93 protein-coding genes and 2 tRNA genes (2 of these 95 only partly in view) are annotated in these 115,343 nt (G+C 67.9%); 41 read left to right on the top strand and 54 right to left on the bottom strand.

Annotated features, from left to right (window positions below; all coding sequences use genetic code 11):
* Nucleotides 1-415: the beginning of an Ig-like domain-containing protein gene (locus CAP40_RS07670; RefSeq protein ID WP_086128800.1), read on the bottom strand. 6,953 nt of this gene lie to the left of the window's left edge; 415 of the gene's 7,368 nt are visible here — the first part of the coding sequence; its start codon is at nt 413-415; its stop codon lies off the left edge, out of view.
* Between the two features lie 347 nt (nt 416-762).
* Here CAP40_RS07670 and CAP40_RS07665 point away from each other — a divergent pair, with 347 nt between their 5' ends.
* A complete protein-coding gene (locus CAP40_RS07665; protein WP_086128799.1) occupies nt 763-1,398 on the top strand; it encodes a phage tail protein in 636 nt (211 codons plus the stop codon).
* A gap of 95 nt (nt 1,399-1,493) precedes the next feature.
* Here CAP40_RS07665 and CAP40_RS07660 read toward each other — a convergent pair whose 3' ends face one another.
* Nucleotides 1,494-1,778 carry a hypothetical protein gene (locus tag CAP40_RS07660; RefSeq protein WP_256924070.1) on the bottom strand — a complete coding sequence of 95 codons (285 nt, stop codon included), beginning with the start codon at nt 1,776-1,778 and terminating at the stop codon, nt 1,494-1,496.
* A 143-nt stretch (nt 1,779-1,921) separates the two neighbouring features.
* On the opposite strand from CAP40_RS07660, the gene CAP40_RS07655 reads away from it, so the two are divergent.
* Nucleotides 1,922-2,455, top strand: coding sequence for a GNAT family N-acetyltransferase (locus CAP40_RS07655; RefSeq protein ID WP_086128797.1), 534 nt, complete (start codon nt 1,922-1,924; stop codon nt 2,453-2,455).
* Between the two features lie 5 nt (nt 2,456-2,460).
* On the opposite strand, the gene glmS is transcribed toward CAP40_RS07655, so the two are convergent.
* From glmS to glmU, 3 genes are read right to left on the bottom strand one after another with little or no spacing between them, the layout of a single operon-like run.
* Nucleotides 2,461-4,284 carry a glutamine--fructose-6-phosphate transaminase (isomerizing) gene (glmS, locus tag CAP40_RS07650; protein ID WP_086128796.1) on the bottom strand — a complete coding sequence of 608 codons (1,824 nt, stop codon included), beginning with the start codon at nt 4,282-4,284 and terminating at the stop codon, nt 2,461-2,463.
* A 32-nt stretch (nt 4,285-4,316) separates the two neighbouring features.
* A complete protein-coding gene (locus tag CAP40_RS07645) occupies nt 4,317-4,724 on the bottom strand; it encodes a hypothetical protein (protein WP_144034271.1) in 408 nt (135 codons plus the stop codon).
* Nucleotides 4,724-6,082: a bifunctional UDP-N-acetylglucosamine diphosphorylase/glucosamine-1-phosphate N-acetyltransferase GlmU gene (gene glmU / locus CAP40_RS07640; RefSeq protein WP_086128794.1), complete on the bottom strand. Its 1,359-nt coding sequence runs from the start codon at nt 6,080-6,082 to the stop codon at nt 4,724-4,726. The genes CAP40_RS07645 and glmU overlap by 1 nt, the downstream gene beginning before the upstream one ends.
* A gap of 74 nt (nt 6,083-6,156) precedes the next feature.
* Here glmU and CAP40_RS07635 point away from each other — a divergent pair, with 74 nt between their 5' ends.
* Nucleotides 6,157-6,867, top strand: a complete 711-nt coding sequence (locus CAP40_RS07635) for an HAD hydrolase-like protein (protein WP_086128793.1) — start codon at nt 6,157-6,159, stop codon at nt 6,865-6,867.
* 22 nt (nt 6,868-6,889) lie between these two features.
* On the opposite strand, the gene CAP40_RS07630 is transcribed toward CAP40_RS07635, so the two are convergent.
* From CAP40_RS07630 to CAP40_RS07610, 5 genes are all read right to left on the bottom strand, one after another.
* A complete protein-coding gene (locus CAP40_RS07630; protein ID WP_086128792.1) occupies nt 6,890-7,255 on the bottom strand; it encodes a VOC family protein in 366 nt (121 codons plus the stop codon).
* Between the two features lie 87 nt (nt 7,256-7,342).
* Nucleotides 7,343-8,353, bottom strand: a complete 1,011-nt coding sequence (locus tag CAP40_RS07625) for a nucleotidyltransferase family protein (protein ID WP_086128791.1) — start codon at nt 8,351-8,353, stop codon at nt 7,343-7,345.
* Complete coding sequence (locus CAP40_RS07620) at nt 8,350-9,195, bottom strand: HprK-related kinase A (RefSeq protein ID WP_086128790.1); 846 nt, start codon at nt 9,193-9,195, stop codon at nt 8,350-8,352. The genes CAP40_RS07625 and CAP40_RS07620 overlap by 4 nt, the downstream gene beginning before the upstream one ends.
* Entirely contained in the window at nt 9,192-9,461 is a 270-nt protein-coding gene (locus tag CAP40_RS07615; protein WP_086128789.1) for an HPr-rel-A system PqqD family peptide chaperone, read from the bottom strand. The genes CAP40_RS07620 and CAP40_RS07615 overlap by 4 nt, the downstream gene beginning before the upstream one ends.
* Before the next feature lie 277 nt (nt 9,462-9,738).
* A complete protein-coding gene (locus tag CAP40_RS07610; RefSeq protein WP_086128788.1) occupies nt 9,739-10,125 on the bottom strand; it encodes a hypothetical protein in 387 nt (128 codons plus the stop codon).
* Between the two features lie 129 nt (nt 10,126-10,254).
* Between CAP40_RS07610 and CAP40_RS07605 the strand changes: the two genes are divergently transcribed.
* From CAP40_RS07605 to CAP40_RS07555, 11 genes are all read left to right on the top strand, one after another.
* Nucleotides 10,255-11,451, top strand: coding sequence for an ATP-binding protein (locus CAP40_RS07605; protein WP_086128787.1), 1,197 nt, complete (start codon nt 10,255-10,257; stop codon nt 11,449-11,451).
* A gap of 93 nt (nt 11,452-11,544) precedes the next feature.
* Nucleotides 11,545-12,576: a substrate-binding domain-containing protein gene (locus CAP40_RS07600; RefSeq protein ID WP_086128786.1), complete on the top strand. Its 1,032-nt coding sequence runs from the start codon at nt 11,545-11,547 to the stop codon at nt 12,574-12,576.
* Nucleotides 12,577-12,629: 53 nt separating this feature from the next.
* Nucleotides 12,630-14,006 (top strand): phosphate ABC transporter permease subunit PstC, encoded by a 1,377-nt coding sequence (gene pstC, locus CAP40_RS07595; RefSeq protein ID WP_086128785.1) that lies wholly within the window; start codon nt 12,630-12,632, stop codon nt 14,004-14,006.
* Complete coding sequence (gene pstA / locus CAP40_RS07590) at nt 13,999-15,297, top strand: phosphate ABC transporter permease PstA (protein WP_256924069.1); 1,299 nt, start codon at nt 13,999-14,001, stop codon at nt 15,295-15,297. Before pstC ends, pstA begins: the two co-directional genes overlap by 8 nt.
* Nucleotides 15,297-16,091, top strand: coding sequence for a phosphate ABC transporter ATP-binding protein PstB (pstB, locus tag CAP40_RS07585; protein ID WP_086128784.1), 795 nt, complete (start codon nt 15,297-15,299; stop codon nt 16,089-16,091). Before pstA ends, pstB begins: the two co-directional genes overlap by 1 nt.
* A 10-nt stretch (nt 16,092-16,101) precedes the next feature.
* The gene (phoU, locus tag CAP40_RS07580; protein WP_086128783.1) at nt 16,102-16,806 is read left to right on the top strand and encodes a phosphate signaling complex protein PhoU; all 705 of its coding nucleotides are present in this window, start codon (nt 16,102-16,104) and stop codon (nt 16,804-16,806) included.
* A gap of 19 nt (nt 16,807-16,825) precedes the next feature.
* Nucleotides 16,826-17,518 carry a phosphate regulon transcriptional regulator PhoB gene (phoB, locus tag CAP40_RS07575; RefSeq protein ID WP_086128782.1) on the top strand — a complete coding sequence of 231 codons (693 nt, stop codon included), beginning with the start codon at nt 16,826-16,828 and terminating at the stop codon, nt 17,516-17,518.
* A gap of 476 nt (nt 17,519-17,994) precedes the next feature.
* Nucleotides 17,995-18,285, top strand: a complete 291-nt coding sequence (locus tag CAP40_RS07570) for a hypothetical protein (RefSeq protein ID WP_086128781.1) — start codon at nt 17,995-17,997, stop codon at nt 18,283-18,285.
* A 108-nt stretch (nt 18,286-18,393) separates the two neighbouring features.
* Nucleotides 18,394-18,771, top strand: coding sequence for a hypothetical protein (locus CAP40_RS07565; RefSeq protein ID WP_086128780.1), 378 nt, complete (start codon nt 18,394-18,396; stop codon nt 18,769-18,771).
* A gap of 164 nt (nt 18,772-18,935) precedes the next feature.
* On the top strand, nt 18,936-19,829 hold the full coding sequence (locus CAP40_RS07560) for an SDR family NAD(P)-dependent oxidoreductase (RefSeq protein WP_086128779.1): 894 nt from the start codon (nt 18,936-18,938) through the stop codon (nt 19,827-19,829).
* Nucleotides 19,830-19,925: 96 nt separating this feature from the next.
* On the top strand, nt 19,926-21,035 hold the full coding sequence (locus CAP40_RS07555) for a hypothetical protein (protein ID WP_086128778.1): 1,110 nt from the start codon (nt 19,926-19,928) through the stop codon (nt 21,033-21,035).
* Between the two features lie 96 nt (nt 21,036-21,131).
* Here the strand turns inward: CAP40_RS07555 and CAP40_RS07550 are convergent, their stop codons facing one another.
* On the bottom strand, nt 21,132-22,022 hold the full coding sequence (locus CAP40_RS07550; protein WP_086128777.1) for an EamA family transporter: 891 nt from the start codon (nt 22,020-22,022) through the stop codon (nt 21,132-21,134).
* Nucleotides 22,023-22,137: 115 nt separating this feature from the next.
* On the opposite strand from CAP40_RS07550, the gene CAP40_RS07545 reads away from it, so the two are divergent.
* Complete coding sequence (locus CAP40_RS07545; RefSeq protein ID WP_086128776.1) at nt 22,138-22,620, top strand: Lrp/AsnC family transcriptional regulator; 483 nt, start codon at nt 22,138-22,140, stop codon at nt 22,618-22,620.
* Nucleotides 22,621-22,648: 28 nt separating this feature from the next.
* Here CAP40_RS07545 and CAP40_RS07540 read toward each other — a convergent pair whose 3' ends face one another.
* The 3 genes from CAP40_RS07540 to epsC (CAP40_RS07530) form a co-directional block, all read right to left on the bottom strand.
* Nucleotides 22,649-23,077 carry a GFA family protein gene (locus tag CAP40_RS07540; protein ID WP_256924068.1) on the bottom strand — a complete coding sequence of 143 codons (429 nt, stop codon included), beginning with the start codon at nt 23,075-23,077 and terminating at the stop codon, nt 22,649-22,651.
* A gap of 127 nt (nt 23,078-23,204) precedes the next feature.
* Nucleotides 23,205-23,543, bottom strand: coding sequence for a DUF2794 domain-containing protein (locus CAP40_RS07535; RefSeq protein ID WP_086128775.1), 339 nt, complete (start codon nt 23,541-23,543; stop codon nt 23,205-23,207).
* Entirely contained in the window at nt 23,544-24,233 is a 690-nt protein-coding gene (epsC, locus tag CAP40_RS07530; protein ID WP_086128774.1) for a serine O-acetyltransferase EpsC, read from the bottom strand.
* A gap of 154 nt (nt 24,234-24,387) precedes the next feature.
* Here epsC (CAP40_RS07530) and CAP40_RS07525 point away from each other — a divergent pair, with 154 nt between their 5' ends.
* From CAP40_RS07525 to CAP40_RS07495, 7 genes are all read left to right on the top strand, one after another.
* Nucleotides 24,388-25,152 (top strand): sulfite exporter TauE/SafE family protein, encoded by a 765-nt coding sequence (locus CAP40_RS07525; protein ID WP_086128773.1) that lies wholly within the window; start codon nt 24,388-24,390, stop codon nt 25,150-25,152.
* A 91-nt stretch (nt 25,153-25,243) separates the two neighbouring features.
* Nucleotides 25,244-25,423 (top strand): hypothetical protein, encoded by a 180-nt coding sequence (locus CAP40_RS07520; RefSeq protein ID WP_179187969.1) that lies wholly within the window; start codon nt 25,244-25,246, stop codon nt 25,421-25,423.
* A gap of 106 nt (nt 25,424-25,529) precedes the next feature.
* Entirely contained in the window at nt 25,530-26,174 is a 645-nt protein-coding gene (locus tag CAP40_RS07515; RefSeq protein WP_086128771.1) for a hypothetical protein, read from the top strand.
* Between the two features lie 242 nt (nt 26,175-26,416).
* Nucleotides 26,417-26,980, top strand: coding sequence for an alkyl hydroperoxide reductase subunit C (ahpC, locus tag CAP40_RS07510; protein WP_086128770.1), 564 nt, complete (start codon nt 26,417-26,419; stop codon nt 26,978-26,980).
* 111 nt (nt 26,981-27,091) lie between these two features.
* Nucleotides 27,092-28,669: an alkyl hydroperoxide reductase subunit F gene (gene ahpF, locus CAP40_RS07505; protein ID WP_086128769.1), complete on the top strand. Its 1,578-nt coding sequence runs from the start codon at nt 27,092-27,094 to the stop codon at nt 28,667-28,669.
* An 89-nt stretch (nt 28,670-28,758) separates the two neighbouring features.
* A complete protein-coding gene (locus tag CAP40_RS07500) occupies nt 28,759-29,478 on the top strand; it encodes a hypothetical protein (protein ID WP_086128768.1) in 720 nt (239 codons plus the stop codon).
* A 72-nt stretch (nt 29,479-29,550) separates the two neighbouring features.
* Nucleotides 29,551-30,456, top strand: coding sequence for a hydrogen peroxide-inducible genes activator (locus CAP40_RS07495; protein WP_086128767.1), 906 nt, complete (start codon nt 29,551-29,553; stop codon nt 30,454-30,456).
* Here the strand turns inward: CAP40_RS07495 and CAP40_RS07490 are convergent.
* From CAP40_RS07490 to CAP40_RS07440, 11 genes are all read right to left on the bottom strand, one after another.
* Nucleotides 30,453-30,782 carry a type II toxin-antitoxin system RelE/ParE family toxin gene (locus CAP40_RS07490; protein WP_306298552.1) on the bottom strand — a complete coding sequence of 110 codons (330 nt, stop codon included), beginning with the start codon at nt 30,780-30,782 and terminating at the stop codon, nt 30,453-30,455. The two genes, CAP40_RS07495 and CAP40_RS07490, sit on opposite strands and share 4 nt — an antisense overlap.
* The gene (locus tag CAP40_RS07485; protein WP_086128765.1) at nt 30,770-31,030 is read right to left on the bottom strand and encodes a type II toxin-antitoxin system ParD family antitoxin; all 261 of its coding nucleotides are present in this window, start codon (nt 31,028-31,030) and stop codon (nt 30,770-30,772) included. The genes CAP40_RS07490 and CAP40_RS07485 overlap by 13 nt, the downstream gene beginning before the upstream one ends.
* A 42-nt stretch (nt 31,031-31,072) precedes the next feature.
* Nucleotides 31,073-31,513, bottom strand: coding sequence for a molybdenum cofactor biosynthesis protein MoaE (locus tag CAP40_RS07480; RefSeq protein ID WP_086128764.1), 441 nt, complete (start codon nt 31,511-31,513; stop codon nt 31,073-31,075).
* Nucleotides 31,510-31,761, bottom strand: coding sequence for a molybdopterin converting factor subunit 1 (gene moaD / locus CAP40_RS07475; protein ID WP_086128763.1), 252 nt, complete (start codon nt 31,759-31,761; stop codon nt 31,510-31,512). The genes CAP40_RS07480 and moaD overlap by 4 nt, the downstream gene beginning before the upstream one ends.
* The gene (pgsA, locus tag CAP40_RS07470) at nt 31,761-32,312 is read right to left on the bottom strand and encodes a CDP-diacylglycerol--glycerol-3-phosphate 3-phosphatidyltransferase (RefSeq protein WP_086128762.1); all 552 of its coding nucleotides are present in this window, start codon (nt 32,310-32,312) and stop codon (nt 31,761-31,763) included. Before pgsA ends, moaD begins: the two co-directional genes overlap by 1 nt.
* A 159-nt stretch (nt 32,313-32,471) precedes the next feature.
* Nucleotides 32,472-34,493 carry a glycoside hydrolase family 97 protein gene (locus CAP40_RS07465; RefSeq protein ID WP_086128761.1) on the bottom strand — a complete coding sequence of 674 codons (2,022 nt, stop codon included), beginning with the start codon at nt 34,491-34,493 and terminating at the stop codon, nt 32,472-32,474.
* Between the two features lie 23 nt (nt 34,494-34,516).
* Entirely contained in the window at nt 34,517-35,551 is a 1,035-nt protein-coding gene (locus tag CAP40_RS07460; protein ID WP_086128760.1) for a cupin-like domain-containing protein, read from the bottom strand.
* Nucleotides 35,544-36,998 (bottom strand): tryptophan 7-halogenase, encoded by a 1,455-nt coding sequence (locus tag CAP40_RS07455; protein WP_086129355.1) that lies wholly within the window; start codon nt 36,996-36,998, stop codon nt 35,544-35,546. Before CAP40_RS07455 ends, CAP40_RS07460 begins: the two co-directional genes overlap by 8 nt.
* Nucleotides 36,995-38,560, bottom strand: a complete 1,566-nt coding sequence (locus CAP40_RS07450; protein ID WP_086128759.1) for a tryptophan halogenase family protein — start codon at nt 38,558-38,560, stop codon at nt 36,995-36,997. Before CAP40_RS07450 ends, CAP40_RS07455 begins: the two co-directional genes overlap by 4 nt.
* Nucleotides 38,561-38,629: 69 nt before the next feature.
* A complete protein-coding gene (locus tag CAP40_RS07445; protein WP_086128758.1) occupies nt 38,630-41,995 on the bottom strand; it encodes a TonB-dependent receptor in 3,366 nt (1,121 codons plus the stop codon).
* Between the two features lie 511 nt (nt 41,996-42,506).
* Nucleotides 42,507-44,024 (bottom strand): MFS transporter, encoded by a 1,518-nt coding sequence (locus tag CAP40_RS07440; RefSeq protein WP_256924067.1) that lies wholly within the window; start codon nt 44,022-44,024, stop codon nt 42,507-42,509.
* 58 nt (nt 44,025-44,082) lie between these two features.
* Between CAP40_RS07440 and CAP40_RS07435 the strand changes: the two genes are divergently transcribed.
* Together CAP40_RS07435 and CAP40_RS07430 are read left to right on the top strand one after the other, a co-directional pair.
* Nucleotides 44,083-45,096, top strand: coding sequence for a LacI family DNA-binding transcriptional regulator (locus CAP40_RS07435; protein ID WP_086128757.1), 1,014 nt, complete (start codon nt 44,083-44,085; stop codon nt 45,094-45,096).
* A gap of 142 nt (nt 45,097-45,238) precedes the next feature.
* Entirely contained in the window at nt 45,239-46,534 is a 1,296-nt protein-coding gene (locus CAP40_RS07430; RefSeq protein ID WP_086128756.1) for an MFS transporter, read from the top strand.
* Between the two features lie 41 nt (nt 46,535-46,575).
* Here the strand turns inward: CAP40_RS07430 and CAP40_RS20385 are convergent, their stop codons facing one another.
* The gene (locus tag CAP40_RS20385) at nt 46,576-46,746 is read right to left on the bottom strand and encodes a hypothetical protein (protein WP_167298047.1); all 171 of its coding nucleotides are present in this window, start codon (nt 46,744-46,746) and stop codon (nt 46,576-46,578) included.
* Between the two features lie 82 nt (nt 46,747-46,828).
* Nucleotides 46,829-47,836 carry a LacI family DNA-binding transcriptional regulator gene (locus CAP40_RS07425; protein ID WP_086128755.1) on the bottom strand — a complete coding sequence of 336 codons (1,008 nt, stop codon included), beginning with the start codon at nt 47,834-47,836 and terminating at the stop codon, nt 46,829-46,831.
* An 89-nt stretch (nt 47,837-47,925) separates the two neighbouring features.
* On the opposite strand from CAP40_RS07425, the gene CAP40_RS07420 reads away from it, so the two are divergent.
* Nucleotides 47,926-48,675 (top strand): kinase, encoded by a 750-nt coding sequence (locus CAP40_RS07420; protein WP_086128754.1) that lies wholly within the window; start codon nt 47,926-47,928, stop codon nt 48,673-48,675.
* 121 nt (nt 48,676-48,796) lie between these two features.
* Here CAP40_RS07420 and CAP40_RS07415 read toward each other — a convergent pair whose 3' ends face one another.
* From CAP40_RS07415 to CAP40_RS07405, 3 genes are all read right to left on the bottom strand, one after another.
* Nucleotides 48,797-69,118 (bottom strand): YDG domain-containing protein, encoded by a 20,322-nt coding sequence (locus CAP40_RS07415; RefSeq protein ID WP_179187967.1) that lies wholly within the window; start codon nt 69,116-69,118, stop codon nt 48,797-48,799.
* Nucleotides 69,119-69,129: 11 nt separating this feature from the next.
* Nucleotides 69,130-70,791, bottom strand: a complete 1,662-nt coding sequence (locus CAP40_RS07410) for a ShlB/FhaC/HecB family hemolysin secretion/activation protein (RefSeq protein ID WP_218822119.1) — start codon at nt 70,789-70,791, stop codon at nt 69,130-69,132.
* A 419-nt stretch (nt 70,792-71,210) separates the two neighbouring features.
* Nucleotides 71,211-72,356, bottom strand: coding sequence for a helix-turn-helix transcriptional regulator (locus CAP40_RS07405; protein WP_086128752.1), 1,146 nt, complete (start codon nt 72,354-72,356; stop codon nt 71,211-71,213).
* A 178-nt stretch (nt 72,357-72,534) separates the two neighbouring features.
* On the opposite strand from CAP40_RS07405, the gene CAP40_RS07400 reads away from it, so the two are divergent.
* The 4 genes from CAP40_RS07400 to CAP40_RS07385 all read left to right on the top strand — a co-directional run bounded on the left by CAP40_RS07400 (nt 72,535) and on the right by CAP40_RS07385 (nt 76,967).
* Nucleotides 72,535-73,287 carry a response regulator transcription factor gene (locus CAP40_RS07400; RefSeq protein WP_218822118.1) on the top strand — a complete coding sequence of 251 codons (753 nt, stop codon included), beginning with the start codon at nt 72,535-72,537 and terminating at the stop codon, nt 73,285-73,287.
* Nucleotides 73,274-75,190 carry a sensor histidine kinase gene (locus tag CAP40_RS07395; RefSeq protein ID WP_086128750.1) on the top strand — a complete coding sequence of 639 codons (1,917 nt, stop codon included), beginning with the start codon at nt 73,274-73,276 and terminating at the stop codon, nt 75,188-75,190. Before CAP40_RS07400 ends, CAP40_RS07395 begins: the two co-directional genes overlap by 14 nt.
* Nucleotides 75,191-75,288: 98 nt before the next feature.
* Complete coding sequence (gene epsC / locus CAP40_RS07390; RefSeq protein ID WP_086128749.1) at nt 75,289-76,257, top strand: serine O-acetyltransferase EpsC; 969 nt, start codon at nt 75,289-75,291, stop codon at nt 76,255-76,257.
* Nucleotides 76,254-76,967, top strand: coding sequence for a gamma-glutamyl-gamma-aminobutyrate hydrolase family protein (locus tag CAP40_RS07385; protein ID WP_086128748.1), 714 nt, complete (start codon nt 76,254-76,256; stop codon nt 76,965-76,967). Before epsC (CAP40_RS07390) ends, CAP40_RS07385 begins: the two co-directional genes overlap by 4 nt.
* A 25-nt stretch (nt 76,968-76,992) precedes the next feature.
* Here the strand turns inward: CAP40_RS07385 and CAP40_RS07380 are convergent, their stop codons facing one another.
* A complete protein-coding gene (locus CAP40_RS07380; protein ID WP_086128747.1) occupies nt 76,993-77,382 on the bottom strand; it encodes a DUF3597 family protein in 390 nt (129 codons plus the stop codon).
* A gap of 141 nt (nt 77,383-77,523) precedes the next feature.
* Here CAP40_RS07380 and CAP40_RS07375 point away from each other — a divergent pair, with 141 nt between their 5' ends.
* On the top strand, nt 77,524-78,105 hold the full coding sequence (locus CAP40_RS07375) for a DUF4142 domain-containing protein (protein WP_086128746.1): 582 nt from the start codon (nt 77,524-77,526) through the stop codon (nt 78,103-78,105).
* Between the two features lie 183 nt (nt 78,106-78,288).
* Nucleotides 78,289-81,420: a TonB-dependent receptor gene (locus CAP40_RS07370; RefSeq protein WP_179187965.1), complete on the top strand. Its 3,132-nt coding sequence runs from the start codon at nt 78,289-78,291 to the stop codon at nt 81,418-81,420.
* A 108-nt stretch (nt 81,421-81,528) separates the two neighbouring features.
* On the opposite strand, the gene CAP40_RS07365 is transcribed toward CAP40_RS07370, so the two are convergent.
* The 6 genes from CAP40_RS07365 to CAP40_RS07340 form a co-directional block, all read right to left on the bottom strand.
* Nucleotides 81,529-82,839 carry a M20/M25/M40 family metallo-hydrolase gene (locus tag CAP40_RS07365; protein ID WP_086129352.1) on the bottom strand — a complete coding sequence of 437 codons (1,311 nt, stop codon included), beginning with the start codon at nt 82,837-82,839 and terminating at the stop codon, nt 81,529-81,531.
* 14 nt (nt 82,840-82,853) lie between these two features.
* On the bottom strand, nt 82,854-83,867 hold the full coding sequence (locus tag CAP40_RS07360) for a FecR domain-containing protein (protein WP_086128744.1): 1,014 nt from the start codon (nt 83,865-83,867) through the stop codon (nt 82,854-82,856).
* Nucleotides 83,864-84,376 carry an RNA polymerase sigma factor gene (locus CAP40_RS07355; RefSeq protein ID WP_086128743.1) on the bottom strand — a complete coding sequence of 171 codons (513 nt, stop codon included), beginning with the start codon at nt 84,374-84,376 and terminating at the stop codon, nt 83,864-83,866. Before CAP40_RS07355 ends, CAP40_RS07360 begins: the two co-directional genes overlap by 4 nt.
* 220 nt (nt 84,377-84,596) lie before the next feature.
* Nucleotides 84,597-84,998, bottom strand: coding sequence for a DoxX family protein (locus CAP40_RS07350; RefSeq protein WP_144034267.1), 402 nt, complete (start codon nt 84,996-84,998; stop codon nt 84,597-84,599).
* A gap of 47 nt (nt 84,999-85,045) precedes the next feature.
* Nucleotides 85,046-92,692, bottom strand: coding sequence for an autotransporter outer membrane beta-barrel domain-containing protein (locus tag CAP40_RS07345; RefSeq protein WP_144034265.1), 7,647 nt, complete (start codon nt 92,690-92,692; stop codon nt 85,046-85,048).
* A 138-nt stretch (nt 92,693-92,830) separates the two neighbouring features.
* Complete coding sequence (locus CAP40_RS07340; protein WP_144034263.1) at nt 92,831-94,006, bottom strand: glycosyltransferase family 1 protein; 1,176 nt, start codon at nt 94,004-94,006, stop codon at nt 92,831-92,833.
* Nucleotides 94,007-94,165: 159 nt separating this feature from the next.
* On the opposite strand from CAP40_RS07340, the gene CAP40_RS07335 reads away from it, so the two are divergent.
* Nucleotides 94,166-94,849 (top strand): TetR/AcrR family transcriptional regulator, encoded by a 684-nt coding sequence (locus CAP40_RS07335; protein WP_086128739.1) that lies wholly within the window; start codon nt 94,166-94,168, stop codon nt 94,847-94,849.
* Between the two features lie 138 nt (nt 94,850-94,987).
* Here CAP40_RS07335 and CAP40_RS07330 read toward each other — a convergent pair.
* Nucleotides 94,988-95,063 (bottom strand) — tRNA-Ala (locus tag CAP40_RS07330).
* Between the two features lie 82 nt (nt 95,064-95,145).
* Entirely contained in the window at nt 95,146-95,463 is a 318-nt protein-coding gene (locus CAP40_RS07325; protein WP_086128738.1) for a TIGR02300 family protein, read from the bottom strand.
* A 101-nt stretch (nt 95,464-95,564) separates the two neighbouring features.
* On the opposite strand from CAP40_RS07325, the gene aroA reads away from it, so the two are divergent.
* The 3 genes from aroA to cmk all read left to right on the top strand — a co-directional run bounded on the left by aroA (nt 95,565) and on the right by cmk (nt 98,582).
* A complete protein-coding gene (gene aroA, locus CAP40_RS07320) occupies nt 95,565-96,902 on the top strand; it encodes a 3-phosphoshikimate 1-carboxyvinyltransferase (RefSeq protein ID WP_086128737.1) in 1,338 nt (445 codons plus the stop codon).
* Entirely contained in the window at nt 96,899-97,882 is a 984-nt protein-coding gene (locus CAP40_RS07315) for a proline iminopeptidase-family hydrolase (protein WP_256924066.1), read from the top strand. Before aroA ends, CAP40_RS07315 begins: the two co-directional genes overlap by 4 nt.
* 61 nt (nt 97,883-97,943) lie before the next feature.
* Nucleotides 97,944-98,582: a (d)CMP kinase gene (cmk, locus tag CAP40_RS07310; protein ID WP_086128736.1), complete on the top strand. Its 639-nt coding sequence runs from the start codon at nt 97,944-97,946 to the stop codon at nt 98,580-98,582.
* Nucleotides 98,583-98,826: 244 nt separating this feature from the next.
* Here cmk and CAP40_RS07305 read toward each other — a convergent pair whose 3' ends face one another.
* Complete coding sequence (locus CAP40_RS07305; protein WP_086128735.1) at nt 98,827-99,099, bottom strand: hypothetical protein; 273 nt, start codon at nt 99,097-99,099, stop codon at nt 98,827-98,829.
* Between the two features lie 307 nt (nt 99,100-99,406).
* On the opposite strand from CAP40_RS07305, the gene rpsA reads away from it, so the two are divergent.
* From rpsA to CAP40_RS07290, 3 genes are all read left to right on the top strand, one after another.
* The gene (gene rpsA, locus CAP40_RS07300) at nt 99,407-101,119 is read left to right on the top strand and encodes a 30S ribosomal protein S1 (RefSeq protein WP_086128734.1); all 1,713 of its coding nucleotides are present in this window, start codon (nt 99,407-99,409) and stop codon (nt 101,117-101,119) included.
* A 174-nt stretch (nt 101,120-101,293) separates the two neighbouring features.
* The gene (locus CAP40_RS07295) at nt 101,294-101,572 is read left to right on the top strand and encodes an integration host factor subunit beta (protein WP_086128733.1); all 279 of its coding nucleotides are present in this window, start codon (nt 101,294-101,296) and stop codon (nt 101,570-101,572) included.
* Nucleotides 101,573-101,623: 51 nt separating this feature from the next.
* A tRNA-Leu gene (locus tag CAP40_RS07290) sits at nt 101,624-101,710 on the top strand.
* Nucleotides 101,711-101,732: 22 nt separating this feature from the next.
* On the opposite strand, the gene CAP40_RS07285 is transcribed toward CAP40_RS07290, so the two are convergent.
* Nucleotides 101,733-101,966 (bottom strand): hypothetical protein, encoded by a 234-nt coding sequence (locus CAP40_RS07285; RefSeq protein WP_086128732.1) that lies wholly within the window; start codon nt 101,964-101,966, stop codon nt 101,733-101,735.
* Between the two features lie 148 nt (nt 101,967-102,114).
* On the opposite strand from CAP40_RS07285, the gene CAP40_RS07280 reads away from it, so the two are divergent.
* Nucleotides 102,115-103,578, top strand: coding sequence for an ABC transporter substrate-binding protein (locus CAP40_RS07280; protein WP_256924065.1), 1,464 nt, complete (start codon nt 102,115-102,117; stop codon nt 103,576-103,578).
* A gap of 20 nt (nt 103,579-103,598) precedes the next feature.
* Nucleotides 103,599-104,012, top strand: coding sequence for a DUF4112 domain-containing protein (locus CAP40_RS07275; RefSeq protein WP_086128730.1), 414 nt, complete (start codon nt 103,599-103,601; stop codon nt 104,010-104,012).
* 88 nt (nt 104,013-104,100) lie between these two features.
* Here the strand turns inward: CAP40_RS07275 and CAP40_RS07270 are convergent, their stop codons facing one another.
* Both CAP40_RS07270 and nadC read right to left on the bottom strand, forming a co-directional pair.
* Nucleotides 104,101-104,826, bottom strand: coding sequence for a ribonuclease T2 (locus CAP40_RS07270; protein WP_086128729.1), 726 nt, complete (start codon nt 104,824-104,826; stop codon nt 104,101-104,103).
* A 5-nt stretch (nt 104,827-104,831) separates the two neighbouring features.
* Entirely contained in the window at nt 104,832-105,683 is an 852-nt protein-coding gene (gene nadC / locus CAP40_RS07265) for a carboxylating nicotinate-nucleotide diphosphorylase (protein ID WP_086128728.1), read from the bottom strand.
* A gap of 107 nt (nt 105,684-105,790) precedes the next feature.
* On the opposite strand from nadC, the gene CAP40_RS07260 reads away from it, so the two are divergent.
* Complete coding sequence (locus CAP40_RS07260; protein ID WP_256924064.1) at nt 105,791-106,783, top strand: phytanoyl-CoA dioxygenase family protein; 993 nt, start codon at nt 105,791-105,793, stop codon at nt 106,781-106,783.
* A gap of 33 nt (nt 106,784-106,816) precedes the next feature.
* Here the strand turns inward: CAP40_RS07260 and nadA are convergent, their stop codons facing one another.
* From nadA to leuD, 11 genes are all read right to left on the bottom strand, one after another.
* A complete protein-coding gene (gene nadA / locus CAP40_RS07255) occupies nt 106,817-107,836 on the bottom strand; it encodes a quinolinate synthase NadA (RefSeq protein ID WP_086128727.1) in 1,020 nt (339 codons plus the stop codon).
* Nucleotides 107,837-107,896: 60 nt separating this feature from the next.
* Nucleotides 107,897-108,655, bottom strand: coding sequence for a hypothetical protein (locus tag CAP40_RS07250; RefSeq protein WP_256924063.1), 759 nt, complete (start codon nt 108,653-108,655; stop codon nt 107,897-107,899).
* Between the two features lie 75 nt (nt 108,656-108,730).
* A complete protein-coding gene (locus CAP40_RS07245) occupies nt 108,731-109,453 on the bottom strand; it encodes a DUF4230 domain-containing protein (RefSeq protein ID WP_256924062.1) in 723 nt (240 codons plus the stop codon).
* Nucleotides 109,435-110,304: an MBL fold metallo-hydrolase gene (locus CAP40_RS07240; protein ID WP_086128726.1), complete on the bottom strand. Its 870-nt coding sequence runs from the start codon at nt 110,302-110,304 to the stop codon at nt 109,435-109,437. The genes CAP40_RS07245 and CAP40_RS07240 overlap by 19 nt, the downstream gene beginning before the upstream one ends.
* Before the next feature lie 142 nt (nt 110,305-110,446).
* On the bottom strand, nt 110,447-112,057 hold the full coding sequence (locus tag CAP40_RS07235; RefSeq protein WP_086128725.1) for a M56 family metallopeptidase: 1,611 nt from the start codon (nt 112,055-112,057) through the stop codon (nt 110,447-110,449).
* Nucleotides 112,054-112,422: a BlaI/MecI/CopY family transcriptional regulator gene (locus CAP40_RS07230; RefSeq protein ID WP_086128724.1), complete on the bottom strand. Its 369-nt coding sequence runs from the start codon at nt 112,420-112,422 to the stop codon at nt 112,054-112,056. The genes CAP40_RS07235 and CAP40_RS07230 overlap by 4 nt, the downstream gene beginning before the upstream one ends.
* A gap of 413 nt (nt 112,423-112,835) precedes the next feature.
* Nucleotides 112,836-113,171 (bottom strand): Grx4 family monothiol glutaredoxin, encoded by a 336-nt coding sequence (gene grxD / locus CAP40_RS07225; RefSeq protein ID WP_086128723.1) that lies wholly within the window; start codon nt 113,169-113,171, stop codon nt 112,836-112,838.
* A gap of 5 nt (nt 113,172-113,176) precedes the next feature.
* Complete coding sequence (locus CAP40_RS07220) at nt 113,177-113,416, bottom strand: BolA family protein (RefSeq protein ID WP_086128722.1); 240 nt, start codon at nt 113,414-113,416, stop codon at nt 113,177-113,179.
* Nucleotides 113,416-113,739 carry a DUF1476 domain-containing protein gene (locus tag CAP40_RS07215; protein WP_086128721.1) on the bottom strand — a complete coding sequence of 108 codons (324 nt, stop codon included), beginning with the start codon at nt 113,737-113,739 and terminating at the stop codon, nt 113,416-113,418. The genes CAP40_RS07220 and CAP40_RS07215 overlap by 1 nt, the downstream gene beginning before the upstream one ends.
* A gap of 195 nt (nt 113,740-113,934) precedes the next feature.
* On the bottom strand, nt 113,935-114,930 hold the full coding sequence (locus tag CAP40_RS07210) for an NADPH:quinone oxidoreductase family protein (protein WP_179187963.1): 996 nt from the start codon (nt 114,928-114,930) through the stop codon (nt 113,935-113,937).
* Nucleotides 114,893-115,343: the 3' portion of a 3-isopropylmalate dehydratase small subunit gene (gene leuD / locus CAP40_RS07205; protein WP_086128719.1), read on the bottom strand. The gene runs 179 nt beyond the window's last position; the window shows 451 of its 630 coding nt (coding positions 180-630); its start codon lies beyond the right edge, outside the window — the gene reads right to left on this strand; it ends in the stop codon at nt 114,893-114,895. Before leuD ends, CAP40_RS07210 begins: the two co-directional genes overlap by 38 nt.

Raw genomic sequence — 115,343 nt, 5'->3', positions numbered from 1 at the left:
TGGCGGTGATCGAAGGATCCGAGACCGTGTAGCTGTAATACAGAACGGTTCCCGACGCGTAGTTGACGATGCCGGTCTGATTGCCGGGAGGTGCCGGGCGAGTGACGGGGCCGCTGGTGATGACATAGGCGCCGCCATCATAATCGGCGGGATTGTTCCTGAGATAGTTGCAGCCATCGCCATCGGCGGCCCGGACGGCGACCGGCGACAACAGGATCAGGGCAGTCGACAGCGCCAGCACCAAGGCATGCGCCTTGCGCCAAAGGCCGTTCGACAGCGAAGCGATATCGGGGAGCAATCCGATCAGGGCCGCGAGCCATTGCCACCTGAAGGGCCGGAATGCCGTGCGCCCTCCGGACCCGGCGCGCACCATGTTCCCCACATGGGCCGCCTTTGGCGTGAAAAGCTGCTTCATATCCCCCGACCCCAGCTTTCACGCGCCGGATGCAGATCCGGCGCGTTCTTGCAATCGATTCACGACGAAACGGCAAGCATCCCCACTTGGCCGCTACATCCCCATTTACGCGCTACAACTCGCTAAAATGAGACGGAATCGTAAAAAACCTGTCATGTTATGCATATGATTTCATAAACATGCAATCTTATCCGCTGTCCCGACTTGAGATGCGGACGGGGGCGCACTCCTCGATTATTACACCAATTCGGTGCCACAAATGATTTTGGTCCGATTTGGCAATGTGGACGGGACGCGTTCCGATTTTTGAGTTACCGTCCGGCCCGCTTCAAATTGGGAGGGGCAAAATGTCGGAACCATATGTTGGCCAGATCATGCAGGTCGGCTTCAATTTCGCACCGCGCGGCTGGGCGCCCTGTCAGGGCCAGATCATGTCGATCCAGCAGAATACTGCGCTGTTCTCGCTGCTGGGCACCGTCTATGGCGGCAACGGCCAGAGCACGTTCGGCCTCCCCGACTCGCGGGGTCGCGTCTTTGTCGGCCAGGGCAACGGCCCGGGGCTCTCGCCGATCACCCTGGGTGAAATCGGCGGTGTGAACAGCGAAGTGCTCAGCATTCTGCAGATGCCGATCCACAACCACCTCGCCACCTTCACGCCGACCGGCGGCGGCACCGTGTCCGGCACGCTCCAGGCGATGACCGGCGCGCTCAACGCGGAGACCGCGGCGCCGGCCGCCGGCTCGTTCCTCGGCGTCGCCAATGATTCCTCGGGCAGCGTCACGCCGACCTTCTACGTGCCGGCCGGCCAGACGGGCACCACGCCGGTCAACCTGGGCGGCCTGAACATCACCGGCGGCAGCGGCGGCACCGGCACGGTGACTGTCGCCAACAGCGGCGGCAGCCAGCCGGTCCCGGTCATGCAGCCCTATCTCGGCATCCAGACCAACATCGCGCTGGAAGGCGTGTTCCCGTCGCGGAACTGAGCCGGAATCCGGAAAAACGGCCCGGCCGCGCCTGCTGCACCAGCAGCGGCGCGGCCGGGTTTTTCATGGGCCGGGCCACGAACCCGGCCCGCCGGTCAGGAGAAGACCGCCTGATAGTGGCGAGTGGTGGCCGAAGGGACCAGTTGGCTGATCAGGATGTCGTGGGGGCCGCCCTTGCCGCAGTCCATTTCGTACGAGGCATCCATGAGATAGACGCCGAGCGGCGCTTCGAAGAAGAGCGAGAAGGGCGAACGCGTGTCGATCCCGATCAGCGCCGGCCTGCGCTCGATGCGGACCAGCGTGATCTCCACCGGGTTGGGCAAGGTGCTGAGGCGGACCTTGCGACCGACCCAGGGCTCGAAATCTTCCGGTGCCAGCATTCGCATATGATGTTCTTTCCCCTCCCGCCGAACGGACGATCGCTCCGGCTCCGAAAGAGCCATCCTGCCGGGTCCGCGGCGGCGCGTGAAGCCGGTCCGCGCCATTTCGGGGCAAAAGCCGATACCATGCTAGAGCCGATCACATGCTAGCACCCTTCCCCGCTCCACGACCGCTACCGATGCTGCCGGAAGCGCTGCGCAAGCTGGCTGTGGCGCTGCCCCCCGCGCGCATGGCCGACATGGGGCTGCTGGCCGATCTCCACGCCACCTCGCGCCTGGCCGAACTGCTCCTGGCCCCCTGGTCGCCCGCGCAGAAGCGCAGCTTCCTCGACACGCAGTTCGCGCTCCAGCACGCGCATTTCGTGCAGCACCATCGCAAGGGCGATTTCCGGCTGGTGACCCGGCAGGGCGCGCCGGTCGGCCGCTTCTATTTCGACCGCAGCGGCCCCGAATGGGTGCTGATCGACATAGTGCTCGATCCGCGCGCGCAGGCCGGCGGGATCGGCAGCGCGCTGATCGGCTGGCTGCAGGAGGCCGCGCGCGACGCGGGCGCCGCCGGCCTGCGCCTGAGCGTCGCCCACACCAACTCGCGCGCGCATGCCCTCTATCGCCGGCTGGGCTTCGCCGATGCCGGCGACGTCGCCGGCACCCATGCCGCCATGTTCTGGCAGCCCTGACCCGGTTATTCGACGGTGACCGACTTCGCCAGGTTGCGCGGCTGATCGACGTCGGTGCCCTTGGCCACCGCCACATGATAGGCGAGCAGCTGCACCGGCACCGCATAGACAAGCGGCGCGATCAGCGGGTGGACCTTGGGCATGGTGATCGTCGCCACGCAGCCTTCGCCCGCCGCTTCGATCCCGTCATAGTCGGAGATCAGTATCACCTTGCCGCCGCGCGCCTGCACTTCCTGCATGTTCGACACGGTCTTCTCGAAGAGCGGACCCGAGGGGGCGATCACGATCACCGGCACGGCATCGTCGATCAGCGCGATCGGGCCATGCTTCATTTCGCCGGCGGCATAGCCCTCGGCATGGATATAGCTGATTTCCTTGAGCTTCAGCGCGCCTTCCAGCGCCAGCGGATAATCGGTGCCTCGGCCCAGATAGAGCACGTCGCGCGCCGCGGCCACGACGCCGGCCATCGCCTGGATCGCCTCGTCATAGGCGAGCGCGCCGTTGAGCGCCGCGGGGGCTTCGGCGAGATGCTTGACCAGCGCCTTCTCCTCGACCTCGGAGAGCTTGCCCTTGGCCTTGGCGAGATTGGCGGCGAGCGCGGCGAGCACCGCGAGCTGGCACGTGAACGCCTTGGTGGAAGCGACGCCGATTTCCGGCCCGGCATGCGTCGGCAGCAGCAGGTCCGCCTCGCGCGCCATCGAGCTGGTGGGCACGTTGACCACCGCGGCGATCGTCTGGCCCTCGGCGCGCGCATGGCGGAGCGCCGCGAGCGTGTCGGCAGTCTCGCCCGACTGGCTGATCACGATCATCAGCCCGCCCTCTTCCATCACCGGCGCGCGGTACCGGAACTCGCTCGCCACATCGAGGTCGACCGGCACGCGGGCGAATTGTTCGAACCAGTATTTGGCGACCATGCCGGCATAGAAGCTGGTGCCGCAGGCGACGATGGTGACGCGCTTGATCGCCGACAGGTCGAAATCGGGGATCGGCAGCGTGACCCGCTCCTCCATCCGCTGAAGATAGGCGCGCAGCGTCTGGGCGACGACGATCGGCTGCTCGTAGATCTCCTTGAGCATATAGTGCCGGTGATTGCCCTTGGAGACGAGGTCGCCGGTGACGCCCGAGATGGTGATCGGCCGCTCGACGGGATTGTTGTCCTTGTCGAAGATCCGGGCGCCGTCATGGGTGATGACGACCCAGTCGCCTTCTTCCAGATAGGCGATGCGCTGGGTGAGCGGCGCAAGCGCAAGCGCGTCCGAGCCGAGATAGGTCTCGCCCTCGCCATAGCCGACGACCAGCGGCGAGCCGAGGCGGGCGCCGATCAGCAGATCCGGATGCTCGCGGAACAGGATGGCGAGCGCGAAGGCGCCGTGGAGACGCGGCAGCACTTCGGCAACGGCCTCGGCGGGGGCCATGCCGGCCTCGACCTTCTCGCTGACGAGGTGCGCGACGACTTCGCTGTCGGTCTCGCTCTCGAACGTGCGGCCGCGGGCGATCAGCTCGTCGCGCAGTCCCTTGAAATTCTCGATGATACCGTTGTGGACCAGCGCGACTTCGCCGGTGGCGTGCGGGTGGGCGTTATTGGTGGTCGGGCCGCCATGCGTCGCCCAGCGGGTGTGCGCGATGCCGGTGGTGCCGGGCAGCGGATTGGCCGCAAGCTCCCGCCCGAGATTGACCAGCTTGCCCGAGGCGCGGCGGCGCTCGATCCGGCCGTCGACATCCGTGGCGATGCCCGCCGAGTCATAGCCGCGATATTCGAGGCGCTTGAGACCGTCGAACAGCCGCTCCGCGACTTCCTCCTTGCCGACGATACCGACGATTCCGCACATGCTCTGGGTGTTCCTGTTCTAAGGCCCGGCGATCAGCCGAGGATTTCGATCTGGGCGACGCTGTCGACCGCGATGCGCGTCTGGAAATGCGCGCCCACCGGCACGCGGCGGGCAATGCCCTTCACGCGCACGCGCTTGCCGGTGAGCAAATCCTCGGGATATCCGCCGAGCTTCTGCTTCAGCGCGGCGATCGCCGCCGAATGCAGCTCGATGGTGAGGTTGCCTGGGTCCCGATAATTGGCCGCGGAGTTCAGATAGACGCTGAACCCGCCCGCACCGGCCGAGGCGACGACGAACTCGAACACCCCCTCGACCGCACCGGTCTTCGAGGCCGCGACGGCCTCGATCGCCTGGCCGGGGTTCATCGGCGCGGCGGTCTGCGCGGCGGCCGGCGCGGCGACGGTCAATGCAAGCATCGAGAACAGGGTTCGCATACGCATCACTTCTTCGCCGCCTCCTTCTTCGCCTTCATCGCCTCGCGGAACTTGCGCGCCCAGCCCGGCTTCACCTGCTGCTCGGCCCGCACGATCCCCAGCGCATCGGCCTCGACGTCGCGCGTCACCACCGATCCGGCCGCCACGATCGCTCCGTCGCCGATGGTGACGGGCGCGACCAGGGCGCTGTTGCTACCTACAAAAGCGCCGTTTCCGATCACTGTCCGGTACTTTAAAAATCCGTCATAATTGCAGGTGATCGTGCCGGCGCCGATGTTCGCCCCCGCACCCACCACGGCATCGCCGATATAGCTCAGATGATTGGCCTTGGCGCCCGGACCGAGCACCGCCTTCTTGATCTCGACGAAATTGCCGACCTTGGCACCCTGTTCGATCCGCGCGCCGGGACGCAGCCGGGCATAGGGGCCGATATCCGCGCCGGACAGGATCTCGGCGCCCTCGACATGGCTGAAGGCATGGATGGTAACCCGGTCCGCCACCGAGACGCCGGGGCCGAACACCACATTGGGCGCGATCGTCACGTCGCGGCCGACCTGGGTGTCATAGGCGAACCACACCGTCTCCGGCGCGATCAGCGTGGCCCCTTCCACCATCGCGCGGGCACGGCGGCGCTGCTGCCATTCCTGCTCGAGCATGGCGAGCTCGCCGCGGCTGTTCACTCCCGCCACTTCGATCGCATCGGTCTCTATCCCGACCGAGAAGCGGCCGTCGCGGCGCGCCAGCTCGACCAGGTCGGTAAGGTAATATTCGCCCGCCGCATTGTCGTTGCCGAGCCGGGCGAGCAGGCGGAACAGGTCCGCCGAGCGCACTGCCATCAGGCCGGAATTGCACAGCGTCACCGCCCGCTCCTCGGGCGTGGCGTCCTTGTATTCGACGATCTTGTCGAGCCTGCCGTCGGGGCCGACGATCACCCGGCCATAGGCGCCGGGATCCGCCGGCCGGAAGCCGAGCACGACCACGCTGGGACCGCCATCACCGTGGAGCGCGTCGAGCATCCGGCGCATCGTCTCGGTCGTGACCAGCGGCACGTCGCCATAGAGGATCAGCACATCGCCCTGGAAACCGGCGAGCGCGCCCTCCGCCATGCGCACAGCATGGCCGGTGCCGAGTTGCTCGGCCTGCTCCACAGTCTCGACGCCGAGCGGATGGACCGCAGCCTCGACCTGCTCGCGGCCTGCGCCGACCACCACCACTTCGCGCTCCGCGCCCAGCGCCTTCACGCTGTCGATCAGATGGAGCAGCATCGGCCGCCCGGCGATCGGGTGGAGCACCTTGTGGGTGTCCGACTTCATCCGCGTGCCCTTGCCGGCCGCGAGGATGATTGCTGCAATCGGTGCCGTCATTTTCCCTCCGTGCCCCCGCCCCCTGCCACGATAAGCTTGCCAATTCCATAGGTCCGCTGGCAGGCAGCACCGCGATGGCTGATTTCCCCTTCGACATCGTCGGCTTCGACTTGGACGGCACCCTGATCGATACCAGCATCGACCTGCTGGGCGCGACCAACCACGCGCTCGGCCTGGCCGGGCGGCCGCTGCTCGACAAGGCAGCGGTGATGACGATGGTGGGGCGCGGCGGCAAGCACATGCTGGAGCAGGCGCTGGAAGCATCGGGCGGCCATGACGAGGCGCTGATGGCCTGGCTCCACCCCGCGCTGCTCGACTGGTATCGCGACCATCTCACCGACCATTCGCGCCCTTTCCCCGGCATGATCGAGGCGCTGGACGCGCTGGCGTCCCGGGGCGCGACGCTGGCGATCGTGACCAACAAGCGCGAGGATCTGGCAGTGAAGCTGATCGAGGAATTGGGGCTGCGCGCGCGCTTCGCCACGATCATCGGCGGCGACACCATGGGCGACGGCAACGCCAAGCCCTCCGCCCTGCCCTTGCTGGAGATGATCCGCCGCTGCGGCGGCGGGCGCGCGGCGTTCGTGGGCGATTCGATCTTCGACACACTGGCGGCGAGGAATGCCGGGGTGCCGAGCATCGCCGTCAGCTTCGGCTTTCTCTCGCAGCCGGTGGCGGAACTGGGGGCCGACGCAGTGATCGACAGCTATGCCGAACTGGTGCCGGCGCTCGAGCGGCTGGGGGCCGAGCTCCCGGCCCGCCCCTCAACCGTCATCCCCGCCTGAGCGGGGACGACGAGGGAGAGGATCAGCCCCGATCCTTCAGCTGGTGGAGCAGGATGGCGTTGCCTTCGCTGTCCTCGATCACGCGCATGCGGCAGACGGGCGAGTGGATCAGGTCGCTCTTGAAGGTGACGCCCTTCCCTTCCAGCTCAGCGCAGAGCGCATCCAGGTCCTCGACCTCGAAGGCGATCGTGCCGCCGGCATCCGAGGCCGGCCTGTCGCCGGTGACGTTGGTAAGCGCGAGACAGCCGCCGCCGGGCAGATCGAATTCGATCCACGGAATCCCCTCGGGACCCTGGCTGGGCGGCAGGCCGAGCGTCTCCTCGTAGAAACTGCGCGCCCGCGCGAGATCGACGACCGGATACATGGTGAAAGCGACCTTGCGGAACATGGCGATCCCTTCTGCTCGAATGCCCGCGCAGAATAGCCGCAGGGCCCCCGCAGGGCAAGAATTTGTTCTTGTTTTGTTTCAACGTCTTCAGCCGACCGGCCGATAGCCCTTGCGGTATTTGGTCCAGAGATGCCGGGCGAGCATCAGCGGCGGCATGCGCAGCCAGTGGCTGCGGACATAGAAGCCCAGCCGGGTGAGCTTCCGGGTCTGGCGGCCCCAGCCGTCCCGCGCCGTCAGACGGCGGAGATAGAGGCGGTCGATGGCGCCGAGGCCCCGCCATTCCGGGGGCACCTCGGTGCCGTACAGGGCGTGCGACAGCCGGGCGGCGCGGGCCGTTTCGCGGGTCAGGCCGTGGCGACGGGCACGCTCCGACAGGCCGGCGGGTGCTTCGGACACGAACATGCAATGGATATCCCACAGATTGCGCATGCCGCCGGCGAGATCGCCGTCCGCCAGAAGATGGGCGGCGGCATGAAGCAGACGATCCGGGCCGGAAAGTATGGACAGGCCGTTGCCGAGCGGCTCGCTGGCCGCCAGCAGCGCCTCGGCGTCCGGGGTGATCCGGGCGGTGAGCGGCAGGATCGTGTGATGGACATCGATCATCCGGTCACGTTCGCGGTGGATCAGCGGGGGCAGCTCATGCATCCAGCGGCGATAATAGGCATCGTCATAGGGATCGGGCTTCACCCATTCCCAGCCCGCGGCGAGCAAGGCGGCCTCGGCTTCCCCGATCCGGTCGCGGGGGACCAGTATGTCCAGATCGCCGATGTTGCGGCCCACCGAGGGCGAGAGCCCGGCGGCGGCGAAGGCGGTGCCCTTGAGCAGGACGACCGGCATGCCCAGCGGCGCCAGCGCCCGCCGTGCCATCTCTGCCTCCCAGAGCGCCGCCAGGCGGACCTGCTCGGCCGAGGCGATGGCGTCCTCGACCAGGCGCCGGACCGCGGCGGGGAGCGCGAGGCCGTTCAGCCTATGGGCGAGCGTGCCCGCCATCTGCTCGGCCCGGGCCACCGCGAAGAGCTCGGTCCATTCCCCCGCGGTGAAATCCATCGCGAGGCTCGGCTCGCGCAGCACATGGGCCAGGCGCCAGCCGGGCGTCATGCCAGCGCCTCGACCAGGGCAATGCCGCTTTCGGTGTCCGGATAGTCGATCGCCCGCGCCGGCACCGTCCGGACGAGCCGGGTGAGCGCATCAAAGCCGCGCTCGGCGAGATGGACATAGTTGGTCGAAGCCTGGGTCAGCCGGACGAACGCCTCGCTCGGCGGCACCGGGCGTTCGGCGGCGGCGAAGCCGAAGCGTGGGAAGAGGAGGAGCGCCGGCTCGGCGGGCACGGCCATCGCGGCGATCGCCCGGGCATCGGGAACGAGATGGCGGATGTCGCCCTTGGGCGTGCCGGGAAGCAGCGGCCCGAACCGCGCATCGGGCAGCGCGGCCCGGACGACCGCGATCGCCTGGTTCTTCAGGCTGATCAGGCGGGGAAAGCCATGTGCCAGCCCGGTGGCGGGATCGATCAGCACGAACTCGTCGCCCATCAGCCGCCAGCCGCGCGCCATCAGCAGGGCGGCCAGGGTGGATTTGCCCGCACCGGAAATGCCGGTCAGCAACACTGCCTTTCCGCCCCGCTCGACCGCGGATGCATGCAGCAGCAGGAACCGGCGCTGGGCGAGCGCCATCTGGAGGTTCATCCCCATCTCGGCGGCGAGCAGCCCCTGGGCCAGCGGCAGCGGCGCGGCATCGGGAATGCTGTAGTCGCCGCCGATGTGGACGGCGGGGCGGAGGAATTTCCGCCAGGGCCGCGCGGCGAAGAGATGGACGTTGAAGTCGGGAATGTCGGGCCTGGGATAGTCGCGGTACAGGTCTTCCAGCCGGGCGATCGGCGCACGCCAGTCGCTGCCGATGCGGAAGGCCGCGGGACCGATGGCAAGGCGCGTGGCGTGCCTCACAGCCGCTCCACCAGGCCGGCCTGGACGAGTTCGTCGAGGCGGACGGCCAGCGCCGCGGGATCGGCGTCGAGCAGGTCGTACTGGTCCTTCAGCCTTGCGAGCAGCTGACCGACGGTGAGGGCGTCGGCGGCAAGCCCCTCGATCAGCTCGGGCACCGGCGCATCGACGACATGGGTAATGCCCGAGGCGCGGTGATAGATCAGCGTGAGCGCGTCGAGCGGGACGATGCGCAGGGTTTCCGGCGGCGCGGCGCGATAGGCCGTCATTTTGATTCACGCGAAGGCGCGAAGCCGCGAAGAAGATTTTGTTCGCGCGGAGGCGCAGAGAGCGCAAAGAGGTTTTGCTCGCGACCGGCCCCGGCGCCGCGGCAGCAGCAGGAATTTTGGAAACGTCGCAATGGAGGGCGCCGCTGGCGCGGCGCGAGGCATCTCAGCGCCCTCTGCGCCTCTGCGCGAACCGCTTCTTCCTTCTTCGCGGCTTCGCGCCTTCGCGTGAACGGAATCCTCTTCGTCGCGCCGTCGCGTCGTTGCGCGAACATGGGCCTCAGCCGCGCGGCATCTGCAGCGAGGCGAAGCAGGTGAAGCCGCTGGTGCCCGACTGGAGGCGGCGGATATAGTTGGTGTAGGCGCGGCTCTGCTCGTAGGTGGTGCCCGGCAGCGTGCCGCCGTTCAGCGCGCGCTTGACGTCCTCCGCCTTGAACGGCGTGCCCGCCGCGGGAAAGGCGCCCGGCGTGCCGGCGGGGACGAGCTTGCCGTCCGCCGCGACATATTGGCCGGCGCGGCCGGGATCGGGAACCGGGATCTCGCAATGCATCACCGAGGCGCTGGTCTGCGCCAGCGCCGGCCGGATCGAGACGATCGCCGATGCGCTCGCGGCGCCCAGCATCAGCGCGCGGCGGCTAGCCTTCGGGGCCGGATCTTCGTCTGCCATGGCGCATTGTCCTGCGCCTCTCGGCGTTTCGCAATCGTAAATTGTGGGACAGCCGCACCTCCGCTTTCACGGGAGCGCACTCAGTTGCGGGGATGACGAACGCGCGCGCCGCCCCTAGTAAGGCCCTGAATGCCCTATTCTCCTGGCATAAAGGCGCTCGCAGCGCTCGGCATCGCTGCCGCGGGCGCGCTCGCGGGGCTGCTGCTCAACGGCGACGTGCAGGCAAGTCTCGTCATGCTGGTGTGCGGCGTCGCCGCCGTGCTGGTGGCGACGGCGGGCGGCGACCCGATGGGCCCGCTCGACACCGCTCCCGCGGCGGCCGAGGGCCCGGGCATCGGCGAAGTGCTCGACGCGATCGCCGAACCGGTGCTGCTGATCGCCGACCGGCGCGTGATCGCCGCCAATCCGCCCGCACGCACCCTGCTCGGCCAGCATATCCTGGGCGAGGACGTGCGCGTCGCCATCCGCCATCCGGCCGCCGCCGAGCGGCTGATGAATCCGAGCGATCATGATTCCTCCGCGCCGATCCACCTGGTCGGCCTGGGCACGCGCGACCAGCGCTGGGAGATGCGCGTGACCGCGCTGGGCGACGGGCGCCGCATCGTCCACCTGATCGACCGCACCGGCAGCTATGCCAGCGAGCGCATCCGCGTCGACTTCGTCGCCAATGCCAGCCACGAGCTGCGCACCCCCCTCGCCTCGCTGCTCGGCTATGTCGAGACGCTGGAGGATGGCGCGAGCGAGGACCCCGGCATCCGCAAGCGCTTCCTGAAGATCATGCACGACGAGGCGCGCCGCATGCAGCGGCTGATCGACGACCTGATCTCGCTCAGCCGGATCGAGGCGGAGAAATATCGCGCGCCGGACAATCCGGTGGCGATGGACGAGCTGATCGACGAAGTGTGCCTGGAACTCTCCGGCGCGCCGCGCGCGGCGGACGTGGTGACCGAGATCGCCGAGACCGAGCCGGTGCGCGGCGACGCCTCGCAGTTGAGCCAGCTGCTCCACAACGTGATCGGCAACGCCATGAAATATGGCCGCGAGGGCACGCCGATCCTCGTCAGCCTGACGCCCGAGGGCGAATCGATGGTGCGGCTGACCGTAACCGACCAGGGCGAAGGCATCGCGCCCGAGCACCTGCCGCGCCTGACCGAGCGCTTCTACCGGGTCGATTCGGGGCGCAGCCGCACGCTGGGCGGCACCGGGCTGGGGCTCGCCATCGTCAAGCATATCGTCGAGCGCCACCGCGGGCGGTTCGACATCGCCAGCACCGTGGGCAAGGGCTCGACGGTGACCGTGCTGCTGCCCGTCCACCGATTGTCATGAACCTGTCACGCTAGAAGCCGAAGGGCCCCGATGGGGGCAGCCGTCCGGGCGCGTGCCCCGTGATTCTTACAATCCCAGGGACAGGAGACGGCGATGCTTGGCAGACTTGTGCTTTTCGCGCTTTCCGCAGTGGCTCTCTCGGCTTGCGACAGCGGGACCACCCGCCCGATCCGCGCCGTGGGCAGCTCGACCGTCTTCCCCTTCACCACCGCGGTGGCCGAGGCCTTTGTCAACCAGGACAAGCGCCGCGCGGCCCCGGTGATCGAATCGATCGGCTCGGGCGCGGGCTTCCGCGCCTTTTGCGAGGGCGTGGGATCGCAATATCCGGACATCGCCAACGCTTCGCGCCGGATGAAGCGTACCGAATACGACCTGTGCCAGAAGAACAATGTCGGCGAGATCCTGGAAGTGCAGATCGGGCTGGACGGCGTGGTGCTGGCCGAGAGCAATGCGGGGCCCAGGCTCAAGCTCACCCGCAAGGACCTGTATCTCGCGCTCGCGGCGAACCCGATGGGCAAGCCCAATGCCGCCAAGACCTGGAAGGACGTCAATCCGGCGCTGCCGGCCATCCCGATCTATGTGATGGGCCCGCCCTCGACCAGCGGCACGCGCGACGCCTTTACCGAGCTGATGCTCGAGCCGGGTTGCCTGGAGGCCTATCCCGAGGCCAAGGCGCTGAAGGCCGGTGCCGACCCCGCCAAGTTCCAGGACGCGTGCCTGCGCATCCGCGACGACGGCCCCTATGTCGACAAGGGCGAGAACGACAATCTGATCGTCCAGGGCCTGAGCCAGAACCCGAACGCGCTCGGCATCTTCGGCTATTCCTATCTCGAGGAGAATATCGACCGGCTGCACGGCACGCCGATCGAAGGCGTGGAGCCGACCAACAACGAGATCGTCACCGGCAAATATCCGGGCGGCCGCCCGCTCTACATCTATGTGAAGCAGCGCCACATCAAGGCGGTGCGCGGGATGCAGGACTTCCTGAACCTCTATGCCACGATGTGGAAACCCAAGGGCGAGCTGACCAAGCGCGGGCTGATCGCGGCGCCGAGCGAGGTGCAGGAACATTCGGCCGAGATCATCGAGAAGGGGATTGCGCTCGATCCCTCCCAGCTGCACTGAAACGAGGACATCATCGCTTCCCTTCCTGAATCCCGTACCGAGCTGACCTCCTGGTGAATGTCTTCGCGCTCCTGTTCGTGGTGGTCGGCCTTGGCCTGATCGGCTGGTTGACCGCGCGCGCGCGCGCCGTGCGGTTCGATCGCGGCGGACAGAAGCGGCTGCATTCGCTACCGTCGCAGCATGGCTGGTACGTGGCGATGTGGACGGTGCTGCCCGCGCTGCTGTTCGTCGCGGCCTGGACCGCGCTCAGCCCCGCGCTGATCAGGGACCAGGTGCTCAAGGCGCCTGCGGCCAGCCAACTCTCCGACTTCGCGTTCGAGCGCGACACGATCCTGGGCGAGGCGCGCGACGTGGCGCTGGGCCGGGCCGATTCGACCTTCGATCCCACCGCGGACGCGCTGGTGGCGCCGATGCGCGAGGCGATCGGTTTCTACGGCTGGACCGGCACGGCGATCGCCATCCTGCTGGCCTTTGCCGGCGGCGCCTTCGCGTTCAGCCGGATCAGCCCCGCCTTCCGCGCCCGCACCCGCGTGGAGCGCGGGCTGATGCTGATCCTGCTCGTCGCCTCGCTGATCGCGATCCTGACGACGATCGGGATCTTCCTGTCGCTGTTCTGGGAATCGATCCGCTTCTTCGCGATGGTGCCGCCGCAGGATTTCCTGTTCGGCACGCACTGGAGCCCGCAGCTGATCGACCCGAACAACCCGGGCAAGTCGCTGGGCGCGGTGCCGCTGTTCTGGGGCACCTTCTTCATCGGCGCGGTGATCGCGATGCTGGTGGCCATCCCCTTCGGCCTGATGAGCGCGATCTATCTCACCCAATATGCCGCGCCGCGCGTGCGCCGCTGGATGAAGCCGATGCTCGAGATCCTCGCCGGCGTGCCGACGGTGGTCTATGGCTATTTCGCCGCGCTGACCGTGGCGCCGGCGGTGCGCGACCTCGCGGTGCATCTGGGCATGCCCTTCGCCTCGGCCGAGAGCGCGCTGGCCGCCGGCCTGGTGATGGGCGTGATGATCATCCCGTTCGTCTCCTCGCTGGCGGACGATTCGATCGCCGCGGTGCCCACCGCGATGCGCGACGGCAGCCTGGCGATGGGCGCGACCAATTCCGAGACGATCTCGCGCGTGCTGCTCCCCGCGGCACTGCCGGGCGTGGTGGCGGGCGTGCTGCTCGCCGTTTCCCGCGCGATCGGCGAGACGATGATCGTGGTGATGGCCGCCAGCGGGGCGGCCAACATCACGCTCAATCCGTTCGAGAGCGTCACCACCGTCACCAAGCAGATCGTCGACCTGCTGACCGGCGAGAGCGAGTTCGACAGCCCGAAGACGCTGGCCGCCTTCGCACTGGGCCTGACTCTGTTCGTGATCACCCTGCTGCTCAACATCGTCGCGCTGCGCGTCGTGAAGAAGTATCGCGAAGCCTATGAGTAAGCGCGCCGCCCCCGCCCCCGTGCCCGAGCGGACGCCGACCGACTGGAAGGGCGCGGCGATGCAGAAGCGCATCCGCCGCCGCTACGCCGCCGAGCGGCGCTTCCGCCTGTTCGGGATGCTGGCGGTGATCCTGTCCGCCGCGTTCCTGGCCTTCCTGATCCTCACCATGGTGGCGAACGGCGCGCGCGGCTTCACCCGCAGCGAAGTGGCGCTCGACCTCGACTTCCCGAAGATGGGGCTCGCGGTCGACCGCGCGCATCTCTCGACGCCGGGCGCCGACCTGGCGCTGTCGGGCGCCGGGCTGCAGGACAAGGTGGAGATCGCGGCGGAGAGCGGCGGCGATCATTCGCTGGCCGCGAACAGCGCCTGGATCACGGTGCGCGACGCGATCAAGGCGGATCCCTCGATCCTGGGCGGCAGGAAGACCATCTGGGTACCCGCATCGACCGCGCTCGAGATGGGCGCGCGCGGCGAAGGCACGGCGGCCGCACAGGCGGATGCGAGCAGGCTCCGGAGCGCCGGCAAGCTGCGCACCGGCTTCAACTGGGGTTTCTTCACCGCGAGCAATTCGAACGATCCCGTGGCGGTGGGCATCTGGGGTGCGCTCAAGGGCTCGCTCCTGACGATGCTGGTGACCTTCCTGATCGCCTTCCCGGTGGGCGTGCTCGCGGCGATCTATCTCGAGGAATATGCGCCGAAGAACCGCTGGACCGACCTGATCGAAGTCTCGATCAACAATCTGGCGGCAGTGCCCTCGATCATCTTCGGCCTGCTCGGGCTGGCGGTGTTCCTCGGCACCTGGGAGATTGGCGGGCACAGCTTCGGCCCGTTGCTGCCGCGCTCGGCGGCGGTGGTCGGCGGGCTCACCCTCGCGCTCATGATCATGCCCGTCATCGTCATCGCCAGCCGCAACGCGATCAAGGGCGTGCCGCCCTCGATCCGCGACGCCGCGCTCGGCATCGGCGCGAGCCGGATCCAGGTGGTGTTCCACCATGTCCTCCCCCTCGCGATGCCGGGCATCCTGACCGGCACGATCATCGGCATGGCCCGCGCGCTGGGCGAGACCGCGCCGCTGCTGCTGATCGGCATGCGCGCCTTCATCGTGACCGCGCCCCAGGGCTTCACCGATCCGGCCACCGTGCTGCCCGTGCAGATCTTCCTGTGGTCGGACGAAGTGAGCCGCGGCTTCGTGGAGAAGACCAGCGCGGCGATCATCGTGCTGCTGGTGTTCCTGCTCGCCATGAACGGGCTCGCCATCTATCTTCGCAACAAGTTCGAGACCCGCTGGTAATGACCGACGCCACTCTCTTTCCCACTGCAACGGCGACCGGGCACAAGATGTCGGCGCGGGGCGTGAACGTCTTCTACGGCGACAAGCAGGCGATCCGCGACGTCTCGATCGATGTCGACATGGACCATGTGACGGCGTTCATCGGCCCGTCGGGCTGCGGCAAGTCGACCTTCCTGCGCACGCTCAACCGGATGAACGACACCATCGCCTCCGCCAGGGTGACCGGCGACATCACGCTGGACGGCGAGGACATCTATTCCTCGGCGATGGACGTGGTGCAGCTGCGCGCGCGGGTGGGCATGGTGTTCCAGAAGCCCAATCCCTTCCCCAAGTCGATCTACGAGAACGTGGCCTATGGCCCGCGCATCCACGGCCTGGCCGCCTCCAAGGTCGCGCTGGACGGGATCGTCGAAGGATCGCTGCGCCGCGCCGGCCTGTGGGACGAAGTGAAGGACCGGCTGAGCGACAGCGGCACCGCGCTTTCGGGCGGCCAGCAGCAGCGCCTGTGCATCGCCCGCGCCATCGCGGTGGACCCCGAGGTGATCCTGATGGACGAGCCCTGCTCGGCGCTCGATCCGATCGCCACCGCCAAGATCGAGGAGCTGATCCACGAGCTGCGCGGGCGCTATGCGATCGTGATCGTGACCCACAACATGCAGCAGGCGGCCCGGGTCAGCCAGAAGACCGCCTTCTTCCATCTCGGCCAGCTGGTCGAATATGGCGACACCGACAATATCTTCACCGCGCCGAAGCAGGAGCGGACGAAGGATTACATTACCGGCCGTTACGGCTAGGAGTAGGCCCATGGCGAGCAGCCACGAACATACCGTCAAGGCGTTCGATCAGGATATCGGGCAGCTGCGCGCGCTCATCTCGCAGATGGGCGGCCTGGCCGAACAGGCGATCGAGGACGCGATGCTGGCGCTCCAGCGGGGCGACACCGCGCTCGCCAACGAAGTGCGCCAGAAGGACAAGCAGATCGATGCGATCGAGGCCGAGCTGGAGAAGCTCGTCGTCCGCGTGATCGCGCTGCGCGCGCCGATGGCGGACGATCTGCGCGAGATCATCGCCGCGCTGAAGATCGCCGCGGTGATCGAGCGGATCGGCGATTATGCCAAGAACATCGCCAAGCGCGTGCCGATGATCCATGGCGAGGCGGGCGAGGAACGGATCGACGTCGTCTCGATCCTGCCCGCGATGGGGCAGCTGGCGGCGGACATGGTGCACGACGTGCTCGACGCCTATTCGGCGCGCGATGCCCAGGCGGCGGTGCGAATCTGCGCGCGCGACAATGCGCTCGACGATTTCTACGATTCGATCTTCCGCACGCTGGTGACCTACATGGTCGAGAATTCGAGGACGATCAGCCAGGTGGCGCACCTGCTGTTCGTGGCGAAGAACCTGGAGAGGATTGGCGATCACGCCACCAACGTGGCCGAAATGGTCTATTTCGCGGCGACAGGCGATTACATGGCCGAGCGCGAGACCGGCGAGGCCCAAGCGAACTGAGCGGGGAAACGGGGAATATATGGCCCGAGTGAAGATGCTTCTCGTCGAGGACGACGCCGCGATCGCGGAACTGGTCGCCTATCACTTCAAGCGCGAAGACTATGAGGTGAAGCACACGCCCGATGGGGAAGAGGCGCTGCTGCTCGCCAAGGAGGCGACACCGGACATCGTGCTGCTCGACTGGATGGTCGAGGGACTGAGCGGGATCGAAGTGTGCCGGCGCCTGCGCCGCATGCCCGAGACGGCCAATGTGCCGATCATCATGCTCACCGCGCGCGGCGAGGAGGAAGATCGCGTGCGCGGGCTGGAAACCGGGGCGGACGACTACGTCACCAAGCCCTTCTCCCCGCGCGAGCTGGTCGCCCGGGTGGGCGCCGTGCTGCGCCGCGTGCGCCCGGCACTGGCCGGCGAGGCGCTGACCTATTCGGACATCGAGATGGACACGGTGGGCCACAAGGTGCGCCGCGCGGGCGAAGTGGTGCAGCTGGGGCCGACCGAGTTCCGGCTGCTCAAGCATTTCCTCGAGCATCCGGGCTGGGTGTTCTCGCGCGAGCGGCTGCTCGATGCGGTGTGGGGGCATGACAGCGACATCGAGAGCCGCACGGTGGACGTGCACATCCGCCGGCTGAGGAAGGCGATCAACAAGGGCAACCGGCCGGACATCATCCGCACCGTGCGCTCCGCGGGATATGCGCTCGACGCGGGGAACTAGGGGTACGGCCTGGGGGTAGAACCCGATCAGGCCTTTGATTCCCTTCGCAACTCCAGCTTCCTTCGTCATCCCCGCGAAAGCGGGGACCCATCTCGTGCACTGGCCGCGAATACGCCCGCAGTGATTGGAGACGGTCCAGGAGATGGGTCCCCGCTTTCGCGGGGATGACGGACCAGGCCCGCCGTCGCCCCAGCCTTGTGCCGGGGTGGACCGCCCGCAGTTTCTGCCCGCGAGCCTCCCGTCCGATGCCCGCCTCGCCGTGGATCCCGGCACAAGACCGCGGTGACGGTCGGTGGTTGGCGCCCTCCTGCCGCCTTCCTCTCTTCGGCCTCCCGCATCCGGGGTCGCCGCCCACGGACAGGCGCACCGCCACGGCCCGCCTCCCCACATGACCACAATTTAACGAAACCAACCGCGTCTCCTCGCGTTGCAGGCACGGGCGTAACGATCTCGCCCGGTTTCAGGAGACGCATCCCATGAAACTACTTGCCCTGGCCGCCGCGCTGACCCTGGTCGCTGGCGCCGCGCATGCGCAGACTTCGGCGCAAAAGGCCGATTCCCCCACCAACAACGATGCCAGCAAGCTGGGCGGTTACGCGCCGGCCGCGCCGCTGTTCAGCAGCGGCTCCACGCCGCCGCCGGGAACCCAGGTGGTCTTCGTGCCCAGCACGCAGACGCCCACCCAGGCTTTCCCGCCGCCGGCACCCAAGGCGGTATATCCCATGTGCAAGCGCGGCCAGTTCGACGGGTGCCGTCAGCGCCAATAGCGCCGATCGCCCCTTTTTGCGGGACCGAATGTGCCGGGCGCGCAACGTCGCGCCCGGCACATGCGTTTTCCGGAGGCAGGCGGGTGGGGCGATAGAGAGGAAGTTTCGATGAAGTTCATGCTCCTGGCATCGGCCCTGGCGATGGGCGGCACCGCCATCGCGCAGGACATGCCCCAGACGGCTCCGCAGACCGCGCCGGCCCCTGCCCCTACCCCGCCCGCGCCGCCGACCGACGCTGCGCCGCCACCGCCGCCGGCCGATCCCGCCATGCCTGCCGATCCGGCGGCACCGCCGCCCCCGGCCACCAATCCGCCACCCGCAGCGCCGGAAGCGCCCGCCGCCCCGGATGCGGCGATGGCGCCCACTCCGCCGGCAGCGGCTCCGGCGCCCCCGGCACCCGAGGCAGCCGCGCCGATGCCCTCCGATCCGAAAAGCTATCCGCGCTGCTCCAGGACCATCAAGGACCATTGCCGCCAGTCGCGGTGAGGCCAGTCGCGATGAGGGACCTGGGAGGGACCTGGGGCGGTCGCTATTGCCGCCCCTTCCCGTCATCCCGGCGAAAGCCGGGATGACGATTGCGGCGCCGGATGACGGCTGTTGTTGCGGCGCGGTCGTTGTGGCTAAGGTCTCCCCGATATCGGGAGAGACCAATGACCATCGACTTCAAGGACCGCGTCGCCATCGTCACCGGTGCGGGGGGCGGCCTGGGCCGCGCCTATGCGCTCGAACTGGCGAGGCGCGGGGCGAAGCTGGTGATCAACGACCTGGGCGGCGCCCGCGACGGCACCGGCCATTCGGACGCGGCGCTCAAGGTGGTCGAGGAAATCGAAGCGCTGGGCGGCGAGGCGATATCGAATGGCGGCAGCGTGACCGACTACGACCATATGGTCGCGATGGTCGAGGCGGCGAAGGCCAAATGGGGCCGGATCGACATCCTGATCAACAATGCCGGCGTGCTGCGCGACAAGAGCTTCGTCAACATGGAGCCGGCCGATTTCCGCTTCGTCGTCGACGTCCATCTGATCGGCTCCGCCAATTGCGCCAAGGCAGTGTGGCAGACGATGCGCGACCAGAATTACGGCCGCATCCTGATGACCGCTTCGTCCACCGGCCTGTTCGGCAATTTCGGTCAGGCGAATTACGGCGCGGCCAAGCTCGGCCTGGCCGGGCTGACCAAGACGCTCTACCTCGAAGGCGCGAAATACGGGATCAAGGTCAACACGATCGCGCCGGTGGCGGGCACGCGGATGACCGAGGACCTGTTCCCCGAAGAGGCTTTCAAGGCCTTCGCCCCCGAGAATGTCGCCCCCGCCGCGCTGTTCCTCGTCTCCGAGGACGCCCCGACCAACCAGATCGTCGGCGCGGGCGGCGGCGTGGTCCAGGCCGCCTATGTGACGCTGACCCAGGGCGCGAAGCTCGAAGCGCTGACCCCAGAGGCAGTGCAGGCGCAATGGGCACAGATCACCGACCGGACCGGCGAAATCGTGCCGGGCTCGGGTGCGGAACAGACCATGCTGATCCTGGGGAAGCTGCAAAGGGGCTGAAACTCCCCTCCCTTGCAGGGAGGGGGACACAACCGCCTCACCGTATTGCATCACTAATACACATATGGTAAAACCTCCCCACAGGAGGAAACTGCCATGTATAGCGAGAGCGATCTGGCCAGTGCCGTGGAAGCGGGGGCGCTTTCCCCCGCCGCCGCCAATGCGCTGCGCAACTATGTCGCCGAGCGCCGAGCGGCGCCCGCGGTGGACGAAGAACATTTCAAGCTGCTCACCGGCTTCAACGACATCTTCGTGGCGATCGCCGCCGCGCTGATCCTCGTCGCCGCGGCCCGCATCGGCGCCTATTTCGGGGTGCTGCTGATCGGCGCGGGGCCGGAAGAGCGGGTCGTCGGCGGCAACATGATCGGCGGGGGCTTCGCCGTGGCAGCGACCAGCTGGATGCTCGCCGAATATTTCACCGCGCGCCGCCGCATGGCGCTCCCCTCGATCCTGCTGATGCTCGGCTTCACCGGCGGCATCGCGGCGGGTCTCTCGGGCATCTTCGCCGCCAACATCCCCTGGATCGAGCAGCAGATGCACCTGGCGACCGACCTGCAGAAGCAGCAGCTGGCCGGCGGCGTCGCCGCGGCGGTGGGGCTGCTGACCGCCACCGCCACCTGGATCCACTGGAAGCGCTTCATGGTGCCGATCACCGTGGCAGCCGGCGCGCTGGCGCTCGTCGGGGTCGGCGTCTCGCTGGTGCTAGCCTTCGTGCCCCAGGCCAAGGACTGGGTGAACGAGATGCTGCTGGTTGCGGGCGTGGCGATGTTCTTCTTCGCGATGCGCTGGGACATGAGCGACCTGCAGCGCCGCACCCGCCGCTCGGACGTCGCCTTCTGGCTGCACCTCGCCGCGGCGCCGCTGATCGCGCACCCGGTATTCCACATGCTCGGCGTGTTCGACGGCGAGGTGACCGGCCCGGTCGCCGCGGTGGTGATCGCGCTCTATGTGGCCTTCGCCTTCGTGGCGCTGGCGGTCGACCGCCGTGCGCTGCTCGTCTCCAGCCTGATCTATGTGCTCTGGGCGATGTATGCCCTGTTCCAGGCGACCGGCGCGGTCGAGCTGGCGGCGGCGCTCACCGCACTGGTGATCGGATCGGCGCTGCTGCTGCTCTCCGCCTTCTGGCAGCCGGTGCGACGCATCGTCGTCGGCCTGCTCGGCGGGCTCGAGGAGCGGCTGCCGCCCACCCAGATCGTGACGGCCTGATCCTGACATAGGCCTTTCACGCGGAGAGCAAGGTCCCCAGCCCGGCTTTCCAAATCCTGCCCCTCCCGTGCCCCGGCACGGGAGGGGTTTTCCCGTCTAGGGCTGCTCGATCGCCGCTCCGGGACGGGCGCTGATCGCGGTGCCGACCGAGGAGACGACGATCAGGCAGACCGCCAGCCACTGGGTGCCGGTGAGCACCTCGCCCAGCAGCAGCAGCCCCATCAGCGCCCCCACCGCGGGCTCGGCGCTGAGCAGGGTGCCGAACGTGTTCGCCGGCAGCCGCGGCAGTGCGATCATCTCGAGCGCGTAGGGGATGGCGCTGGAAACGATGCCGACGAGCAGGCCGAGCATCAGCGCCTCGGGCCGCAGCAGCGCCGCACCGGCATGGGCCACGCCCACGGGAACGGCGAGCAGGGCCGCGATCAGCATGCCTCCGGCCGCGGCGGCGGGCCCGTGCGCCTGGCCGGCATGGCGGCCGGTGAGGATATAGGCCGCCCAGCAGGCACCGGCGATCAGCGCGAGCGCGACGCCGCGCCAGTCGAGATGCGCGGCGCCCTTCCAGATCGGCAGGAGCAGCAACAGGCCGAACACCGCGATCCCGATCCACAGGAAGTCGATCCGGCGCCGCGAAGTCAGCACCGCGACCGCGAGCGGGCCGGTGAACTCGATCGCAATAGCGATGCCGAGCGGGATGTAGGACAGAGCCTTGTAGAAGCTGAGGTTCATCACCCCGAGCACGAGGCCGTAGCCGAGCAGCGAGCGCCAGCCGGTGTCGAGCCGCAACCGCCACGGCCGGAAGATCGCCGAGAGGATCGCCGCGCCGACGATCAGCCGCAACGCGGTCGCCCCCTCGGAGCCGACCAGCGGGAACAGCTGCTTGGCGAAGGTCGCGCCGATGGTCACCGACAGCATCGACAGGAACAGCGCGCCGAGGCCGACGGCATCGAGGCGCGGGGAATGGGGCCGAAGGGCGACGACACTGCTCATCGAACGATACTCGAACGGATGTGGAAGGAACGCCCCGAGAGATAGGGATTTCCGTCGATAAGAGCGGTTTATCTTTGCGGTTATGCGATAAATTTTATCACGCTATGCTGCTGCGATGACGAAGATTGAATCGCTCGATTCGTTCGACCTCAAGCTGCTCGAATTGCTTCAGGTCGATGTGCAGCAGCCGGTGGCGATGCTGGCGGAGAAGGTCGGCCTCTCCGCCCCCGCCTGCTATCGCCGCATCCGCCGGCTGCGCGAGACCGGCGTGATCGAGCGCGAGATCGCCGTGGTGCGGCCGAGGACGCTGGGCTGGCCGCTCTCGATGATCGTGCTGGTGACGCTGGAGCGCGAGAATGCCAACACAGTGGCCGAGATGTTCGAGATCTTCCGCGCCGAGCCCGAAGTGATGGAGGCCTGGAACGTCACCGGCGACCATGATTTCGCGGTGCGGGTCATCGCGCGCGACATGGAAAGCTATGACGATCTGGTACGCCGCCTGTTCTCGGCAGACGAACGCGTGCGGACCTTCGAGACCCTGGTGGTGATCCGCGAGACCGGGGGGATGAGCCCGGTCCCGGCGGCCTGGGAGCGCTGATCCGGGCGATTGCCGGAAGCGCGCCGCGTCAGGCGCTCTCGATCCCGGCCTTCGCCATCACCTCGGCTCCGGTCATCCGCTCGCGCTCGCCGGCAAAGGCATAATAGTTCGGCTTCTCGTCGATGAAGATCTCTTCGGCCAGGTCATGGCCGTCCAGGCCCTCGAACAGGCCGGCCTGGAAGGAATAGCCCGATTGCGGCCGGTAGAAATAGAACAGATGCGTGCCGCACCTCCGGCAGAAGCCGCGCTCCGCCCAGTCGGAGGACGGATAGCGCACGACATGCTCGGCGCCTTCGATCTCGGGGTCGGGCACCAGCCTGAGCGACAAGGCGGGGCCGCCGCCCCAGCGCCGGCACATTCCGCAATGGCAGGCGCCGATATGCGGCTCGGGCGGGGCGATCCGCACCTGCACCGCACCGCACAGGCATTGGCCTTCGAGCTTCACGCCATCCGTCACGACAATCCCCTTCCGGTTGGCCTGCGGGCATAGCGCGACGCGGAGGGCCCGGCCATCCCGCAAGCGGGGCGCGCGTGACAATCCTCGTGGCGCCCGGTGGGGAGGCTGACGGTCGGCGTCCTGCCCCTCACTCCTCGACCAGCTTCATCAGCCGCCGCTCGACCGGGGCCAGCACCGGGCCCAGATCGTGCCCGCGCTTGAGGATCATGCCGCTCTCGTTGACCAGCGCCCACATGCCCTGGCGGTTGCGCAGCGCCGGGCGCTTCTCGATCCGGTATTCCGGGCGCTCGGCGGCGCGGCGGAACGCGGCGAAGATCGCGGCATCGGTGTCGAAGTTCATCGCATAGTCGCGCCAATGCCCGGCGGCGACCATGCGGCCATAGAGATCGAGGATGCGGGTGAGTTCCGGGCGCTCGAAGCCGACCTGGCCGGGACGTCCGATAGGGAGCGGGGTTACGGTACCCATCTAGGCGCTGTCGCGCTGCTCCCCTTGCTCGCGGCGCTCGGCCAGCACGGCATCGAGCCGCTTGCGCATCGCCTCCAGCTCGCAGCGCATGATCTCGAGCTTCTGCGTCTGCGGATCGAACAGCTCGCTGCAGGGCGTGCCATAGGGCACGAAATCCTTCTGCCACTTCTGCGCCTCGACCAGCGTGGACTTGGCCGGGATGCCGACCATCACCGCGCCCTCGGGTACGTCGCGGGTGACCACGGCATTGGCGCCGATGCGGGCGCGTTCGCCCACGATGATCGGCCCCAGCACCTGCGCGCCGGAGCCCAGGATCGCGCCGTCCCGGATGGTCGGGTGGCGCTTGCCGCCCACGCCATTGTCCGGGCTGGTGCCGCCCAGGGTGACGCACTGGTAGATGGTGACGTCGTCGCCGATCTCCGCGGTCTCGCCGATCACGACGAAGCCATGGTCGATGAAGAAGTTGCGGCCGATCCTCGCGCCCGGATGAATGTCGATCGCGGTGACGAAGCGCGACCAGTGGTTCACGACACGGGCGAGGAAGAACAGGCGGTTGCGGAACAGCGCATGGGCGATCCGGTGATAGGCGAGCGCCCACACGCCCGGATAGAGCAGGATCTCGGCATGGCTGCGCGGCGCGGGATCGCGGGCGCGAATGGAATCTAGATACGCCTTAAGACGCTGGAACATGGCCGGTTCCCCTTTGCCGCGTCCATTTAGTGCATGATCCTTCCGATTTCCAGAACGGCCCATCCCAGGCTTTGCCGCGCTAAACACTATGTATCTTGTTGGAACGCGTCGCCGCCGTCATCCATTCCCCTCAGGCCCAAACTTCAAGGTGCGAATGATCTTTGGAATCGACCTTTCCGCCCTGTTGCCGTTCATTGCCGTGGGCTTCGCCGCCCAGATGGTGGACGGCGCGCTGGGGATGGCGTTCGGGGTGATCAACTCCACGCTGCTGGTGAGCGTGATGGGCGTTCCGCCCGCACAGGCATCGGCGATGGTGCACACCGTCGAGACTTTCACCACGGCCGCGTCGGGCGCCAGCCATATCTGGCACAAGAACGTGAACTGGAAGCTGTTCGGCCGGCTGCTGATCCCCGGCGTGATCGGCGGCGTGCTGGGCGCCTATGTGCTGAGCAACATCGACGCGTCGATCGCCCGTCCCTTCGTCATGACCTATCTCGCCTCGATCGGCGTCTACCTGCTCTACCGCGCATGGCGCGGCAAGGTGGAGCCGCGCGAACCGAAGATCATCGAGCCGCTGGGCCTTGCCGGCGGCTTCCTCGACGCGGCCGGCGGCGGCGGCTGGGGGCCGGTGGTGACCAGCAACCTGCTCGTCCAGGGGGCAAGCCCGCGCACCACGATCGGCACGGTGAACACGGTGGAGTTCTTCCTCACCGCCACCGTCTCGGCCGCGTTCATCGCCACGCTGGGCTGGGCCGCGTTCTCGCTGCATACCGTCGGCATCCTGATCGGCGGACTGATCGCGGCGCCGTTCGGCGGCCTGCTCGCCAAGCGAGTGCCGACCCGCGCGCTGATGACGCTGGTGGGTGCGCTGCTGACCCTCACCAGTGCCTATTCGGTGTACGTCGCGCTGACGCGTTGAACGGCGGGCGCCGGACTTTACGCGATCCTTATGCGCGGGCGCGCTTTCCCTCTCGAAGCTTAATGCCGGGCGGGCCCATATCCCGGCCATGTTGGACCGTAGCAAAGCGCGCCGCCGTGCGCGCATCCGGCGCCTGGGCGCCTATGAGGGCCCGTGGCAACGGCGCTGGACCAGCGTCGTCGACTGGCTCGGCGCGCGCCGCCCGCTCGACCTTATCCTGGGCTGCATGATCCTGATCACCATGATCTCGATGATCGCCCGGTCGATCTGATTTCGGGCATCGGCGAGCCGGCCCGATCCGGCCGTTCCGGCATGGAATAACCTTGCCAGGCGCGCCCGCTGCGCGGATCGTGCGCGGCAAAGAGGGGGGGATTCGCATGTTCTGGACGACTGGGCTGGCCCTCGCGCTGGCGAGCATGCCCGCCGCACAGGCGGAGAAGAAATGCGGCGGCGCCACGGTGAAGCAGGGCGTGCTGGAGATGATGGTGCTGATCAGGCAGGACGGCACCGGGCCGGTGCGCGTGACCTGGGTATGGCTCCAGTCTCCCAATGCCGACCGCAGCTTCGTGCTCGACGCCAGCTACCGGCCCGAGGGCGACGTGCTGAACGCGCCCAGCCACTTGTCCATCCGCGGCTATGGCGAGGTTACGGAAGGGCTGGAAGGCCCGCCGGAGCGGCTCCTATGGTCTCTGGAGGGCGCGCAGCCCGGCACCGGAACCGGCGGATGGGTCAGGCTCCAGCGCGCGCCGGAATCACCCGTCGCCAGCGCCTCGATCACGATGGCGCAGTCTGGGGCCTTGGCCTACCGGACCGAAGCGCTGGAAGCCGCGCGCCGCGGCGAAGCGTTTCGGGGCGAGCGCTTCTCGGGAGACGGAAAGCTTCTCAGCAGCAGCACGGTGCGGCTGCCCGACGAAGCGGTGGCGACGGCGCTGTTCCTGAAGGCGCGCGCGATGGCGACCGCCGAGCTCGAACCCTGCGGGCCGCCGGTGATGCTTCCCCCTGCCCAGCCGCGCAAGGACTAGGCCTGCATGTCTTGCAGCGCAGCAGGCCTTCCCCCGAAGGCGGCATTGCTGCCCCTTGTGAAGAACGGGGTGTGACGGCCATAGCTGCACGGCATTGCAGGTAAATCATGCAATCAATCAATCATTCGATATTGATCGATTAAACCGATCATCGCGAACGGGCTTTCCAATTTCACATTGCGCCGCAGCAGCCCTATCTCGCTGTTGCAACAACAACCCCCGTTCCGGAGGAATACCAAGCAATGGCTCTCATCGGCAGCACCATCAAGCCGTTCACCGCGCAGGCCTATAAGGAAGGCAAGTTCGTCCAGGTCACCGACGCGGACACGAAGGGCAAGTGGGCGGTGTTCTTCTTCTACCCGGCCGATTTCACCTTCGTGTGCCCGACCGAGCTGGAGGACCTGGCGGACATCTATCCGCAGCTCCAGAAGATGGGCGTCGAGGTGTATTCGGTGTCGACCGACACCCATTTCAGCCACAAGGCCTGGCACGACACCTCGCCCGCGATCGGCAAGATCAACTATTATATGCTGGGCGACCAGAACCACGTCCTGTCGACCAACTTCGACGTGCTTCGCGAGGGCCAGGGCCTGGCCGATCGCGGCACCTTCGTCGTCGATCCGGAGGGCGTGATCCAGCTGGTCGAGATCACCAGCGAGGGCGTCGGCCGCAATGCGACCGAGCTGCTCCGCAAGATCAAGGCCGCGCAGTACATCGCCGCGCATCCGGGCGAAGTCTGCCCTGCCAAGTGGGAAGAGGGCGCCGAGACGCTGGCGCCGTCGCTCGACCTGGTCGGCAAGATCTGATCCCCCAGGCGCCCGTCCAGCCCCCCTTGCGGGCGCCACCATGCGGCCCGGGACGAATACCATCCCCTCGTCCCGGGCCGTTTTGTATCTGAATCCTGTGGAGTTTCCGCCATGCTCGACGCAAACCTGACCCAGCAGCTCAAGGGCTATCTCGCGAACATCCGCGCGCCGATCGAGCTGGTCGCCTCGCTGGGCGACGATGCCAAGTCGCGCGAGCTGGCGGAACTGCTGGACGAGATCGCCGCGCTTTCCGATCAGGTCTCCGTGGCCCGCACCGGCAGCGATGCGCGCAAGCCCAGCTTCCAGATCCGCCGCGCCGGCACCGATATCGCCGTCGCCTTTGCCGGCATCCCGATGGGGCATGAATTCACGTCGCTGGTGCTCGCCCTGCTCCAGGTCGGCGGCCATCCGAGCAAGGCGGCGCAGGAGCTGATCGAGCAGGTGCGGAACCTGGACGGCGACTTCGCCTTCGAGACCTATTTCTCGCTCTCCTGCCAGAACTGCCCGGACGTGGTGCAGGCGCTGAACCTGATGGCGGTGCTCAATCCGCGCATCACGCACGTCTCGATCGACGGCGGACTGTTCCCCGCCGAAGTGGAGGCGCGCAAGGTGATGGCGGTACCCAGCGTGTTCCTGAACGGCGAGCCCTTTGCCAGCGGCCGGATGGAGCTGGAGCAGATCGTCGCCAGGATCGACAGCGGCGCCGAAAAGCGCACCGCGGCGAAGATCGCGGCGAAGGAGCCGTTCGAGGTGCTGGTGGTCGGCGGCGGCCCCGCCGGCGCGGCGGCGGCGATCTATGCGGCGCGCAAGGGCATCCGCACCGGCATCGCCGCGGAGCGCTTCGGCGGCCAGGTGCTCGACACCATGTCGATCGAGAACTTCATCTCGGTGCCGCACACCGAGGGGCCGAAGCTGGCCGCGCACCTGGAGCAGCACGTCAAGGACTATGACGTCGACATCATGAACCACCAGCGCGCCGCGAAGCTGGTGCCGGCGCGCCATGAGGGCGGGCTGCACGAAGTGGTGCTGGAAAGCGGCGCGAGCCTGCATGCGCGCACCGTGATCCTCTCCACCGGCGCGCGCTGGCGGACGATGGGGGTGCCCGGCGAGGAGGAATATCGCAACAAGGGCGTGACCTATTGCCCGCACTGCGATGGCCCGTTGTTCAAGGGCAAGCGCGTGGCGGTGATCGGCGGCGGCAATTCGGGCGTCGAGGCCGCGATCGACCTGGCCGGGCTGGTCGCGCATGTGACGCTGATCGAATATGACAGCCAGCTGCGTGCCGATGCGGTGCTCCAGCGCAAGCTGGGCAGCCTGGCGAACGTGAAGGTGATCACCTCGGCGCTGACCACCGCGGTGGCGGGTGACGGCGAGAAGCTGACCAGCCTGACCTACAAGGATCGCAACCACGGCACCGAGCACCGGATCGAGCTCGAGGGCATCTTCGTGCAGATCGGCCTGGTGCCCAATACCGAGTGGCTGAAGGACGGCATCGCCCTGTCGAACCGCGGCGAGATCGAGATCGACGCGCGCGGCGAGACCTCGCAGCCGGGCATCTTCGCGGCGGGCGACTGCACCACCGTGCCCTATAAGCAGATCGTCATCGCGATGGGCGCGGGCTCGACGGCGGCACTCTCGGCGTTCGACTATATGATCCGCCTGCCGGACGAGCTGAGCGAGGCGGCCTGAACCGAAACGGGGCGTCCTGCGGGGCGCTCCTTTACCTCCCTTCCCCCTTTCCGATAGCCTGGCACGGGATATCGGGAGGGGGATGGCCGATGCGGAATGGCGGTTTCGCCGGGTGGTGCCTGATCGCCGCCCTGTTGCCTGGCCCTGGTGCGCAGGCGCAGGAGCGACCGCGAGACAAGGCGAACGGGAGCGCCGCCCGGGTCCATGGCAGCCAGCCACCGGAGGCCGAGACGCGCAGCGCCGGCGCAAGGATCCTCGAACAGGAGCCGCTTTGCGTGCTGGCGCCCCGCGCGATCAACAAATATTGGGGCGAGCACATGTATGTGACGGTGCAGGACCGCGCCGCACTCGAGCCCTTCCTCCAGGCCGGCCTGGTCAAGCTCGCCGAGAGGCCCACCGGGGCCCCCGACGACCCGGAGCGCATCTGGTACGACGTCACCGATTATGCCGCGCAATGGTCGGCAAGCTGCCTGGTGAATCGCTACGCCTATCCGGTGGAATTCGGCTGGGGCTTCCGGATCGGCACGCCGGAGATCGTCAAGGTCTATCCGCTGGATATCTGGTCGAAGGGCGAATGCGAGATCCGCGCCGGGGTGTTGTTCGAATATCGGATTAAGCTGGAGCCCTGGTTCGTGCCCGGCCGTTTCGAGACCAATTTCGGCACCGAGCACGCGATGCACTATTTCGACGCGGCGAAGAATATCGGCCGCGCGAATGTCCACTACACCAGTAGCAACGGCAAGCACTGGACCGAGGAGCCGATCAGCTATGGGCACCAGCGCTACATCCTATGTGACAAGCTGAAATGACCCTACCCGCTTGGGGGTGGATTAATCGCCCGGAGCGCTTATCTACGCGCCAATAATCGAAACAGGCGATCAATGGCGCAGACCACCTATCTCCCGACGCTCAAGCAGCTCCAATATCTGGTCGCGCTCAAGGATCATGGCCATTTCGGCCGCGCCGCGGAGAGCTGCTACGTCACCCAGTCGACGCTCTCCGCCGGCATCCGCGAACTGGAAACGCTGATCGGCGTGGTGCTGGTCGAGCGCACCCGCCGCGTGGTGCGCTTCACGCCCCTGGGCGAACGCATCGTGGAAAAGGCACGGCGGGTGCTGCGCGAAGCGGACGAACTGGGCGATCTTGCCCGTGCCGCCGGGCGGCCGCTTTCGGGCGAGATGCGGATGAGCGTGATCCCCACCATCGCCCCTTTCCTGCTGCCGCGCATCCTTCCGAAGCTGCGCCGCGACTATCCCGACCTGCGGCTCTATCTGCGCGAGGAGACCAGCGGCCAGGCCTGTGAAGGGCTGCATCACGGTCGCACGGATTGCGTGCTGCTCGCCTTGCCCTATGCCTGTGGCGATGTGGAAACGGCCTCGCTGTTCGACGACCGGCTGTTCGTCGCCTTTCCGGAGGGCGAGATGGATCCCAGCGCCTCGATCCGCCCGGCCGAGATCGACGAGACGCGGCTGCTGATGCTCGAGGACGGGCATTGCCTGAAGGAACATGCGCTGGCCGCCTGCAACCGCCCGGAACTGCGCGCCGAGGCGACGATGCTCGGCACCTCGCTCCACACCATGGTGCAGATGGTCGACAATGGGCTGGGCGTGACGATGCTGCCGGAGATGGCGGTGGATTCGGGCATTCTCGACCATACCCAGGTCGCGGCGCGGCCGCTCGAGGCGGAGAATGCATCGCGGCGGATCGCGCTGGTATGGCGCAAGGCCTCGCCCCGCGAGCGCGACTTCCGGCTGCTGGCGGACGTGCTGGCCGAGGCGCGGCCTTAGTCCGGACTGGCGAAAGCCTCGCGCAGAGGATTCACCTGCTGCATCCGCTCGTGGAGGATCGTCACAATGCCGATGTCGCCATCCTCGAGGACGCGCCAATAAAGCAGATGGCGTTCAAACCGGCAATAATAGCCCGCAACGCCAAGCTCGGCCGGAATGGTACGCCATGGGCTCGCGCGTTCGGCGATCGTCTCGATATGCGCGAGCATACCGTCGAGATAGGCAATCGCCTGCGCATCGCCCCAGTTCGAGCGCGTGTAATCGACGATCTCTGCGAGTCGCAACTCGGCCTGCGGGAAGAGCCGATACCCGCTCAAGCCTGCCAACGCTTGCGTGCACGTTCCAGGAAAGCGTCACGGTCAAAGGGCCTGGCGTCGCTATCCGGTGCGGAAAAGGCCCGTTGCAATTCAGCCTTGAGCTCTTCGAACCGTGCCTGTTCCACGCGCTCCTTGTCCTGCCGAATCAGGTGCCGGACATATTCGCTGGCATTCTCGTACAGGCCATCCTGCCCGATATTCTCAGCGATGAATTCTTCAAGCGGACCGTTCACGCGGACATTGAGGGTCGTGGCCATTGGCGCCTCCTTGTCACGATATAGTGGAATATCGTTGACACCTCAAGCTTGCCAGCGCGCCGCCGCCGCCGCATCGCTTTCCCGCGCTTCCACCCAGCGCGCCGCATCCCCCCGCCATTCGCGCTTCCAGAAGGGCGCGTCGGTCTTCAGCCGGTCGATCAGATAGGCACAGGCCTCCAGCGCCTCGCGGCGATGCGCGGCGGCGGTGCCGATGAAGACGATGCGCTCGCCCACTTCCATCCGGCCGACGCGGTGGAGGATGGTCACGCCCAGCAGGTTCCAGCGCTCCATCGCCGCCTCGGCCAGGGTGCAGAGCGCGTCCTCGGTCATGCCGGGATAATGTTCCAGCTCCAGCGCGGTCACGCCGCCATCGCCGCGGACCACGCCGGTGAAGCTCGCCACGCCGCCCGCGCCGCGCGCTTCCAGCGCCGCCAGCTCCAGCGCCAGCTCGATCGGCGCGGGATCGATCGAGACGCGGATCATCCGCCGGTGACCGGGGGGAAGAGCGCGACTTCCTTCGCATCGCCGAGCAGCGCGTCGAGCGGAACGAAGCGCTGGTCGATCGCGGCACGAAGCCGCGCGGGATCGGCCAAGGCGGCGGCGTGACCGGAGCTGCGGGTGGCGAGCCAGCGGACCAGATCCGCGACGTCGCGGACCGTCTCGGGCGGGTCGACGGTTTCATGCCCTACCCCCACGGCCTCGCGGACCCAGGCGAAGTAGAGCAGGTCCATCAGCTGTCCATGTGCCGCAGGCCGACGCGCAGATAGTCCCAGCCGGTGATCAGCGTGAGCGCGGCGGCGAGCCAGAAGGCGGCGAGCGCAGTGTCCCACAGCCAGGCAAAGGGCAGCGCGCCGGCAAGGATGAGCCCGCCCAGCGCGACGAGCTGGAGCGTGGTCTTCCACTTGGCGAGGCGCGAGACGGGAAGCGAGACCTGGATGCCGCCCAGGAACTCGCGCAGGCCCGACACGGCGATCTCGCGCACCAGGATCACCAGCGCGGGGACCAGGTGGAGATCGGTGATCACGCCGCGCCCGGCGAGGATCAGCAGCACCGCGGCGACCATGATCTTGTCGGCGATCGGATCGAGGAACACGCCGAGCTTGGAGACCGTCCCCTGCGCCCGGGCGAGATAGCCGTCGAAATAGTCGGTGATGCCCATCAGGCAATAGAGCGCGAAGGCGATGCCATAGCCAAGCCGCCATTCGGGCCACCAGAGGAACGCCGCCAGAAGCGGAACCGCGAGGATGCGCGAGAGCGTCAGGATATTGGGCAGCGTGAGCATCGGGGACGCTGTACCACCCCATTTACCCTTCCGTCATCCCCGCCTCTCGCGTCGTTCCACCCCAAGCCGTCATCCCGGCGGAAGCCGGGATCTCGGGCGAAGGCTCGGAACAGGAGCCGCATGAGGTCCGGGCTTTCGCCTGAATGGCGGTTATGGGCGCTATTTCAGCAGCTTGAAGCGGATCGCCTGCCCGCCCCCCGGCGCGAGGTCGAGATCGAGCGTGTCGGCGCTGCCCACCACCCGTTTCTCGATCGCATAGGCGACCGGCTTCTTCACATAATCGGCGTCCGCGGCATCGCGGTAGATCTGCGCTTCATACTTCCGGCCCGGCGCCAGGAAATCGAGCTTCACCGGCAGCTTGCGCGCCGTCTCGTCGGTGATCGCGCCCAGATACCAGTCGCCGCCGCCGCGCGGCTGGCGGGCGACCACCACATAGTCGCCGATCTCCGACGCCAGCGTCTTCGTCGTCTCCCAGTCGGTCGGCACGTCGAGGATGAACTGGAAGGCGTCGCGATGCTTCTCGTAATTCTCGGGCAGGTCCGCCGCCATGTGGATCGGCGAATAGAGCACGACATATTCGGCGAGCTGCGCGGCCAGCGTCGACTGGTTGCGCTCGGTCAGCAGCGTCTTGCCATGCTCGAGGTCGAAGATGCCCGGGGTGAAGTCCATCGGCCCGCCGAGCATGCGGGTGAAGGGCAGGATCGTCAGATGCTCGGGCGGGTTGGTCGGCCGGCCCCAGGCGTTGAACTCCTGGCCGCGGGCGCCTTCGCGGCTCACCCAGTTCGGCCAGGTGCGGCGCAGGCCCGTATCCTTGACCGGCTCGTGCGTGTCCATGACGATATGGCGCTTCGCCGCGGCCTCGATCACCTTCAGATGATGCCGGACCATGAACTGGCCGGCGAACCACTCCTTCCCGCCCTCGCGATCCAGGATGTCGCCGGAATGGCGGACATAGCCGGTCTTCACCGCCGGCACGCCGACCTTGGCGTAGAGATCGAGCGCGGCGTCGAGCTGGTCCTCATAGTTCACCACGGCGCCGGCGGTCTCGTGATGGCCGATCAGATGGACGCCCTTCGACTTCGCATAGGCCGACAGCATCGGCAGGTCGAAATCGGGATAGGATCTGGTGAAGCTGAACTTGTCGCCATTGTCGATCCATTCGCCGTCCCAGCCCTGGTTCCAGCCTTCGACGAGCACCCCGTCGAACCCGTATTTCGCGGCGAAATCGATATAGCGCTTCACATTGTCGTTGTTGGCGCCGTGGGTGGGCCCGCTGCCCCAGGTGGTGCGGTTGAGATGCATCTCCCACCAGACGCCGACATATTTGCCGGGCTTGAACCACTTGCCGATGTCCGGGAGCCTGCTCGGCTCGTTGAGGTTGAGCTCGATCCGGCTGTCCGCCAGCGCCCCCGGCGTGGTGCCGATCAGCAGCGTGCGCCAGGGCGTGGTGAAGGGTCCGGTCTTCTTCGCGCCCACGCCATCGGGCCAGGGCATCAGCCACGCCGTGAGCGTGCCGGCGCCGTCGCCCCGGAGCAGCATGCTCGGGAAATCGACCAGCGCGGCTTCATGGAAGGAGAGATAGAGCCCGTTGTCGCCCTTCAGCGTCAGCGGCGTCTCGGCCAGGGTGATCCGCCGCGCGTCGGTCTGGGTGTAGAGATATTCGTCGCGCTCCTGGCCCAGGCCCTGATACCACCAGGCCTGGTACGCGCCCTTCGTCCTGAACTGGGTGCGATCCGCCAGCACGCTCACCTGCTGGCCGTCGGGGATGCCAGCATAGGAATAGCGAAAGCCGATCCCGTCGTCGAAGATGCGGAAGGTGACCTGCATCGCCTTGTTCAGCGCCGTGTCGCCCGCGATCGTCACGGCGAGCTCGCTATGGTTGTCGCGGATCAGGCGCTGCTCGCCCCAGGGCTGCTCCCAGCTGGTATCCGAGGCGACGCGGCGGGCATCGGTGATCGCGGTATAGCGTGCCTGGGGCTCGCCGGCGAAGCTGAGGCCGAGGTTCGAGGGAGCGATGACGAGCTGGTCGCCGCGCTTCACTTCGTAGAGCGCCGCGCCGCCTTCGACCGAGACGCAGACTTCGAGCACCTTGCCCGGCGACTGGGCACATTCGCGGCTTCCGGCAAAGGCAGTGCCGGGCAGCGCGAGCGCAAGGAGCGTGACGAGGGTGCGAGAGGTCATCCGGTTTCTTTCCTGTGGGGAGATCATGACTTGAGGAATGCAGTGCGCAGGCGCTGGCGGAGCGCGGCGCGTTCGCTCGCGCGCATCTCGCCCAGCGGCCCGCGCTGCCCGGGCGGAATGTGCGCGGCACCGTCCCCGGCGAAGACATGGGTTTCGAACATCGCCCGCCAATAGCCGCGCTCGGCGGGCGGCAGCCGGCGATAGGCGAGCAACGCGGCGAGGAAGACGTCGTGCGGCTGCTCCACGCCCAGGGCATCGTCGCCCCACCAATAATTCACCATCGCGTTGAACGGGCTCAGCGAGGTGACGTGGTGCCACCAGTAGCGCGGCAGGAAGAGCGCATCGCCGGGATCGAGCAACGCGACCCGGGCCGTGGCCAGCGCATCGGCGAAGCGCGGGAAGCGGACGAGATCGGGCGCCTCGGGATCGACCAGCGAGAGCGGCGGAGGATTGTCGAGCGGGCCGATATAGAGGTTCGCCACCTGGTCCGGCGGGAAAAGCAGGAAGCGCCGTCGCCCGGCAAGGACGCAGGCGAGGTTATGGTCGCGATCATTGTGCGTGCGGGTGTGGACCGGGCCGCCGACCCAGAGGCGGGGGGCTACGTCCGCCGGGAGCAGCGGCATCGGGTTCTGCGCGACGAAATCGGGCATCTGCGCCGCCAGCGGCAGCATCTGGACCGCGACATGGGGCGCATTCCCTTCGCCGGCGAGGCGCAGGATCCGGTCTAGCGCGTCGCTCAGCCGGGCGCTGCGGCGCGTGAAGTTGAACTCGCGCAGATCGGTGCCATAGCCGAACTTGCCCAGCGTGCGCGCGGGCGCCTCCATCACCGGCACCGGCGCGCCGCGATCGAGGCCCTTGAGATAGGCGGGCAGCTGCCCCGCCTGTCCCGCGGCGAGTGCGGGCCAATGCCCGAACAGGCCCTTGAGGACGACAGGCACGCCTGCTTCGATCAGCTCGGCAAGGCCGGCGGCCGGCGGTGCGGCCCGGGCCGAGACGCGCGGCAGTCCGTCGAGCGGACCCGGCTCGCCAGCGGCGGCACGGCGGAGCGGCTCAGCCATGGGCAAGCCCGGCGAGATATGCCTCCTGGGTCGGCTGGCGCAGCACCTGCTCGCGCACGAAGCCGAGCATGCGGCGGAACTGCGCCTTCACTTCCTCGGGCGGCACCCGGTCGATCGCGGGCGGCCAGCGCTCCGGCTCGACGCCATGGCCGAGGAAGAGCGCGCGCCAGCTGTCGGGCGGCAGATTCTCCTCCTCGAACGGGGCGAGTTCGGCGCGGGCGCGGAACAGCGCGACGGCATGGGCGAGATCGGATGAGACGAGGCCGGCACGGGCGGCATCCCAGAAGGGGCCGGCATAGCGGGCCAGCGCATAGTGCGCGGACTGGAAGTCGCGGATGCGGTCCAGCGCAGCAGTGGCGGCGCGGTTATATTCGTCGCGCTCGGCGGCGAAGTCGGAGCCGGCGGGAAAACTGGCGAGCAGCTGCACCAGCCCGATCTGGAAGCCGAGCAGCTCGACGCCGTGCACCGGATCGAAACTGGCACCGAGCGTGACGAGATTGCCGCGCCAGGGCTGGATCGGACGCCCGGGCACGACCGCGCGTACCACGGCGCCCGCGAGCGGCAGGCCCGACGCCGCGCCAGCGGCCGTGAGCGCCTCCGCATCGTCGCCATGCGCACTGGACCAGCCGTGAGTCACGAAGGTCGCCGGCCGGCCGGGGTGCAACGCCGTCCATCCGGTGGGACCGGCGCGGCACTCGGCATAGACCGGGAGGTTCGCGAACGGCGGCGCCGCCGCGGCGAGCAGGCGGTCGACGGGGAAATAGTCCCGCCAGCTCAGGAAATTGTCGCCCAGCGGCAACGCGCCGCCGGCATCGACGAACAGATCCGCGCGCAGCCGGCGGCCCTCGCCCAGATCGAGTGCCGCAACTGCCCCCTCCCCCGGCACGACCGTGACCGAGGCGGCCGGATGGATGCGCACTCCGTGCCGGGCCGCCACGTCGCGCAGCATCGCGGCATAGGGAATGGCCGGCAGGTGATAGCCATAGTCGCAGCGGCCATAGATCTCGCTCTCTTCGTCGGGCAGCATCAGCCGGCCCTGCCGCGCGGCGGCGGCGGTGAGCGAGAAGTCGTCCAGCGGCACGCCCAGCCCATGGGCCCGCGCCTTCACCCAATGGGCGAAGAAGTCGCGCCCGCCGATCTGGGTGCCGGCCGAACCATAGGCATGGAGGAAGGCGGGCCGGGCGCCGGCGAGATCGGTGAAGTTCCGCCCAAGAGTCAGGCTGCCGCCCGTGGCCCCGAGCAGCATGGCCTCGTCGATGCGGAGCTGATTGTGCAGCGCCTCCAGCGCCGGGAAGGTCGCATGGGCATCCACCGACGCGAGCGCGCTGGGCAGCTCCACTGCCTCCACCTGCACGCCCGAAGCGCCGAGCCCGCGCGACAGTGCAGCGGCGGCGAGCCAGAGCGGTGCGTCGCGGCCGGCGACGATCACGGTGAAGGGCCGGCTCATGCCACCACCGCCCGGTCGTCCGCGGTGCCGCGCGCGGCGGAGCAATAGCCGGCGATGAACTCGGCATGCGCGGGCAACGCTGCCGCATTGGTGGCGATGCGCTCCCTGAGGTCCGCCAGGCGCTCGACCACTTCGTCGAGCGGCGCGCGGTCGGCAAGCCGGTCATGCGCCTGGGGCAATATCCCCTGCCCCATCAGCACCGCCAGCCAGCTGTCGCGCGAGAACAGGCCGAGCTTATAGTCCGGCGCACGGCCGCTCGAGCGGAACAGCGCGATCTTGTGCGCCAGGCTGTCGGGCAGCGCCATGTTGCGCACATGGTCCCAGAGCGGTTCGCCGTGGCGCGCATTCGCCGTGTAGTGGAGCACCAGGAAATCGCGGGTGCGGTCGTAATGGATCGCGAACAGCCGGTTGAACTCGGCCGCCAGGCGCGGGTCGGGCGGGCCGCCGCCGGGCGCGGGCATCAGGTTGGCGAGATCGGTGACCGCAGCCTGGATCAGGAAGATGCTGGTCGATTCCAGCGGCTCGAGAAAGCCCGAGGACAATCCGATCGCCACGACATTCCCCTCCCAGCCCCGCGCCCGGCGCCCGGCCTGGAAGCGGAGCAGCCGGGGATCGGCGAGCGGAGCGCCGTCGATCGCGCCCAGCACCGTCTCGCGCGCTTGCTCCTCCGAACAGAAGCTGCTCGAGAAGACATAGCCGTTGCCGATCCGGTGCTGGAGCGGGATGCGCCAGGTCCAGCCGCCGGTCTGGGCGGTGGAGCGGGTGAAGGGCGTGATGCCCGCCACGCTGGCACAGGGCACCGCCATGGCGCGGTCGCAGGGCAGCCATGCGCTCCAGTCGTGCCAGGCGACGCCCATGGCCTGGCCGAGCAGCAGCGAGCGGAAGCCCGAGCAGTCGATGAACAGGTCGCCTTCGATCCGCGCGCCCGACTGGAGCGCGACGCTCTCCACCAGGCCGCTTTCGGCGTTACGGGCGACATCGACGATCCTGCCCTCGATCCGCCGCACGCCGCGCCGGGTCGCCCAGCCGCGCAGATATTCGGCATAGAGGCCGGCATCGAAATGATAGGCATAGGAGAAGGTCGAGCGGATCGAGCGCGGATCCTCGTTGGGCAGGTCGAACACGCCTTCGCGGCACATCGCCACGGCGAAGCTGTGGTCGAACCAGTCGCCGACATCATGGCCGGCGGCCCGGGCGCGCAGCCAATGATGCTGGAAGTCGATCCCGCCCCAGCGCTCGCCGAAGCTGCCGAACGGGTGGACATAACGGCCGCCGGGCCTGTCCCAGCCGACGAACTCGATGCCGAGCTTGAAGCTGCCCTGGGTGGCGCGCATGAACTCGGCCTCGTCGAGCCCGAGCATGGTGTTGAACTCGCGGATGTGCGGCAGCGTGGCTTCGCCCACGCCGACCGTGCCGATCTCGTCGGATTCGATCAGCGTAAGCGCATAATCGGTCTGCGGCAGCAGGCGCGCGAGGCCGGCCGCGCACATCCAGCCGGCGGTCCCGCCGCCGACGATGACGACGCGCAGCGGCGCCGGGGATGGGTTCGACCTGGGCTGCATGACACCCGCTCGTGAAATGGAAAAACTGGCGCCGCCGGGAATGAAGGGTACCGGCGGCGCCGAGGGGAGTTAGAATTTGAACCGGGCACCGAACTGGAAGCGCCGGTCGACGCGGCTCCAGTTCGCGTCACGGAACACCGGCTTGGCGTTGGGCGTGGCGCTCGAGTCCCCGAAGATCTGCTGCTGGAACACCGTGGTGGTGCCGAGCAGGTTCGATCCCTCGATCGACAATTCGACCCATTTGGCCAGCGAGACGCGCAGCGACCCGTCGAGGAAGCCCGCCGCCTTCTGGAACACCGGCAGGCCGATGCAGCAGTCGAGATTGTTGGTAAGGAAGCGCGAGCGCCAGTTATAGGCGAGACGCATCGCCACCGGGCCCTTCTCGTACAGTGCCACGGCATTGAACGTGTGCTTGGAGATGCCCGCCAGCTGGTGCGAGTCGATCACCACGCCGCGCCCGCCGGAGACGTCGAGGCCCGCGCCGAAGCCGCCGGTGCCGCCCGCATCGAGCGCGCCCTGAGTCACCAGGTTCGAGTTGCTGATGCCCGACTGGTCGACAAAGGTGTAGTTGAGCTGCGTGCCGAAGCCGCTCAGCACGCCGGGCAGGAAGTCGAAGAAGGTCTGGAACGCGACTTCGACGCCCTTCAGCTCGCCGCCGCCGGCCCCGTTGCGCGGCCCGCGCATCAGCACCGTCTGGGTGGAGCCGTTGTTGGTGAAGCTGCGCAGGAACTCGCCATAGGCGATCGTGCCGTTCAGCTTCTTGTAGAAGCCGTCGATCGTGAACGAGCTGCTGCGGCCGAAATAATGCTCGAAGGTGAGGTCGAACTGGTCGGCCGTGATCGGCTTCAGCGCCGGGAAGCCCGATTCCGCGCGGAACACGAAATTATAGCCGGTCACCGTGCCCGCCCCGTTCTTCACCAGATAAGGCGAGTCCGGCCGGCCGTTGAGATCCGGCCCCAGGATCGAGACGAAGTTGCGCAACAGGCCGAAGTCCGGGCGCGACATGCCCCGCGAATAGCCGAAGCGCACGAACGTCTTGTCGTCGAGGCCGAGGCGAAGGTTGAAGCTCGGCAACCAGTTGTCATAGCTCGCCGTATAGCTGTTGGGGCTGCCGCCGCCGCTGGCGAAGGCCGACACCGCGGGCGTGACGAAGCACATCGGGTTGACCACCCAGCCCGTCGGCAGCGGGCCGCCGCAGGGGACATAGTTGTTGAAGGTGGTGGTCAGCGGATAGCCGACGCTGCCGTCCGAGGCGATCTCGGTGCGCACGAAGCGCAGGCCGATATTGCCGCGCACGTTCAGCCCGCCGATGTTCATGCCGTCCCCGCCGAAGCGGAGCATCGCATAGGCGGCCTTGGTCTTCTCCTTGACGTGCATCACCTCGGACGGGAGGTAGCAGCCCTCGATCGTGGCATCGACGCGGTCGCAGATCGGCTGCCAGCTCATCGGCGAATTGGTGGTCGCGCCGCTGACGCCCTGCACCAGCCGGGCGCGGTCCATCAGCGTGGCGCGGTTCATATAGACCAGCGCCGGATTGTCGTAGACGCTGCCATTGTAGAAGCCGTCGCCGAGAGTCACCGACTCCCACATGCCCGCGCCATAGCCCTTGAAGGCCGGGTGGCCCGCGTTGCAGCTCGGATAGGCCCCGCCCGTGGTATTGTCGATGTTGAAACCCGGGCCGTTGCAGTTCCACGAAGCCGCGACCGGGCTCCAGTTGAAGGTGGAGTAGCGGACCGTCTGGCTGCGATCGGCATAGCGCACGCCGACCTTCAGCGAGTCGAGCCAGCCGCCCTCGTCGAAATCATAGGCGACATCGCCGCGAAACGCGGTTTCCTTGGCGTCATTATGCTCCATGTGCGCCTGGATGAACGGCATCCAGTAATTGTGCGGGTTGGAGAGGCCGCCGGTGGCGTAATTGACGTTCGAGCCGGGCAGCAGCTTCACCTGGGGGGTGCCGTCGCTGTTCGTGCTGTACTGCATGTTGGCCATCGAGCCGACCGCGACGAGGATGTCGTCATTGGTCGTGTTCGCCCAGATGTGCTGCACGTCGAGATTGACGTGCAGCTTCTCGGTCGGATCCCAGCTGATATTGCCCGAGAGATCCTGGGTCCGCTCGCGGTGATCGAAGTTGCGCGCCTCGTTCTGGAAATAGAGGCCGTCCTGAAGCGTGGTGCAGACCGACGGTGCGGCGCAATTGTTGACGAAGGGCAGGCCCGGCACCGCCGAGCCGGTGTTGATCGCTTCCTGGGTGCTGTCCCAGCTCCCGCGCCAGCTGCCATGCCCCTGGGTGAGCGTGCCCGAACGGAGCATGCCGTCCGCCCCGAAGACGAAGGGCGAGGTGCCCGGCGCAGCGCCGAGGAACGAGCTGGTCCGCGGATAGAAGGCCGACTTGCCGTACGCGTCGCCCTGGAAGATCACATGGCTGGCCCGCTCGAGCCAGGCATTGTGATATTCGCTGTCGTTGTACTGCGCGGTCATCCGGAAATTGCCGGCATTGTTCTCATATTGCGCCGCCGCCGAGATGCCGCGGCGGACGCGGTCATAATCGACCTGCGAATAGCGGATGCCGTCCGGAATATAGGCCCAGCCCGAGCCGCCGAACGGGTTCGAGGCGCAGGCGACCGAGCCGTCCGAATTGACGATCCCGCCGCCCGAAGCGTTGGTCGAGCCCGTCGTGCAGAAGGTGTCGATCTTGTCCATGATCACGCTTTCCGTGCGCGTGATGACATGGCTGCGGGCGAAATCGGCGAGCAGGCCGAAGCGGCCGATCGCGGTATCCCAGGTGTTTGAGATCAGCCCCGAGAACTCGCCGGTCCACTCCTTGGAGCGGGTGCCATAGGTCGCCTTGGCATTGCCGGCGACGACGAGGCCCTTCTGGTCGAACGGCAGGCGCGTGCGCAGGTTGACCGTGCCGGCCAGGCCGCCCTCGATCATCTCCGCCGTCTGGTTCTTATAGGCGTCGACTCCCGCCATCAGCTCGGGCGAGACGTCGTTGAAATTGAGGCCGCGATAGCTGTCGGCCGAAAAGCTGTCGCGCCCGTTGAATTCGGTGCGGACGAAGGTGAGGCCGCGGATGAGCACGCCCGTGGGCTCGCCCGAGGGGTGCGTCGAATCGTCGGTCGATTGCAGGCGCGAGGTGGTGATGCCCGGCACGCGCTGGAGCGCACCCGACACCGAGGTGTCCGGGAAGGCGCCGATGTCGGTCGCGGTGATCGAATCGACCACCGTGTCCGAATCGCGCTTGATCGTCTGCGCGGTCTCGAGCGCCTTGCGGACGCCGACGACGACGATCGCGGGCGAGCCGTCGTCTTCCTGGGCCGCTTCGGGCGCCCTGGCCGGCGCCTGGGCGGTCTGCGCCTGGGCGATGCCGGCAAGACCCATCAGGGCCATGGCGGCAAGCGAGGCACCGCCCCGCAAGATGGTGGTCTGCTTCATCTTTCCTCCCTCCGTCGCTCCTTTGCGGAGCTGTTGCACGCACGACGCCCCAGGGCCCCCGCCCCGCGGCCTCGCGTCAATTCCCTTGTCGGTGCGTGGAAATGCGCGCGCGGCAGCGCCCTGCGCCGCCGCGCGCGATCGCAAGCCGGCCATGCCGCGCTTCCCCCAAGACACCCTCCTTACGTGCCGGCGACGCTCTGCGGCACCGCCATCCACCGCGAGCCGCCCGATCCGGTGGCGCGAAAACGCCGCCGGCCCTGCCGGGAAGCTCTTTGCGTAACTTTGCGTAAATTGAGCACGATCGCAAGAGGGAAATTTTCGATAATTCAAATGGCACTATCGCATTATAATATAACAATATTATGCCGATTTAGCGCCAAAACAGACTGGAATCACGCGAGCGTCAATGAGTCGAGGAATGCAATTTCGCCTTGCAATCAATGCAAGTTTTGCACAAACTGGCGATGCAATGCAAAGCAGCGCAACTTCGCACGCCGCGCCGCCGGCGACGTCACCGGGTGCCGGTATCGGCGCCGGGCGGAAGCGTGAGGGCGAAGCCGGCCGCGATCAGCAGCGCGGCGGCGGCGAGGACCAGCGCATATTCGGCCTGGCCGTGGAAGACGCGGCCGACCAGGGGGCCGAGCATCGTCGAGGCGACGAGCTGGGGGATCACCAGGAACATGTTGTGGATGCCCATGTACACGCCCGCCTTGCCCGGCGGCACGCTGCCGGCGAGCATGGCATAGGGCATGGACAGGATCGCCGCCCAGGCCAGCCCCACCCCGATGGCCGGCAGCCAGAGCGCCACCGGATCCGCGACGAGCAGGAAGCCGAGCAGCCCCGCGGCGCCGAACGCCAGGCAAAGCGCATGCGTGGCGCGACGGCCGAGCCGCTCGCCGATGCCCGGCAACAGCAGCGCGCCCAGCGCCGCGACACCGTTATAGCCGGCAAAGAGCACGCCCACCCAATCGGCGGCGGCGTTGTAGCCCGGCGAAGCGGGATCGGCGGTGCCATAGTGGCGCAGCGCCAGCGCGGGAACGGTATAGATCCACATCGCGAACAGGCCGTACCAGGTGAAGAACTGCACGATGGCGAGGCGCTTGAGCAGCAGCGGCATCGAGCGGATGTCCTCCACGATCTCGAGCATGCCGATCGAGCTGCGACCGAGCCGGCGCAGGCGGACCACCACCGCCTGGAGCAGCCCGAACAGGAAGCAGATGCCCGCGACGACATAGATTTCGCGCTTCCAGCCGGCGAGCGCGGCCGCGCCCGCGATGCCGATGCCCGCGAGCATCCAGGCCATGCCGTGACGGACCAGCGAGGCGGCGCGTTCGGGCGACAGGACGTGCGGCGGCATCGCCGCTTCGGGCAGCCGCGCCGGCGCAGGGCATTCGGGGGTGGTGACGATCGTCCAGCCCACCGCCGCCAGCAGGGCGAAGCCCCCGATATAGAAGGCCATGCGCACCGATTGCGGAAGCATGCCCGGCTCGGGCTGGCCGCTCAGCCCCGCCCAATGGACGAGCATCCAGGGCAGGGCCGAGGCGAATACCGCGCCCGTGCCGATGAAGAACACCTGCATCGCGAAGCCGGCGGTGCGCTGGCTCTCGGGCACCCGGTCCGCCACCAGCGCCCGGAACGGCTCCATCGCGATGTTGATCGAGGCGGTGAGCACCCAGAGCATCAGGCTGGCGGCCCAGAGGCTGGCGGCATTGGGCATCAGGAACAGGGCGAGCGCGGTACACAGCGCACCGGCCAGGATATAGGGCCGGCGCCGGCCGAGCCGGCCGCGGGTGCGATCGCTCAGATGGCCGATGATCGGCTGGACCAGCAGCCCCGTGGCGGGACCGGCGATCCACAGGATGGCCAGGTCGTCGAGCTCGGCGCCCAGGGTCTGGAAGATGCGGCTGGTATTGACGTTCTGCAGGCCCCAGACGATCTGGATGCCGAGCAGGCCGAAGCACATGTTCCAGATCTGCAGCAAGCCGAGCCGCGCTACACGCGGCGCGTCGCTCGCGTCGCCAGCTTGCAATGCTCCCCCCTCACCGTTCTAAACTGGCCGTATTCGGCTTTCCTCAAGCTTGGGCACAATGGGCAGCAGTAGCAACAACAATACGACGCTGCAGGATCTCGCGCAGCTGGCCGGCGTATCGATCTCGACCGTCTCGCGGGCGCTCAACGATCATCCGCTGATCAGCGCGCGGACGAAGCAGAAGATCTGGGCGCTCGCGCGCGACCATGACTATCCCTTCCGCCCCTATATGCCGGCGGCGCCGGTGGGAGCCGAGGGGACGATCGTGATCGTCACGCCCTTCATGCGCGGCCGGCCGCTGCCGCTCTCGCACCCCTTCTTCCTCGAGCTGCTCGCCAGCATCGGCGAGGCGGCGCGCGCGCGCGACTGCGACTTCACGGTGAGCCACACCACCCCCGCGAACTATGAGGACCTCGTCGCCACCACCACCACCAGCCGGGCGAGCGGGGTGATCTTCCTCGGCCAGTCCATGCTGCACGACGCGTTCAACCAGCTGACCGAATCCAATGCCAATTTCGTGGTATGGGGCGCGCAGATGGCCGGGCAGCTCTATTGTTCGATCGGCTCGGACAACCAGCTCGGCGGGCGCCGCGCGACCGCCCATCTCGCCCGGCTGGGGCGCAAGGCCATACTGTTCCTGGGCGGCACCGACCCCGAATCGATGCAGCGCAAGCGCGGCTACAACGAAGCGCTCCGGGAAGCCGGGCTGGAAATGGATCCCAAGCTGGTGGTGCCGGTCGACTTCGAGCTCGAATCCGCCGATGCGGCGGTGAGCCGGCTGCTGCGGCGCCACGTCCATTTCGACGGGATCGTCGCTTCGTCCGACCTGATCGCGCTCGGCGCGATCCGCGCGCTGCGGCGGGCGGGCGTATCGGTGCCGAACCAGGTATCGGTGGTCGGCTATGACGACATGCTGCTCGCGCGGCTCTCCACGCCCGCGCTCAGCACGATCCGGCAGGACACGTTCGAGGCCGGCCGCCAGCTGGTCTCGCGCATCCTCGACCCCTCCCCCGATCCCAGCGCCGAACGGCTGCCGACGGACCTGATCGTGCGGGAGTCGTGCGGGGGGTGAGATCATAGTTCCCCTCCCTGGAAGGGAGGGGAGGGAAGAAGGGAGGCCATGACCATTAACCGATTGCCGCCATGCACGCCGCTCGGCTATGCCCACGCCTCAATCAGCGGGAAAGCCCGCGCGCAGAGGTGAAGGTAGTTCTATGCATGGTGCGGCGCTCGGGTTGATGCGGGAGCGCCGGTTCCTGCCGCTGTTCGTCACCCAGTTCCTCGGGGCGTTCAACGACAACCTCTTCAAGAACGCGATGATCTTCTTCGCGACCTACCAGATCTTCAATTCGGTGGAGGACGAGACCCGGTTCAGCGCGATCGCGACCGGCATCTTCATCCTGCCCTTCTTCCTCTTCTCCGCGCTCGCCGGCCAGCTCGCCGACACGTACGACAAGGCGAAGATCATGCGGATCATCAAGGCCGCCGAGGTCTTGATCATGCTGGTGGGTGCTTCCGGCATCTTCCTCAAGAATCTGGAGCTGATGCTCGTCGCCCTGGTCGGCATGGGCGTGCACTCGGCATTTTTCGGCCCGATCAAATATGCGATCCTGCCGCAGCATCTGGAGGAAGACGAAGTGCTGGGCGGCACCGGCATGGTCGAAGCCGGCACCTATATCGCGATCCTGTGCGGCACCATCGCCGGCGGCGTGATCAGCGCAAAGGCCGCCGCCTTCGCAGTGATCGGCGTCGCGATCACCGGCTGGCTCGCCTCGCTGCGGATCCCCTCCGCCCCGCCGCTCACCACGCTCAAGATCGATTTCAACATCTTCCGCGCCTCATGGCGACTGATCTCGGCCACCATGCACATCCGCCGGCTCTATCTCGCGATCATCTCGATCAGCGTGTTCTGGACGATCGCGGCGGTGCTCGGCGTGCTCTTCCCGCCGCTGGTCAAGAACGTGTTCCACGCCCAGAAGGACGTGGCGAGCGTGTTCCTGGGCATCTTCTCGGTGGGCATCGCGATCGGATCGGTGATCATCAACCGGCTGCTCAAGGGGCACGTCTCGGCGAAATATGCCGTGCGCTCGGTGCTGACGATGATGGTGTTCGTGATTGCCTTCTATTTCGTCGCGCGCTTCTGGCCGGTGCACGACGGGCCGCTGATCAAGACCGCGGCGTTCGTGATGATGCCGCTGGGCTGGGCGGTGCTGGGCTTGCTGATCGCGATCGCGATCACCGGCGGCATGTTCGTGGTGCCGCTTTATGCCTTCCTGACCACCACCGTCGAGAAATCGCAGACCGCGCGCACCGTGGCGGCGAACAACATCGTCAATTCGGGCTTCATGGTGTTCGGATCGGTCGGCATCTTCGGCGTGAGCAACATTCCCGGGATCGGCGTGGCCGAATGCATCCTGGTCGTGGTGGTGCTCTGCCTGGCCTCGGCCTGGTGCGCGAACCGGCTCTACAAGGCCGAGGACGCGCCGCACGTGCCGGACATACTCCCCTGATGCGGCTCGGCGGGCGCTGAACCCGGAGCGGGCCGCCGCCGTCAGGCGATGAACGTGAAGAAGCAGACGAAGAAGGCAGTGAAGCTCAATGCGAAGAGCTTCACGTCGCTGTCGTCCCGCAGCTTGCGCTGCTGCGCCACGGCGCGGCGGACATGGCGGCGGAACGGGTGGCGGCGGGGCGCGTAGCCCTCGATGACGAGCTGGCGTTGCATGGCCAGCAGTTAACGACTTCTTAACCTTTGCCGCCAGCACTACCTATGGTTAACCACTGTCCGGCGGCGGGACACGCCTTGGTTACCGCGCGGCCGGCCCCGTGCTCGCCCGCACCACCAGCTGATGCTCGAGCGTGACGCGCGGCTGGGGCGCATTGCCGCCCAGGATCAGCTCGGCCGCGGCGGCAGCGAGTTCGTGCACCGGCTGGCGGATGGTGGTGAGCGGCGGCCACACCGCCCGCGCCAGATCCGAATCGTCGAACCCCACGATCGAGAGCGCGCCCGGCACGTCGATGTCGTTCTCGTGCGCGACGGCGAGCGCGCCGGCAGCCATGTCGTCATTGCCGGCGAAGATCGCGCTGGGCCGCTCCTTGCGCGCCAGCAGCTCGCGCGCGGCCGCCGCGCCCGAGGCGAAGTCGTTCTCCGCCGCGACGACGAGCGCGGGATCGAAGGCGATACCGTGCGCCGCGAGCTCGGCCTTGTAGCCGGCGAGACGATCCGCCGAGGAGGCGTGGCTGCCGAGGCCGCGGATCATCGCGATGCGGCGATGCCCGAGCCCGATCAGATGCCCGACCAGCTCGCGCGCGGCGGCGATATCGTCCATCGATGCCGACATGCCGGCATCCTTGCGCGCGCCCGGCGCGATCCGGACATAGGGCAGCCCGCGCCGGTCGAGCTCGTCGAGCAGCGCCATGGCCTCGGTCACCGGCGGCGAGAGGATCAGGCCGTCGAGATGCGTCTCGTCGATCAGCGCGAGCACGTTCGAGACGAGATCCGGCGACTGGCTGTCGATCGGCTGCAGCAGCAGGCGATAGCCCAGCTCGGTGCAGCGCTGCTGCGCGCCGGTCTGCACGTGATAGATGTAATAGGGGCTGGGATTGTCGTAGAGCAGGCCCACCTGGAACGACTTGCGCCCGGCAAGCGTGCGGGCGGCATGGCTCGGGCGGAAGTTGAGCCGCGCGACGACTTCCTCGACCCGGCGGCGCGTCTCTTCGCTGACATGCTTCTCGTTGTTGAGCACCCGGCTGACGGTCTTGAACGACACGCCGGCGATCTTCGACACTTCCTTGATCGTGGGACGGCTGGACATCACTTTCCCCGCCGGGAGGCAGCCCCGGCCTGTGACAGCCATATTTGACAGCGCTGGCAGTACGCAAGCTAAGAAGCGGGGCAATGGACATGGCACAGCCTCTCCCCGCCGCGGCCGGGATCATCGCCGCGCGGCTCCGCCCGGGCCGGCGGCGGCCCTTCGTGCTCGGCATCGCCGGCGCGCAGGGCAGCGGCAAGTCGACGATCGCGCGTGCCCTGGCAGCCCGTTTCGGCTGCCCGGTGCTGTCGCTCGACGACCTCTATCTCGACGGCGCCGCCCGGCAACGGCTCGCCGAGACCGTGCATCCCCTGCTGCGCACGCGCGGCGTGCCGGGCACGCACGACGTCGCCGCCGGGCTGGCGGCGATCGAGGCGCTGGCGCACGGCCCCGCCCTGCTCCCCCGCTTCGACAAGGCGCGCGACGAGCCCGGCGGCCCCGAGCGCGTGGCCGGACCGGCCGACATGCTGATCCTGGAGGGCTGGTGCCTGGGCGCCCGACCACAGGCGGCGGCGGAGCTCGTCGCGCCGGTCAACGACCTGGAACGCGCGCACGATGCGGGCGGCCGCTGGCGGCGCTGGGTGAACGCGCAGCTGGCCGGTGCCTATCAGGCGCTCTGGGCGCGGATCGACCAGCTCGTCTTCCTCGCGGCGCCCGGCTTCGAAGTTGTGGCCGATTGGCGGATCGAGCAGGAACATGCCGCGCACGGGCCGATGTCCGATGCCGATGTCCGGCGCTTCGTCCAATATTATGAGCGGCTGACCCGGCACATGCTGCGCCACGGGCACGCCTGGGCCGACCTGACGCTGCACCTGGACGCCGATCGACGGCCGAGGGATTGATCCAGGTTAATTGGCACCCGCATGCATCGCGCCGGTTTTCGTTGGGCGCCGCGACCCGCGCGGCGCCCGCCCCCCGAAAAGGGCCGAGAGCCCGCGCGGCTGGACCGCGCGGGCTCTCTTGCTACTTGTCTCCGTCGCCAGCGCCCTCGCGCTCGCCATCGCCCTCGAGATTCCGGGAAGGGTTCTGGTCGAGCGAGAAGCCGCCGCCGCCGCGGACTCGCAGCATCCTGAGGGCGTCGCTGGCATCGGCGCCCGATTGGGTGAAGCTGATCGCGAGCGTGCCCGGGATCACGGTCAGCAGGTAATTGGCCGACAGCGCGAGCGTCCCCTGCCCGATCGCATAGCTGCCCACCTGCTCGCCGGCGATGCGGGCCAGCGCGCCGGTGAAGCCGTCGCCGTTCACCAGCGAGCCGGCGGAGACGGCATAGCCGAACACCGGGTCGGGCTGGCCGAACAGCTTGGTCGCATCCTGCGCGGTCACGGTCACCGCGCGGCGGGTGATGTCGGCAATCACCGGCGCGCCCGACAGGCTGACGGCATAGTTCCCCGCGTCCACGCCCGTGAGCGCCAGGCCGCTCACCTGCACCGCACGGCCGGTGCCGGCATTGGCATCGGCGAAGCGATAGGTGGCGGTGCCCGTCACCGCATCGCCCGAGATCACCCCGGTGAGCGCGATCCGGCCGGTGGTGCCGGTGGTGCCGTCATAGGCACGGCTGTCCGCCGTCGCGATGGCGGTGATCGCGCGCTGGGCAATCGTCGCGGCGCCGGTGGCCGTGCCGCTGACCGTATAGTTCGCCGCGTCGGCGCCGGTCAGCGCGAGGCCGCTGGCAGTGGCGGTGCGGTTGCCGGCATTCTTGCTGTCGAAGGCGATGCCGGCGGCGGTCACGCCAACCTGGTCGCCCAGGACGACGCCGTTCAGGCCGAGCGTGCCCGTGGCAGCAGTGGTGCCGTCATAGACGCGGCCATTGGCAGTCAGTGTGGCGGTGATCGCCTTGGCGAGGATGTCCGCCAGGTCGGTTGCCGTCGCGGCGACGACATAATTGCCCGCGTCCGCGCCCGAGAGGCTGATCCCGCTCGCCGTCACCGTGCGGGTGCCCGCATTCTTGCTGTCGAACGCCATGCCCGCACTGCTCGCCGTCACCGCGTCGCCCGCGACCACGCCGTTCAGGCCCAGCGTGCCGGTGGCGTTGGTGGTGCCGTCATAGGTGCGGTCGTTCGCCGTCAGCGTCGCGGTGATCGTCTTGGCGATGATGTCCGCCAGCGCGGTCGCCGTGCCGCCCACGGTGTAGTTGCCGGCATCGGCGCCCGACAGGGTGATGCCGCTCGCCGTGACCGTGCGGGTGCCCGCATTCTTGCTGTCGAAGGCATAGCTGCCGTTCGCCGCCACCTGGTCGCCGCCGACCACGCCGTTGAGCGCCAGGCTGCCGGTGGCGTTGGTAGTGCCGTCATAGGTGCGGCCATTGGCGGTCAGCGTCGCGGTGATCGCCTTGGCGAGGATGTCCGCCAGCGCGGTCGCCGTGCCGCTGACCACATAATTGCCCGCATCCGCGCCCGAGAGGGTGATGCCGCTCGCCGTGACCGTGCGGGTGCCCGCGTTCTTGCTGTCGAAGGCCAGCGTGCCGCTTGCGGCCACCTGGTCGTTGCCGATCAGCCCGTTCAGGCTCAGCGTGCCGGTGGCGTTGGTGGTGCCGTCATAGGTGCGGCCATTGGCGGTCAGCGTCGCGGTGATCGTCCTGGCGATGATGTCCGCCAGCGCGGTCGTGCTGGTGCTGGCGATCACGTAGTTGGCCGCGTTCGCGCCCGAGAGGGTGATCCCGCTCGCCGTGACCGTGCGGGTGCCCGCATTCTTGCTGTCGAAGGCCAGGACGCCGCTCGCCGTCACCTGGTCGCCGCTTACCAGGCCGCTCAGCGTCAGGCCGCCGGTGGCGTTGGTGGTGCCGTCATAGATGCGGTTGTCGGCGGTGAGGATGGCGCTGATCACGCGAGGATCGACCACCACCGTGCCCGCGCCGAAGGCGAAGGCGTAGTTCATCTCCGAGGCCAGCGTGCCGAGCGCCGAATAGACCGCATAGGTGCCGGCATCGCGGCCCGCCCCGCTGAGCGCCGCCGCGCCCGACCAGGCGCCGCTCGCGCTGTCGCCGTTGACCAGCCCGGTGATCGTCGCGGTGAGGACCGGGATGGCACCGTTATAGGTCACATGGAAGCTGTCCGGCGTGACGGTCAGCAGCGGGCGATAGCCATAGACGAAGCGGTTGCCCGCGTTCGGCGCGGTGGCGAAGGTGCCGGCGCCGAAATCATAGAAATCGCCATAATAGCTGGTGCCCGCCAGCCCGCCGAAATTGTTGTTCGGATCGGAATGGCCGAAATTGCCGCCGGTCTGGGTGTAGATCAGCCAGCGGCCGTTCGCGGCGGCCAGCGCATCGGCGCCGCGCGCATTGGTGAACAGCCCGTCCGAGGCGAGCGTGATCGCGTCCCCGCCCGCCGACGAAAGGATCCGGCCATTGACCGAGATCGTCATGCCGCCATGCGAGGCGATGGTCACCGCGCCGCCATTGCCCTGCACCGTGCCGTCGATCGTCAGGCCGACATTGCTGGTGAGCTTCAGCCCGTTGCTCGAGAACTGGCCGAGCGCGGCAATGCTGTTGCCGCCCGTCAGCAGCGCCGCGCCGGTGGCGCCGCCCTGCAGGCGATCGGCGATGATGTAATAGTTGTTCTGGGTAAGCGCGCCGTCGACCTGGAGGTCGAGCGTGCCATGCACCTCTACCACGCCGTCCAGCCCGAGGTCCTGCAGGTTGCGCAGCCTGAAGCCGCCATTGTTGACGGTCACCATGCCCAGGCTGGCGACACGCGAGCCGCTGCCGCCCTGGTCGAGGTCGACATTGCCGTTCACCGCCACCACGCCCAGCGTGCCGGCCGAGACGCTGGCGCCGGTGATCCCGCCCGCCACCGCGAGCGCCACGTCGCCGCCGGCGAGGTTGCCGAAGCGCAGGCTGCCCGTGCTCGCACCCACGTTCACGACGAAGCGGCCCCAGATATCGCCGGTGGTGACGTCGCCCTGGCCGGCGATGTTGATATGGCCGGCATTGGTGGTCACGTCGCCGAGCGTGAGCGTGCCCGTCGGCCCGGCGATCGCGATTGCCCCGACCGCGTTGATATTGCCCATGGCGAGATTGCCGGTGAGCACCCTGGCCTCCACCGTGCCGCCATCGACCGCGCCGAGCGCGTCGGCCCGGTACAGATTGATCGCGAGCGCGCCATCGGCATCCAGGCTCTTGCCCGCCAGCAGGGTGCCGGCATTGGCGAAGGCGTTGCCGCTGGTGATCGACGCTGCATCGGTGGCGCCGAACGTCAGGTTGCCGCCCGCGCTCAGCGAGAACGCATTGGCGCCGGCGCCGGTCAGCGCGGCCCCTGCCAGCGTGAGGTCGCCGCCGGCGGCCAGGCTGATCGCGTTGCCCGCCTGGACGTTGCGGACGTGCAGCTGGCCCTGCGCGGCACGGATCGAAACCCCGCCGGCAGCGGCGAAATCGGTCGTGCCGAAGTCGAAGTCGCCAACCGTGTCGGTGATGCTGAGCGAGCCGCCGAGCGTGCCGAGCGATGCGAAGCTGTTGCCCGCGAAATGGCCGGCGGTGAGCGTGTAGTCATGCCCCACGACCGGGGCCAGGTTCAGCTCGATCGTGCCGGTGCCGGCGTCGAGCGTGACGTCATGGCCCTGGAGGAAGTTGATCCCCAGATTGCCGGACTGGATGGTGACGCTGCTGTTGCCGTCGGACTGGATCGTGTCGAACACGCCGGTCAGCCCGAGCAGGTTGATCGTGACGTCGCCGCCCAGCGAGACGACCGTGCCGCCGCCGGTGCCGCAGCCGCAGCCGCCAAGGCTGCCGCCCGTGACGACCGAGTTCGCGACGTCGATCGCCGCCGCCGTATCGGCGCCGAGCGTGACATTGCCCTGGGCTACGAGCGCGAAGCCGTCGACCGCGGTCAGTCCGCGCACCGTGGCACTGCCGCCCGCGGCGAACTGGCCGCCACCTGCAAGCGAGACCTGGTTGATCGCGAGATTACCCGCGGAAATGACCGACGCGTCCCGGGCGGCGTTCAGCTCGTCGATCGTGATCCCGCCGGTGAAGCTGTTCACGACCACGTCGCCGCCCGAGCCGAGCGATGCCGCCCGCACTTCGCCGCCGTTGATCTCGAGATAGCGGTCGGCCGTCAGGATGGCGACGGCGCTCGTGTCGACCAGGCCACCGCCGGTCAGGTAGAGATCGTTGGCGGTGATGCTGCCGCCGCCCAGGATCAGGTTGCCGCGCCGGGCCTCCAGATCGACCGTGTCGCCCGAAGCCGTGCCCACCGTGAGCGCACCGTTCTCCAGATAGGCGCTGGCGTTGCCGGTGACGGCCTTCAGCTCGCCGATCGACAGGTCGCCGTCGAGGACGTCGACCGTGGCGCTTGCCCCCGTGACCTGGGTGAGCGCCGCCGAATGGTCGAGGCTCACATAGGCGCCGGTGATGCCGAGGACCTTGGCCGTGCCCGTGGAGCCCGAAGCGCGCTCGAAATAGGTGTCGTTCGCGATGCCGGAATAGTCGTCGGCGCCGAGCACCGCGTCGCCGGTGGTGCTCTGCACCAGGAGATCGCCGGTCGCGCCGGTGAGCTTCGCCTGGCGCAGGATCGCATCCCCGCCCTGCGCGTAGAGCGTGATGTTGCCGCCCGCGCTGGCATAGCCGGCGGTGATGCCGCCGCTGCCGGTGGTGGAGAGGTGCACGTCGCTGCCGGCTTCGATGCTGCCGGTCAGGTTCAGGGTGCCCGCGCTCGCGACGCGGGCGTCGCCGGTGCCGCCGTCGACATGGACGGCCTCGAAGTTGCCCGCCGTGGTGGATACATCGACACCCGTCGCGCCGAGCAGCTCGTTCGCCTGGATCGCGATGGCGGAGCCGGTCACCGAGCCGGAAAGCGAACGGATCGTGCCGTTGCCGAGCAGGCCGGAGACCAGGAAGGCGATGTCGCCACCATATTCCAGCGTGCGGCCGCCCATGTCGAGGGCGCCCGCGCTGGTCAGGGTCCAGGTGCCCGCCCGGGGGCCGCCGGGTGCCAGCGCGCCGTTCAGGAGCGACCCGCCGCTCAGCACATAGTCGCCGGCCACATAGACGGTGCCGATATCGACGGTGCCGATTCCCGCGTTGAGCTCGACATTGCCGGAGCTGCTGCTCGCCCGGCCGAGCGCGATGCCCGTGCCAGTGATCGAAAGCGTGCCCGTGCCGACATCCACCTGCCCGCCGGTGATGTCGCCGACCGCCGAGATGGTGAGGTTCCGGCTCGCGCCGAACGTGGCCGGCAGGGCCAGATTGCCCTGGGTGTCGGTGACGAAGACATCGAGCGGGACGCCGTTCGCGAAGGTGAGTGCGCCAAGGCCGATGTCGCTGCCCGTCACCGAATAGGTGCCCGGCGTGGCGATCGAACTCGCCTGGACATCGGCATCCGCGACCAGCGTGACGTTCGCGCCGGCGACGGTGCCGAGCAGCAACCGCCCGAGCGACCGCGCATCGACGTCGCCCGCCGCGGCGATGGCGACCGAAGTGTTGTACATCGCATCGACGCCCAGCGTCGCGTTGCCGGTGGCCTGGATCTTGACCAAGCCCGGCGTGGCGCCGACGCCATAGTCGACGACGTTGGCGCTGGTGATCGAGCCGGTCGCCGCGCCCAGCGTGACGTTGCCGCCCGAGATCAGCGCCTTGAAGCCGTCGCCCCCGGCGTCGTTGTTGCTGTACAGGGAGAGCGAGCCGACCGTGACGTTGCCGGTGCCGGTCACCGAGACATCGTCGCTGGTGGTGATGGCGCCGATGTTCAGGTCGTTCGCGCCGCCATTGAAGGTGACGTTGTTGCCCCAGAGCTCGCGCGCATAGCCGCCTTTGGCGGTGATCAGGATGTCGCCCGAGGTATTGATACCGGCATTGGCGGTCAGGTTTCCGTCGATATCCAGCGTGACGTCGCCGGAGCCGGGATTGCCGATGAGCCGCAGGTCCTGGGCGTTGGTGAAGCTGAACGCGGTGCCGTTATAGGCGGAGCCCTGCAGCCTCTGGACATGGTTCTGCCGGTTGGCCGCGACGCCATAGCCGTTGAGCGTCAGCAGCTCGGCCGTCAGCGCGCCCGCCGACTGAGTGATCTGGCCGGTCGAATCGATGACCGCTCCCATGGTCACGACGATATTGCCGGTGAGGTCGATCGCGCCGTCATTGTACAGCTGGAAATTGCCGGCGCTCACATCGCCGAGCGCGCTGAAGCGGATGGTGCGCGGGGACATCGGCGTGCTGTAGAAATTCGCCCAATGCCCCGGCGTGGACACGTTCAGCGTGCCGCCGGTGATCGGGTCGGCGCCGGTGACGTTGACGTCGCCGCCCGCGATCAAGGTCATGGCCGAGCTGGTGCCGGCGGTGAGCGCGCCAGAGATGTCGAGGGCGCCGCTGGTCTTGAAGGTCAGGGCGCCGCCCGCGCTCAGCCCGTTGATCGTGCCGATCGTGTTGTTGCCGCCGAGCAGCATGTCGCCGGTCGCCGAGCCCGCAACGCTCGCGGCGTTGGCGAGCGAGCCGGCGGACTGGGTGACCGAGCCGTTGGTCGCGGTCACGCCGAAGGCGCCCGCCGCGACGACGTTGCCGGTCAGGTCGACATTCGCGGCGCTGATCGAGACGGTGCCGCTCCCCGCCGAGAGATTGCCGAACTGGCCGATGTGATCGGTGCCGAACAACAGGCTGATATTGCCCGCAAGGGCCGTGGCGCCGAGCGTGCCGCTGATGGCAGTGCCGGCACCGCTATTGGTGACGCTGGTGCCGCGGACGAACAGATTGCCGTCCACGGTCGCGTTGTTCAGGGTGACCGCGCTGCCGGTCGCCGAGACGGTCGCATTGCCGTTGAAGTTGAAGTTCAGCTCGAGCGGCCCAGCCCCGGAGATGTTGTTCAGCGTTGCCGTGCCGGCGGTGCCGGTGTTGCTCAGGCTGATCATCGGCGTGGTGATCACGCCGCCGCTGGCCATGGTCAGCGCGAAGTCGGCCGCCAGCGCCGAGCGGACAAAGGCGACGCTGCCGGTGCCGTTCAGCCAGCCGGTGATGTCGGTCGTGCCGACCGCCAGCGAGATATTGACGCCGGAGAGGTTGCCGAGATGGGCGATGGCGTTGTCGCCGGTCAGCTCGATATCGCCGCCGGTAGCGTCGATGTTGAGCAGGTTCGCCTTGACCGAGTCCGCGGTGATGCGGCCGACGGTCAGGTCCACGATACCGTTCTCGGCGGCGATCAGGCCGGCACTAAGGATGTTGGAGCCAGTGGTAAGCGTGATGTCGCCGTTCTGCGAGGTCAGGCTGTCGATATAGCTGAAGCTGCCGCCGAGCAGCTCGACGCCCTCCGCCGCGGTGACGTCGAGGGTGTTGGCGGTGAACAGACCGCCCGGGTTGGTGACGCTGCCGGTGTCCGAATAGAAGCCGAGCTTGCCGCCGGCATGGACGGCGCCCCACAGCGCGATGTCGCCGACATTGCGGAAGAGGAAGTCGCCATTGGTGGTGATCGTGCCGAGCCGGCCGACCGCATTGACCTGCCGCAGATCGGCGCTGCCCGCGGCGACGCTCAGCGTCTGCCCGGTGATCGTGCCGCCGGTCTGGTTGATGCCCGTGGCGCCGTTCAGCGTGACGCTGGTTCCGGCGGAGATGTCGCCGGTCAGATCATAGGCGGTCGCGCCGTTATAGGTCAGCTCGGTGCCGGCGCTGAGCGCGCCGACGGTGCCGATCACATTGGCCTGGTTGAGCGAGAGCGAGCCATGCGCCGAAGCGGTGACCGAACCGCCGGTCATCGCGCCCGACTGCCAGATATTGCCGCTGGTCGAACGGACGTCGATCGCCCCGCCATTCGCCGCGGTGATGCCGGCGATCGTGAAGGTGCCGGTGTTGACGAAGGTGACGTTGTCGCCCGCCAGGATCACATCGCTGCCGGCGTCGATCTGGTTGGCCGCGCCCAGCTCGATATCGCCCGCCGCGCTCACCCTGAGCCAGCCGGTGTTGATCCGGCCGCCCGTCTGGCGAACCGCGCCGCCGGCATTCAGCGTGAAGGTGTCGTCCGCGTCGACATTGGCGGTCAGCGCCACGGCATTGAGGCTGGCGATCCTGACATAGCCATTGGGGCTGCTCAGCGCGCCGAGCGAAGCGATGCGGTTGGTCGCGCCGTTCAGGTCGACAAAGGCATTGCCGGTGGCGATCAGCTTGCTCGCGGTGATCGAGCCGGAGGTCTGGCGGACATAGCCGCCATTCGCCGTGCCGCCGAGCGTGACGGTGTCGCCGCGGATATCGCCCTGGATATCCAGCTGGCCGGACAGGATCGACACGTCGCCCGTCGTGGCGGTCGCGCCGTAGACATAGCTCATATTGCCGGTGAGCGAGATGCCGGTCGCCGCCTGGACGGTGATCCCGCCGCTGTTGACCGCCCCGCCCGCCATCGAGATCGAGCCGTTCTGGCTGGTCAGGATGCTCTGGTACATCCCGTTCTGGATCGCGCCCGAGATGGTGAAGCTGCCGGCATTGGTGAAGGAGAGCTGGCCCCCGCTGAACCCGCCGAGCGAGGCGACATGGTTGGCGGTGGTCAGGTCGACATAGCCGCCGGTGAGATTGAGGGTCAGCGTGCCGGCGGTGATGTTGCCGCCGGTGAGATTGTCGCCATTGTTGATCGTGACGTTGTGGCTGCCGGCGTCGATCGCGTCGATCTGCAGCGCCACGCCGTTGCGCAGGTTGAGGTTCGAACCGGTGGAGATCAGGCCGATGCGGCTGATCTGGTTGCCGCCATTGTCGAGCACGACATTGGTGCCGGTGGCCGAGAAGATGCCGGCGACGATCGAAGTGCCGGCCTGCTGGGTGACGGCGCCGCCGTCCGAGATCATCTCGACGATATGGCCGGCCGCGCTGATGTTGCCGAGCGCGAAATCGCCGGTGTTGCGGAAGCGCAGGTCCTTGCCGTTCGAGTTCAGCGTCGCCAGCGTGACGTCGTTGCGGTTGAGCAGGCTGATGCCGTTGGCCGCGCCCGCGCCGCTCGTCGCCTGGAGCTCGCTCGAGCGGATCACCCCGGTGCCGGTCTGGGTGAGGTTCCCGGCGGCGGTGAGCTTCACCAGGCCCGGCGCCGAGATCTCGCCGTCGAGCGTCAGGTTGCCGCTGGCGTTCAGCGTGAAGCGGCCGTTCGTGGTGACGTCCTTCACCGTGCCGATCGCATTGGCCTGGTCGAGCAGGATGTCGCCGCCAAGCGAAGTGACGGTAAGGGCGCCGGCGGAGATGGCGGCGGTCTGGTTGATCCCGCCGGTGTCCGAGGTGAGCGAGAGCAGGCCGGGCGTGCTGACGGTGCCGAGTCTGATCGAGTTCGCCGAACGGAAGCGGATGTCGCCGGTGGTCGATACGAGCTCGATGCTGCTGAAGGGGTTGATATCGTTGGCCGCGCCAAGGGTGATTGCGCCATCCGCATGCGCGATCAGGTTGTCGCCGGTCAGCGTCCCGCCCTGCTGCAGGATCGCGCCGCTGTTCGAATAGAACGCCAGCTGCTGGCCGAACGCGCCGACATCGTCGGTCAGGATCAGGTCGCCGGCATTGGCGAGCGTGATGTCGCCGCTGGAGCCGAGGTTGCGGACCGCGCCGAAACGGCTGATCGCGTTGGCGTTGCCGTCCAGGCGGATACCGCCATCCGCAGTGAGCGTGGCCGTGCCGCCCACCGTCAGGATGGTGCCGACATTCTGGCGGATCGCGCCGCTATCCGAGACCAGCGTGAGGTTGCCGCCCACCGTCATGTTGGTCAGCGCGATATCGCCACTGTTGCGGAAGCGCAGATTGCCGCTGGTGGTGCTGAGCCCGCCCAGCGCGGTGACGTTGTTGGCCCGGAACAGGTCGAGCCCGGTGCTGGCATAGGCCGAGAGGCTGGCGGTGATGATCGCGCCGCCGGCCTGGCTGATCGCGCCGTCGGTGGAGCTGAGCGTTACCGAACTGCCCGAGATGGTGCCGAGCAGCGTAAGATCGTCGCGCACCGTGAAGCTGACCGCATTGCCCGCGGTCAGATCGCCGAGCTGCCCGACCTGGTTCACCCGGGTCAACAGGATCTGGTTGCCCGCGCTCGCGTCCAGCCGGGCCGCGGTGATGATGCCGGCATTCTGGTTGATCGAGCCCAGCGTGGCGTTCAGCGAGACGGCATTGCCGCCGCCGGCCGTGATGTCGCCGCCCAGCGCGAAGCCGCTGTTGCTGGAATAGGAGATGCCGCCGTTCTGCGTCGCCAGGCCATAGATCGTCCCGACATTGTTGTTGGCGTTCATGGTGATCGCACCGGCGGCGGTGACGTCGAGCCCGCCCGCCGTGATCGCGCCGCTGAGCTGGGAGAGCGTGCCGCCCGTGCCGAGCGACAGGCGCCCGGTGCCGAGGTTGATCGTGCCGTTGACGCTGAGGCTCGAACTGGACCGGAAGGATGCGTCGCCGCCCGCGGTGACGTTGCCCAGCGTGCCGATCCGGCCGCCCAGGTTGATGGTGCCGGAAGCCGCTGCGTTCAGCGTGTCGACATTCACATGGTCGCCAAGGTTGCCGATGCTGCCATTGGTGACGGTGAGCGAGGCGGTTCCGCCCTCCACGGCGCCGAACCGGGTATCGCCGCCCGAGACGACGGTGATGCTGCCGCCATTATAGGCGATCAGTGCATCTACGCTGCCCAGCTGGTTGGTGGCGCTGGTCAGCGAGATGCCGTTCGCGCGCAGGTCGAGGAAATTGCCCGGAGCGTAGAGGATCTGGCCGGCGCTCTGCGTGATGCTGCCGCCCTGGCTCCAGAGTTCGAAATAGGGCGAGTTGATCGTGCCGGTCAGGCCGACATTACCATCGACATAGACTTGCGCGATCGTGTTGACATTGCCAACGCCGGTGATGCTGTTCCAGATCCCCCCGGAACCGCGCAGGCTGAAGCCCTGGCCGCCGCTCAGATTGATCGTACCCGAGGTGATCAGCCCGCCATTCTGCCGGACATAGGCAGTGGCCGCGATCGTGGTGAGCGAGAGCGCCTGGCCGTTCATGGCGTTGATGTCGCCGGTGATGTCGAAGCTGTCGGCATCGGTATAGGCGATGCCGCCAGAGGCGGCGTTGGTCAGGCCGGCGATATTGACGACATTGTTGGTCGCGCTGGTGAGCGACAGGCCGGTGGACGCCGTGGCGCGCAGCGTGCTGGCGACGATCCCGCCGCTGCTCTGCGTCATCGCATGTCCGATGCTGACCAGCATCACTTCCTGGCCCGCCGCCGAGATGTCGCCCGCCAGGTCCAGGTTCGTGAAGGTGGAGAAGAGGATGCCGCCACTGGTGCTGTTGGCCAGCCCGGTGATGGTGCCGATGGCATTGCCGGCATGGCCGAAGGCGATGCCCGTCGCCGCCTTCGCGAAGAGGCTGTTCGCGGCAACCGGGCCACCCTGGCTGATCGCGCCGGTATCGGAAGTCAGCGAGAGCGCATTGATGGTGTAGCCCGGCGTCCCGGCGAAATCGATGCTTCCCAGATTATGGAGCGTGACATTGCTGCCGTCGCCATAGGCGAAGCTGGAGCTGGCGCCGGTGAAGTCGTTCGCGCCGCCGAGGATCAGGTCGCCGCCCGAAGTCACGCTCAGGCTCGGCGCCACGATCTTGGCATTGCCGCTCTGCACCACCGAGCCGCCGGCGGCGCCGAGCGTCGCGCTGGCGGCGGAGATCGTGCCGGCGGTCTGGGCGATCCCGCCGCTCGTCGCGGTGAGCGTCGCGCCGTTGGTGGCGGTAACGTTGCCGTCGAGCGTGAATCCGCTGCTGGCGAAGTCGATGCTGGTGCCGCTCAGGCCGTGCACCGTCGCGATCTGGTTGCTGCTGCTCGTCGCCGAGAGCCGGCCGCCGGCATTGGCGGTGAGCGAACTGGCCTGGAGCCCGAAATTGTTGACGGTGATGTCGCCTGCCGCGCTCAGGGTGACGTCGCCCGCGGGGTTCATGAACTGCAGGTACAGCGTGTCGCCGTTCAGCCGCACGGTGCCGCCCGCGCGGACCACGGTGGGCGTCGCGGCGCCGAAGCTGTTGTTGCCCATCAGGTCGAGATTGGCGCCCGTCAGGATCGACGCATTGGCGTCGACGCGGCCCGTGCCGCTCTGCACGATGTCGCCGCTGCCGCGCAGCGTGACGTCATTGGCCGAGATCGTGCCCGCCGTCTGCGAGATCCCGCCGCCATTGGCCAGCAGGTTGACCGAGCGCAGCCCCACCTTGCTGGCGCTGACGTCGCCCGCGACGGTGAAGCTGCCGGCATTGGAGACGAGGACGTCGCCATAGGTGGCGACCAGCTTGCTGAAGCTGTTCACATCGACGCTGTTGGTCAGGTCGATATGGCCGGCGGTCATCGACAGGCTGTCGACATTGATCCCGCTCGAGGCGAGATTGCCCCCGGCGGTCACCACGGCATTGCCGGTGGTGTTGAGCCCCACGACGATCCCGCCCGAACCGCCATTGTTGAGCGTGATGGTGCCGCCGCCGGTCGAGGTGCCGATGAAGTTGGTGAAGCGGTTGTCGCCGCCGAGCGTGACGTTGCCCACCGCTGCCATGGCGCCGGTGGTGACGTTGACGGTCCCGCCGCTCTGGGTGATCGCGCCGGCCGCAGCGATCAGGCTCGTCGCGACGGCCGTGAGGTTGCCGGTCAGATCGATATTGTTGTCGGCGATCAGGGTGAAGCCGCTGTTGACGCCGATGCCGTCGAGCTTGATGTCACCCGCGGCGTAGATGGTGGCGTTGATGGCAACCACGCTGAGCTTGTCCGCAGCGACCTTGCCATGCGGGGTGGTCACCACACCGACAGTGGTGGTGCCCGTGGTGATGTTGCCGGTGGTGCTGAGGAACACGGTGCCGGGCGCGGTGATGTCGCCTTCGATCGCCAGGCCGCCGGTGTCGCGGATGCGGATGTCGCCGGCATCGGTGGCGAGACCCGCGAGTGTCGTGAAATTGTTCGAGCTGCTGTTGAAGCCGATGCCGGTCGCGGCATGCGCGATGAGCGTGTTCGCGGTCAGGGCGCTGGTCTGGCTGATCGTGCCCGTGTCCGAGGTCAGGTTCAGCGTGCCGATCGCCGCGCCGTTGCTCGGCAGCAGCAGGTTGCCGCGATTGCGGATGGTGACGTCCGCGCCCACGCCATGGCCCATGTCCGACAGCGTGACGAAATTGTTCGCGCCGCCGATCAGCAGGCTGGTGCCCGCGCCGATCACCAGCCGGTCGGCAGTGATCCCGCCCGCGCCCTGGGTGATCGCCCCGCCGCCGGCATAGATCTGGACGCCGCCGCCGGAGATGTTGCCGCTCAGGCCGAGCGCGGTGGCGGTGTAGATGTTGATGTCGGTGCCGCTCGTGCTCTTGGCGGTCAGGTCGCCGAGCCCGCGGATCTTGTTGTTGCCATAGGTGAAGACGATGCTGCCGTTGGTGGCGGTGGCGGTCAGCTTGTTGGTCTCGACATAGACGCCGGTGATGTTGCCGGTGTCCGAGGTCAGCGTGAGGTTGCCGTTGTTCGCGACCTGGTTGCCCGCCCCGCCCAGATCGAGCGTGCCGACCGTGCGCAGCGTGAAGTCGCGGCTGATCGAATAGGCGTCGAGCGCGCCGATCTCGTTCGCCTCGCCCAGCGAGACGTCGATGCCGGCGAGCGCCAGCGTGTTCGCCACCACCTTGGCACCGCTGGACTGGGTGACATTGCCGGCGGTCCGGAGCTGGACATTGTCGCCGGTGATCGTGCCACTGTTCTGCAGGATCGAGTTCTGGCTCGAATAGAGGCGGATATACTGGCCGGGGGTGTTCGCGGTGACGTTGCCGTCGAGCTTGATGTCGCGCTGGTTCTCGATGTCGATCGCGCCGGCCGACGAGGTGAGGTAGCGATAGCTGCCGACATTGATGGTGACGGTCTGGTCGTTCAGATAGATGCCGCCGGCCGCGTTGATACCCACCGAGCGCGCGATCACGCTGTCGTTGTTGCCGGCAATGCCACCGGCATCGACGGTCAGGTCGCCGGTGGTGTCGATCTTGAAGAAGATGTCGGCATTGCCGGTCAGGTTGATGTCGCCGCCATTGCTCGAGCTCGCCCAGATGATCGCGTTGCCGGTGCTATCGAGCGTGATGCTGTCACGCGCGGTGGCGGTAACCGAGTTGGCCGCGATCGTGCCGCTGGCGCCGCGCCCGATCGTGCCGAAATTCGCTTTCAGCGTCGCGTCGCCGCCATTGGTGTTGAGCAGGCCGGCGACGGTGAGATTGCCATCGGTGTCGATCGCGAAATTGCCGTTGGTGGTGACGGCGCCGAGCTGGACATTGCCGCCGGCGATCAGATTTGCACTGGTCCCCGACACGTTGAGCAGACCACCGGCGACGACCAGCCCGCCATTGGTGGTGATCGCGCCACCCGAGGTGAGCGTGAGCGCGCCGGCCGCGCGGACCTGGCCGGTAAGGTCGAAGGCATCGGTATCGACGATGGTGACGTTGCCGCCGGTGCTGCGGATCGCGCCGAGATGGTCGAAGTCGTTGCCCTGATCGAGCACGATGTCGCCCGCCGCATTGGCCTTGAGCGTGCCCGCGGTGATGAACCCGCCATTGGTGCTGGTCTGGCTGATCCCGCCAGTGTCCGAGGTCAGGTCGACGGTCGCGCCGCCCGCCTCGACCAGATAGTCGAGTACGATATCGCCGACATTGTGCACCGTGATGTCGTGATGCGTTCCGGTGGAGAATCTGTCGGTGTTGAGCCGGCCGAACACATCGACCTGGTTTGCGGCGGTCAGCGAGATGGCGCCGCTGGAGGTGATGTTGAGGCGGCCCGCATCGATGATGCCGCCGGTCTGGCTGATGGAACCTTGGTCCGCACCAAGGCTCACATTGTTACCGGTGATGTTCCCGGTCAGCACCATGTTGCCGTGGAACGTCCCCAGGAAGATCCCATTGGCGCTGATATTGCCCAGCGATGCGATGTCGCCGGAGAGATTGACGTTGCCCGCCGCCGTTGCGGTCAACCGCGAGGTCAACACCCCGCCATTCGTGCTGAGGATGCTGCTCGTGTCGGAGATCAGGGTGAGTGCGCCACCGCCGCGATAGGAGTAGCTGGCGAAGCCCGGGCTGAGATCGATGAGCCCCAGGTTGCGCAGCGTCAGGTCGCCGCCAACGTCCAGGCCGGTGATCTTGGTGAAGTCGTTGGCCCCGCCCAGCGTCGTGGTGCCGCCGCTGGTCAGCGACAGCTCGGTGCTGTGCAGGCTCGCGCCGGTGCCCTGACTGATCGTGGTGCCCGCAGTGAGCGCCATCGTGTCGGCGGTGAGCGTCGTGCCCGCATTCTGCGTGATCGCACCGCTGGTCGAGGTCAGCGCCAGGCTGTTGCCGGCCGCATTGATCGACTGGCTAATGTTGAAACTGCCGGCATTGGTGAAGGCGCTCGCCCCACCCGCGCTCAGCGTGCCGAGATTGGTGACGGCGTTGGCGCGGGTCGCGTTGATCCCGGCAGTCGCCGACAGGTTCAGCGTATCGGCGGTGATCACGCCGCCGGTCTGGTTGAGCGCGCCTAGTTCGTCGGAAATCGTCACCGTCTGGCCGGTGGCGCTGATATTGCCGGTCAGCGTGGTACCGTAGCCACCGTTGTTGGTGGCGATGCGGATGCCGCCACTCGTCGTGTTGATGAGGGTACCGAGATTGATGATGTTGTTCGCGCCAAAGACGCCGCGCGACAGGTCGATGCCGGTGACCGCGCTCAGGTTGAGCGTGTTGTAGGCATTGACATAGCTCGTTCCGCTCTGCTGGGTGATCGCCCCGCCCGAGGTCAGCGAGATCGTGTCGCCCGTGAGGCCCTGTATGATGGCGAGGTCGCTCACGGTGTTGATCGTGACGCTGGTCGCGGCTTGCGTCTGGAGCAGGCTCGCGAACTGGTTCGCCCGGCTGAAGGTGACCGAGCCGGCCTGCGCCCCGAAATAGCCGGCGCTGACGATGCCCGCGCTCTGCGTGATCGCGCCGTTGTTGCCGGCGCGCAACATGAAGCCCCCGGTGGCACTGGCGATGAGGTTGCCCGCCACGTCGAAACCATCGGCGTCCTGATACAGGGTCTCGCCGGCAAGGTTGGTGATCCCGCCGATCGTCGTGACATTGTTGTTGGTGCTGCCCAGCGCGATAGCGCCCGCGGCGTTCAGAAAGAGCTGGTTCGCGCGGAGGTAGATGCTCGCGCCGTTGTTCTGGGTGATGCCGCCGGTGTTCGAGGTCAGCGTGAGCGTGCCGCCCGTGGCATCGATCCGGCCGTCGAGCGTGATGGCGCCGTCGTTGCGGAAGGTGATGTTGTGGCCGCTGGTGAACAAATTGGCGTTGAGCCCGCCCACCGTGGTGACGGCGTTCGCCTGGTCGAGCGTGATGTTGTTGTTGGCGGTGGCGTATAGCGTACCGGCGGTGATCTTGGTGCCGGCGTTCTGGGTGATCCCGCCGTTCATCGCGAGCAGAGTCACATTCGTGGCGGTGATGTCGCCGGTCAGGGTGAAGCCGGGGACATCGGTGCCGATCTGGATGACGCTGCCCGCCGTCAACGTGCCGAGCGAACCGATCAGATGCGCGCCCCCGCCAATCAGGATCGAGCCGTTCAGCGCCGAGGCGGTTAGCTTCGAGGTGGTAAGGACATTGCCGGCAGAGATGTCGCCGGTGTCCGAGGTCACGGTCAGCGCGCCGCCCAGGGTGGCGCCGCCGCCGGTCGTCGGATCGAGATCGATGCTGCCCAGGTTGCGCAGCGTCAGGCCGCCACCGATCGAGAGAGCGGCGATGCTCGTGAAGTCATTGGCCTGCCCCAGCGCCACATTGCCGCCGCTGGTGAGCGACAGGGCGCCGCCGTGCAGCGTCGCGCCGCTGGCCTGGGTGATCGCGGAGGCGCCGCTCAGCTTGATGATGTCGCCGGTGATCGTGCCCGAATTCTGCAGGATGCTCCCGCCCGAGGTCAGGCTGACGGTGTTGCCCGTGCCGCCGGCGGTGACGTTGCCGGCGAGCTTGATGTCTCCCTGGAGGTCGACGCTGACCAGGCCGTCGTCGGTGGAGAGGTGGCTGAAGCTGCCGACATCGACCGTGAAGCCCGTATTGACCAGGTTGATCCCGGTGCCCGCGGTGATCGACACCGAATGGGCGCCCAGATCGCCGGTGTTGTACGCCAGCCCACTCGTATCGACGGTGACGGCGCCGGTGGTGGTGGCCACGAAGCCGAGATCATTGTCGCTGCTGAGATGGATGTCGCCGCCACCCGTCGAGGTCGCCCAGAAATTGGCGAAGCCCGAACCGACAAGCGTGATCGCTCCGGTGGCATAGGCATTGGTCACCCCGGCCGAGATCGTGCCACCATTGCTGGTGATCGCGCCATTGGTGGTGGACAGGATCAGGGTGCCGGTGCCGGTGTTTATCGCGCCGGTCAGATCGATGTCGCCGTTGCTGCCCAGGTAGAAATTGCTGCCGCCAGAAGTGCTCACCGCGCCGAGCTTGATGGCCCCGGCCCCGGTCAGCGATGCGCCGCCGCGGGCGGTTACCGCCAGCGTGCCGCCGAGCGAAAGCGCGCCCGAATAGGTTTCGATCGCCCCGTCGGACCTGAGGGTGATGTTGCCCGCCGCCGCACTGATATCGCCATTGATGTCGAAGCCATCGGCTTCTCTAAGGCTGATATTGCCCGTCGCGCTCGTCAGGCCGGTGACGCTGCCGACCTTGTTCACGATGTAAGTCGCATCGTCGAGCAGGATGTCGCCATGCGCCTGGACGTTCAGCGTGTCGGCGATGAAGCCGCCGTACACGCCGACGGAACCCTCGTCCGAGATCAGCTTGAGCGTGTGGAAGGGAACGAGCCACATGCCCAAATTACTAGTATCGAAGTACAGATTGCTGACCGAGCGTATCGTGACGTCGGCGTTGGTGCCCCAGCTGAAATAGGGGAAAGCGCCTAACTGATTCGCGCCGGTTAATAGCAGGTCGGTACCGGCAATTGCCCCAAAATTACCATTGCTTGCCTGAACGCTCGCGCCGCTGTCCTGTTTGATCGCGTAGGTGGCGCGGAGTGAAATGTCAGATCCGAAGATCGTGCCGGCGGCCTGGGTCAGCGTGCCGTTCGGCGCGACCAGCTCCACCCGACCGACGTCCGCTCGGCCGACATTCCCGTCGACCGTGAAGTCGCCGTTGTTATAGACAGAGACGTTCGTGCCGATCAGCCGATGATAGGTGGCGACAGCGACCGTGTTGCCATTGCTGCCGATCTGGATGTCGCGAGCGGCCTCGGCGGTCAGCGAACTGGCGGTGAGGCCGGGGCCCACGACGACATCGCCACTCTCGCCATACAGGCTGACATTGCCGAGCGCGCCGTGGAGGTAGAGTTTCATCGCGTCGCCGCGAATCCGCACATTGCTGCCGGTGCCGCTGGTGACGTCCGAAACAAGGCTCTGGTCGCCCAGATGGTTGCCCGTCTGGTTCAGGTCGATCCCGGTGACGGCGTTGAGGGTGAAGCTGCTGCCCAGGCTGATCGTGCCGCTGGTCTGCCGGATCGCGCCGCCCCGCGAAGTGAGCGACAGCGCGCCGCCCGCGTGGAGGACACCGCCGAGAACGACATTGCCGTCCATCGTGACCGCGATGTTGCCGCCCGCGCTCAGATCCCCGAACTCGGTGTAGCCGCCGTCGGAACTGAGGTTGATCGCGCCGCCCGCGGTCACGAACAGCCCGCCGGAGATCAGTGCGTTCGTGCCCGAAGACGTCGCATCGCCCCCGGTGGTGATCCGCGCGACCGAGAAGGTGTTCACCTTGAAGTCGAGATTGCCCGTCGCGTTGACCGTGATGCGCTCGCCATCGGTGGAATTGGCGGTGAGGCTGGTGAAGCTGTTGGCCTTGGCGAGATCGATTTCACCAAGGGCGTTGGCGACCACGCTGCCGACCAGCCCGGCGCCACCTGTCTGGCGGATCGCGCCGTTCGCGGCGTTGAGGGTGACTTTATAGCCGAGGTCGTTCGCGCTGCCGCTCAGGTTCAGCGTCAGGTCGCCGGTGCTGTTGACCGTGAGATCCCGCGTGATCGCATAGACATATTCGAGCGTGGCGGCGCTATCGAGGTTATAGGCGCCGCCGCCGGACAGCATGGCGCTGCTGGCCCGGACGATGCCGCTGCCGCTGGCCTGGCCGATATTCAGGTTGGCGCGGCCGGACGAGACGATGTCGCCGGCGATCTCCGTGCTGCCGAGGCCGTTGTAGAAGGTGATGTCGCCGCCGGCGGTGATGCCGTTGATCTTGGCGATCTGGTTGGAGCCGCCGAACTGCATCGAACCGCCGGACCGGGCCGTCAGCGTGCCGGTGGTGACCGCGCCGATATTGCTCCAGAGTACCCCCTCGGCGGCAAGGTCGACCGTGCCCCCGGCGGCGTTCATATTCGCGCCGGTGGTGATCGAGCCGCTGGAGAGCATCGAGATCGCGGGCGCGGTGAAATCCATGAAGTTGGCGGTGGCGATATCCGCGCCGCCATTGCCCGCGACGGCAGCCGCATCCGCCGCGCCGTTCACGATATTGTGCCCGGTGGTGAGGACGATCGCGCCGGTCTCGTCGAGCGCCGCGGTCGTCGCGGTCAGGTTGCCCGTGAGCAGCAGGCTCGACATGACGCCGGTCTTCGAGACGAGCGCGGCGAACACGCGGTTGCCGCTCGTCGCACCGCCGAGCGTGAGGGCGTTGGCATCGCCGGTGCCGTCGGCCCCGCTGGCCACTTCGAAGCTGAGCAGGTCGAGATCGTCCGCGCCGGTCTGGCGGAAGCTGATCTGGTATTTGGCCGCCGCGCCATAGAGCACGTTGCCGCCGTCTTGCGCCGAGATGCTCGATCCCGCCTCGGTGGTGACCACCGGCGCCACCAGCGCGATCGCGCCGCCATGGCTGGCGATCTGGGCGCCGTTCTGCACGGTGATGCCGGTGCCGCTCGCCGCGCCGGTAAAGCCGAAGCTGGTCGCGGTATCGTCGAGGAAGCCGCCCGGGCTCGAATCGGTCGCGCGGTCCACCGCCGCGGTGGTGACGAGCAGGCCGCCGGTGCTGATCCGGGCATTGGCGCCGATCACCACGCCATTGGCGTTGTAGATCCAGATATTGCCGCCGGCCGCCCCGCCAGCGCCGATCGTGCCGTTGAGGTTGCCGTTGATCGTGCTCGAAGTCGCGCTGTTGACGCGGTTGAGCACGATGTCGTTGCGATTGGCGAAGACGAAATTGGCGGTGTCGCCTGTGTTGATGTCGAACCGGCTCCAGTCGATCACCGTGCGCGAGCCGTTCAGCGTCACATTGGTGGTGTTGGCGTTCGGCTGGTCGATCACCGGGGCCCCGCCATTGCCCGTCGTGCCGGTCGGCGTGAGCTGGGCATATGCGGGCGCCGCCCAGAGCGCGGCAAGCGCGAGCGCGCCAAAGGCCGAGGTGGTGAAGAGGCGGCTGCGGCGGCGGGGGGCGGACATGAGCATATCCCTCAGAAGATCGAGGCGGAGAGGCTGACGAGGATGCGGTCGGCGGGCTTGGGCGCCTTGGGCGCGACCCGGTCGAACGGATGCGCCCAGGCGAGATCGAGCGAGAACCAGGGGCCGATCTGCGCGCGGACGCCGTAGCCGGCCGAGCGCAGCGTCACCTGGTCGGCGCCCGGGCCGATATTGGTGAGCCGCACCGCATCGAGGAACGCATAGGGGCGGAAGACCGAGCGCTTGGCGAAGGCGAAGGGCGCGGTGCTGATCTCCAGGGTCGAGCCCAGCGCGCGATCGCCCGAGGCGGCCGAGGGATCATAGCCCCGGCCGATCGAGAGGTTGCCGGCGGCGAACTCCTCGTACGAGAGCAGCGGCGTGTCGGTATATTGCCAGCTGGCCGAGACGCTGGCGGTCACCGGGCCGACCACCCGGCCGCCGACCGAGAAATCCGCGCGGACCACCGTCGCATCCGGGCGCCCGCCGAAGCGCGAGGCGACGCGGTTGCCATAGGGCGTTGCGCCCAGCCCGTTGATGCCCTTGCGCAGCTCGAGCGAGCCGGTGGCGGCCACCGAATGCGAGGCGAGCTCGCGCGGCGCCAGATGGCCGTCGAGCCGGGCGAAGAACACGCGCAGCCTGTCTTCGGTCAGCGTGGCGACGCCGCCGCCGAACTCGACCTTCTGGTCGATCCATTCCAGGCCGCCCGAGAGGTTCAGATTGTAGCGGCGGTGGCGCAGCAGCGGATAGGTGAGCCGCGCATTGCCCGCGAAGCTGTTGCCCAGCAGGTCGAGCGGCTTGAGCGCGGCACCGGGCCGGGTCCGCGCGAACGAGCCGGACAGGTCGAGCTGGAGGCCCTCCCCGCCCAGCTTGACGCTCTCGGTCAGCTGGATGACTCGCTGCTCCGGGCTGGAGATCGTGCCATAGCCGACGATCGTGGTGCGCTCGCCGAGCGGCGTGAAGCTGTTATAGTCGACGCGCGCGGTGGCGAGGTCGCGGCCGATCGAGTCCGAACCATAGTCGTTCACCGCGAAGGTGGCGGTGACCGGCGTGCGCGAGACCGCAATGTCGAGATCGACCGCACCGCTGCCGCCGGGCGACTGCTTGAGCGAAGCCTGGACGATCACGCCGGGAATGTCCGAGGCGAGCAGCAGGTAGCGCTGCGCGACATTGAGATCGAAGGGCGTCATCCCCTTCAGCTTGTCGAGATAGCGCTCGACCTGGCGCTGTGCCGGGCCGACATCGCCGTGATAGCTCACCGAGACCACATGCGCCTCGACGACCGAGAGGATCAGCTTGCCGTCGGCGATGCGCTGTTGGGGGATTTCCACCGCCGCGAGCACGCCGCGGCGCAGGTAGAGCGCCGCCACCCGGTCGCGGATCGTGCAGATCGTGGCGATCGGCACTTCCCTGCCGAGCAGATCGGCATAGGCGAGGCGCAGCTTGTCCTCGCCCAGCGCGAGAGCGCCATTGGCGCCCTGAAACTCGACCCCGGTCAGCGTGACCTTCAGGTCGCTGTCGGCGAAGGGGCATGGCCCCGCTTCCATGTCGCGGAACAGCTCGCCGCGCGGCGCGGCGGGTATCGGCGTCTGCTGGGCGGGGTTGAGCTGCTGGCGGTTGGGCAGCACCTGCGCGGCCGCGGGCAAGGCCAGCATGGTGCCCCCGAGGAGCAGGAACATGGCAAGCGTCTTCCGCCCGCTCGGGAGATGCTGCACGGCAACCTTCGGCATCGCTCGGCCTTTTTTTGTCTGGAACTGGGAAACCCGGAGGCCGCTCCGCCCCACGACCCGGGCGAGCGATCCTGCCTGCCGATCGTACCGCAGGCGGAATTTTCCGTCTGTCGCTACTAATAGTGACAGCGGAATGACGTTACGGAACGGTGCAGCCGCCGCTCCATATTCCCCCGTTCGCCCCCGTCCCACACGCAAGTCACGACAGGAAAACACCAACTTCATCGACGCAGACCCCCGACCGCGATCGTGCGGACACGATCCGGAATGGAGTTGCCTAGGCAGGCGCACCGGGAGCGAATAGCTCCCATATGGTAGTGGTTTAGGCGCGGTTCATCTTCGCGGGGAAACCGGCCGGTGCGCGCGCCCTATCCGAGTCGGACGGTGGGCACCGACATGGCCAGGCGCACCAGGTCGAGCTGGCGATGGCAACCGGTCTTGGCCTGGATGGTCTTGAGCCGGGTGCGCGCCGTCGACAGCTGGATACCGAGATTTTCCGCCGCCTCGTTCAGCGGCACGCCGGCGATCACTGCATCGGCGAGCTTCTCTTCCGCGGGGGACAGAGCGAAGCGCCGCGCAATCCACGCGACCGCGCCGGGCGGCGTATCGTCGGGATCGGATATGATGAGCAGCACCTGCCCGGGCAGGCTCGGCAAACCGAACTCGGCCGCGGTGGCGACCGGCCAGAGCATCGCGTGCAGCGGCACCCCGCCGCTGCGGCGCGGGAGCATCACGCCGGAAAGCTCGCCGCTCGCCTCCATCGGCGCATCCGCGCTGACCCGGCAGGCGGCGAACGCAAGGTCGAGCGCGCGACTGCACTTGTCGTCGAAGCTGCGCGGCTGGCCGAAACGGTTGAGCATGACCCCCTCGCCGCATGCGACCAGCGCTTCGGCACGGCGGTTCATCGTCATCACGCGCCCTTCGCGATCCAGCACGAAGGCGGCGTGCATCCAGCCGTCGAACACCGCCTGCGCGGCCATGCCCGCCATGCGCGCGTCCATCAGCGTCCGCCGCAGCTTGAACGCGCGGCCGAAATGCGGGGCGAGCAGCCGGAGCAGCTGCATCTGGTGCTCGCGCCGCGCGGTGTCGTTCCGCCGGTCGGCGAAGGAGAGCGAGGCCCAGCCGCCCGGCTCGCGCTCGAGCACCATGCCGGTGCCGTAATGACCGATCCGGTGGACGCGCATGAAGTCGTTGTAATGCTCGGTGCGGAACAGCTCCTCCTCGCGGATGATCGCCTCGGTCCGCACCGGCTGGCCGACGCCGTTGCGCGGCACGAAATCGACATAGGGGCTGTTGGAGAAATAATGGGCCGCATAGTCGCGCATCGCGGCATCGGAGTAATTGGCCGTCACCGTGAGCGCAGCCGCCGGCAGGTGGCTCTCATGGCTGAACAGCGCGACGGTGATCTCGGGGTAGATCTCCTCGACGCGATCGACCAGCCGCTGCCACAGGCACGGATCGAGCGCGGCTTCGTAGATACCGCCGACCAGCTCCGCCACCAGCAGGGGCGTCAAGGGTTCCGGGCTTGGCATGACGCGACTCTTGTTTGTGCCCGACCTGGGAAATGTGACATTAACCAGGGCAGGGCTCCGGAACAAATTGTAACGAACACGAAATATCGCGTATGTCGCTATTTCTAGGGACAAGCCCGGGGCCGTTGGAATGGTAAGAGCGCGAAAGCCGGGCGTCGCCATGCGCCCATCCGATCGCCGCCACGGCCACGCGACGGGACGCGGGCCGCTCCAGGATGCCCCGATGCCCGATGCCGCCTCGCCACTGCTCAGGGTCGCGCTGGTGGAGGACGATATCGCCTTCCAGAACAGTTTCGCCGCCGCGGTGCGCAACTCGACGGACATGCAGCTGATCGGCATGGCGCACAACGTCGCCCAGGCGCGCAGGATGCTCGCCGGCGATCCGCTCGACGTGCTGGTGGTCGACCTGGGTCTGCCCGACGGATCGGGAATCGACGTCATCCGCGCGGCCCATGCGAGCTGGCCCGATTGCGGGATCATGGTGAGCACCACCTTCGCCGACGAGAAGCACGTGATCGCCTCGATCGAGGCGGGGGCGGCGGGCTATCTGCTGAAGGACAGCTCAGCGGAAAAGATCGCCGACGAGATTCGCGCCCTCCATGCCGGGGGCAGCCCGATCAGCCCGCGCATCGCCCGCCAGATCCTGCTGCGCTTCCGCCCGGCCGAGCAGGCACCGCAGGTGCCAACCGCCGCCGCGCTGGCGACGGCGACTCCGATCGCCTCCCCGCTCTCGCCGCGCGAGCGCGAGGCGCTCGAGCTGATCACCAAGGGCTTCAGCTATGACGAGATCGCCGAGCTGATGCTGGTCTCGCGCAACACGGTGATGACCTTCGTCCGCCGAATCTACCAGAAGCTCGAGGTCACCTCGAAGGCGGAAGCGATCTTCGAGGCCCGCAACCATGGTATTCTCTAGGTCGCTGCGGACCTTCCTCGTCTATGCGGGACTGGCGACGCTGATCCTCGTCGCCCTTTATCTCGGATCCCGGCCGCAGGGCATTCACCTGACCCGCGCACAGTTGCTGGTACAATATACCCAGGGCTATCCCCCGCCGTCGCGCACCGCCGACTGGCGCGCGCTGCCGGGCCGGTGGCAAGACGTCACGCTGCCCCATGCGCCCCGGCCGCACATGCTGCCGGGGGCCGGCGACGCCGGGCTGCTGCCCACCCAGACGACCTGGTATCACTTCACGATCGATCCCGCGCAGGCGGCGCCGAGCGGCGCCTATCTCTACATTCCGCGCTGGAAGACGGATGGCGAGCTGGCCATCTATGTCGACGGGCGGCTCTTCTACCAGACGCACGCCAATCTCCAGTGGAACGGTTCGAACCGGCCGCTGTGGATTCCGCTCGAGGAAGCCGCCGAGAGCGCCCCGCCCAGGGACCTGCTGATCCGCATCCGCCACGTCCGCGGCATCGGCGGCGCGCTTTCCACGCTGTGGATCGGCGATTATCGCCAACTCGCCGCGGCCTATTACACCCGCGCCTTCTTCCAGGCCGAGCTGCCCTATATCAGCTCGGCGATGTTCCTCGCGACGGGGGTGTTCGCCTTCCTCGTCTGGCTGCGGTCGCGGCGCGAGACGCTCTACCTCCTCTATGCGCTGATGACCGTCGCGACGTTCCTGCGCGTGATGCACGCCTATATGGGCGCGGACCGCCTGCCGATCTCCGATGCCTGGTTCGGCTGGGTCACGGTCAATTCGGTCGGCTGGACGGTCCTGATCGCCCATCTCTTCCTCACCGCGCTGCACCATCACCACGCGCGCTGGCTGACCGCGATCATCGCCGTCATGTGCCTGGGCTTCGGCGGGATCACCCTGCCGCTGTTCGAGGGGACGGCCGACGCCACGATCGTCTCGCCGCTGATGTACATCACCATGGTGAGCGTGGGCACCTTCACCTTCATCGTGCACATCGTCTGGAGCCGGCGCGCGGGCACCATGGAGGGGATCGGGCTGGCGATCTGCGGCCTGCTCTCCTTCATCCTGGGCGGGCGCGACATGCTGCTGCAGAACAACATCATCGACATCGAGAGCCTGTTCGTCTCCTTCTACGCGCAGATCGCGCTGATCATCGCCTTCTGCCAGATCATGCTGAGCCGCTATATCAGGGCAATGCATGCCGTGGCCGAATCCAACCTGGTGCTCGCCAGCCGCCTGGCCGAGCGCGAGGCGGAGCTCAACGCCAGCCACCAGAAGCTGCGCGAGATCGAGCGGCGCGAAGTGCTCTTCCAGGAGCGCCAGCGCCTGATGCAGGACATGCACGACGGGCTCGGCTCGTCCCTGGTGAGCACCCTGCGCATGGTCGAGCACGGCCATATCGACGAAGCGGACATCGCCCAGCTGCTCAAGGGCTGCATCGACGACCTGAAGCTCACCATCGATTCGATGGAGCCGGTGGAGACCGACCTGCTGCTGCTGCTGGGCACCCTGCGCTTCCGCCTGCAGCCCCGGCTCGAGGCCACGGGCATCCGCCTGCGCTGGGACGTGCGCGACGTGCCGCCGCTCCCCTGGCTCGACCAGCGCCATTCGCTCCACGTGCTGCGCATCCTGCAGGAGGCGTTCACCAACGTGATCAAGCACGCCGGCGCGAACGAGATCGTCGTCACCACCGGGGTGCGCGACGGCCAGGTGCGCGTGGGCATCGAGGACAATGGCCGGGGTTTCGACGCGACCATGGCGGCACAGGGCCGTGGCCTCGGCAACCAGGCCCGCCGGGCCGAAGTGATCGGCGGCAGGGTCGAACTCGAATCGACGCCGCAGGGCACCCGCTTCACGCTGTTGCTGCCGATCGAAGGCGCCCGCGCCCTGCCCGCCTGATCCTGCTTCCCCAGGCTTTCGCGCCCGCCAATATTTCCTTTGCTGAAAATCCTATCAAATCAGGGGATGTTAAGCGCACGCAGCACGAGGCAGCTTCCATGCGTTCGACGTCCCCCGGCCAGCCGGCCCCCACCCTCGCCCCCGAGATCGCGGACGCCATCGCCGCGCTCAATGCCGTGCGCTCGGCCTGGCGGACGCGGCAGCCCGGCCGGGGGAGCGTGACGCGCTTCCCCTCCCCGGCCGGCCTGGCACGCGTCGTCGAGCATCTCTCGGCGGCACTTTTCCCCGCCAGGCTGGGCGGCTTCCGCGACGGCCCGGCAGGCGAGGACGATTTCGTCGCGGATCAACTGCACGGCGCGCTGACGCTGCTGCGCGAGGAAGTGGCGAGCGAGCTCGACTATTGGCAGGCCGAATCCGACCAGCCCTTCGAGCCGGATCAGCCCGATGCGATCGTCCGCCTGTTCGCCGCGACGCTCGCCGAGATCCGCGCGCTGGTCGATGCCGATGTCGAAGCCGCCTTTGTCGGCGATCCCGCCGCGCGCAGCACCGACGAGATCCTGATCAGCTATCCGGGCGCGCTCGCCATTCTCCATCACCGGATCGCGCACCAGCTCCACACGCTGGGCGCGGTGATCGTGGCGCGCGTGATCTCGGAGCTGGCCAATGCGCGCACCGGCATCGACATCCATCCCGGGGCCACGATCGGCCCCAGCTTCTTCATCGACCATGGCACCGGCGTGGTGATCGGCGAGACCGCGATCATCGGGCGGGGCGTGCGCCTCTATCAGCACGTCACCCTGGGCGCACGCAGTCCGCTCGGCCTGGCGCCCACCGGGCCGCGGACCCGGCACGCCCGGCATCCGATCGTCGAGGACGGCGTCACCATCTATGCCGGCGCCACGATCCTGGGCCGCGTGACGATCGGGCGCGGCAGCGTGATCGGTGGCAATGTGTGGCTGCTCGACGATGTGCCGCCCGAAAGCATCGTGGCGCAGCCAGAGGGAATCCGGCTCGAACGCGCCGCGCGCAACGCGCTTTCCGAGCGGCTGGCGGAGCATGGCGCGTGAGCCCGCTGATCGGCGTCCTGTGCTGCAACGAAATCGCCGACCGGCCGATCCAGGCGGTCGCGACACGATTCATCCGCCCGCTGGCCGAGATTTCCGGCGCCACCGTGCTGCTGGTGCCCGCCGTCGCCGGCGCGTTCGACGCGGCGGCGCTCGCCGCTCGGCTCGATGGCCTGCTGCTCACCGGTTCGCGCTCGAACATCGCGGCCAGCCGCTATGGCAGTGACGGCACTTCCCAAGGCCCGCTCGACGAGGAGCGGGACGAAGTGGCGCTCGCGCTGGCCGGCCGCATGATCGATGCAGGCCGCCCGGTGTTCGGCATCTGCCGTGGCCTGCAGGAGCTCAACGTGCTGTTCGGCGGCACGCTGACCGACGGCCTCGCCGCGCACCACCGGGAGGGCGATCACCTGCCCTATGAGGCGCTGTTCGACCATGGCCATGAGGTGGAACTGCGCCCCGAAGGCCTCCTCGCCGCCATTACGGGCGAGCGGCGCATCCGGGTGAACTCGGTGCACCGACAGGGTATCGGGCGCCTCGGCCGCGGCCTGGCGCCCGAAGCCCATGCCGCGGGCGACGGCCTGGTGGAGGCATTCTCGGCCCGTCCTGCCGGCGCGCCGGTGCTCGCCGTGCAGTGGCACCCGGAATGGGATGCTGCCCGCCGGGCCGAAAGCCGCGCCTTCTTCCACTTCGTCGGAGAAGCGATCGCGGCCTGAGCCCGCGCGCCGGGGCAGCCGGGATTCAGCCTCCGCGCAGGCTGTCGGGCACCACGCCGCCATTTTCGGCCAGCTTGGCCATGACCGCCTGGTGCAATGCGATGTTCTGCTCGGCGGTGCCAGGCTCGCCGGCATGCACGTCCAGCTCGTCGGCGAGCTGCTTGCGCGCATCCAGGCTGGAATCGAGATCGAGCAGCTTGAGCAGATCGACGATCGACGTCTGGTAATTGCCGCCGCCGCCCTTCATGCTCGCCATCTCGGACAGGACGGCGCCGACATCGACCGGCGTCGCGTCCGCGGTGGGAGCCGGCGCCGCGGCCGGAGCGGCTTCCGCTTCTGCGGGTGCGGGACTGGGGGCGGGTGCATCCGCCTTGTGGCCGAAGATCTTGCCCATGATGCTGCCGAAGATGCTCATTCAATCCTCCCGTCACGTGCGATGAAGCGCAGGCGCGCCGGTTCAAACGCGCGTTGCGTCAAAAGGGTTCGGGCGGAACGGGCAATAGCGGCAGGCGTTCACGCCATGGCTCCGCACCAGGGGCTCGAACAGGAGGTAAGGATGCAGGTTCTTCGCTGGATGATGCTGGGGGCCGCCGGGCTCGCACTCGCAGGCTGTGGTTCGAAGACCGAAACCACCAAGACCGACACGACCACCGTCACCACCAACACCGATGGTTCGATGATGGCGAACGGAATGGCTCCCGCCGCCGCGTCCGCCGGCCAGGCCTTCGCAAATGCCGCCGCGGCGAGCGACGCCTTCGAGATCGAGACTTCGAAGCTCGCCCAGGGCCAGTCGCAATCCGCAGCGATCAGGAGATTCGCCGACGCGATGATAAAGGCGCACACCGAATCGACCGCGAAGCTCAAGACGGCGGCGAGCGCGGCCGCGCCCGCCATCACCCCGGATCCGACGCTGACGGCCGCGCAGCAGCAGGCGCTGGATTCGCTCAAGCCCCTGAAGGGAGCCGAATTCGACAAGGCCTATGCCGCCGCCCAGGTCGATGCGCACCAGAAGACGCTCGATGCGGTGAAGGCGACCGTCGCCAACAAGGACGTACCGCAGCAGCTGCGCGATTTCGCCGCCAAGCTGGTCCCGACAGTGGCTGCGCATCTCAACATGGCCAAGGGCCTCAAGTCCTAGAACCAAGGGCGGCCCGCGAGCCATCGCGGGCCGCAGGCCGTCGCGCCCCCCGGCCCCGCCGACATTTTTTCGGCGGGATCGGCTTCTCCCTGCGTCTCACGGAGTGACACCGCGATCAGCGCGGCAGGGAGGGACAATATGCGAAACAGGGGGGCGTTCTCGATCCATAGCTCTTGCTCCGCGATGGCGGCGGCCTTGTGTGTATCCGTCGCTCCGGCCGCGGCGGCGCAGCAGGCGCGCAGCTTCAACATTGCCGCCGGGGACCTGGGCAGCGCGCTGAATGCCTTTGCCCGGCAGGCGAACCAGGAGATCATCTTCTCCAGCGCGATGGTGGCAGGCAAGCGCACCAGGGGCATCCATGGCAGCCTGACGCCGCGCGACGCGCTGCGCGTCCTGCTCGAGGGAACCGGGCTGAGCGTCGAGGGTGGAAGCGTCCTCACCCTGCGCAGGATCGCAAGGCCCGAGGAGGTGCGCCGCCAGACGGCGAGTTTCGAAGCTCCGGCCGCCCCGGCACGCGACCAGGATCGCACCGATCCGACGCCCGCCGCACAGGAGGAAGCCGCATCCGAGGGCGCCGAACTGATCGTCACCGGCTCGCGCATCGTGCGCAACGGCAACGACGCCCCGACGCCGACCACCGTGCTGAGCGCCGAGGACATCTCGGAACGCAATCCCACCAACATCGCCGACTATGTCAGCCAGCTGCCCGCGATGGGGACCGGCAACACGCCGCGCACGACGACCCTGTTCGCCAATGCCACGGGCGGCGCGAACCAGCTGAGCGCCCGCGACCTGGGCGTCACCCGCACGCTGACCCTGCTCGACGGCCGCCGCGTCGTCGGCTCCGGCATGTCTCCCGCGGTGGACATCAACATGCTGCCGCAGAACCTGGTGCAGCGCGTCGACGTGGTGACCGGCGGTGCCTCCGCCGCCTATGGCTCGGATGCCGTGGCCGGCGTCGTCAACTTCATCCTCGACACGAAGTTCACCGGGCTGAAGGGCGGCTTCAACTTCAGCCAGACCGACTATGCCGACGGGCGCGTGGTGACCGGCGACCTTGCCTGGGGCGCCAGGTTCGCGGGCGGGCGCGGCCATGTCCTGCTGAGCGGCAACTACTACAAGGGCGACCGGATCGACTTCTACAACCATGTCCGCGACTGGTTTCAGCCGGGCCTGCGCCTGATGAACAATCCGGCATGGACGGCGACCAACGGCGAGCCCGGCCAGATCGTGCGCACCGATGCCGGCTATAACAGCACGCCGGGCGGCGTGATCGCCACGGGCCCGCTGAAGGGCACGTCCTTCGGCCCGGGCGGCACGGTCGGCACCTTCGTGTTCGGGCCGATCCAGCAGGGCCAGGTCCAGGCCGGCGGCACGGTGGAATCCATGCCCGTCCGCGGCGCACTGATGCCCGACGACAAGCATTGGAGCCTCTACGGCCGCCTCAGCTACGAACTCACCGACGACATCAATGCGATCGTCGAGGCGAGCTATGCCGGCAACGACACGATCAACTGGTCGGCCGTCTACAATCGCCAGGGCACCACGGCGATTACCGTCACGCGGGACAATCCCTTCATCCCCCTGGCGACGCGGCAGGCGATGGACTCGGCGCAGGTCACGTCGTTCCAGATGAACCGCCTGTTCTACGACATGATCAACACGCCGGGCTCGCATATCGGCGAGGCGGGATATAACCGCCGCCAGGATCGCGTCCTGCTCGCGCTGGAGGGCAGTTTCCTGGGCAGCGGCAAATGGCGCGCCTATTATCAGCGCGGCCACAGCAAGGTTTGGTACACCCGCGACAACAACATCATCCTCAGCCGGTTCAACCAGGCGATCGACGTGATCGCCAATCCGGCGGCGGGCGGCGTTGCCGGAGTGGCGGCGGGCACGCCGATCTGCCGCTCGACGCTCGCCAATCCGGGCAATGGCTGCGTGCCGATGAACCTGTTCGGCGAGGGATCGCTCGGCGCGGCCTCGATCGCCTGGGTCACCGGCTATGCCGACGGGCTGCGGACCCGCCAGGACCTGGATTTCTATCAGGACGTCTGGTCGATCGACGCGCAGTATAATCCGTTCTCGACCTGGGCGGGGCCGGTCTCGATCGCCGCCGGCTTCGAATATCGCAAGGAGTCCTTCTCCTCGACGGCCGACAGCTATTCGCTCCAGTCGCTATGGAACGTCGGCAACTTCAAGGGCGGCAGCAACGGCTATAATGTGAAGGAGTTCTTCGGCGAGGTCCTGGTGCCGCTGCTGAAGGATTCGGTCGTCGCGAAGAGCCTGGAGCTGAACGGTGCGATCCGGCGCACCGACTATTCGACGAGCGGCCCGGTGACGACCTGGAAGGCGGGGCTGAGCTGGGAAGTCGTCGACGGGCTGCGGCTGCGCGGCACGCGCTCGCGCGATATCCGGGCGCCGAACCTCAACGACCTGTTCGCGCCCGCCAGCCAGTTCGTGAACGCCTATCTCGACCGCACCCAGCCGGGCAGCCCGCAAGTGCCGAACACCACGCTGAGCGGCGGCAATCCCAATCTGACGCCCGAAATCGCCGATACCTGGACCGCCGGCGGCGTCTACACGCCGCGCTGGCTGCGCGGCTTCAGCTTCTCGGTCGACTGGTACAAGATCGACATCAAGAACGCGATCACCGCGGTCGGCGCCCAGCAGATCATCGACATGTGCTACGGATTCAACCGTCCGGTGAACCCAGCGGCCTGCGGCTCGATCGTGCTGGCGCCGGGCGCCACCAACCTGGTGAACGCCACCATCTATACCAGCGGCATCAACGCGCAGAACGTGGCGGTGGAGGGCATCGACTATGAGGCGAGCTATCGCGCCAATCTCAGCGACATCTCCGCGAAGCTGCCGGGGTCGATCAACCTGCGGCTGCTGGTCTCGCAGCGGCTGAAGGACGAGACCAACCTGCCCGGCGATTCCGCGCCGCCCATATTGGGTACCTTCAGCAGCCTGAAATGGCGCGGCCTGATGACCGCCACCTATGCCGTCGGCCCGAGCCGCACGACGCTGACGACGCGCTATCTCGGCCCGGGCAGGATCACCAACCAGCCCGAGACGAGCCGGACGGGCATTCCGGATGCGCTGAACCATGTCGATCCGGTCTGGTATTTCGAGCTTGCCCAGAATGTCGACATCAAGCTGGGCAGCCGCAAGGTCACGCTGTTCGGCGTGGTGGAGAATCTGTTCGACCGCGCGCCCGAGCAGATCCCCAGCAGCGGCACTTCGTTCGGCACCTCGGCGCCCTATGACATGATCGGCCGCAGCTATCGCATGGGCTTCCGGTTCAAGTTCTGAACTGGCCGCCGCCATCCCGGTGCAGGCCGGGATGGCGGTTTCCCGGGCGCGAGAAAAAACCCGTGCGGACCATTCCGCACGGGTTCCTGATTTCGGCGGGGACTCCCCTCAGCGCGGCGCGCGACGGGGTGCGCGGCCGCCAAAGGTGACGAGGCTCTCCGCGCCATCGGCCGAAAGAGCGGAGACGCCGATGAACATATCGTCCACGATCACGTCCTTCAGCACCGTCTCGCTGGCCGGGGCCGGCACGTCGCGCTGCTCGGTCCAGTCCTGCTTGTCGTTGCGCCGCCAGCGGACGCGATAGCCGGCCGCATCGGGCACCGGAGCCCAGGTCACGGTGGTGTTCATGCCGAGCGCACCGTTCAGGCTCACCTCCGCCGGCGCCGCCGGCGCGGCGGCGAGCCGTGCGATCGTCGCGACGTTGATCGCCGTCACCTTGGCGAGATAGGGGAAGTCCATCTTGTCGACGGTGTCGCCATATTCGATGCCGCCCTCGGTGCGCAGGTCCTGGTGCTGCTGGTTGTAATTCTCGATCCCCACCGAGAAGCGCACCGCCGGATAGCCGAGCTTGAGGAACGGCTCATGGTCGCCGCCGCGGCCGAACCGGTCGTTGCGGCGATCGACGAACACGTCGAGCCCGCCCGGTATCCCCTGCGCGACCTGGTCGATCGCCTTGGCCAGCGCGCGGCTGGGGCCGTCGTCCTCGCCGCCATTGACGCGGCGCGCCATCTGCCCGGCCAGGTCCTCCGACGCGCGGATCCCCTCGGAGAAGACGCGCACCCGGTCCGCCACCCGCGCGCCGTTCTGGCCCAGGGTATTGCCGACGATGTCGTTGTTGAGCACCGCCGTGACGTTCCACCCCCGCGCCTTCGCGGTCTCCGCGAGCAGCGTGCCGCCGAGCAGCCCCTGTTCCTCGCCCGAGAGCGCGGCATAGATGATCGTCGCCTTGAGCTTCTTCTGCGAAAGCAGCCGCGCCGCCTCGAGCACCAGCGCCACGCCCGAGGCGTCGTCGTTCGCCCCCGGGGCGTCGCGCGTAATGTCCATCACATCGCTGACGCGGCTGTCGATATGGCCCTGCACGATCACCACGCGGCCGGGATCGCTGCCCGGCTGGATGGCGAGGACATCGACGACGTTGACGCCGGCCGGCGCCCGCTCGTTGGCGAACACCCGCTCGATCGTGGAGACCTGGATGCAGCCGCCGCACCGGGCGGCCGTCTTCTTCATCTCCTCGCCGAACCAGCGGCGGGCCGCCCCGATCCCACGCTTGGGATCGTCGGGGGAGGACAGGGTATGCCGGGTGCCGAAGCTCACCAGCTTCTCGACATCGGCCTTGAGCCGGGCCGGGTCGGGCTTGTCCTGCGCGGCGGCCGTGGCCGGCAGCAATACGGCAGCGAGAGCGAGAGACGAGTATCGCATGGTTTTCCCCTTGGTCATTCGGCGATCGGCCCCGGCCGTTTCGAGACGAATATCCTGCCCTCGCCGTCGTTGCGGACTTCGACGGGCAGCGTCACTTGCAGCGCCTCCAGGAAGCCGGCCTGGTTGCTCGTCCGGAACATGCCGTTGATCCGCAGGTCCGCCACGGCGGGATCGACCACGATCTTCCGGCTCGAATATTCGTTCATTTCCTCCACCGCGCTGGCGAGCGGCTCGTTCTCGAAGAAGACCTGCCCCTCCGCCCAGCTCATCGCGCGCTCGGTATCGACGGTGCGCAGCTTGGGAAGCGCGTCGCCGGCCGTCGCCACGAGCTGCTGCCTGGGCTTCAATATCTGCTGGGGGGAGCCGCGGCGGAACTGCACCGGCCGCACCGCGACGCTGCCCTCGGCCAGGGTCACCCGCAATTCGCCCTTCGAAAGATCGACGTCGAACACGGTGCCCAGCGCGGTGATCGTCCGCTCCCCGGCCTTGACGACGAAGGGCCGCCGCGGATCCTTGGCGACCTGGAACAATGCCCGTCCGGCGAGCAGGGTGACGTCGCGCCGCGACGCGCCGAGCAGCACCGAGAGCCGCGTGCCCGAATCCAGCGTCACCACCGAACCGTCCGCAAGCGTCACCTTGGTCCGCTCGTTCGGCGACGTCACATAGACCGAACCGCCCTGGAGCCGGGCGAGGATCTCGGCACCTCGCTCGGTCTGGGCGCCGATGCTCGCCATCACGATCAGCACGATGGCGGCCGCGACCGCGAAGATCGATGCGAGACGCCGCCGCCGGATCGCATCGACGCCGTTGCGCGCCTCGTCGCGCAGGGCGCTGAGCTCGGGCAGCCGCGCATGGGTCCGCAACTCCGACAGCGCCATCTGCAGGCGGTCGTGCGTGATCCGGTGCAGCGGGTCTTCCTGCAGCCAAGCCTGGAAGGCCTGGCGGTCGCTGGACGTCGCCGTGGCGCCGCGCAGGCGCGCATCCCAGGTCGCCGCCGCTTCCTCCACCTTGTCGAGCGACTTGCTCATCGGGCTTTCCGGAGGCGATGGAGAAGATGGCCGTTCGCCCTGGCCATGTGTTTCTCGACGGTGCTGAGCGACAGGCCCGTGCGGCGCGCGATCTCCACCTGCGCGACACCGTCGAAATGATATTGGCTGAACACCACGCGCACGATTTCCGGCAGCTCGTACAACGCGGCGATCATGATCTGCAGCGCTTCGCGGCTCTGCAGGATGCGTTCGGGAGAGAAGCCCGCCTCGTCCTCGATGTCGAAACCCTCGGGTGCCGGGCTCATGATGCTGCGCACGTTCGCCCGGCGCGCCTTGTCGCGCAGGACGTTGGCGGCGACCTGGAAGACATAGCCCTGGACATTGGCGATGGCCGCCAGATCCTGGGCGGCCAGCCGGCTGAAGACGTCCTGCACCAGATCGTCGGCATCCTCGAAATGCTCGACCCTGCGCTGGAAGAAACGCAGCAGCGGCACCCGATATTGCGCGACGACTTCATCCAGCCCCGGGTGCCTGGCGGCATCTGGCATGCAAGCTCCTCCCGACCCCTAAGACGCAACCCCTCGCCCATCCCGTAAAGGAAAAGTCGCGCCGCCCGGCTTTGTCGCACCATTTCGGGGGCTTCCGCGCAAGGGCCGGGAAAATATGGTCAGGAGATGCGGTCGTTGGGAGGCAGATCCCGGGGGGATCGCGCAGCGTCGGGAAAGCCGCGATAGTCGGGCTTCGGCAGGCGGGGAAGCCGATCGCTTGCTAGGAGGCGGTGCCGGGTGCCTCCGTCACCGCCTCTCGCATCAGCCAGCCCGCCCAGAGCAGCACGCCCAGCATGCCGCAGATCAGCACCGGCAGGGAAAGCGCTTCGCCGATACGCGCATGGCTTGCGATCGCCCCGCCGAGAAAGGCCGTCAGCACGGCGCAGCCCATCGCCGCCAATCCGCGGGTAAGGAACGCGCCGACGCCGAGGATCAGGATCCCCGCCAGATAGGGCAATTGTCCCGGCGGATAGCCGATATGCGCCTGGGGCCCGGCAAGGACAGCCGGCGCCAGCAGCATCACCAGCGCATCCGCCAGCAACAGCGCGCTGACGAGGATCGAGCATATCCACCCGGCGCGCGGCCGGGCGGAGACGGGAAATGGCCTGAACGGGATACGCAAATTACGAGTGCTCCTTCAGCGGCGGGAAACCGGGGGGTGGCTCCGGATCAGAACGCGATCGAGAGGCCCGCATTCACGCTGTGGCGGGCCGTGTCGCCGAACCTGCCGCCCGCCCCGGCGCCATATTCGCCCGAGTAGCTGAGATTCAGCCGGACGCCCTTCGACACCGGCGCGGTCACGCCCAGCGCGAGATGCGCCATGGTGTCGCCACGCTCGGCCGCCAGGGCCGACATCAGGCCGCCGGCGCCCGCTGCGGCATAGGAAGCGGAGGCCCGGCCGTTGTTGCCGCTGAACTGATGGCGGAGGCCCGCCTCGGCCCAGGGAGTGACCCCGCCGAGATCGAAGCTGACGCCCAGCGCGGCATCGCCGAACAGCGCGTTGCCGGTGTTCTTGACCAGTTCCAGCGCGAAGCCCGAACCGCCCTCGGCCAGGCGGTTGCGGCCGGCCTCGACATAGGTGAGGCCGACACGGGGGGTGATGCGCGCCGAACCCAGCGACACCTGATAGCCCGCCGACATATCGGCGACGAACCCGCCCAGGTCATAGCGCGAAGTGGCGGTGCCGCCCGGGACGGCGCGACGGGTCTTGGCCCGCGACAGGTCATAGGCGACCAGGCCGCGCAGCGCGAGACCGCCGAGCTCGGCACTGGCCGAGACGCCGACCTGCATGCCCTCCAGCTTGGTGGAGGCGCCCAGGCCCTCCACCGTCTGGTTGGTCGAGAGCGTGCCGACGAACGCATTCACCCGGGCCGCCTCCGAGAAGCCCCAGCCGAACCCGCCGAGCAGGCCGCGGCTGTCGCTGCGCAGGTCATGCGCACCGGTGCCGGCATTCCCCTGGAGCGCGCCCTCCTGATGCAGACCCTGCGCGAAGCCGTAGAAGCCGACATGGCCCTTCCCGCCATTGTCCTGCGTGCGCATCGCATCGACCACGGCCAGGCCGCTCTCGACGCTCGCCTGGTCCGCGGCGGCAAAGGCCTCCGGGCTCAGCGCCGCGAAGCTCGCGGCACGCGAGGCGCCGTTGGTCTCGACCAGCGACGGCAGGGCATTGGTGAAGGCCTGCACCATCTGCCCGCCGCCCAGCACCGCATTGGCGTAGCGGATCGAATCGCGCACATTGGCGCCAAACGCATTGTCGTTCTGGAATTCGCCGACCAGCTGGATGCGGTTGCCGCGCGTCGCCACGAAGCCGAACACCGTTTCCGACTTGTTGATCGTGGTGAAACCGCCGGTGATGCCGCCCTGCGCCACCACGAGATCGAGCGCGCCGCCCGGCGTGGACTGGAGGATGCCGGTGATGTCCAGCGTGGCGCCCGCCTGGATGTTCATGGTGCCCGAGATGTTCAGGCGGTCGCTGCCGGTCGGCGCCATTTCCAGCAGCAGGTTCGAGCCGTTGGTGAACAGCACGTTGCCGTTGACCGTCATCGTGCCCGGCGAGGCGCCCGGCGACAGCGTGCCGCGCACTTCGATATTGGCGTTCACCGTGCCCGCGGTGCCGAACGTCGCGCCATGGCTGACGACGATGGTCTTGGCCGAGGTGATGGTGGTGCCCGCCTGCCCGATCAGGCGGCCGCCGGTGACCGAGACGGTGTCGTAGCTGATGTTCCCCGTCAGCGAGACCACGCCGCCGGCGACGTTGAACGCCTCGAATTCGGAATAGCCCTGGCCGTTCCACGCAGTCGGCGCGGCATAGGTGCCCGGGGTGTTGAACTCGAGCGTATCATAGCCGGCGCCGCCGCTGGCGGTGCCGGTGATCGCATTGGTGCGGCCGAGAGTCAGGCGGTCGTCGCCCGCGCCCAGCGCCACATTGCCCGCCAGCGTGCCCTGCACGTTGAGGTGGTTGGCGCCGTCATTGCCCGCAAGCGCCGGCGTGGTGAGCGTCGCGCCCGCCGTGACCGTCAGCTTGGCGCCGAACAGGTCGACAATGTCGAACTGCGCGTCGCGATCGATGATCAGTTCGCCGGCATCGCCCGATTCGAGCTGTTCGAAGCCGGTGGCGTTGACGCTGCTCAGCTGGCGGACGGTGTTCGCCGCCTGGTTGAGCACCAGGCGATCGATGCCGTCGCCGCCGTCGATCGCGCCGCTCAGGATCGCGCGGCTGGAAAGCGTGAGGACATTGTCCGCCGCGCCGAAGCTGACCTGCTCCGCGGAGACCGAGCTCCCCGCCGCGATGGTCAGGTCGCCCTGATCCACCGAGATCGTCTGGTAGCTGCCATTGCCGCTGATCGCGAGGTTGCCGGCGCCGCGCGCCAGAATGTCCTCGAAGTTGAGGATCTTGGCGGTGGCCAGCGTCGAGGTCTGGTCGGCGAGCGTGTTGAACACGAGCGCATCGTGCCCGGCGCCGCCATTGACGGTGCCGAGGATCGAGCCGCCATCGACGATCAACTGGTTGTCATGCGCGTCGAAGTTGAGCGTCTGGTCGGCGGCGATGGTGCCGCCCAGCGTCAGCGACGCGCCGCCGGCGACGTTGATCGTCTCGAAGCTGGTGATCCCGCCGGCGATCCGCGAGTCGCCCGTCAGGTTTAGGTTGAGCACGTCGTTGCCCGCGCCGCCGTCGAGCGCGCCGGAAAGCGTGCCGTTCAGGAGCATGGTCAGCGAATCGTCGCCGCCGCCCAGCGACACGCCGCCGGTGAGCGCGGTGTTGAGGATCACCGACTGCGCGCTGTCGTCGCCGATGATGGTGCCGATATGGTGATCGCCCTCGCCCGGATTCACCGTCAGGTCGGCGCCGTTGCGCAGCGTCACCGTGTCGAAGTCCTGGTTCATGCCGATCGTCAGGCGGGCATTGCCCGATACGTCGAGCGATTCGAAATTGGTGACGTTGGGCAGGTTGCTGGTGTCCTGCGCGATCTCGAAGGCCACGGTGTCGATGCCGTCGCCCCCGTCGATCAGGCCGGTGGCGGTGCCGCCGGCGAGCACCAGGCGATCATTGCCCGCGCCCAGGTCGATATTGCCTTCGACCACGCCGCCCGTGTTGAGGGTCACGGTGTCGTTGCCGCCGCCCATGGCCAGGCTGCCGCCGATCGCGCCCGAAACGATGACCGATTCCGCCGCGTCCGAACCGGCCAGCGCGGTTGCGCTCTGGGTCTGGAAGCGGGTGCCGGCCGCGACCGTCACGTTCGAGCCCGCCATGCTCAGCGTCTCGAGATCGGCGGTGCCACGGATCGTGATCGAGCCGGTGCCGCGCTGGCCCAGCGTCTCGAAGCCGCGGAACTGGTCGAAATTGACCGTGCCCCCGCCATTCACATCGACGAGCAGCGTGTCCGTACCCTCGCCGCCATAGGCAGTGCCGGTGAAGATGCCTGAGGCGGCATAGACGAAGGTGTCGTTGCCGTCGCCGAGGCGCAGATCGCCCTGGAGCGTGCCGTAATTCTCGAACCGATCGTCGCCCTGGCCCAGGTCGACATTGCCGATGATGGTGCCGCCGGCGAGGTTGCGGATCTTGTCGGTGCTATGCATCGTCTGGATGCCGCCGGCGATCACATAGGTCTCGGTGGTGTCGTCGCCCGGCGCATGGAGATCGATGCCACCGGCGTCGAAATTGCTGTCGCCGTGCAGGACCGTGTCCGCTCCGCCGCGAATCGTCCCCAGATTGTCGAGCTCGAACAGCCGCAGGGCCGCATCGACGCCGGCGCTGCCATAGCCCTCGTCGTCGAGGCCGGCGACCATCAGCGCGGTCGATACGCCGCCGGTGGCCTCGATCGTGCCGCCGGCCGCGTTGGTCATGCCGACGATGCCGTTGTCGCCGAGCAGGGCCGCGAAGACGCCGGTGGCGAGGTCCGGCGACGAACCTCCGTTGCCGCCGCCGCCATTGGCCGCGATCCGGCCGCTGTTGACCAGCTTGCCGACCAGCACCGGCTGCTGCGGATCGGGACAGTCCTCGCCGAACCCGGCGCCGCCAAGGGCGGTGAGCAGCAGGCCGGTGCCGCTCCGGCCGGTGGACTCGATGGTGCCGCCATTGGTCACGTCGAACGACCGGGCGCTGATCAATGCCCCGCTGCCGTGGCGGCTGGCCGCGCCGATCGTGCCGGTGTTGGCGAGCTTGACCAGCCCCCCTCCGCCCTGAAGCTCCATGCCGTTGCCGCCATCGGCCGACGCCGTGATCTGGCCGCTGTTCGTCACATCGATGCTGCGACCAGTCTCGTCGACGCCATAGTTGTGGACTTGAACGCCATGCCCCTCGGTCGAGGCGATCCTGCCGCTGTTGTTGAGCGTGAAGGCCCCGATGCCGTCATAGTCGCGATAGACCGACAGGCCATTGCCCCGCGCGGCGATCGTGCCGGTGTTGGCCAAGCTCGACAGCGCACCATAGGCAAGAACCCCATCCACCGTGCTGGCGATCGTGCCGTTGTTCACCAGGTCGAGCCGCGTATCGTAGCGCGGATCGGTGACTTCGATCGCCGCGTACAGCGTGTCGTCGGTGATGTCGAAATTGGCGTTGTTGATCACCTTGCCGTCGCCGAGGGCACGCAGCCCCCTGGTCTGCGTCGCCGCGGCAGTGATCGTCACTTCGGTCTGCGCGCCGTTCGCCTCGACGCCGTGCAGCTCGAAGCCCGCAGGAAGCACGTTGCCCGCGAGATCGAAGGTCCCGTTGCTGGTGAAGGACCGACCATAGGCGTCGATGCCCGCCCCACCGGTCACGGTGCCGCTCACGTCGAGCCCCGCACCGTTGCGGGTGAGCACCGTGTCGTCGCCATTGCCCATGTCGAGATCGCCGGTGATCTTGCCGCCGTTCGCGACATAGAGATCATTGCCGTTGCCGAGCAGCACATGGCCGGTGATGGTGCCGGCATTCTCGACGATGTCGTCCGCATTGCCGCCGACGATCGCGGCGCCCGCGGTGCCGGCGGCATTGTCCGTCGCATGCCCCTGGATCGTGCCCACCGCACGATTGACGATGCGATTGACGCCATAGCCGACCGTCTCGATCGCATTGCCATGGGCGCTGACGATGTCGCCGCTGTTGTCGACTACCGAATCCTCCATCCGGATGCCGGTGCCCTGCATGCTGACCCGGCCGACGCCCAGATTGCCGCGATCGTTGGTGAACATGCCGTACCGAAGATCCACGCCGAGCCCGAAATTGCCGGTCGAGGCGTCCTTCGAATCTTCCCAGATCGAGGCACGATTGGTGATCGTGCTGCCCTCGGCCTCGAGCAGCACGCCATAGGCATTGCCCATCTTGCGCAGGTTGGAGCTCGCCGAGATCAGCACTTCGGTGCCGGCGCCGGTCTTCAGCGCGGTGCCGCCGGTGATGCCGATATAGCCGCTCTGCGCGAGCAGCTCGACGCGGCGGGCATGGGTCGCGTCGACCGCGATGCCCGCCGTGCCGCCGTTGACGGCGCCGGCGATCACCAGGTCGAGGCCCCGCCCTTCCTCGCCGAACACGCTGCTCGTCGAGTCCTGCTCGACGATGATCGACGGACGATCATACCCCCCATTGTTGAAGTTCATGTTCAGTACGACCCGGCCGTCGCCGGCCACGCGCAGCAATCCGTCATAGCTGTAATGGCCGCCGCTGCCGTCGGCCGGCCCCTGCAGCGTCAGCACCGTGCCGGCCCCCGCAGCCTCGTAGATCGTGCCGCCCGCGAAGCCCGCGGCATTCCCCCGCAGCACCGAGAACGCCTGGCTCTCGCCGGCCCGGGCCTGCAACACATTGTTGCCGGCGCCCATGTCGACCGCTCCGGTCACCAGGCCGCCGGTGTTGACGCTGCCGTCCTGGCCAAGGCGCTTCAGGTCGACGACCAGCTTGTCGTCGCCATTGCCGGTCGAGACATTGCCCTGCAGCGAGCTGCCCTCGGCCAGCCACAGCATGTCCTTGCCCGAACCGCCCAGCACGACGTCGCCCACGATCGTGCCCTTGTTCGCGACCTGCGCACCATAGGGCGCCTCGCTATACAGCCCGACGGCGGCACCTTCGCCCGCGCGGATCTCCCCCTCGTTGATCAGCCTGGCAGCGCGAGAATATTGCGTGCTGTAGCCGGAGACGGCGGCGTTCTCGCCGGTCGCGACGATCGTGCCGCGGTTCGTCAGGCTCGCGCCATGTTGCATGCTCACCGCCTGATCGCCGCGGATCACGCCGCCGGTGTCGTTGACGAACCGGCCGGAAGCTCCCTCCAGGCTCAGGGCGACCCCACCTTCCACCGCGCTCGAGATCGTGCCGCTGTTATAGCCCGAGCCGGACACGGCGACCGCAGTGGACACGAGCCCCTCGGCATGGATAGACCCGCGGTTGATGAAGCCATGGGCGCTGTCGGCGGAATTGCGGCCCGCCGTGCGGATGCCGTAGATCGCCTCGCCGGACAAGTTGATGGTGCCGCCCGTGTCGTTGACGAAGGCGGTAAGAAAGTCGTTGGCATCGATCAGCGCGACCGGCGGGCCGCTCTCGGGAGCCGACACGCCGGTGAAGCGTAGCGCGCCGCGATTGGTGACGGTCAACGTCCCGCCGTTGCCGGACCCATTATAGGCCCTCAGCCTGAGGCCCGCGTCCGATCCGGCATAGGTAAAGTCGGCCAGGTTGGTGACGACCCCCGGGCCGGACACGTTGAGCGCGCCGGTCAGGTTCTCCGCGGCGATGGTCACGTCGAGATCGCAACCGCACAGGTCGAGCCCATAGCGCTCGAACCCCGTCGGCAGGTTCCCGAAGGCGATCGTCCCCGAGCCGGTCATGCGGATGCCATAGATGTCGATGCCGTCGCCGCCGTCGAGCGCGCCGCCCGGCATGCCGGCAACGCCGGTCGCGTTGCCCTCGCGCCAGAACTGGTCGTCGCCATCGCCCATCGCGATGTTCCCGGCCACGCTGCCGCCGATGCGCTGGTAGAAGCGATCGCCATATTGGCCGAGCGTGACACCGCCGTCGATCCGGCCGGCATTCTCGATGACCGCCTGCTCCGTGACCCGGATCGCGGTGTCGCCGGCGCTGCGGATCACGCCGCCGGCCTGGTTCCGAAGCTCCAGATCCGCCGCCGAAATCGCCGGCGCGGCACCGCGCGCCTCGATCAGGCCCCGATTGCGGATGGCACCCTGGGCGACGGCGACGGTCGCTTCGGTAGCCGAGCCGTTCGCGATGGTGCCGCTATTGTCGATGTCGAGATACTGGGCACGGATCGCCGAAACCTCGCCCGCCTCGATCGTGCCGGCATTTGCTCCCTGGACCTCATAGACGTCCACGCCGCCTTCGATGCGGCCGGTGCCGCGGTTGCGCAGGTCCAGCACGGCCGAGCGCGCGCGCACCGCCGTGCCGTCGGTGCCGCGCACCAGGCCGCTATTGTCGAGCGCGATGAAGGCGCCGCTGTCGTCGCCCTGGCGCAGGGCGTTGCCGCCCGAAAGCGTGCCCGATTTGCCGATCTTCACATTGAGGTCCACCGCGTCCGCGAGCAGGACCGCGGGGCCCTGGGAAAACACCCCGCCTTCGACGATCAGCTTGCCGCCGACATCGAAGCGAAGCGCCGGGCCCTCGGTGGTCTGGCTGCCCACGGTCGCGCCGGGCTGCACGGTGACGGTGCCGCTCGCCACGGTCATGACGAAGGGTGCGGACGTGCCCGTGCAGACGACCTGCGCGCCTTCGCCCGCGCACTGGGCGCGCGCCGCCGTCGAGGAAAGCGCGATCGCCAGCGTCGCCGCGCTCACGAACAACGCGGTGCGGCCCCTGGTACCGGGAAGAATCGAGATACGAGTGGGAAACGCAGTACGCGCCATGATGCTGCTCCAATGCCGGAAGTGCCGGCCCGGATGTGCGCGCCAGCGTGAACAGCAAGGGCAGGTGCCGATGTTCGAAGAGGAGTTCCAACCCTTTAATTGCACAGCGGAATGCAACTTCACGCGGTTGTGCAGTTTTCACCCCGGCATGCCGGCCAGGATGCCCTGGACCAGCAGTTCGGTCATCACGGCGGCCGAATAGTTGCCATGGCGCGCCGCCACCCGGGCAGCCCGGTGGCGCATACGATCGTCGCCCGCGGCACGGCACAGCGCCTCCCGCACGGCGTCGGCACCGGCGGACACGGCCTGCGACCGCGCCACGCCGGCAAGACGCAGCCGATAGGTGAGCAGCAGCGATTCCAGCGTATCGGGCAGGAGAAGCTGCGGCACGCCCGTAGCGAGCATCTTCGCCGAGGCTCCGTAACCGCCGCGACCGACATAGAGCGCCGCTTCGCGCCCCGCCGCCGCAAGATCGACGGGCGCGGCGCTGAACAGGATGTTGGCGGGCAGCGCCTCGCCGGGCGGGACCGCCGAATGCCAGAGCACGGGCCAGCCCAGTCCGCCCAGCGCCCGCGCGACGATCGCGCTGCCGGGGCGGTCGAACGGCAGATAGACGAGCGTCCGCGGCCCCGCGCCCCGGGGCCATTCGGGATGGGCATCCGCCTCGATGCCGATCAGCGGACCGTAATAGAAGCCCGTCGCGTCCGGCCCGTAATGGTCGAGTTCGGCCCAGGCCAGCGAATGGAGCGGCGCGCCCGCGAGCAACGCGCCGAGTCCGGCGGGCTCGGGTGCGCCGAAATGGCGGCAAACCTCCCGGACCGCCTGGTCCGCCGGCCGCTGCGCTGCCGCCAGCTCGGCAGCGTCGTGGCCGGCCCAGGGCTGCAGGCTCGCACCCGCGTCACGCGCGCGGGGCGCCACGAAGGTCGGCCCCAGCCTCCGCGCGGGGAGCCCGGCAATATGCGCCGCCAGCAGCGACAGGGGCGCATGCTCGGCCAGGACCAGGACCGGCTGGATGCGTTCGAAGGCATCCAGCCATTGCCGCACCAGCGGAATCGCGCCCGCCGCATCGGTCAGCCCGCCCGCGGCGATCACCTGGCCATAGGTCAGCGTCTCGCCCCGGGGCGCGGAACCGGCAAAGCGCGGCCCCTGCACCACCAGGTCGAATGCATCGCGCTCGAGCCGCAGCGCCGTCTGCGGCGTACGTGCCGCCAATGTCAGATGGTGCCCGCCCTTGCGCAACGCACGGCCGATCGGCGCGAGCGTCGCGACATGGCCATATCCCAGTCCCAGCTCCCAGGTGGCCAGCAATCGCATGCAATCTCCCGGGCGAACCAGAGCAATCGAGCATCCTAGCCGCGACCGGGCATCGCCGCACAGCCGCCATTCCTTCCCAGAGGCGTGCAATCCCCGGCCCCGTCGCGGGACGGACGGCTTCGGTCGCAGCCGATGCGGCATCGGCGGCCCTGATTGCGCATGGGCACGACCAGCGTTGAGAAGGGGACAGCAATGTTCATTGTCGGGGACAGGGATGCAGGGACTTCGGCACCCCGCAGCCGGCGCGACAACCGTGCCGCGATCCTGCTCGCGGGCCGCATCCTGTTCGCGCGCCACGGCGTTTCCGGTGTCACCTTCGAACATGTCGCCCGCGAGGCGCAGCTGACGCGCCGGACGATCTACAACCACTTCGCCAATGTGGACGACCTGTTCGCGGGAGTCGTTCACCAGGCGCTTCGGCAACTGAAGGCGCAGATGCCGCCCGCCCCTCCGGCCGAACGGCAGCTGCACGCGGGACTGACGCGGTTCATGCGGGATTTGCTGGGGTTGTTCGCCAGCCCCGGCTTCTTCGACCTTCACCTGGCATTGGTCCGCCACGGCAATGATCGCCCCGAACTGCGCAATGCCTTCGAACGCGAGTTTCTCGATCCGCTGAGCACCACCCTCGCCGGCTATCTCGGCGCGCGGCGCGCCCGCGATTTCCACCAGGATCCGCAACGCAGCGCGCGGGAGATCGTCGCGATCACGCTCGGTCTCGCCGAAACCTCGCGACTGCTTGGCCGCACCGACGAAGAAGCGACCCGGCAGGCGCTGCCGCTTATCGGCGCCCTCGCCCAGGCACTCGCACAGACGCAGCAGAAGCAGCTCAGCCGCGTGGCCTGAAGCGCCACGCCCGTTACCGGCACGTATCGAAGATGGCGACGCGCCCCATCGGGACGCGCACGACCATTTCGGTCGCCGGTCGCGCCGCTACGAGCTGGCTGGAACTGGAATGGTCCGCATTGCCGCGGACGGGGGGAATGGTGGAGCCGAGGGGGATCGAACCCCTGACCTTCGCAATGCCATTGCGACGCTCTCCCAGCTGAGCTACGGCCCCAAACCCCGGGAAGACGGGCCCTCTAGAAGGGCTCCGCGGGTCTGGCAAGGACCTTTTTTCGGTCCCTGCCAATTTCCCCGAATTATTGTTCTTCGTCGTCGCCGCCGGTCTCGACGCCCAGATCGTCGTCGCCGCCCAGATCGACGTCATCGTCCGCCGAGGGCTCCTCGTCGTCGTCGCCGATGTCCAGATCCTCGTCACCCAGATCGGAATCCTCCGCCTCGGGCTTCTCGGTCTTCACCGCCTCGAAAGGCAGCGGCTGCTTGGACTTGAGGATCGGCTCCGGATCCCAGGCAAACCCGCAGCTGATGCAGGTCACCGGCTCGTCCTTGGTCAGATCATAGAAGCGCGTTCCGCACTTCGGGCACGCGCGCTTCGTGCCCCATTCGGGCTTCACCATGTGTTGCCTCTTCGCCTTTCAAATCTTGGATTTCGGGAACAGGTCCCGGAAAGTGGGAGGCGCCTTGCCATGCTGCAAGGGCGCTGTCAAAGCCGGGCGTCATGTCTGCCTCTCCTCCCCGCCCGCTCGGCATCTCCGCCCGTGGTCCCCTGAAGGGCCGCGTCACCGTTCCCGGCGACAAATCGATCAGCCATCGCTCGCTGATGTTCTCGGCGCTCGCCGTCGGCGAAAGCCGGATCGAGGGACTGCTCGAGGGCGAGGACGTGCTCGCCACCGCCGCGGCGATGCGCGCGATGGGCGCGACCATCACGCGCGGCGACGATGGCGCATGGACGGTCAGCGGCGTCGGCGTCGGCGGCCTGCTCCAGCCCGAGACCGCGCTCGACATGGGCAATTCGGGCACGTCGACCCGGCTGCTGATGGGCCTGGTCGCCAGCCATCCGATCACGGTGACCTTCACCGGCGACGCCTCGCTCTCCGGCCGCCCGATGGGCCGCGCGATCGAACCGCTCGGCCAGATGGGCGCGGAGATCACCGCCAGCCCGGGTGCCAGGGGGACCCAGACCCTGCCGCTGATGCTGAAGGGGATCAGCCCGGCCGTGCCGATCACCTACACGCTGCCGGTGGCCTCCGCCCAGGTGAAGTCGGCGGTGCTGCTCGCCGGGCTCAACACGCCGGGCATCACCCGCGTGATCGAGCCGGTGCCGACTCGCGATCATAGCGAGCGGATGCTGCGCGGCTTCGGCGCCGAGCTGACCGTGGAGGACGGCCCCGAGGGCAAGATCATCTCGATCCGCGGCGAGGCGGAACTGAAGCCCCAGCACATCGTGGTCCCGGGCGACCCCTCCTCCGCCGGCTTCTGGATGGTCGCCGCGTCGATCGTGCCCGGATCGGACGTCACCATCGCCAATGTCTGCATGAACCCGACCCGCACCGGCCTGATCCAGGCGCTGCGGATGATGGGCGCGTCGATCGAGGCGCTCGACCCGCGCGAAGTGGGCGGCGAGCCGGTCGCCGACCTGCGCGTGCGCCATGCCCCGCTGAAGGCGATCGAAGTGCCGCCCGAGCTCGCTCCCAGCATGATCGACGAATATCCGATCCTGTTCGTCGCCGCCTCGGTCGCCGAAGGGCGGACGGTGGCGCGTGGCGCGCACGAGCTGCGCGTCAAGGAATCGGACCGGATCGCGACGATGCGCGCGGCGCTCGAAGCCAATGGCGTCGTGCTGGAGGAATTCGAGGACGGGCTTGCCGTCACCGGCACGGGCGGCGCGCCGATCCCGGGCGGCGGCGCTGCGGTCACGAGGCTCGACCACCGCATCGCGATGAGCATGGCGGTCGCCGGCCTCGCCGCCGCGGCGCCCATCGCCATCGACGACATCGCGCCGGTGCAGACCAGCTATCCCGGCTTTTTCGACGTGCTCGACAGCCTCGTCGCATGAAGCTCGGCCGTCGCGCCTTTCTGGGCGGGATGGCTGCCGGCACCCTGGCCGTCCCGGCCTGGGCCAGGCTGCGCGACGAGATCCTGTTCAAGCCCGACCGGGAGCTGACGGTCCCGGTCGAGGGAGGCAGCGTCTATGTGCGGGTGAACGGCGACCTCAAGGGCCCGCGCCCGCCGCTGATCTATGCCCATGGCGGCCCGGGCGGCGATCATTCGGGGCTGCTTCCGCTCACTGCCCTGGCGCGCGAGCGCGCGGTGATTCTGTGGGATCAGCTCGACAGCGGCCGTTCGGACGCGCCGCTCGCCCCGAGGAACTGGCGCGTCGCGCGCTTCGTCGACGAGATCGACCGGATCCGCGACGCGCTCGACATCACGCGCTGGCACGTCGGCGGCGGCAGCTGGGGCGGCACGCTGGCGATCGAATATGGCGCGCGCCGGCGGCCGGGCACGGCGAGCCTGATCGTCCAGTCGCCGCTGGTGTCCACCAGGAGCTGGATCGCGGACGCCGATCTCCTGCGCTCCCGGATGCCGGCCGATACGCGCGCCACGCTGGAGAAATGCGACACCGCCGCGCCGCCGCCGGCCCAGACCTGCGATGCGGCGACCTGGGAATTCTATCGTCGCCACGTCATCCGCTCGCAGCGCGCCGACGGCATCGCCGCCTATCGCGCCCGGGCGCCGCGCGATGCCGGCGACACGCTTTACCAGCGCATGTGGGGCAAGGCCGAGTTCGTCTCCACCGGCACGCTCAGGGACTATGACGGCGAGTCTCTGCTCGCGAAGCTGGATGGCCCGCGCACCTTGTTCGTCTGCGGCGAATATGACGAGGCCCGGCCAGAGACGGTGGCGAAGTTCGCCGCGCGCGTGCCCGGCGCGACGTTCCGGGAAGTGACGGGATCGGCGCATTCGATCCTGTCCGATCAACCCGAAGCCTATCTCGCCCTGCTGCGCGCGTGGATGGCACGCCACGACGCCGCCTGAACGCGAATTTTGCATCCGAATCGCTTGACGGCGCGCGCATGTGCCGCGAACGCTCGGACATATGATCATCGCAGTCGACGGACCGGCAGCCTCTGGTAAGGGCACCATCGCGCGCGCCCTGGCGCAGCATTACGGGCTGCCGCATCTCGATACCGGCCTTCTCTATCGCGCCGTCGCCGCCACGGTGCTGCGCGAGGAACTGGATCCGGCGCGGGAAGCCGACGCGGTCTCGGCCTGCAGCTTCGAGGATTATCTGCTCGACGATCCCTGGCTGCGCTCCGACGAGGTGGGCAAGGCCGCGTCCGTCGTGTCCGCGCACCCGCTGGTGCGCGCCGCGCTGCTCAACCGCCAGAAGAAGTTCGCGCGCCAGCCCGGCGGCGCGGTGCTCGACGGGCGCGACATCGGCACGGTCATCGCGCCGGACGCGGACGTGAAGCTCTTCGTCAAGGCGACGCCGATGATCCGCGCCCAGCGCCGGCACCTGGAACTCCGCAAGCACGGCGTGCTCACCAGCCTCGACAAGGTGCTGGCGGACATCCGGGCACGCGACGAGCGCGATTCCAAGCGCACCGAGGCGCCGATGACCCAGGCCAGCGACGCCGCATTGCTCGACACCAGCTTCCTTTCGATCGACGCCGCCGTGCAGCGCGCGATCGCGATCGTCGAGAGCAAGACGAACGCGACCCGCGCTTCCGGCTGACGCAGCGCCCTGGGGCCAATCGACATGCAGCTGTGTCCCTTCCGTTCCCGGCAGCGAGGGACGGAAGTTCAATGTCGAAGCCTCTCCCTTCCGTCGTGCTGAACTTGTTTCAGCATCCAATTCTCCACCCGCGATATCGCCGGTGGCACGTTGGACCCTGAAACAAGTTCAGGGTGACGAAAGAGGTTGGTTCGAAGTGTTCCGGCACGCCAAGCCACGCGCTTAGCCTGAACGCCGATCCGTCCTAGATATCGATCTGGATCTCGCCTTCCGCCGGCTGGGTGAAGCCGCGGATGATCTGCAACATGCCTTCGGTGCCGAACAGCTGATAGAGCGTGAACAGGCCCTGGGCGAGATCGCCGTCGAACCGCATCGAGAAGCGCTCGATGCCGCAATCGACCATGTCCACCGGCCCGCCCGAATAGACGAATATCACTTCGTTGAAGGTGCAATTGCGGAAGACGTTGCCGTCGAGCACGATCTCGACATTCTCGAAACGCTGCTTGTCATATTCCATCTTGATTCCCCGCGACCTGGTCTCAGGCCCCGCACGTCGCATCCCGCGCGCCTCTCTGCAATGCTTGCGGATATGGGCGGATTCGGCTAGAGCGCGCGCGTCCGGCGGACGGGTGTTCGCGGAGGAAGGCGCGGAGGGGTGACTCTCACGCGCCCTTTTCGCTTTGATCGGCGTCTTGTCTTTCCTTCGCCTGCGCCCGCACGACGGATGCCGCGACCGGCGACCGGCCGCCGCGGCGAGTCTGGCCCAAAGACCGTCGGATCCAACCGACTGGCCGGAAACAACATGATTAGGAACTGAAACCCTTATGGCCACTACGGCAAATCCGAGCCGCGACGATTTCGCGGCGCTTCTCGAACAGACCCTCGGTCAGGCGGACGGCTTCGAAGGCCGCGTCGTGATCGGCACCGTCACCGGCATCGAGAACGACCTCGCGGTCATCGACGTCGGCCTCAAGTCCGAAGGCCGCGTGCCGCTGCGCGAATTCGCCGCGCCGGGCCAGAAGGCCGATCTGAAGGTCGGCGACGAAGTCGAAGTCTATGTCGACCGCGTCGAGAACGCCAATGGCGAAGCGATGCTCAGCCGCGACCGCGCCCGCCGCGAAGCCGCCTGGGACAAGCTGGAAGCCGAGTTCGCCAAGTCGGCCCGCGTCGAGGGCGTCATCTTCGGCCGCGTCAAGGGCGGCTTCACCGTCGACCTCTCGGGCGCGGTGGCCTTCCTCCCCGGCTCGCAGGTCGACATCCGCCCGGTGCGCGACGTCACCCCGCTGATGGACATCCCGCAGCCCTTCCAGATCCTCAAGATGGACCGCAAGCGCGGCAACATCGTCGTGTCGCGCCGCGCCGTGCTCGAAGAGACCCGCGCCGAGCAGCGTTCGGGCCTCATCCAGAGCCTGGCCGAGGGCCAGATCATCGACGGCGTCGTCAAGAACATCACCGACTATGGTGCGTTCGTCGACCTGGGCGGCATCGACGGCCTGCTGCACGTCACCGACCTGAGCTACAAGCGCGTCAACCACCCGTCCGAGATGCTCAACATCGGCGACACGGTCCGCGTCCAGATCATCCGCATCAACCGCGACACCCAGCGCATCTCGCTCGGCATGAAGCAGCTCGAGAGCGATCCGTGGGATGGCGCCGCGGTGAAGTACCCGGTCGGCGCGAAGCTGTCGGGCCGCGTGACGAACATCACCGAATATGGTGCGTTCGTCGAGCTCGAGCCGGGCATCGAGGGCCTGGTCCACGTCTCGGAGATGAGCTGGACCAAGAAGAACGTGCATCCGGGCAAGATCGTCTCGACCTCGCAGGAAGTCGAAGTCGTGGTGCTCGAGGTGGACGCCGAGAAGCGCCGCATCTCGCTCGGCCTCAAGCAGGCCCAGCAGAACCCGTGGGAGAAGTTCGCGGCCGAGCACCCGGTTGGCACCGAGGTCGAGGGCGAAGTCAAGAACGCCACCGAGTTCGGCCTGTTCATCGGCCTGGACAACGACGTCGACGGCATGGTGCACATGTCGGACATCGCCTGGGGCATCTCGGGTGAGGACGCGCTCAACCTGCACCGCAAGGGCGAGGTGGTTAAGGCCATCGTGCTCGCCGTGGAGTCGGACAAGGAGCGCATCTCGCTCGGCATGAAGCAGCTCGAGCGCGGCGGCGTCGCCGCTGCGGGTTCGACCACTTCGGCCGATCGCCTGAACAAGAACCAGGTCGTCACCGTGACCATCCTCGAAGTCCGCGACGCGGGCCTCGAAGTGCAGGTTGGCGAAGACGGCGCGACCGGCTTCATCAAGCGCACCGATCTCGGCCGCGACCGCGACGAGCAGCGTCCGGAGCGTTTCCAGGTCGGCCAGAAGCTCGATGCGATGGTCACCGGCTTCGATCGTTCGAAGAAGCCCACCTTCTCGGTCAAGGCGATGCAGATCGCCGAGGAGAAGCAGGCGGTGGCGCAGTATGGCTCGTCCGATTCGGGCGCGTCGCTGGGCGACATCCTGGGCGAGGCCCTCAAGGCCCGCAACGAAAAGAACTGAGAACGGCGACGGGGAGCGGCAAAACCGCTCCCCGTTTCGTTTATTCCGGAATATCATGGGTTAATAGCCATCTGCGGGTTGATGCAGGTTGGCGAACAGGGTTAGAGAGCCCATCAGGGATTTGGCGCTCGCGCGGAAGACCGCAGATCCGCGTGGGCAAAGGGAGGGTTGCGGATGATCCGCTCGGAACTGGTTCAGTTGCTGGTGCAGGACAATCCGGGCCTTTCGGTCCGCGAGGTCGAGAAGATCGTGTCGGTCTTCTTCGACGAGATCGTCGGCCGGCTCCAGGAAGATGGCCGCGTGGAGCTGCGCGGCTTCGGCGCTTTTTCCACCCGCGCGCGCGATGCGCGCGTCGGCCGCAACCCGCGCACCGGCGAGACGGTCGAAGTGGATGCCAAGCGCGTCCCTTATTTCAAGCCCGGCAAGGAAATGCGCATCAAGCTCAACGTCTGAGCGATGCGCGCCGCTTGACGCTGGCGATTCCATGCGCTTGCGTGGACGCGTGCGGACGTGGCGGAACCGGTAGACGCCGGAGACTTAAAATCTTCTGCCCTTCAGGGCGTGCGGGTTCGAGTCCCGCCGTCCGCACCAATGTCTTTCAAACCGATGCCCTTCACGGGCTGTCGGGTTTGTCGTCCTGGGTGGCGATGATCACGCCTCCGGCCACGATCGCAACGACGCCGATGATCGCAATGATCGGCGCACCGGCGATATCCGATTTGTGCTTGGAACTGGTCGCTCCACGCAGAGACAGCTTCGACGCCGAGGTTTCAGACGCAGCGAGCGCCGGCACGGCGGCCAGCGAAACCAGGGCAGCGACAGCCGCCGCCCGACCAAGAATACGCATCGTACACACTCCCCTTTCAAAGGAATGGGAATGAAATGCCTCGCATGCTTCGATGGTTCCCGCACCGCAGCAAATCAGTGAAGCGCCACGGGGGTTGGCAGCGGGGTCCGGCGATCATACACCCGTTCCGCCCAGCCGGATTTGCCTGATGTCCCCTCGCCTCCTCTGTTTGCTGTCCCTCGTCATGCTCGCGGCGTGCGACGGCGGCGCGGGGCAGCGGCGCGACGACACCGCAGTGGTGGTCAGCGCGATCGGTGCGAGCAGCGCGCTCGCCGACCCCGACGCCGGCCCCCTGGATTCCGCCCGCCGCGTGCTGCTCGGCGCGACGGCGCAGGGTCTGGTGCGATTCGACGCCACCGGCCAGATCGAGCCGGGGCTGGCCGAACGCTGGATCGTGATCGACGATGGCCGCAGCTATATCTTCCGCCTGCGCGACGATGCGACCTGGCCGGACGGCGAGCCGGTCACCGCCGAACAAGTGGTACGGGCGCTGCGCCGCACGATCGCGCCGCGTTCGCGCAACGCGCTCTCGCCCTTTCTCGCGGTGATCGACGAGATCGTGGAAATGACGCCGCAGGTGATCGAAGTGCGGCTGAAACGCCCCCGGCCCGACCTGCTCAAGCTGTTCGCCCAACCCGAAATGGCGGTGTTCCGGCTCGACAAGCTCGACGGCAGCGGCCCCTTCCGGGCCACGCAGCACCACGCCAGCGTGCTGTTGCGCCCGGCGCCCGATCCGGACGCGGCCGAAGACGCCGGCGCGCCCCGCCCCCAGGAGATGCTGCAGTTCCATGGCGAGCGCGCCGCGGTGGCCCTTGCCCGTTTCCGCGACGGCCAGTCGGACCTGGTGCTGGGCGGCAGCTTCGCCGACTGGCCGCTGGTAGTGGCATCAAGCATCGCCGCGCCCAATGTGAAGCTGGACAACGCGCTCGGGCTGTTCGGCCTGGCCGTGGTCTCGCGCCAGGGGTTTCTGGCGGATCCCGCCAATCGCGCCGCGATCGCGATGGCGATCGATCGCCCCACCCTCACGCACGAGATCCATCCGGACTGGGCGCCCGTCGAAACGCTGCTTCCGGGACAACTCGATTCGGCCAATCCACCCGCGCAACCCGCCTGGGCGCCGCTCGACCTCGACCAGCGCCGGCAGAATGCGCGGGCCTCGGTCGCCGGCTGGCGGCGCGCGCATCCGGGCCAAATCACCGTGCGCATCGCCTTGCCCGGGGGGCCGGGCGCCACGCTCGTCTGGTCGCGGCTGGCCGAGGCGCTCTATGCGATCGGCATCATGCCCGTCCGCAGTGCCCTAGACGCCCCCGCGGACCTGCGCCTCGTCGATGCCGTCGCACCCTATGACAGCGCACGGTGGTTCGTCGCCACCGCCTGCCAGGCCTGCTCCGACGATGCGCAGACGCTGATCGAAGCCGGGCGCGACGCGCCGGACCTCTACGCCCGTGCCCATCGCATCGCCGAGGCCGATGCCGCGCTCACCGCGGACGGCGCTTTCATCCCTATCGCCCAGCCCTTCCGATGGTCTATCGTCGCATTGCGGCTGCAGGCCTGGCAGGGGAACGCTCGCGCGTGGCACCCGTTGAACCACCTGCGCAACGAGACGAGGTGAACGTGGCGAGAACGACGCGGATGGCTTCGGGGGCAAAGGCGGCAGCGGCGGCGCTGCCGCTGGGAACGCATGCGGCGGACGTGCGCCGGCGGATCGAGATGATGGAGCATCTGCTCGAGCGCAGCGTGCCCATCCCCGGCACCAAGGCCAAGGTCGGCCTCGACGCGATCCTGGGCCTCGTGCCCGTGGGCGGCGACCTGATCGCCGCGCTGCTCGGCCTCTATATCGTCTGGGAGGCGCGCAACCTGAAGATGCCGACGACGACGATGATGCGCATGGTCGGCAATGTCGGCTTCGACTGGCTGATCGGACTGGTCCCGGTGGTGGGCGACGCGGCGGATTTCCTGTTCAGGTCGAACACCCGCAACCTCAGGCTGATCAAGCGCCATCTCGACCGGCACCATCCGGGCACCGCGACGGTCCATCAGGGCTAGGGGTCGGGACTCATCTTTCGTCGTTCCCGCTCTCCATAGTCATCCCTGCGAAAGCGGGGATGACAGATATCATGCTTGGCTTCCCAACCTAGCGTCGCCCGCCCCGCCAGATCTTCAGCGCGCTGCCATCGGCGGCCCCGCCGGTGCCGGGCCGGCACGCCTCGTAGCGCAGCCCCTTGTCGAGGCAGAGCCAGAGTTCGTCGAGCCACCCCTCGCGCGTCACCGTCACGCGGATCGCATCGGCGGGAATGCCGCGATTGGCCTCGGCGAAACGCGCCTTGAACCGGCCGACGGTCAGCGCCCCGCGCGACAGCCCCTCCATGTCCGGATAGCGGACCGCATCATAGAGCCGCCTGGCCGTGCCGAAATAGGCGGCGGGCGACATCGAGGTGCAGGTGCCGTGCTTGGCCCATTCGTGCTGGATCAGCTGCGCCGAGGGCGTGGCGCAGAGCATCGACTTGATCTGCGCGGGCGGCAGGATGCGGGTGTCCGCGCAATATTGCGGCCAGCTCCGCGTCTCCCCATCGGGCCACAAGCCGTGCAGGGTGAAGCCGAAGCGCGCGCCCTGGCCGCACTGGAAGCGATTCTCCGGTTCGTCGCCATGCGCGCGGCAGAAACCGGGGCTCCAGGTGAGCGCCAGCGTATAGGAGCCGATCGGCATGATCCGCCGCGGCTCCTTCGCGCCGGGCAGATCGGGGCGTGGCCGCTCGACCTTGCCCGGCACATGGCACATCAGCGCCTGGGCGGAAGCGATGCCGGGCAGCAGCGCAAGGCCGGTGCCGACGAGACCAAGAGCCAGCTTGCGCACGTCCATGCTCCTCATCCTTGCGCGAAATCCAGGCCGATATCGGCGGCGGGCGCCGATTGGGTGAGCCTGCCGACGCTGACATAGGTCACGCCGCTTGCGGCGATCGCCCGGATCGTGTCGAGCCGCACGCCGCCCGACGCCTCGGTCGGCACCCGGCCCGCGACCAGCGCAACGGCCTCGTGCAGCGTCTCCGGCCCCATATTGTCGAGCAACAGATGCGTCGCCCCCGCGGCAAGCGCCGGCTCGATCTGGTCGATCCGGTCGACCTCGACGATGATGCGCGCGATCCCCGCGGCGACGGCCCGCCGCGCCGCCTCGGCCACCGATCCGGCGACGGCCACGTGATTGTCCTTGATCATCGCGGCGTCCCACAGGCCCATGCGGTGGTTGGTCGCCCCGCCCATGCGAGTCGCGTATTTCTCCAGCCTGCGCAGGCCGGGCAGCGTCTTGCGCGTGTCGAGCAGCGTGGCGCCGGTCCCCGCCATGGCATCGACATAGGCTCGCGCCATGGTCGCGATGCCGGAGAGATGCTGCACCGTGTTGAGGGCGGAACGCTCGGCGGTGAGCAAGGCACGCGCCCGGCCGCGCAGCCGCATCAGATCGGTGCCCGGCGCCACGCGATCGCCATCCTCGACCAGCCGCTCGATCTTGACCTCGGGATCGAGCGCGCGGAAAAAGGCCTCCGCAACGGGCAGGCCGGCGACGGTGATCGCGTCGCGGCTGTCCATCACCCCCGCGAACACCGCATCGGCCGGGATCACCGCGGCGGACGTGATATCGCCCTCCTCGCCCAGATCCTCGGCGAGCGTGGCGGCAATAAAGGCATCGAGATCGAATCCCGGAAGCGCGAAGACGTGTGGCATGGCGCGCTTGTGGCACAGTCCGCGTGGACGGCAAGGGGGCGCGGAACCGCGCGGGATCGGTTCCAACCCGAATTGACCGGGATGCGGCACGCATACAGGCTGATTCCATGGCCGATATCGAACCCGCCGCGATGCCCGAAGTCCGCCGGCTGCGCGCTTATTGGGAACGCCGCGTCACGCATCGGCCGTCGCCGCCCGACGAGTGGATGGCCGACAAGCTGCTGCTCGACGCATTGGGCCTGGGCCTGGAGCAGACGCTACAGTTCCTGGGCCGCGAACGGCCCGATTTCGATGCCTTCCGGCGCTGGATCGTCGCTACCGCGGGCCCGCCCGACCCGGTGACGATCGCCCGCTATCATGCAGCGATCGCCGGCGCCCCGCCTCCACCGCAGGTCTCCGCCCAGCTCTCGCGGATCGACGCGATGCCGGCGGTGCTCGACGCAGCGGACCTCGCCCATTGGGATGCGCAGGGCTATGTGATCCTGCGCGGCGCGATCACGCCCCGGGAAGTCGAAGCGGCCGCAGCCCTGCTCTGGGAAGCCGCCGGGGCGGATCCGGCCGATCCGGCAAGCTGGCATGGCCCACGCACCAACGGGCTGATGGTCCAGCGCTTCCAGCATCCCGCATTGGAGGCGGCGCGACGCGCACCGCGCGTGCACAAGGCCTTTGCCCAGCTCTGGGGCACGAGCGACCTGTGGCCGCGCGTCGACCGGATGAGCTTCAACGCGCCGCTGCGCGCACCGCACGGCTTCGCGGCGCCGCGGCTGCACTGGGACGTGAGCCTCGTCCCGCCGATCGCCTTCGCGACCCAGGGCATCCTCTATCTCTCCGACACGGCCGCCGATCAGGGCGCGTTCGAGCTGGTTCCCGGCTTCCACCATCGCTTGGCCGAGTGGCTGGCCGCGCTGGGCGGCGCCGATCCGCGAACGATGGACCTGAGCGACCAGGCCGTGCGCGTCCCCGCCCGTGCCGGCGACCTGATCATCTGGCGGCACGACCTGCCGCACGGCGCCAGCCCGAACACGGCCGGGCAGCCGCGGCTGGCCCAATATGTGAACTATTATTCGGCGGAAATGGGCATCCAGCCGGCGTGGCGGTGAGCGCGCCCCTTCCCCTTGGGGAACGGCGCGAATTCAGCGCCTCCCGGCCGGATCGCCGCCGATCGCGCCCAGATCGCCCTGCCCCACCGTGCCCGCCGCCATCTCGAGCATCCGGTCCAGGCTCTTCTTGGCCTGGAGGCGCAGGCCCTCCTCGATCTCGATGCGCGGCGTGAGGTCGCGCAGCGCGAGGTAGAGCTTCTCCATCGTGTTGAGCGCCATATAGGGGCAGATGTTGCAGTTGCAGTTGCCGTCGGCGCCGGGCGCGCCGATGAAGGTTTTGCCCGGCATCGCCTTCTGCATCTGGTGGATGATGTGCGGCTCGGTGGCGACGATCAGCGTATCGCCCGGAACGGTCTGCGAGAATTCCAGGATGCCGCGGGTCGAACCGACATAGTCGGCGTGATCGAGCACGTGCGGCGGGCATTCGGGATGCGCCGCCACCGGCGCGCCGGGGTGCTGCGCCTTGAGCTTGAGCAGCTCGGCCTCGCTGAACGCCTCGTGCACGATGCACACGCCCGGCCAGAGCAGCAGGTCGCGCCCCACCTTGCGCTTGAGATAGCCGCCCAGATTGCGGTCCGGGCCGAAGATGATCTTCTGGCTCTCCGGGATCTGGGCGAGGATTTTCTCGGCCGAGCTCGAGGTGACGATGATGTCGCTGAGCGCCTTAACCTCGGTCGAGCAGTTGATATAGGTCAGCGCGATATGGTCCGGATGCGCGGCGCGGAAGGCGGCGAACTGATCGGGCGGGCAGCTGTCCTCCAGGCTGCACCCGGCATTCATGTCGGGCAGCACCACGATCTTGTCCGGCGAGAGGATCTTGGCGGTCTCGGCCATGAAGCGCACGCCGCAAAAGGCGATCACCTCGGCATCGGTCTCCGCCGCCTTGCGGCTGAGGTCCAGGCTGTCGCCGACAAAGTCCGCCAGGTCCTGCAGCTCGGGCTTCTGATAATAATGGGCGAGGATGACGGCATTGCGCTCCTTGCGCAGCCGGTCGATCTCCGCACGAAGATCGAGCCCCGACAGGCTCCCGCCGATACCATTGCGCGCGTCCATGCCTAACACTCCCTTGCCCGCGCCGCACATGGCCCGGCAGGCGCGCGGGTTCAAGGTCGATCAGGGAAAGTGCGCGGCAAAGGCGCGATCGGCACCGGGCGTGCCCGCCACCACGGCGCGCGTCACCGATTCGCCGAACGGCGTGAACGCGATCGCCTCGCCCACCGCGAAGGTGCCGATCATCGCGCCCAGGCCCCAGAGCCAGGCCGGATGCACCCGGCCGATGCGCCGCCGGTCCACCGCCATGCCGATCAGCGGGAAGATCGCCGGGGCGAGCAGCGCCGCGACCAGCCACGACCAGGGGATCATGAACGGCACCGGCAGGATCCGCCCGAAGCCCGGCCCGGTGATCGCCGCCATCGAGCAGAGCATCAGCCGGCGATGCCAGTCCGAGCGACCGCGCATCGCGAATCCCGCAAGGGCCAGCCCGGCGAAGCAGAGCAGGCCGGCGGGATTGCCGAACAGGAACTCGGGCAGCGCGAAGAAGGGCGGCCCGCCATGATCGCGCACCGCATAGAGCGTGATCGCCAGCCCCATCGCCACCATTGCCGGCACCCAGGCCAGCGCGATCCAGCCGAGTCGGCGGTGAATCGCCGCGTTCCCGGTGGCGATCAGCAGGTTCTGCGCCAGATAGATCAGGATCCAGCCCATGAAGACAAAGGCATGGACATGATAGATCAGCGGCAGGCCGAAGCTCGACCGGCCGAGCGCCAGGTTGAGCGAGAAGCCGCCGAGGATCACCGCGATCATGGCGAGCGACAGGATCAGGAAGAAGCGGTCGCGCTGGACGCGCGGCATCGGTTCGGCGAGTGTCGCCATGTTCAGTCCCCCAACTGAAATATGCAATGCCATGAAGGTAGCGCATTCGGGCCGACCGCTCAACGGCCCGGCCGCTCACCATTTGTTGGCGATCACCTCTTCGGGCCTGCGCGATTCGTCCCAGCGCTCGCTCGAGCGGTTCGCCTCGTCGGGGAAGATCACCTGGACATCGGCGGCGATGCCGGTCGCCCGGAGCGGCATGGTGAAGCTGCGCTCCACCGCGCGCCGCGTCGCGTCGCGGGCCATGCGCATATAGGGGCCCGACTGGGCCTGGCGGAGTAGCTCCTGCTGGCCGGCCTTGCGATTGGCATCGTCGAGCTTGCCACCGACATCGGTGACCGAGAGCAGGATGCCGCCATTGTCGTACTGGCGGACCTGGTCGAGATCGACGTCCGGGCCCATTGCCTCGACGGCCGGCAGCCGGACGGTCAGCAGCTTGTTCTGCGCGTCCCAGGTCACATCCTCCTGGCGCAGCTTCGACAGATCGACTTCATAGCGGACGCTGCCCGGCATGATCATCGTCTTCTGCGCGGTGAGGCCCAGCTGGCTCTGCTTCGACGTGACCACCGCGACGAACTTGGCCGCGAAGGCGGACAGGCGGTTCTGCTCGCGCAGTCCCTGCAGGCTGGCTTGCGCCACCGTCTCGGGCGTCGGGCCCTGGAACTGCCGCTTGATCGTATCGCCCAGGAACCAGAAGCCGGCCCCCATCGTCAGGACTACCGCCAGCACGATCACGAGGGTGACACCGAACAGCTTGAGGCAGCCCCCGCCGCCCTGCTTCACGCTGTCGTCTTCCAAACGCCGCCCTCCTCGATGACGAGCCCGCGGTCGTGCAGGTCGATCAGATGCGCGAGTACCGATCGCCCGGCCGCGCCACTCAGCCTGGGATCGAGCCCAGCATACATGCGCTCGACCATGGCGGGAACCGCGCCGACACCGGCCTTGAGCAGGCGCAATATCTGCCCCTCGCGCTGCTTGCGATGCCCGATCAGCCCGCGCACGAAGCGATGGGGCTTCTCGATCGGCTCGCCATGCGCGGGGAAATAGATGCGGTCGTCCTCGCGCGCCATCAGCTTGTCGAGGCTGGCCATATAGGCAGCCATGTCGCCGTCGGGCGGCGCGACCACGGTGGTCGACCAGCCCATGACATGGTCGCCGCAGAACAGCGCGCCGCTTTCGGGCAGGGCGAAGCAGAGATGGTTGGAAGTGTGGCCGGGCGTGGCGACGGCGACCAGCGTCCAGTCCGGGCCCGAGACACTGTCCCCGTCGGCCAGCACGCGATCGGGCGCATAGCCGGTATCGAACGCGGCATCGGCGCGCGGGCCGGCATCCTCGAGCGTGAGCGGGCCGCAGCCGATGATCGGCGCGCCCGTGGCGGCCTTGAGCGGCGCGGCGGCCGGGCTGTGGTCGCGGTGCGTGTGGGTGCAGAGGATCGCCGCCACCCGGCGCCCGCCGATCGCCGCGGCCAGCGCCGCGAGGTGGCGGGGATCGTCCGGGCCGGGATCGATCACGGCAAGCACGGAGGTGCCGACCAGATAGGTCTGGGTGCCGGTATAGGTGAAGGGCGAGGGATTGGGCGCCAGCACCCGCGTGACCAGCGGATCGAGCGCCATGGCCAGGCCGGTCGGGGCATCCGCGATGATGTCCATGCCCCCGAAATGGCCTTTGCCGCGCCGCAGCGCAAGGCCGGCCTGAAAAACGGAAACGGGACCGGCCGCGAAGGAGATCGGCCGGCCCCGTCGAAAGGCGCTCGTGAAAGGGGCTTTTTGACGAACGCCCTTCCCCTCCATGTCACTTGTCGTCGGCGGCGCTCTTCTCGACTTCGGCGATCGCCTCATCGATGCCCTTCAGCGCCTTGGCGCGCTGCTCGGCACTGAGATCGGACTGGCTCTCGATCGAGCGCCGGGCCATGCGTAGGCCCATCATCGCGCTGCGCATGCCCATCCGCTTGGCGTCGATCGCCGCCCTTTCGGCATTGATCGTGATCCGCTCGATCCGGTTGGAGCAGACGATCATCACCTTCTTGCCGTCCCGCTCGAACTTCTCGACGACCGGCTTGCCGTCCGCTGTGTCGGTGCACTTGCCGTTCCGGACCTCGGGCACGCTGGCGCGGAGCGCGTCGAGATCGGGCAGCTTGGTCTCGGACGCGCTGCCATCGGCATGCACCATCACGATCTTGGTGACGCGCTTGCCGTCCTTCTTGTCCTTGCCGTCGCCATCGTCGCTATAGCTGTAGACATAGCGCCGGGCCTTGGCCGGAGCCTCGGGCGCTTCCGGCGCGGCGGCGGGCGCCCGCGGGGCGGCCGGCTCGGCGGCAACCGGCGGTGCGGGCGGCGCGGGCACGTCCTGGTCCAGCTTCACGCCGGTGACGGTCTCCACCTTCGCCTTGATCTGCTCGGCGGCCTGCGTTCCCGAGGCAGTGAGGCCGAGCGCGGCGAGGCCGAGCGCGCCGGTGCCGATCAGGCCGGTGGCGAGGCGGACGGGGGTGTTCTTGTGGGTCTTCGAAAGCATGCGTAGCCTCCCTTTGACTTCGTTGATCGTGTGCAAGTGACATGCCGCCGAGACCGCACCCCCATGCGCGGACTTGACGATCGCACGGCCATAGGCATGGCGCAGTGCCTGGGCGCGGCCGGCGAGCACCAGGGCGTCGCAGGCCATTTCCTGGTCGGCACGGAAGGCGCGGAAGGCCCTCCAGGCGACCGGATTGAACCAGTGGATGGCGAGGACGAACAGCGCGACCCAGTTCGCGATCAGATCCCCGCGGACATGGTGGCCAAGCTCATGGGCCAGCGCGAGATCGCGCTCCTGCTCGTCATAGCGCTCGGTGAAGTCGCACGGAAAGGCGACGTATTTGCGCAGCACGCCAAAGGCGAGCGGGCCGTGCACCGCGTCCGTCTCGATCACGCGCACCTTGCCCTGCGCCACGGTGCGATCGACGCGGGCGGCCTTGAGCAGGCGCGCGCAGTGGCGGCGATGAGCGATCAGATGCCAGCCGAGAAAGGCCAGCGCGCCGATCGCCCACAAGCCGATGCCGAGGATCAGCAGGCTGGGCCCGCTCGCGCCATAAGTTGGCGCGACCAGCGCCGCGGTGGCGGGATGGCTGCCGGCGCCGATCTCGACGATCGTCACTGCGCTCTTGTCGATCCCGGTGGGCAGCGCCTCAGGCTTGATCACGCCGGTGACGATCCCCGGCACGTCCGCCTCGCGGACGAAGGGTGCGATCAGGCTGGTGAGCTGCCAGTCGCCCGGCAGCGGCGGCAGCAGCATCCGGATCACCGGGATCGCCCACAGCGCATAAGCCATTTGCGGCCCGAACGCGCGGCGGACGGGCGCGCGGACGGCGAGCACCAGCAGCATCAGCAGCGTGGTGGCGACGAAGGTCTCGATGAGCCAGCCGGTCATTGCTTGAGCTCCTTCAGCAGCGCCTCGATCTCGGCGATGTCCTGATCGGTGAGTTCGTCGCGCTCGGCGAGATGCGCGACCAGCGGCGTGAGCCTGCCGCCGAACAGGCGGTCCATCAGCTTGCGCGATTCCCCGGCGACATAGTCGCCGCGCACCACCAGCGGGCGATAGAGATAGCGCCGCCCCTCTTCCTGATGCGCGATGATGTTCTTGGCGAGCAGGCGGCCGAGCAGGGTCTTGACCGTGTTGGCGCTCCAGCCGCGCTCGGCGGGCACGCGCTCGGCCACTTCCTGGGCAGTGAGCGGCGACTCTTCCCACAGCACTTCCATCACGGCGTGCTCGGCGTCGCTGATCCGTTCCGTCATCGGGTCCCTCTTTCGCTCGACTACTGTTGTAATCGTTACGATTACGTCTGTAGTCAAGCGGGTGAACGCCGGCTGAACGAATTCTGTCGGATTTTTGATGTGCCCTTCGCCCCGGGGGCGGGAAACTGTCGGAACGGCTTACAGCTGCGCGATAGGGTTAAAAGCCGATAACCAGCATGAGGCGCGGAAAACCGTGGTCCACGCGAACTGGCACGAGGGCTGCAGGGTATAAGGCACCCCAAGCGTTCAACGCTTCATTTCAGGGTGGGTCGACCGCTACTTTCCCCGGTCTCGCGTCGACCCACCCGACCCGGGGTCCACCGAAAGCCGATATCGAATAGGGCGCGCTCGCCCCATGAGTCGGCATCCCCGCTTTCGCGGGGATGCGAGAGCAGGGATTGCGGGGGCTGTGGTTATGCGGAAGCCGCTCCGGCACCCTTGTCGGCCAGCAGTTCGCCCAGCTCGCCGCTCTCGAACATCTCCATCATGATGTCCGAGCCGCCCACGAACTCGCCCTTCACATAGAGCTGCGGGATGGTCGGCCAGTCGGAGAATTCCTTGATTCCCTGGCGAATGCCCTGGTCCTGGAGCACGTCGACGCTCTCGAACTCGGCGCCGAGATGATTGAGGATCGCCACCGCGCGGCTGGAGAAGCCGCATTGCGGGAAGAGCGGGCTGCCCTTCATGAACAGCAGCACCTTGTTGCTGTCGACCAGCGCCTTGATGCGCGCCTGGGTATCGTCGGTCACTTCACTTACTCCTCGAGCGGCGCTTCGGTGGTGAGCTGGAGCGCGTGGAGCACGCCGCCCATGCGCCCGCCGAGCGCGGCATAGACCGCCTGGTGCTGGCGCACCCGCGGCATGCCCTTGAACATCGGCGCGACCACGCGCGCCGCATAATGATCGCCGTCTCCGGCGAGATCGGTAATCTCGACCCGGGCATCGGGGATGCCGGCCTTGATCAGGTCCTCGATCTCGGCGGCGGCCATCGGCATCAGACTTCGCCCATCAGCTGGCGGCGCGCCTCGACCGCCTGCTCCTCGAGCGCGCGGCGCACGGTGGCGTCATCGGTCTCGATGCCGGCGGCGAGCAGGTCGCCGAGCAGCTTGCGGATCACGTCCTCGTCGCCTGCTTCCTCGAAATCGGCTTGGACGACCGCCTTGGCATAGGCGTCGGTCTCTTCCGGGGTCAGCTTCATCTGCGCGGCCGCCCACTGGCCGACCAGCCGGTTGCGGCGCGCGGTGACGCGGAAGGCCATGTCCTCGTCGCGCGCGAACTTCGCCTCGAATGCCTTTTCGCGATCGTCGAACGTGGTCATTGCAATCCCCTAACTGGCGTTTGGTGCGGAGATAGGGGGGCGATGGGCATAGGGCAAGCCGGCCTTCTCCCCTCCCTGGAAGGGAGGGGTCGGGGTTGGTGGATATACGCGATACGGCGAGAGCGGGCTTCGAACCCGGCAGTATCGCCAGGCCTACACCCACCCCCAGCCCCTCCCTTCCAGGGAGGGGAGCGCCTAGATCGTCACCACGACCTTCCCGATCACTTGGCGCGCGGCCATCTTGGCGATCGCCTTGCCGCCATCGGCGAGCGCGAAGGTTTCGGTGACCCTGGGCGAAATCCGGCCTTCGGACCAGAGCCGGAAGAGCTGGCCGACATGCGCCGCATTGGCCTTGGGATCGCGCGCCGCGAAGGCACCCCAGAACACGCCGCACACGTCGCAGCTCTTGAGCAGCGTCAGGTTGAGCGGCAGCCGGGGGATGCCGGCGGGGAAGCCGACCACCAGGTAACGCCCTTCCCAGGCGATCGCGCGCAACGCCGGCTCGCAATAATCGCCGCCCACCGGATCGTAGATCACATCGGCGCCCTGCGGGCCCAGCACCGCCTTGAACTGCTCGGCCAGCGCCTTGGACTGGTCCTTGTCGAACGGCGCCCGGCCATAGACGATCGCCTCGTCCGCGCCCGCCGCCCGGGCTGCCGCGGCCTTCTCCTCCGAGGAGACCGCCGCCACCACGCGCGCGCCGAACGCCTTGCCGAGTTCCACCGCGGCAAGGCCCACGCCGCCCGCCGCGCCCAGCACCAGCAGATTGTGCCCCTCGCGCAGCTGCCCGCGATCGAGCAGCGCGTGGATCGTCGTCGCATAGGTGAGCAGCAGCGCGGCGCCCTCCTCGAAGCTGCGGCCCTCGGGCAGGCGGAACAATCGCACCGCCTCGATCGCCAGCTTGCTCGACAGCCCGCCATGGCCGGTCACTGCGATCACCCGGTCGCCCACCGCCCAGTCGGTCACGCCGTCGCCCACGCTTTCGATCACGCCGGCGATCTCGCCGCCCGGCGCGAAGGGGCGCGGCGGCTTGAACTGGTATTTGTCCTCGATGATCAGGAAGTCGGGATAGTTGATCGCACAGGCCTTCACCGCGACCACGACCTGCCCCCTGCCCGCGACCGGATCGGGAAGATCCTCCTGGATTAGAGTATCAGGTCCGCCCGGTTGCTTCGAGAGCAATGCCTTCATTCGCCGTCTCCACCGCGAGCCAGGGGCGATCCTTCGCCATCCCGGCTTCGAATTTCGAAATCGCGGTATCTTGTGCCAGCGTCATGCCGATCTCGTCCAGCCCCTCCATGAGGCATTGGCGGCGGAACGGGTCGAGATCGAAGGCGAAGCGATCCTGGAAGGGCGTGGTGACGGTCATCGTCTCCAGGTCGATCGTGACCTCGTCGGTCCTGGCGACTTCGACCAGCCGGTCCACCGCTTCCTGCGGCAGCACCACCGGCACGATGCCGTTCTTGAAGGCATTGCCCGAGAAGATATCGGAGAAGCTCGGCGCGATCACGGCCTTGATCCCAAGGTCGGCGAGCGCCCAGGCGGCATGCTCGCGGCTCGATCCGCAGCCGAAATTGTCGCCGGCGACGAGCACGGGCGCACCG

It is taken from the genome of Sphingomonas sp. IBVSS2 (assembly GCF_002127225.1).
Classification (GTDB): Bacteria; Pseudomonadota; Alphaproteobacteria; order Sphingomonadales; family Sphingomonadaceae; genus Sphingomonas.
Note: the sequence above shows the minus strand (reverse complement) of the source record. Positions and strands in the feature narration are given on the sequence as shown.

What these genes read in the sequence shown, in the direction of transcription:
- CAP40_RS07665 (WP_086128799.1), top strand. Translation starts at nt 763, where the DNA reads ATGTCGGAACCATATGTTGGCCAGATCATGCAGGTCGGCTTCAATTTC.
- CAP40_RS07660 (WP_256924070.1), bottom strand. Translation starts at nt 1,778, where the DNA reads ATGCTGGCACCGGAAGATTTCGAGCCCTGGGTCGGTCGCAAGGTCCGC.
- CAP40_RS07655 (WP_086128797.1), top strand. Translation starts at nt 1,922, where the DNA reads ATGCTAGCACCCTTCCCCGCTCCACGACCGCTACCGATGCTGCCGGAA.
- glmS (WP_086128796.1), bottom strand. Translation starts at nt 4,284, where the DNA reads ATGTGCGGAATCGTCGGTATCGTCGGCAAGGAGGAAGTCGCGGAGCGG.
- CAP40_RS07645 (WP_144034271.1), bottom strand. Translation starts at nt 4,724, where the DNA reads ATGCGTATGCGAACCCTGTTCTCGATGCTTGCATTGACCGTCGCCGCG.
- glmU (WP_086128794.1), bottom strand. Translation starts at nt 6,082, where the DNA reads ATGACGGCACCGATTGCAGCAATCATCCTCGCGGCCGGCAAGGGCACG.
- CAP40_RS07635 (WP_086128793.1), top strand. Translation starts at nt 6,157, where the DNA reads ATGGCTGATTTCCCCTTCGACATCGTCGGCTTCGACTTGGACGGCACC.
- CAP40_RS07630 (WP_086128792.1), bottom strand. Translation starts at nt 7,255, where the DNA reads ATGTTCCGCAAGGTCGCTTTCACCATGTATCCGGTCGTCGATCTCGCG.
- CAP40_RS07625 (WP_086128791.1), bottom strand. Translation starts at nt 8,353, where the DNA reads ATGACGCCCGGCTGGCGCCTGGCCCATGTGCTGCGCGAGCCGAGCCTC.
- CAP40_RS07615 (WP_086128789.1), bottom strand. Translation starts at nt 9,461, where the DNA reads ATGACGGCCTATCGCGCCGCGCCGCCGGAAACCCTGCGCATCGTCCCG.
- CAP40_RS07610 (WP_086128788.1), bottom strand. Translation starts at nt 10,125, where the DNA reads ATGGCAGACGAAGATCCGGCCCCGAAGGCTAGCCGCCGCGCGCTGATG.
- CAP40_RS07605 (WP_086128787.1), top strand. Translation starts at nt 10,255, where the DNA reads ATGCCCTATTCTCCTGGCATAAAGGCGCTCGCAGCGCTCGGCATCGCT.
- CAP40_RS07600 (WP_086128786.1), top strand. Translation starts at nt 11,545, where the DNA reads ATGCTTGGCAGACTTGTGCTTTTCGCGCTTTCCGCAGTGGCTCTCTCG.
- pstA (WP_256924069.1), top strand. Translation starts at nt 13,999, where the DNA reads ATGAGTAAGCGCGCCGCCCCCGCCCCCGTGCCCGAGCGGACGCCGACC.
- pstB (WP_086128784.1), top strand. Translation starts at nt 15,297, where the DNA reads ATGACCGACGCCACTCTCTTTCCCACTGCAACGGCGACCGGGCACAAG.
- phoU (WP_086128783.1), top strand. Translation starts at nt 16,102, where the DNA reads ATGGCGAGCAGCCACGAACATACCGTCAAGGCGTTCGATCAGGATATC.
- phoB (WP_086128782.1), top strand. Translation starts at nt 16,826, where the DNA reads ATGGCCCGAGTGAAGATGCTTCTCGTCGAGGACGACGCCGCGATCGCG.
- CAP40_RS07570 (WP_086128781.1), top strand. Translation starts at nt 17,995, where the DNA reads ATGAAACTACTTGCCCTGGCCGCCGCGCTGACCCTGGTCGCTGGCGCC.
- CAP40_RS07565 (WP_086128780.1), top strand. Translation starts at nt 18,394, where the DNA reads ATGAAGTTCATGCTCCTGGCATCGGCCCTGGCGATGGGCGGCACCGCC.
- CAP40_RS07560 (WP_086128779.1), top strand. Translation starts at nt 18,936, where the DNA reads ATGACCATCGACTTCAAGGACCGCGTCGCCATCGTCACCGGTGCGGGG.
- CAP40_RS07555 (WP_086128778.1), top strand. Translation starts at nt 19,926, where the DNA reads ATGTATAGCGAGAGCGATCTGGCCAGTGCCGTGGAAGCGGGGGCGCTT.
- CAP40_RS07550 (WP_086128777.1), bottom strand. Translation starts at nt 22,022, where the DNA reads ATGAGCAGTGTCGTCGCCCTTCGGCCCCATTCCCCGCGCCTCGATGCC.
- CAP40_RS07545 (WP_086128776.1), top strand. Translation starts at nt 22,138, where the DNA reads ATGACGAAGATTGAATCGCTCGATTCGTTCGACCTCAAGCTGCTCGAA.
- CAP40_RS07535 (WP_086128775.1), bottom strand. Translation starts at nt 23,543, where the DNA reads ATGGGTACCGTAACCCCGCTCCCTATCGGACGTCCCGGCCAGGTCGGC.
- epsC (WP_086128774.1), bottom strand. Translation starts at nt 24,233, where the DNA reads ATGTTCCAGCGTCTTAAGGCGTATCTAGATTCCATTCGCGCCCGCGAT.
- CAP40_RS07525 (WP_086128773.1), top strand. Translation starts at nt 24,388, where the DNA reads ATGATCTTTGGAATCGACCTTTCCGCCCTGTTGCCGTTCATTGCCGTG.
- CAP40_RS07515 (WP_086128771.1), top strand. Translation starts at nt 25,530, where the DNA reads ATGTTCTGGACGACTGGGCTGGCCCTCGCGCTGGCGAGCATGCCCGCC.
- ahpC (WP_086128770.1), top strand. Translation starts at nt 26,417, where the DNA reads ATGGCTCTCATCGGCAGCACCATCAAGCCGTTCACCGCGCAGGCCTAT.
- ahpF (WP_086128769.1), top strand. Translation starts at nt 27,092, where the DNA reads ATGCTCGACGCAAACCTGACCCAGCAGCTCAAGGGCTATCTCGCGAAC.
- CAP40_RS07500 (WP_086128768.1), top strand. Translation starts at nt 28,759, where the DNA reads ATGCGGAATGGCGGTTTCGCCGGGTGGTGCCTGATCGCCGCCCTGTTG.
- CAP40_RS07495 (WP_086128767.1), top strand. Translation starts at nt 29,551, where the DNA reads ATGGCGCAGACCACCTATCTCCCGACGCTCAAGCAGCTCCAATATCTG.
- CAP40_RS07485 (WP_086128765.1), bottom strand. Translation starts at nt 31,030, where the DNA reads ATGGCCACGACCCTCAATGTCCGCGTGAACGGTCCGCTTGAAGAATTC.
- CAP40_RS07480 (WP_086128764.1), bottom strand. Translation starts at nt 31,513, where the DNA reads ATGATCCGCGTCTCGATCGATCCCGCGCCGATCGAGCTGGCGCTGGAG.
- moaD (WP_086128763.1), bottom strand. Translation starts at nt 31,761, where the DNA reads ATGGACCTGCTCTACTTCGCCTGGGTCCGCGAGGCCGTGGGGGTAGGG.
- pgsA (WP_086128762.1), bottom strand. Translation starts at nt 32,312, where the DNA reads ATGCTCACGCTGCCCAATATCCTGACGCTCTCGCGCATCCTCGCGGTT.
- CAP40_RS07465 (WP_086128761.1), bottom strand. Translation starts at nt 34,493, where the DNA reads ATGACCTCTCGCACCCTCGTCACGCTCCTTGCGCTCGCGCTGCCCGGC.
- CAP40_RS07460 (WP_086128760.1), bottom strand. Translation starts at nt 35,551, where the DNA reads ATGGCTGAGCCGCTCCGCCGTGCCGCCGCTGGCGAGCCGGGTCCGCTC.
- CAP40_RS07455 (WP_086129355.1), bottom strand. Translation starts at nt 36,998, where the DNA reads ATGAGCCGGCCCTTCACCGTGATCGTCGCCGGCCGCGACGCACCGCTC.
- CAP40_RS07450 (WP_086128759.1), bottom strand. Translation starts at nt 38,560, where the DNA reads ATGCAGCCCAGGTCGAACCCATCCCCGGCGCCGCTGCGCGTCGTCATC.
- CAP40_RS07445 (WP_086128758.1), bottom strand. Translation starts at nt 41,995, where the DNA reads ATGAAGCAGACCACCATCTTGCGGGGCGGTGCCTCGCTTGCCGCCATG.
- CAP40_RS07435 (WP_086128757.1), top strand. Translation starts at nt 44,083, where the DNA reads ATGGGCAGCAGTAGCAACAACAATACGACGCTGCAGGATCTCGCGCAG.
- CAP40_RS07430 (WP_086128756.1), top strand. Translation starts at nt 45,239, where the DNA reads ATGCATGGTGCGGCGCTCGGGTTGATGCGGGAGCGCCGGTTCCTGCCG.
- CAP40_RS20385 (WP_167298047.1), bottom strand. Translation starts at nt 46,746, where the DNA reads ATGCAACGCCAGCTCGTCATCGAGGGCTACGCGCCCCGCCGCCACCCG.
- CAP40_RS07425 (WP_086128755.1), bottom strand. Translation starts at nt 47,836, where the DNA reads ATGTCCAGCCGTCCCACGATCAAGGAAGTGTCGAAGATCGCCGGCGTG.
- CAP40_RS07420 (WP_086128754.1), top strand. Translation starts at nt 47,926, where the DNA reads ATGGCACAGCCTCTCCCCGCCGCGGCCGGGATCATCGCCGCGCGGCTC.
- CAP40_RS07415 (WP_179187967.1), bottom strand. Translation starts at nt 69,118, where the DNA reads ATGTCCGCCCCCCGCCGCCGCAGCCGCCTCTTCACCACCTCGGCCTTT.
- CAP40_RS07410 (WP_218822119.1), bottom strand. Translation starts at nt 70,791, where the DNA reads ATGTTCCTGCTCCTCGGGGGCACCATGCTGGCCTTGCCCGCGGCCGCG.
- CAP40_RS07400 (WP_218822118.1), top strand. Translation starts at nt 72,535, where the DNA reads ATGCGCCCATCCGATCGCCGCCACGGCCACGCGACGGGACGCGGGCCG.
- CAP40_RS07395 (WP_086128750.1), top strand. Translation starts at nt 73,274, where the DNA reads ATGGTATTCTCTAGGTCGCTGCGGACCTTCCTCGTCTATGCGGGACTG.
- epsC (WP_086128749.1), top strand. Translation starts at nt 75,289, where the DNA reads ATGCGTTCGACGTCCCCCGGCCAGCCGGCCCCCACCCTCGCCCCCGAG.
- CAP40_RS07380 (WP_086128747.1), bottom strand. Translation starts at nt 77,382, where the DNA reads ATGAGCATCTTCGGCAGCATCATGGGCAAGATCTTCGGCCACAAGGCG.
- CAP40_RS07375 (WP_086128746.1), top strand. Translation starts at nt 77,524, where the DNA reads ATGCAGGTTCTTCGCTGGATGATGCTGGGGGCCGCCGGGCTCGCACTC.
- CAP40_RS07370 (WP_179187965.1), top strand. Translation starts at nt 78,289, where the DNA reads ATGGCGGCGGCCTTGTGTGTATCCGTCGCTCCGGCCGCGGCGGCGCAG.
- CAP40_RS07365 (WP_086129352.1), bottom strand. Translation starts at nt 82,839, where the DNA reads ATGCGATACTCGTCTCTCGCTCTCGCTGCCGTATTGCTGCCGGCCACG.
- CAP40_RS07360 (WP_086128744.1), bottom strand. Translation starts at nt 83,867, where the DNA reads ATGAGCAAGTCGCTCGACAAGGTGGAGGAAGCGGCGGCGACCTGGGAT.
- CAP40_RS07355 (WP_086128743.1), bottom strand. Translation starts at nt 84,376, where the DNA reads ATGCCAGATGCCGCCAGGCACCCGGGGCTGGATGAAGTCGTCGCGCAA.
- CAP40_RS07345 (WP_144034265.1), bottom strand. Translation starts at nt 92,692, where the DNA reads ATGGCGCGTACTGCGTTTCCCACTCGTATCTCGATTCTTCCCGGTACC.
- CAP40_RS07340 (WP_144034263.1), bottom strand. Translation starts at nt 94,006, where the DNA reads ATGCGATTGCTGGCCACCTGGGAGCTGGGACTGGGATATGGCCATGTC.
- CAP40_RS07335 (WP_086128739.1), top strand. Translation starts at nt 94,166, where the DNA reads ATGGGCACGACCAGCGTTGAGAAGGGGACAGCAATGTTCATTGTCGGG.
- CAP40_RS07325 (WP_086128738.1), bottom strand. Translation starts at nt 95,463, where the DNA reads ATGGTGAAGCCCGAATGGGGCACGAAGCGCGCGTGCCCGAAGTGCGGA.
- aroA (WP_086128737.1), top strand. Translation starts at nt 95,565, where the DNA reads ATGTCTGCCTCTCCTCCCCGCCCGCTCGGCATCTCCGCCCGTGGTCCC.
- CAP40_RS07315 (WP_256924066.1), top strand. Translation starts at nt 96,899, where the DNA reads ATGAAGCTCGGCCGTCGCGCCTTTCTGGGCGGGATGGCTGCCGGCACC.
- cmk (WP_086128736.1), top strand. Translation starts at nt 97,944, where the DNA reads ATGATCATCGCAGTCGACGGACCGGCAGCCTCTGGTAAGGGCACCATC.
- CAP40_RS07305 (WP_086128735.1), bottom strand. Translation starts at nt 99,099, where the DNA reads ATGGAATATGACAAGCAGCGTTTCGAGAATGTCGAGATCGTGCTCGAC.
- rpsA (WP_086128734.1), top strand. Translation starts at nt 99,407, where the DNA reads ATGGCCACTACGGCAAATCCGAGCCGCGACGATTTCGCGGCGCTTCTC.
- CAP40_RS07295 (WP_086128733.1), top strand. Translation starts at nt 101,294, where the DNA reads ATGATCCGCTCGGAACTGGTTCAGTTGCTGGTGCAGGACAATCCGGGC.
- CAP40_RS07285 (WP_086128732.1), bottom strand. Translation starts at nt 101,966, where the DNA reads ATGCGTATTCTTGGTCGGGCGGCGGCTGTCGCTGCCCTGGTTTCGCTG.
- CAP40_RS07280 (WP_256924065.1), top strand. Translation starts at nt 102,115, where the DNA reads ATGTCCCCTCGCCTCCTCTGTTTGCTGTCCCTCGTCATGCTCGCGGCG.
- CAP40_RS07275 (WP_086128730.1), top strand. Translation starts at nt 103,599, where the DNA reads ATGGCTTCGGGGGCAAAGGCGGCAGCGGCGGCGCTGCCGCTGGGAACG.
- CAP40_RS07270 (WP_086128729.1), bottom strand. Translation starts at nt 104,826, where the DNA reads ATGGACGTGCGCAAGCTGGCTCTTGGTCTCGTCGGCACCGGCCTTGCG.
- nadC (WP_086128728.1), bottom strand. Translation starts at nt 105,683, where the DNA reads ATGCCACACGTCTTCGCGCTTCCGGGATTCGATCTCGATGCCTTTATT.
- CAP40_RS07260 (WP_256924064.1), top strand. Translation starts at nt 105,791, where the DNA reads ATGGCCGATATCGAACCCGCCGCGATGCCCGAAGTCCGCCGGCTGCGC.
- nadA (WP_086128727.1), bottom strand. Translation starts at nt 107,836, where the DNA reads ATGGACGCGCGCAATGGTATCGGCGGGAGCCTGTCGGGGCTCGATCTT.
- CAP40_RS07250 (WP_256924063.1), bottom strand. Translation starts at nt 108,655, where the DNA reads ATGGCGACACTCGCCGAACCGATGCCGCGCGTCCAGCGCGACCGCTTC.
- CAP40_RS07240 (WP_086128726.1), bottom strand. Translation starts at nt 110,304, where the DNA reads ATGGACATCATCGCGGATGCCCCGACCGGCCTGGCCATGGCGCTCGAT.
- CAP40_RS07235 (WP_086128725.1), bottom strand. Translation starts at nt 112,057, where the DNA reads ATGACCGGCTGGCTCATCGAGACCTTCGTCGCCACCACGCTGCTGATG.
- CAP40_RS07230 (WP_086128724.1), bottom strand. Translation starts at nt 112,422, where the DNA reads ATGACGGAACGGATCAGCGACGCCGAGCACGCCGTGATGGAAGTGCTG.
- CAP40_RS07220 (WP_086128722.1), bottom strand. Translation starts at nt 113,416, where the DNA reads ATGCCGATGGCCGCCGCCGAGATCGAGGACCTGATCAAGGCCGGCATC.
- CAP40_RS07215 (WP_086128721.1), bottom strand. Translation starts at nt 113,739, where the DNA reads ATGACCACGTTCGACGATCGCGAAAAGGCATTCGAGGCGAAGTTCGCG.
- CAP40_RS07210 (WP_179187963.1), bottom strand. Translation starts at nt 114,930, where the DNA reads ATGAAGGCATTGCTCTCGAAGCAACCGGGCGGACCTGATACTCTAATC.